This window comes from Citrobacter sp. Cpo032 (assembly GCF_030332975.1).
Taxonomy (GTDB): domain Bacteria; phylum Pseudomonadota; class Gammaproteobacteria; order Enterobacterales; family Enterobacteriaceae; genus Citrobacter; species Citrobacter portucalensis.
The window spans coordinates 1-92,857 of sequence record NZ_JAOWGU010000040.1; the positions used below are offsets into that span (position 1 = coordinate 1).

The 92,857-nt window shown below is 49.9% G+C and carries 81 protein-coding genes and 2 tRNA genes; 47 read left to right on the top strand and 36 right to left on the bottom strand.

What is annotated here, in order from left to right:
• The first annotated feature begins 237 nt into the window (after nucleotides 1–237).
• The gene (gene dkgB, locus OGY33_RS09955; RefSeq protein WP_003830794.1) at nucleotides 238–1,041 is read left to right on the top strand and encodes a 2,5-didehydrogluconate reductase DkgB; all 804 of its coding nucleotides are present in this window, start codon (nucleotides 238–240) and stop codon (nucleotides 1,039–1,041) included.
• A 21-nt stretch (nucleotides 1,042–1,062) separates the two neighbouring features.
• Here dkgB and yafC read toward each other — a convergent pair whose 3' ends face one another.
• A complete protein-coding gene (gene yafC / locus OGY33_RS09960) occupies nucleotides 1,063–1,977 on the bottom strand; it encodes a DNA-binding transcriptional regulator YafC (RefSeq protein ID WP_008783768.1) in 915 nt (304 codons plus the stop codon).
• Nucleotides 1,978–2,081: 104 nt separating this feature from the next.
• Between yafC and OGY33_RS09965 the strand changes: the two genes are divergently transcribed.
• From OGY33_RS09965 to OGY33_RS09975, 3 genes are all read left to right on the top strand, one after another.
• The gene (locus tag OGY33_RS09965; RefSeq protein ID WP_003830796.1) at nucleotides 2,082–3,257 is read left to right on the top strand and encodes an MFS transporter; all 1,176 of its coding nucleotides are present in this window, start codon (nucleotides 2,082–2,084) and stop codon (nucleotides 3,255–3,257) included.
• 131 nt (nucleotides 3,258–3,388) lie between these two features.
• Nucleotides 3,389–4,189 carry an endonuclease/exonuclease/phosphatase family protein gene (locus tag OGY33_RS09970; protein WP_008783770.1) on the top strand — a complete coding sequence of 267 codons (801 nt, stop codon included), beginning with the start codon at nucleotides 3,389–3,391 and terminating at the stop codon, nucleotides 4,187–4,189.
• A 76-nt stretch (nucleotides 4,190–4,265) separates the two neighbouring features.
• Nucleotides 4,266–5,036, top strand: a complete 771-nt coding sequence (locus tag OGY33_RS09975; protein ID WP_103015300.1) for a class I SAM-dependent methyltransferase — start codon at nucleotides 4,266–4,268, stop codon at nucleotides 5,034–5,036.
• 49 nt (nucleotides 5,037–5,085) lie between these two features.
• Here the strand turns inward: OGY33_RS09975 and mltD are convergent, their stop codons facing one another.
• Both mltD and gloB read right to left on the bottom strand, forming a co-directional pair.
• On the bottom strand, nucleotides 5,086–6,444 hold the full coding sequence (gene mltD, locus OGY33_RS09980; RefSeq protein ID WP_032942416.1) for a murein transglycosylase D: 1,359 nt from the start codon (nucleotides 6,442–6,444) through the stop codon (nucleotides 5,086–5,088).
• Between the two features lie 71 nt (nucleotides 6,445–6,515).
• Entirely contained in the window at nucleotides 6,516–7,271 is a 756-nt protein-coding gene (gene gloB / locus OGY33_RS09985) for a hydroxyacylglutathione hydrolase (protein WP_008783773.1), read from the bottom strand.
• A gap of 33 nt (nucleotides 7,272–7,304) precedes the next feature.
• On the opposite strand from gloB, the gene OGY33_RS09990 reads away from it, so the two are divergent.
• Entirely contained in the window at nucleotides 7,305–8,027 is a 723-nt protein-coding gene (locus tag OGY33_RS09990) for a class I SAM-dependent methyltransferase (protein WP_048214878.1), read from the top strand.
• Here the strand turns inward: OGY33_RS09990 and rnhA are convergent.
• Nucleotides 8,024–8,491 (bottom strand): ribonuclease HI, encoded by a 468-nt coding sequence (gene rnhA / locus OGY33_RS09995; protein WP_003838896.1) that lies wholly within the window; start codon nucleotides 8,489–8,491, stop codon nucleotides 8,024–8,026. The two genes, OGY33_RS09990 and rnhA, sit on opposite strands and share 4 nt — an antisense overlap.
• Nucleotides 8,492–8,555: 64 nt before the next feature.
• Between rnhA and dnaQ the strand changes: the two genes are divergently transcribed.
• Both dnaQ and OGY33_RS10005 read left to right on the top strand, forming a co-directional pair.
• Nucleotides 8,556–9,284, top strand: coding sequence for a DNA polymerase III subunit epsilon (dnaQ, locus tag OGY33_RS10000; RefSeq protein WP_191238843.1), 729 nt, complete (start codon nucleotides 8,556–8,558; stop codon nucleotides 9,282–9,284).
• 133 nt (nucleotides 9,285–9,417) lie between these two features.
• Nucleotides 9,418–9,494 (top strand) — tRNA-Asp (locus OGY33_RS10005).
• A gap of 155 nt (nucleotides 9,495–9,649) precedes the next feature.
• Here OGY33_RS10005 and OGY33_RS10010 read toward each other — a convergent pair.
• A complete protein-coding gene (locus tag OGY33_RS10010) occupies nucleotides 9,650–10,168 on the bottom strand; it encodes a FidL-like protein (protein ID WP_003830806.1) in 519 nt (172 codons plus the stop codon).
• A gap of 1 nt (nucleotide 10,169) precedes the next feature.
• Nucleotides 10,170–10,853: a winged helix-turn-helix domain-containing protein gene (locus tag OGY33_RS10015; RefSeq protein ID WP_008783775.1), complete on the bottom strand. Its 684-nt coding sequence runs from the start codon at nucleotides 10,851–10,853 to the stop codon at nucleotides 10,170–10,172.
• A 750-nt stretch (nucleotides 10,854–11,603) separates the two neighbouring features.
• On the opposite strand from OGY33_RS10015, the gene OGY33_RS10020 reads away from it, so the two are divergent.
• From OGY33_RS10020 to OGY33_RS10060, 9 genes are all read left to right on the top strand, one after another.
• Nucleotides 11,604–12,152, top strand: coding sequence for a fimbrial protein (locus tag OGY33_RS10020; RefSeq protein ID WP_003830808.1), 549 nt, complete (start codon nucleotides 11,604–11,606; stop codon nucleotides 12,150–12,152).
• A 69-nt stretch (nucleotides 12,153–12,221) separates the two neighbouring features.
• The gene (locus OGY33_RS10025) at nucleotides 12,222–12,770 is read left to right on the top strand and encodes a fimbrial protein (RefSeq protein WP_020996612.1); all 549 of its coding nucleotides are present in this window, start codon (nucleotides 12,222–12,224) and stop codon (nucleotides 12,768–12,770) included.
• Between the two features lie 41 nt (nucleotides 12,771–12,811).
• Nucleotides 12,812–15,283 carry a fimbria/pilus outer membrane usher protein gene (locus tag OGY33_RS10030; RefSeq protein WP_103015301.1) on the top strand — a complete coding sequence of 824 codons (2,472 nt, stop codon included), beginning with the start codon at nucleotides 12,812–12,814 and terminating at the stop codon, nucleotides 15,281–15,283.
• A gap of 26 nt (nucleotides 15,284–15,309) precedes the next feature.
• Complete coding sequence (locus tag OGY33_RS10035) at nucleotides 15,310–16,086, top strand: fimbrial biogenesis chaperone (protein ID WP_103015302.1); 777 nt, start codon at nucleotides 15,310–15,312, stop codon at nucleotides 16,084–16,086.
• Between the two features lie 12 nt (nucleotides 16,087–16,098).
• Nucleotides 16,099–16,704, top strand: a complete 606-nt coding sequence (locus OGY33_RS10040) for a fimbrial protein (protein WP_048214874.1) — start codon at nucleotides 16,099–16,101, stop codon at nucleotides 16,702–16,704.
• Entirely contained in the window at nucleotides 16,701–17,765 is a 1,065-nt protein-coding gene (locus OGY33_RS10045) for a fimbrial protein (RefSeq protein ID WP_020996610.1), read from the top strand. The genes OGY33_RS10040 and OGY33_RS10045 overlap by 4 nt, the downstream gene beginning before the upstream one ends.
• A 9-nt stretch (nucleotides 17,766–17,774) precedes the next feature.
• Nucleotides 17,775–18,317 carry a fimbrial protein gene (locus OGY33_RS10050; RefSeq protein WP_003830815.1) on the top strand — a complete coding sequence of 181 codons (543 nt, stop codon included), beginning with the start codon at nucleotides 17,775–17,777 and terminating at the stop codon, nucleotides 18,315–18,317.
• Nucleotide 18,318: 1 nt separating this feature from the next.
• Nucleotides 18,319–19,986 carry an O-antigen ligase family protein gene (locus OGY33_RS10055; RefSeq protein WP_191238842.1) on the top strand — a complete coding sequence of 556 codons (1,668 nt, stop codon included), beginning with the start codon at nucleotides 18,319–18,321 and terminating at the stop codon, nucleotides 19,984–19,986.
• 1 nt (nucleotide 19,987) lies between these two features.
• The gene (locus OGY33_RS10060; protein ID WP_032942423.1) at nucleotides 19,988–20,707 is read left to right on the top strand and encodes an EAL domain-containing protein; all 720 of its coding nucleotides are present in this window, start codon (nucleotides 19,988–19,990) and stop codon (nucleotides 20,705–20,707) included.
• A gap of 15 nt (nucleotides 20,708–20,722) precedes the next feature.
• Here OGY33_RS10060 and OGY33_RS10065 read toward each other — a convergent pair whose 3' ends face one another.
• From OGY33_RS10065 to fadE, 3 genes are all read right to left on the bottom strand, one after another.
• Entirely contained in the window at nucleotides 20,723–21,133 is a 411-nt protein-coding gene (locus tag OGY33_RS10065; protein ID WP_003830819.1) for a Spy/CpxP family protein refolding chaperone, read from the bottom strand.
• Between the two features lie 179 nt (nucleotides 21,134–21,312).
• Nucleotides 21,313–22,080, bottom strand: a complete 768-nt coding sequence (locus tag OGY33_RS10070; RefSeq protein ID WP_048214872.1) for an amidohydrolase — start codon at nucleotides 22,078–22,080, stop codon at nucleotides 21,313–21,315.
• 110 nt (nucleotides 22,081–22,190) lie between these two features.
• Nucleotides 22,191–24,635, bottom strand: a complete 2,445-nt coding sequence (fadE, locus tag OGY33_RS10075; RefSeq protein WP_003830821.1) for an acyl-CoA dehydrogenase FadE — start codon at nucleotides 24,633–24,635, stop codon at nucleotides 22,191–22,193.
• Between the two features lie 962 nt (nucleotides 24,636–25,597).
• Between fadE and lpcA the strand changes: the two genes are divergently transcribed.
• Together lpcA and OGY33_RS10085 are read left to right on the top strand one after the other, a co-directional pair.
• Nucleotides 25,598–26,179, top strand: coding sequence for a D-sedoheptulose 7-phosphate isomerase (lpcA, locus tag OGY33_RS10080; protein ID WP_003031390.1), 582 nt, complete (start codon nucleotides 25,598–25,600; stop codon nucleotides 26,177–26,179).
• Nucleotides 26,180–26,290: 111 nt separating this feature from the next.
• Nucleotides 26,291–27,058, top strand: a complete 768-nt coding sequence (locus tag OGY33_RS10085) for a class II glutamine amidotransferase (RefSeq protein WP_003031388.1) — start codon at nucleotides 26,291–26,293, stop codon at nucleotides 27,056–27,058.
• Here the strand turns inward: OGY33_RS10085 and dpaA are convergent.
• Nucleotides 27,029–27,769 (bottom strand): peptidoglycan meso-diaminopimelic acid protein amidase, encoded by a 741-nt coding sequence (gene dpaA / locus OGY33_RS10090; RefSeq protein WP_003830823.1) that lies wholly within the window; start codon nucleotides 27,767–27,769, stop codon nucleotides 27,029–27,031. The two genes, OGY33_RS10085 and dpaA, sit on opposite strands and share 30 nt — an antisense overlap.
• A gap of 331 nt (nucleotides 27,770–28,100) precedes the next feature.
• Between dpaA and dinB the strand changes: the two genes are divergently transcribed.
• Entirely contained in the window at nucleotides 28,101–29,156 is a 1,056-nt protein-coding gene (gene dinB, locus OGY33_RS10095; RefSeq protein WP_003830824.1) for a DNA polymerase IV, read from the top strand.
• Nucleotides 29,157–29,307: 151 nt separating this feature from the next.
• Here the strand turns inward: dinB and pepD are convergent, their stop codons facing one another.
• On the bottom strand, nucleotides 29,308–30,765 hold the full coding sequence (pepD, locus tag OGY33_RS10100; protein WP_191238841.1) for a cytosol nonspecific dipeptidase: 1,458 nt from the start codon (nucleotides 30,763–30,765) through the stop codon (nucleotides 29,308–29,310).
• A gap of 261 nt (nucleotides 30,766–31,026) precedes the next feature.
• On the opposite strand from pepD, the gene gpt reads away from it, so the two are divergent.
• The 3 genes from gpt to crl all read left to right on the top strand — a co-directional run bounded on the left by gpt (nucleotide 31,027) and on the right by crl (nucleotide 33,288).
• The gene (gene gpt / locus OGY33_RS10105) at nucleotides 31,027–31,485 is read left to right on the top strand and encodes a xanthine phosphoribosyltransferase (RefSeq protein WP_003031380.1); all 459 of its coding nucleotides are present in this window, start codon (nucleotides 31,027–31,029) and stop codon (nucleotides 31,483–31,485) included.
• Between the two features lie 99 nt (nucleotides 31,486–31,584).
• Entirely contained in the window at nucleotides 31,585–32,829 is a 1,245-nt protein-coding gene (gene frsA, locus OGY33_RS10110; RefSeq protein WP_286571558.1) for an esterase FrsA, read from the top strand.
• 57 nt (nucleotides 32,830–32,886) lie between these two features.
• On the top strand, nucleotides 32,887–33,288 hold the full coding sequence (crl, locus tag OGY33_RS10115; protein WP_003031376.1) for a sigma factor-binding protein Crl: 402 nt from the start codon (nucleotides 32,887–32,889) through the stop codon (nucleotides 33,286–33,288).
• A gap of 181 nt (nucleotides 33,289–33,469) precedes the next feature.
• Here the strand turns inward: crl and phoE are convergent, their stop codons facing one another.
• Complete coding sequence (phoE, locus tag OGY33_RS10120; RefSeq protein WP_003830831.1) at nucleotides 33,470–34,525, bottom strand: phosphoporin PhoE; 1,056 nt, start codon at nucleotides 34,523–34,525, stop codon at nucleotides 33,470–33,472.
• 289 nt (nucleotides 34,526–34,814) lie between these two features.
• Between phoE and proB the strand changes: the two genes are divergently transcribed.
• The 13 genes from proB (at nucleotide 34,815) to OGY33_RS10185 (ending at nucleotide 51,638) form a co-directional block, all read left to right on the top strand.
• On the top strand, nucleotides 34,815–35,918 hold the full coding sequence (gene proB / locus OGY33_RS10125) for a glutamate 5-kinase (protein WP_003031373.1): 1,104 nt from the start codon (nucleotides 34,815–34,817) through the stop codon (nucleotides 35,916–35,918).
• Nucleotides 35,919–35,929: 11 nt separating this feature from the next.
• Nucleotides 35,930–37,180, top strand: a complete 1,251-nt coding sequence (gene proA / locus OGY33_RS10130; protein WP_103015305.1) for a glutamate-5-semialdehyde dehydrogenase — start codon at nucleotides 35,930–35,932, stop codon at nucleotides 37,178–37,180.
• A 278-nt stretch (nucleotides 37,181–37,458) separates the two neighbouring features.
• Complete coding sequence (locus tag OGY33_RS10135) at nucleotides 37,459–38,178, top strand: Crp/Fnr family transcriptional regulator (protein ID WP_071444636.1); 720 nt, start codon at nucleotides 37,459–37,461, stop codon at nucleotides 38,176–38,178.
• Nucleotides 38,179–38,776: 598 nt separating this feature from the next.
• Nucleotides 38,777–39,364 (top strand): common pilus major fimbrillin subunit EcpA, encoded by a 588-nt coding sequence (ecpA, locus tag OGY33_RS10140; RefSeq protein ID WP_003830835.1) that lies wholly within the window; start codon nucleotides 38,777–38,779, stop codon nucleotides 39,362–39,364.
• A 52-nt stretch (nucleotides 39,365–39,416) separates the two neighbouring features.
• Nucleotides 39,417–40,094, top strand: coding sequence for an EcpB family pilus assembly chaperone (locus OGY33_RS10145; protein WP_149607819.1), 678 nt, complete (start codon nucleotides 39,417–39,419; stop codon nucleotides 40,092–40,094).
• Between the two features lie 58 nt (nucleotides 40,095–40,152).
• Nucleotides 40,153–42,645, top strand: a complete 2,493-nt coding sequence (locus OGY33_RS10150) for a CS1-pili formation C-terminal domain-containing protein (RefSeq protein ID WP_149607818.1) — start codon at nucleotides 40,153–40,155, stop codon at nucleotides 42,643–42,645.
• Nucleotides 42,646–42,655: 10 nt separating this feature from the next.
• Nucleotides 42,656–44,263, top strand: coding sequence for a fimbrial adhesin EcpD family protein (locus OGY33_RS10155; RefSeq protein WP_191238840.1), 1,608 nt, complete (start codon nucleotides 42,656–42,658; stop codon nucleotides 44,261–44,263).
• A complete protein-coding gene (locus tag OGY33_RS10160; RefSeq protein ID WP_149607816.1) occupies nucleotides 44,260–44,955 on the top strand; it encodes a fimbrial biogenesis chaperone in 696 nt (231 codons plus the stop codon). Before OGY33_RS10155 ends, OGY33_RS10160 begins: the two co-directional genes overlap by 4 nt.
• A 517-nt stretch (nucleotides 44,956–45,472) precedes the next feature.
• Complete coding sequence (locus OGY33_RS10165) at nucleotides 45,473–46,921, top strand: EAL domain-containing protein (RefSeq protein ID WP_191238839.1); 1,449 nt, start codon at nucleotides 45,473–45,475, stop codon at nucleotides 46,919–46,921.
• Between the two features lie 265 nt (nucleotides 46,922–47,186).
• Nucleotides 47,187–47,651, top strand: coding sequence for a methyltransferase family protein (locus tag OGY33_RS10170; protein WP_191238838.1), 465 nt, complete (start codon nucleotides 47,187–47,189; stop codon nucleotides 47,649–47,651).
• A 165-nt stretch (nucleotides 47,652–47,816) separates the two neighbouring features.
• Nucleotides 47,817–47,892: transfer RNA gene (locus tag OGY33_RS10175), tRNA-Thr, on the top strand.
• 163 nt (nucleotides 47,893–48,055) lie between these two features.
• Nucleotides 48,056–49,228: a tyrosine-type recombinase/integrase gene (locus OGY33_RS10180; protein ID WP_149607813.1), complete on the top strand. Its 1,173-nt coding sequence runs from the start codon at nucleotides 48,056–48,058 to the stop codon at nucleotides 49,226–49,228.
• Between the two features lies 1 nt (nucleotide 49,229).
• A complete protein-coding gene (locus OGY33_RS10185) occupies nucleotides 49,230–51,638 on the top strand; it encodes an SIR2 family protein (RefSeq protein WP_149607812.1) in 2,409 nt (802 codons plus the stop codon).
• 210 nt (nucleotides 51,639–51,848) lie between these two features.
• On the opposite strand, the gene OGY33_RS10190 is transcribed toward OGY33_RS10185, so the two are convergent.
• The 6 genes from OGY33_RS10190 to OGY33_RS10215 form a co-directional block, all read right to left on the bottom strand.
• A complete protein-coding gene (locus OGY33_RS10190; protein ID WP_149607811.1) occupies nucleotides 51,849–52,205 on the bottom strand; it encodes a phage polarity suppression protein in 357 nt (118 codons plus the stop codon).
• A gap of 16 nt (nucleotides 52,206–52,221) precedes the next feature.
• Complete coding sequence (locus OGY33_RS10195; protein ID WP_149607810.1) at nucleotides 52,222–52,467, bottom strand: ogr/Delta-like zinc finger family protein; 246 nt, start codon at nucleotides 52,465–52,467, stop codon at nucleotides 52,222–52,224.
• Nucleotides 52,468–52,627: 160 nt separating this feature from the next.
• On the bottom strand, nucleotides 52,628–53,809 hold the full coding sequence (locus OGY33_RS10200) for a MalY/PatB family protein (RefSeq protein WP_048236037.1): 1,182 nt from the start codon (nucleotides 53,807–53,809) through the stop codon (nucleotides 52,628–52,630).
• A 12-nt stretch (nucleotides 53,810–53,821) separates the two neighbouring features.
• Nucleotides 53,822–55,273: a Na+/H+ antiporter NhaC gene (gene nhaC, locus OGY33_RS10205; RefSeq protein ID WP_008783827.1), complete on the bottom strand. Its 1,452-nt coding sequence runs from the start codon at nucleotides 55,271–55,273 to the stop codon at nucleotides 53,822–53,824.
• 153 nt (nucleotides 55,274–55,426) lie between these two features.
• Complete coding sequence (locus OGY33_RS10210) at nucleotides 55,427–56,431, bottom strand: LacI family DNA-binding transcriptional regulator (RefSeq protein ID WP_191238835.1); 1,005 nt, start codon at nucleotides 56,429–56,431, stop codon at nucleotides 55,427–55,429.
• 167 nt (nucleotides 56,432–56,598) lie between these two features.
• On the bottom strand, nucleotides 56,599–57,048 hold the full coding sequence (locus OGY33_RS10215) for a GNAT family N-acetyltransferase (RefSeq protein ID WP_191238834.1): 450 nt from the start codon (nucleotides 57,046–57,048) through the stop codon (nucleotides 56,599–56,601).
• 124 nt (nucleotides 57,049–57,172) lie between these two features.
• On the opposite strand from OGY33_RS10215, the gene pdxR reads away from it, so the two are divergent.
• Both pdxR and OGY33_RS10225 read left to right on the top strand, forming a co-directional pair.
• On the top strand, nucleotides 57,173–58,642 hold the full coding sequence (gene pdxR / locus OGY33_RS10220; RefSeq protein WP_191238833.1) for a MocR-like pyridoxine biosynthesis transcription factor PdxR: 1,470 nt from the start codon (nucleotides 57,173–57,175) through the stop codon (nucleotides 58,640–58,642).
• Between the two features lie 192 nt (nucleotides 58,643–58,834).
• Nucleotides 58,835–59,548 (top strand): GNAT family N-acetyltransferase, encoded by a 714-nt coding sequence (locus OGY33_RS10225; protein WP_191238832.1) that lies wholly within the window; start codon nucleotides 58,835–58,837, stop codon nucleotides 59,546–59,548.
• Nucleotides 59,549–59,600: 52 nt separating this feature from the next.
• On the opposite strand, the gene cbdX is transcribed toward OGY33_RS10225, so the two are convergent.
• The 13 genes from cbdX to puuD form a co-directional block, all read right to left on the bottom strand.
• Nucleotides 59,601–59,690 carry a cytochrome bd-II oxidase subunit CbdX gene (cbdX, locus tag OGY33_RS10230; RefSeq protein WP_003830863.1) on the bottom strand — a complete coding sequence of 30 codons (90 nt, stop codon included), beginning with the start codon at nucleotides 59,688–59,690 and terminating at the stop codon, nucleotides 59,601–59,603.
• A 13-nt stretch (nucleotides 59,691–59,703) separates the two neighbouring features.
• Nucleotides 59,704–60,840, bottom strand: a complete 1,137-nt coding sequence (appB, locus tag OGY33_RS10235; protein ID WP_191238831.1) for a cytochrome d ubiquinol oxidase subunit II — start codon at nucleotides 60,838–60,840, stop codon at nucleotides 59,704–59,706.
• 11 nt (nucleotides 60,841–60,851) lie between these two features.
• Nucleotides 60,852–62,396: a cytochrome bd-II oxidase subunit 1 gene (gene appC, locus OGY33_RS10240; RefSeq protein WP_191238830.1), complete on the bottom strand. Its 1,545-nt coding sequence runs from the start codon at nucleotides 62,394–62,396 to the stop codon at nucleotides 60,852–60,854.
• 89 nt (nucleotides 62,397–62,485) lie between these two features.
• Nucleotides 62,486–63,343: a hydrogenase expression/formation protein gene (locus OGY33_RS10245; RefSeq protein WP_191239032.1), complete on the bottom strand. Its 858-nt coding sequence runs from the start codon at nucleotides 63,341–63,343 to the stop codon at nucleotides 62,486–62,488.
• Nucleotides 63,343–63,744 carry a hydrogenase-1 operon protein HyaE gene (gene hyaE / locus OGY33_RS10250; protein WP_048226408.1) on the bottom strand — a complete coding sequence of 134 codons (402 nt, stop codon included), beginning with the start codon at nucleotides 63,742–63,744 and terminating at the stop codon, nucleotides 63,343–63,345. Before hyaE ends, OGY33_RS10245 begins: the two co-directional genes overlap by 1 nt.
• Before the next feature lie 5 nt (nucleotides 63,745–63,749).
• On the bottom strand, nucleotides 63,750–64,331 hold the full coding sequence (gene hyaD, locus OGY33_RS10255) for a hydrogenase 1 maturation protease (RefSeq protein ID WP_048214857.1): 582 nt from the start codon (nucleotides 64,329–64,331) through the stop codon (nucleotides 63,750–63,752).
• Nucleotides 64,328–65,062, bottom strand: a complete 735-nt coding sequence (gene hyaC, locus OGY33_RS10260; protein WP_032942451.1) for a Ni/Fe-hydrogenase b-type cytochrome subunit — start codon at nucleotides 65,060–65,062, stop codon at nucleotides 64,328–64,330. The genes hyaD and hyaC overlap by 4 nt, the downstream gene beginning before the upstream one ends.
• Before the next feature lie 18 nt (nucleotides 65,063–65,080).
• Nucleotides 65,081–66,874 carry a Ni/Fe-hydrogenase large subunit gene (gene hyaB, locus OGY33_RS10265; protein ID WP_032942453.1) on the bottom strand — a complete coding sequence of 598 codons (1,794 nt, stop codon included), beginning with the start codon at nucleotides 66,872–66,874 and terminating at the stop codon, nucleotides 65,081–65,083.
• Nucleotides 66,871–67,998 (bottom strand): hydrogenase 1 small subunit, encoded by a 1,128-nt coding sequence (hyaA, locus tag OGY33_RS10270; protein ID WP_191238829.1) that lies wholly within the window; start codon nucleotides 67,996–67,998, stop codon nucleotides 66,871–66,873. The genes hyaB and hyaA overlap by 4 nt, the downstream gene beginning before the upstream one ends.
• Before the next feature lie 208 nt (nucleotides 67,999–68,206).
• Complete coding sequence (locus OGY33_RS10275; RefSeq protein WP_149607803.1) at nucleotides 68,207–69,487, bottom strand: NAD(P)/FAD-dependent oxidoreductase; 1,281 nt, start codon at nucleotides 69,485–69,487, stop codon at nucleotides 68,207–68,209.
• Between the two features lie 2 nt (nucleotides 69,488–69,489).
• Nucleotides 69,490–70,977: an aldehyde dehydrogenase PuuC gene (gene puuC, locus OGY33_RS10280; RefSeq protein ID WP_048226397.1), complete on the bottom strand. Its 1,488-nt coding sequence runs from the start codon at nucleotides 70,975–70,977 to the stop codon at nucleotides 69,490–69,492.
• 138 nt (nucleotides 70,978–71,115) lie between these two features.
• Nucleotides 71,116–71,673, bottom strand: a complete 558-nt coding sequence (gene puuR, locus OGY33_RS10285; protein WP_003830877.1) for an HTH-type transcriptional regulator PuuR — start codon at nucleotides 71,671–71,673, stop codon at nucleotides 71,116–71,118.
• Nucleotides 71,674–71,698: 25 nt separating this feature from the next.
• Entirely contained in the window at nucleotides 71,699–72,463 is a 765-nt protein-coding gene (gene puuD, locus OGY33_RS10290) for a gamma-glutamyl-gamma-aminobutyrate hydrolase (protein WP_043015313.1), read from the bottom strand.
• Between the two features lie 212 nt (nucleotides 72,464–72,675).
• Here puuD and OGY33_RS10295 point away from each other — a divergent pair, with 212 nt between their 5' ends.
• Both OGY33_RS10295 and OGY33_RS10300 read left to right on the top strand, forming a co-directional pair.
• A complete protein-coding gene (locus OGY33_RS10295; protein ID WP_003830879.1) occupies nucleotides 72,676–74,094 on the top strand; it encodes a glutamine synthetase family protein in 1,419 nt (472 codons plus the stop codon).
• 343 nt (nucleotides 74,095–74,437) lie between these two features.
• Nucleotides 74,438–75,826, top strand: coding sequence for an APC family permease (locus OGY33_RS10300; RefSeq protein WP_048236023.1), 1,389 nt, complete (start codon nucleotides 74,438–74,440; stop codon nucleotides 75,824–75,826).
• 186 nt (nucleotides 75,827–76,012) lie between these two features.
• On the opposite strand, the gene OGY33_RS10305 is transcribed toward OGY33_RS10300, so the two are convergent.
• Nucleotides 76,013–78,235 (bottom strand): EAL domain-containing protein, encoded by a 2,223-nt coding sequence (locus OGY33_RS10305; protein WP_048214850.1) that lies wholly within the window; start codon nucleotides 78,233–78,235, stop codon nucleotides 76,013–76,015.
• A 504-nt stretch (nucleotides 78,236–78,739) separates the two neighbouring features.
• A complete protein-coding gene (locus OGY33_RS10310; RefSeq protein WP_048214849.1) occupies nucleotides 78,740–79,852 on the bottom strand; it encodes an agmatine deiminase family protein in 1,113 nt (370 codons plus the stop codon).
• 402 nt (nucleotides 79,853–80,254) lie between these two features.
• On the opposite strand from OGY33_RS10310, the gene OGY33_RS10315 reads away from it, so the two are divergent.
• Nucleotides 80,255–80,818, top strand: a complete 564-nt coding sequence (locus tag OGY33_RS10315; RefSeq protein WP_048214848.1) for a DJ-1/PfpI family protein — start codon at nucleotides 80,255–80,257, stop codon at nucleotides 80,816–80,818.
• Nucleotides 80,819–80,874: 56 nt separating this feature from the next.
• Here the strand turns inward: OGY33_RS10315 and OGY33_RS10320 are convergent, their stop codons facing one another.
• Nucleotides 80,875–81,621, bottom strand: a complete 747-nt coding sequence (locus tag OGY33_RS10320) for an SAM-dependent methyltransferase (RefSeq protein ID WP_048214847.1) — start codon at nucleotides 81,619–81,621, stop codon at nucleotides 80,875–80,877.
• Between the two features lie 10 nt (nucleotides 81,622–81,631).
• Entirely contained in the window at nucleotides 81,632–81,889 is a 258-nt protein-coding gene (locus tag OGY33_RS10325; protein WP_003021255.1) for a YjhX family toxin, read from the bottom strand.
• A gap of 1,321 nt (nucleotides 81,890–83,210) precedes the next feature.
• On the opposite strand from OGY33_RS10325, the gene pepT reads away from it, so the two are divergent.
• From pepT to OGY33_RS10345, 4 genes are all read left to right on the top strand, one after another.
• Nucleotides 83,211–84,467 (top strand): peptidase T, encoded by a 1,257-nt coding sequence (gene pepT / locus OGY33_RS10330; protein ID WP_191238828.1) that lies wholly within the window; start codon nucleotides 83,211–83,213, stop codon nucleotides 84,465–84,467.
• Nucleotides 84,464–85,825: a C4-dicarboxylate transporter DcuC gene (dcuC, locus tag OGY33_RS10335; RefSeq protein ID WP_003830889.1), complete on the top strand. Its 1,362-nt coding sequence runs from the start codon at nucleotides 84,464–84,466 to the stop codon at nucleotides 85,823–85,825. Before pepT ends, dcuC begins: the two co-directional genes overlap by 4 nt.
• A gap of 322 nt (nucleotides 85,826–86,147) precedes the next feature.
• Nucleotides 86,148–86,777: a DUF2913 family protein gene (locus OGY33_RS10340; protein ID WP_191238827.1), complete on the top strand. Its 630-nt coding sequence runs from the start codon at nucleotides 86,148–86,150 to the stop codon at nucleotides 86,775–86,777.
• Between the two features lie 98 nt (nucleotides 86,778–86,875).
• Nucleotides 86,876–87,112, top strand: a complete 237-nt coding sequence (locus OGY33_RS10345; RefSeq protein WP_020996594.1) for a hypothetical protein — start codon at nucleotides 86,876–86,878, stop codon at nucleotides 87,110–87,112.
• Nucleotides 87,113–87,213: 101 nt separating this feature from the next.
• Here OGY33_RS10345 and OGY33_RS10350 read toward each other — a convergent pair whose 3' ends face one another.
• Nucleotides 87,214–87,843 (bottom strand): LysE family translocator, encoded by a 630-nt coding sequence (locus OGY33_RS10350; RefSeq protein WP_048226381.1) that lies wholly within the window; start codon nucleotides 87,841–87,843, stop codon nucleotides 87,214–87,216.
• Between the two features lie 109 nt (nucleotides 87,844–87,952).
• Between OGY33_RS10350 and OGY33_RS10355 the strand changes: the two genes are divergently transcribed.
• The 3 genes from OGY33_RS10355 to foxA all read left to right on the top strand — a co-directional run bounded on the left by OGY33_RS10355 (nucleotide 87,953) and on the right by foxA (nucleotide 92,195).
• Nucleotides 87,953–88,858: a LysR substrate-binding domain-containing protein gene (locus OGY33_RS10355; RefSeq protein WP_191238826.1), complete on the top strand. Its 906-nt coding sequence runs from the start codon at nucleotides 87,953–87,955 to the stop codon at nucleotides 88,856–88,858.
• A gap of 123 nt (nucleotides 88,859–88,981) precedes the next feature.
• On the top strand, nucleotides 88,982–89,965 hold the full coding sequence (locus OGY33_RS10360) for a helix-turn-helix transcriptional regulator (RefSeq protein WP_008783852.1): 984 nt from the start codon (nucleotides 88,982–88,984) through the stop codon (nucleotides 89,963–89,965).
• Nucleotides 89,966–90,086: 121 nt separating this feature from the next.
• Nucleotides 90,087–92,195 (top strand): ferrioxamine B receptor FoxA, encoded by a 2,109-nt coding sequence (foxA, locus tag OGY33_RS10365; RefSeq protein WP_100247269.1) that lies wholly within the window; start codon nucleotides 90,087–90,089, stop codon nucleotides 92,193–92,195.
• Nucleotides 92,196–92,857: the final 662 nt, after the last annotated feature.

Below are 92,857 nucleotides of genomic sequence, written 5' to 3' on the forward strand. Positions count from 1 at the left end.
CGGTAGTTCAGTTGGTTAGAATACCTGCCTGTCACGCAGGGGGTCGCGGGTTCGAGTCCCGTCCGTTCCGCCACTTATTAAGAGCCCTGAGCTAACGCTCAGGGCTTTTTCTTTGTTTGCAATTTAATTATTGCTGAATCCGCAAATATCCTCTGCATTTTTCACTCTTTTTCTATAAAGAGCTTAAGCTCATAATCCTCTCAGTTAACGAACATAGTGATTAAAAAGAGGAATTCTATGACTATCCCTGCATTCGGTTTAGGTACTTTCCGCCTGAAAGACGACGTGGTTATCGCTTCTGTTAAAACGGCGCTTGAGCTAGGCTACCGTGCTGTCGACACTGCACAAATCTATGATAATGAAGCGGCTGTTGGTCAGGCGATTGCCGAAAGTGGCGTACCGCGTAACGAGCTGTATATCACCACCAAGATCTGGATTGAAAATCTCAGCAAAGAAAAACTGATCCCAAGCCTGAAAGAAAGCCTGAAGAAGTTGCGTACAGATTATGTCGATCTGACGCTGATCCACTGGCCATCTCCAGGTGATGCGGTATCTGTTGAGGAATTCATGCAGGCGCTGCTCGAAGCAAAACAGCAGGGACTGACTCGTGAAATTGGTATCTCAAACTTCACCATTCCGCTGATGGAAAAAGCCATTGCCGCAGTAGGTGCAGAGAATATCGCGACTAACCAGATTGAGCTTTCTCCGTATCTGCAGAGCCGTAAGGTGGTTGACTGGGCGAAAGCACACGGTATCCACATCACCTCTTACATGACGCTGGCTTACGGTAAAGCGCTGAAAGATGAAGTGATTGCGCACATTGCCGCTAAACATAACGCGACCCCGGCGCAGGTTATTCTGGCATGGGCAATGGGGGAAGGTTACTCCGTAATTCCTTCTTCTACCAAACGTGAAAACCTGGCAAGCAACCTGCTGGCGCTGGAACTGCATCTGGATGCCGAAGATAAAAAAGCGATCGCGGCACTGGACTGCAACGATCGTCTGGTCAGCCCGGAAGGTCTGGCCCCTGATTGGGATTAATTGCCTGACCCTCTGTACCCATTAACCCTCTTTCACAGCTCCTTCGGGGGCTGTTCTTATATATTCACTTAAAAAGTCGATAAATGCCCGGATGCGCGTACTGACGGCACGATCGCTGTAATAAACTGCGCTAAAAGGCATCTCTACCGGCAGACGTTTATCTGCCAATAATTCCACCAGTTCACCCCGCGCGATCTCTTTATCTATCATATAATCTGAAAGACATGCGATGCCGTTGCCATTCAGGCAAAGCTGTTTTAGCGTTTCTCCACTGTTGGAAGAAATTCCGCACTCAACCTCATGCAGCTGTCCGTCGCTACAGGCAATCGGCCAGGTATTGAGTGAAACCGGTTCGGAAAACCCCAGACACAGATGCTGGTTTAACTCCTCGACGCTCTCTGGCTTGCCAAAACGGGCAATGTAGTCCGGTGAGGCAATAATCTTACGATAGCTGGTAAATAGCGGACGCGCACGTAGACTCGAGTCAGTCAGTGTACCCGCTCGTATAGCAACATCCACTTTTCGTTCAATAAGATTGATGAACGTTTCTGAGGAGACGAGAGACAACGTCATCTCGGGATACCGTTCCCGGAACGGCTTGATTAGCGGCATCAGGAAATGCAACATCACCGGTGTTGCTGCGTCGATGCGCAGCAGGCCGCGCGGAGTATTGCGCGACTCCATGATTTCAGTTTCTGCTGCAGCCATCTCTTGTAGTATCTGCTGCACCCGCCTGAAGTAGCGCTCTCCTTCTTCGGTCAGGCTTAGCTGTCGGGTCGTGCGATTAAGCAAACTGACGCCCAGTTTCATCTCCAGCTTTTTTACTGCCCGGCTGACCGCAGAATTGGCTTGTCCAAGCTGTTCTGCCGCCCGGCTAAAGCTGCCGCTTTCCACTACCGCCACAAAAATTGCAAGTTCTTCGGAGGTTGCTTTCATTTTTGCACCTGACGCAAAATTATATTGAGATTTTGAATGTTTTTGTCATTAAAACATCCAGGCATACTGCGTGTCATCTGATTACTGATGTTACGGAGTTATTTATGCCTCTCGCTTTATTTGCACTAACAATAAGTGCCTTCGCTATAGGCACTACTGAGTTTGTGATTGTTGGTCTGGTGCCGACCATCGCTCAACAGCTGGCGATCTCGTTACCTTCAGCCGGGATGCTGGTTTCAATCTATGCGCTGGGTGTGGCAATTGGCGCGCCGGTACTGACCGCTCTGACCGGACGCCTGCCACGTAAACAGTTACTGGTTGCGCTGATGGTTCTGTTTACGGCGGGGAATTTGCTGGCATGGCAGGCACCCGGGTATATGACACTCATTGTTGCTCGTCTGCTGACTGGACTGGCACATGGCGTATTCTTCTCGATTGGTTCTACCATCGCGACAAGTCTGGTGCCAAAAGAGAAAGCGGCTTCCGCCATTGCCATTATGTTTGGTGGCTTAACGGTGGCGCTGGTCACCGGCGTGCCGCTGGGAACATTTATCGGTCAACACTTTGGCTGGCGTGAGACTTTCCTCGCGGTATCAATGTTAGGCGTGATTGCACTGATCAGTAGCCAGTTACTTATCCCTGCCAACATTCCCGGTCGTGCAGCCGCCAGCATTCGCGACCAGGTGAAGGTACTGACTCATCCCCGTCTGTTGCTGATTTACGCCGTTACGGCACTGGGCTACGGCGGTGTATTCACGGCATTCACCTTCCTTGCGCCGATGATGCAAGATCTGGCGGGATTCTCCCCGGCAGCAGTAAGCTGGATATTACTGGGTTACGGTGTTTCAGTGGCTATCGGTAATATCTGGGGTGGTAAGCTGGCAGATAAGCATGGTGCGGTTCCGGCGCTGAAATTCATTTTCGCCGCGCTGTTTGTTCTGCTGATGGTCTTCCAACTGACGGCCTCCACGCAGTACGCCGCGCTGGCTACCATTCTGGTGATGGGGATCTTTGCCTTTGGTAACGTGCCGGGGTTGCAGGTCTACGTGGTACAGAAAGCGGAGCAATTTACGCCTAATGCTGTAGATGTGGCGTCAGGGTTAAACATTGCGGCGTTTAACATTGGGATTGCGCTGGGGTCAGTGATTGGCGGGCAAACGGTCGAGCATTATGGTTTAGCACAGACGCCGTGGATTGGCGCCCTCATTGTTCTGGTAGCTTTCCTGCTGATGGGTGTCAGCGGTCGTCTTGATAAACCCGTGCGTGTTGCTCTGGGGTAAATCATTGATGTAAGCGCCCACTTACAAAACAAACTGCAATTGTTCGTTGAAAGTGAGTGCTAAAATCCCTATAACAGAAGAACCAGTCCGGCTGCGGACTGGTTGACGTTACAGAGGTTTGAAAGTCTAAAGTGCGAAAAAACACCTATGCCATGCGTTATGTTGCCGGACAACCCGCCGAGCGGATTTTACCGCCGGGGTCGTTTGCGCATATTGGCCAGGCATTACCCGCAGGCGTTCCGTTAAGTAGTGAAGACCGCATTCGCGTGCTGGTATGGAATATTTTTAAACAGCAGCGCGCAGAATGGCAGTCGGTGCTGAAGAATTTTGGCAAAGATGCGCATCTGGTATTATTACAGGAAGCGCAAACCACGCCAGAACTGGTGCAGTTTGCGACCGCTAACTACCTTGCTGCCGATCAGGTTCCTGCCTTTGTGCTGCCTCAGCATCCCTCTGGCGTCATGACGCTCTCTGCTGCTCATCCTGTTTACTGTTGTCCATTGCGCGAGCGTGAGCCTATTTTACGGCTGGCGAAATCGGCTCTGGTAACGGTGTATCCGCTGCCTGACTCTCGATTATTAATGGTGGTGAATATCCACGCGGTTAACTTTAGCCTCGGCGTCGATGTTTATAGTAAGCAGTTACTTCCCATTGGCGATCAGATTGCTCATCACAGCGGTCCGGTTATTATGGCCGGTGATTTTAATGCCTGGAGCCGTCGACGGATGAATGCGCTGTACCGCTTTGCGCGTGAAATGTCGCTGCGCCAGGTACGTTTTACTGACGATCAGCGCCGACGCGCGTTTGGTCGCCCTCTCGATTTTGTGTTCTATCGTGGTCTGAACGTGAGTGAAGCCTCTGTGCTGGTCACCCGTGCATCCGATCACAACCCGCTACTCGTTGAATTCAGTCCCGGCAAACCTGAACAATAACGGTGTGTCAGGTCTGCCGTAGGGCAGGCCTGTGATGGTTGCCCTTCCTATTTCACAACAACCGAAGGACAACACAATGACAACACGCTCTCACCATGACAACGTTGAAAAACAGTTTGGCTCTCAGGCTAATGCCTATTTAACCAGTACGGTGCACGCCTCTGGCCGTGACTTGCAACGTCTGGGGGAAAGGTTATCGGCATTTCCGCAGGCCCGTGTGTTGGATATGGGATGTGGAGCGGGGCATGCCAGCTTTGTAGCCGCGCAACACGTAAAGCAGGTTGTGGCTTATGATTTATCGTCGCAGATGCTTGAGGTGGTCGCTGAGGCGGCAAATGACAGAGGCCTGGAGAATGTCGCCACACGCCAGGGTTATGCCGAAAGTCTGCCATTTGAAGATAGCGAATTTGACGTGGTGATTAGCCGCTATTCTGCGCATCACTGGCATGATGTCGGACGCGCGCTGCGGGAAGTGAACCGCGTTCTGAAGTCCGGTGGTGTATTGATTGTGATGGATGTGATGTCACCAGGCCACCCAGTACGTGATATCTGGTTGCAAACCGTGGAGGCGTTACGCGATACCTCGCATGTTCGTAACTATTCCAGTGGAGAGTGGCTGTCGTTAATCAACGATGCCAATTTGATTGCCGATACTTTGTTAACCGATCGCCTGCCACTGGAGTTCAGTTCGTGGGTCGCGAGGATGCGTACGCCCGCGGCGTTGAGCGACGCGATTCGTGCATACCAACAAAGTGCTTCTGCAGACGTGAAAGCCTACTTTGCGTTACAGGAAGATGGCTCGTTTACCAGCGACACGATAATGGTTGAGGCACATAAAGCGAGATAAATAAAAAAGGCACTGGGGGGAATCCAGTGCCTTCATTTCTACAATGCTATCAGGAGTCCGGCATACCGTTGTTTTTCACAAACAACGTGAGCTGATCGCCTGGCTGTAGATTGTCCGTATCGCTGTTCCAGCGCATGACATCTTTGATGTTAACCCCGTGACGTTTGGCAATGCTCGACAGCGAGTCGCCTTTACGCACACGATAGGTGATGCTATCGCTGTTGTTCGCCAGACGCTGTGCGCTGGTACCCGCACCCACCGTCAGGTTTTGACCCACTTTCAGGGATGACCCGCGCAGGTTATTCCACTGCTTAAGGTCATTGGTGCTCACGCCAAGGCGTGACGCGACGCCAGAAAGCGTATCGCCAGAGCGAACTTTGTAGCTACGACTGTTCAGCGGCGTGTTATCCGCGACCAGCGTTGACTGCACGGCTGCAATTTCGCCTGAAGCCAGAGACTCACGCAGCTTCTCTGCATGCTTCTTTGGCACCATCACATATTGCGGGCCGCTGGCACCCAACGTGGAGCCTTTCACGCCTGCATTGAAAGTCTTCAGCTTGCTGACGGAAATACCCGCCATATCAGCAACCTGAGCCATCTCAACCGGGCTACTCAGGCGAACACGTGCCAACGCGCGGCTTTCGTCTGTTGTTGGCAGACGCACGCCATAGCGTTTGCTGTTTTTGAGTATATCGCTCAATGCCAGCATTTTAGGCACGTATAGCTTCGTTTCCTGAGGCAATGGCAACGACCAGAAGTCAGTGGGTTTACCACGAGCTTTGTTCGTTTTGATTGCCTTCATGACACGACCTTCACCGCTATTATAAGCAGCAACGGTCAGCAGCCAGTCGCCATCAAACATCTTGTTCAGACGCTGCATCATGTCCAGCGCGGCGGTGGTGGAAGCCACAACGTCGCGACGTGCATCATAACTGCGGGTCTGTTTTAAACCATAATTGCGCCCCGTGCTCGGAATGATCTGCCAAATACCTGCGGCATTGGCGCCAGACGTTGCGTGAGGATCAAAAGCGCTCTCCACTATGGGTAGTAGTACCAGTTCCATAGGCATGTTACGTTTCTTAACCTGCCCGGCTATCCAGTACATATACGGCTCTGCCCGTAAAGTTACATCGTGGAGATAGCTCTTATTGCGTAAATACTTCTGTTTCTGTTCGCGAATCCGGCTGTTTTCCGGAATTCCCATCTTTAGCTCGTCACCAATGAAAGCCCACAAATCTTGATCAGCAGCGATAGATGTTCCGTCGTCCATCCATCGCGCCTGACTTGTAAACTTTCCTGCTTCCCCTTGACCAGCTGCAGAAAGGCTCTGTGCGTGTTGTTGGACGTTACCAGTATTCTGGCACCCAACAAGCAGGACAGAGGCGAGTAATATCGCTTTTGCCTTCATGTGTGTGTCAATAGTTGCTTAAAAGACGACCGATCATAACGGCGAAGTTTTCAAAAGGCAACCCGGAATTGTCAGAACGTATCTTTCTTTGACCTTAACCAGGCAAAACGCTCTTCAGGTTGTTGCAATATTGTTTCTTTGTTGATTTCATTAATTAAATCAATATCTTCCGTTCTCAAAAAAAGATTATTTCGCCGCTCATTTTTCAGAATTACGGGTAGTGTCATTTGTTTTTTTACGCGTAACTCATTAACTTTACGATAATATTCATTTATGAACGAATCGTGCGGGAGAATGCTCAAGGCAAACTTCATGTTTGCTAATGTGTACTCATGTGCGCAACAAATTAATGTATCGTCAGGAAGTTCGTTTATTTTTTTAAGTGATTGATACATTTGAGTTGCTGTACCTTCGAAAAGTCGACCGCAACCGCCAGAAAAGAGCGTGTCACCACAAAATAAGTAAGGGTGGCTAAAGTAACAGATATGTCCTAAAGTGTGACCCGGAGTAGCAATTACCCTAAATTCATGCCCCAAAACGAGTGCAATATCGCCATCTTCAACTACGTGTGTCGTTCCCTTATCTTGCGTTTCAGCCGGTCCGTATACCACTATTTGTGGGAAATGTTGCAGGAGTTCTTTCACTCCACCCACGTGATCCTGATGATGGTGGGTTAGCAGAATGGCTTCCGGCACCCAGTTATGCTCTGCAATGGCTTTCAAAACAGGAGCCGCTTCACCCGGGTCCACAATCAGACAATGCTGGTCATTATTTGACAGGACCCAGATGTAATTGTCCTGAAATGCAGGAATACTGTTAAGATTCATATATTACCTCTCAATGCGTAACGGAAGGTTGTGATGAAACCGGCAAGGATCCCTCAAACTGTCGTAGCGCCCGTTAGCTGGGATGATTTGCCCTGGGGCGAACACTATCGTGAGGCGCTGGAGCATCAGCTTAACCCGTGGTTTGCAAAAATGTACGGTTTTCATCTGCTTAAGGTTGGTAATTTAAGCGCAGAAATCGATTCTGAAGCGTGCGCGGTTTCTCATCAGGTAAATGTTTCTTTGCAGGGATCTCCCATGCAGGTGACGGCCGATCCTTTGCATCTTCCCTTTGCCGATAAGTCCGTGGATGTCTGTTTATTGGCCCATACGTTACCGTGGTGCTCCGATCCGCATCGCCTACTGCGTGAAGCCGATCGCGTGTTGATTGATGACGGCTGGTTGATTCTGAGCGGTTTTAACCCGGTAAGCTTGATGGGATTGCGTAAACTGGTGCCCGTATTGCGCAAGACATCGCCCTATAACAGTCGGATGTTTACCCTCATGCGTCAACTGGACTGGCTATCATTACTGAATTTTGAAGTGCTGCACTATAGTCGTTTTCATGTTCTGCCCTGGAACAAGAAGGGCGGGAAAATGTTGAGCGCCCATATCCCCGCGCTGGGCTGTTTACAGCTGGTGGTTGCGCGCAAGCGAACCATTCCGCTTACGCTCAACCCGATGAAACAAAATAAAAGCAAAACGCCTATCCGTCATGCCGTTGGCGCGACCCGGCAATACCGTAAACCGGACGCTTAAGCCTCAGTCTGATACCCAATATCATCCTGAGTCGGGCTCATGGCCGCGGTGCGCGCAAGCTCATCGCAGCGTTCGTTTTCCGGATGGCCCGCATGGCCTTTAACCCATTCCCATTTGATTTGATGCGGCCCCAGCGCGGCATCGAGACGTTTCCACAGATCGACGTTCTTCACCGGTTTTTTATCTGCTGTTTTCCAGCCGCGCTTCTTCCAGTTGTGGATCCACTGCGTAATGCCTTGACGCACATACTGGCTGTCCGTGCTGAGTATCACTTCACACTGTTCTTTCAGGGCTTCCAGCGCAACGATTGCCGCCATCAGCTCCATGCGATTATTAGTGGTGAGGTTGTAGCCCTCGCTAAAGGTTTTTTCGCGCCCGCGATAGCGTAAAATCGCCCCATAACCACCAGGCCCTGGATTTCCCAGGCAAGAACCATCGGTGAAAATTTCTACCTGTTTAAGCATCTCTGGTAGACTTCCTGTTTTAGCAAATCGAAATCAAACGATAAGTCTGACATAAATGACCGTTATGAGCACTGGAATTACACGACAGATCGTCCTCGATACCGAAACCACCGGTATGAACCAGATTGGCGCCCACTATGAAGGCCACAAGATCATTGAGATCGGTGCGGTTGAAGTGGTGAACCGCCGCCTGACCGGCAATAACTTCCACGTTTACCTGAAGCCGGACCGGCTGGTGGACCCGGAAGCGTTCGGCGTACACGGAATCGCAGACGAATTCCTGCTCGATAAACCTACGTTTGCCGATGTAGCCGACGAGTTTCTCGACTACATTCGCGGCGCGGAGCTGGTCATTCATAACGCATCGTTCGATATCGGCTTTATGGATTACGAATTCGCGAAGCTCAAGCGTGATATTCCGAAGACGAATGAATTTTGCAAAATAACCGATAGCCTGGCGCTGGCGAGGAAAATGTTTCCTGGCAAGCGAAACAGCCTTGATGCGTTATGCTCGCGCTATGAGATAGACAACAGTAAACGAACCCTGCACGGCGCATTGCTCGATGCCCAGATTCTGGCCGACGTTTATCTGATGATGACCGGCGGGCAGACCACGATGGCGTTCTCAATGGAAGGCGACAGCCAGCAGCAGAATGACACGGTGATCCAGCGTATTGTGCGACAGTCCAGTAAACTACGCGTTGTTTTCGCCACTGATGAAGAGTTAGCGGCCCATGAGTCACGCCTTGACCTGGTGCAGAAGAAAGGCGGAAGTTGCCTCTGGCGGGCATAGTTTGTACGTTTACCGTATGAAAATGGCCATTCGGGTGATTTTTGCAGCAAACGATTTAAAACGTGAGAAAAAGCGTTGACGAGGCGCGAGGCAATCCGTAATATTCGCTTCGTTCCCAAGCGGAACACAACGCGGAGTGGTAGTTCAGTTGGTTAGAATACCTGCCTGTCACGCAGGGGGTCGCGGGTTCGAGTCCCGTCCATTCCGCCACTATTCAGAAAGCCTGAATCAGAAATGATTCAGGCTTTCGTCGTTTTAGCCTGCAAAAATAATATTCTCATTACCACGCTTTATCGACCGCGCCCGAGCTTTCGGGTGGGCAACACATCAGGTCATCCTTAACCCGACGGATATCCAGAAGGCGATTAACTCGCGAAGTGATTCATCACGCAGGCGAAGCGGGGTGAAAAGTTATCGCCAATAAGAACCGTTTCCTCATTCAGGTGCTTTAGCATATACAGCTTGTCGGCACGTTCGTAAGCGTCGAAGAAGAGATAGTCGACAGCGTCCGTTGCATCATCATCGGGGGATTTTTCCCGACCATCGGGAGTGAGCATAAAAACGCCTGCGGTATGGCCGAGTGGACGGGCATAGCGAAAAAACAGTTTTCGGTTAACAGCGAACTCGCCGTCGTCACTTTTGAGTTTCCCCTGGACTGACAATGAAAGGTGTCCGGAGTTGTAGCTGGTTATCAGCATTATTCCGTGGAGTTCCTTTTTTGTATTCTGGATGTCGAGTATCGACGTGAATTCCGAGGAGCAGGAAAAACTGATTTCTTGTTTTTTCGCATTCCCGGCGATAATAAAAAAAGCGATAGCCGCTAGCCCAAAAATGGCAATCACGACTGACCATAGTAAAGGAGAGTGATCGCTTTCCTGCTTCATATCATTCCTCATGATGGCGATACTGGCTGATGCAATGGTAATAACCGAGGTTTAGCCCGCATTCAGCGGCAAACGACCACTCAACCAGATTATGGTTGCTCGCCCAGGTATTGAGATACAGATCTTTTGGGTACGAACAGTTGGGGTTAATACCCACGGACTTGAAAATATCCAGCGCTTTTTTTTCGGTTATGGTGTCGGTGAGGGCGTTTCCTAATATATGCACACGGCATTGCTCGTAGTCGATAGTCCGCAGGATCGCCGCGTCCGTCATCGCGATTTCATTGGGTATCCATGTTAACCACGCTGTCGCCAGCACGGCGATGCCGGTAATTAACGTTGTTATCGTGACAGGCCACAGGTTTCGTTTCTTTTTCCTGGGCGTCAATGCAACATTGACTATTCTGGTGGGCGCTTGCGATTCCTCCAGTTGCTGAATATTGATACTGGCGTCGCTCATCCGAAATCCTATTCGCGGAATGGTGACGATCAGTTCTGCAGGATGGCCCGTAGACGTTATTGCTTTGCGCAGAAATGAAATGTGCTGATTGAGATTAGCATCCGTCGCTCTGGCGCCATTATGCTGGAAAACATTCCGCAGAATTTCATCGCGCGAGGATATCTCTTTACCATTTTGCAACAGATAGAGCAGTAATTGTGTTGCCACATTATTCAATGTGGCCATTTCACCAGATGCCAGGTCTTTTAGGGTATTTTTATGTGGTCTGAAAACTAAGCCTTCACCAATAATTACGGATTTAATTTTGTTTATTGGTATATGAGAAATCACTGATGTCTCCTTTAAAGCAGGATATCTCGCATTCGAGTGGGGGAAGCAATAGCATAACATAATTCATTTATAAAAAATGATTGCACCATAGATCGCTTTATTAATATTTATATAACAATCTCTTAATATATCTAATAGAATCCTCCAATCTCCTTCCTCTCTTTCACTATCTTATTGTCATTACTCGCTTTTGATGCCCAATTTCATTTTTACAAAACATTCATAAATACATTTTGCCTGTTCTTCTGGCTAAATTAAAAAATAGTTGATAGATAAAAACTCTATAAAAATTATAAATAATAGACATTAACACTGGTGTTGGCGTGTTTTTTGGCTATTTTTTAGGTAAACGATCGCTCTACAGACAGTGTTACAACACGATTCCCTGAGTTTGATTAATACCGGATTTTTGCATTGTGTCATTTTTTCGTCGACTTAATATAAGCCCCGAAACAGCGTAAACAACTGTGGGCGGTATTTCGGATGGAATACCAATGAAGTTCAAAATACAGGGTGGCTTGAGATGGATTGTTTGCAAGGAAATGCGCTTCCGCCACCAGCAGATCAGGGTTTCCCTTGCATAAATTGTCTGTGGAAATAGATCGTCGGAATAACCAAAAAACAGATATAAGGTTAAGTAGTAATATGAAAATGAAAAACGTGGCTGTGGCTTGTGCGCTGATGGCGGGAATGACTTTTACTGCATCTTCTGCTTTCGCTGCAAAAAATGTTGAACCGACTAACGGTAAAATTCACTTCACTGGTTCTCTGGTTAATTCCGCATGCGGTCTGGCCCCTGAATCCAGCCCGGTGCAGGTTAATTTTGGTGAGATCCCAACTTCTCAGTTAAAAGACAACCAACGTGCTGGTGTTAAGCATGCCAAAATCGTTCTGCAGGGCTGCGATACAACTGTTGCGAAAACCGCCACAGTAACCTACACCCCGGCAACGATTGATACCGACAACAATGCGCTGGCTGCATTTACCTCGGGTACAGCAAAAGGCGCGGGCATCGGTATGATTGACAGTGGTAATCAGGACGTGAAATGGGGCGAAGCCGCATCTCAGGTCAACATTACCGATGGCGAAACCGACATTGATTTCGTTGCTTACCTGCAGGCCAACAACGCATCCGCAGCCGTAACCCCGGGTGACTTCGAATCTACCGTTAATTTCCAGATCGATTATCAGTAACGATCTGCTGCGGGCGCAATTATGCGCCTGCTTAACCCTTCCTGCGAATAACTGAAAGGAAATGCGGTGATGCCTGGATGGCGTATTTTACTGCTTTTTATCTTCATATCGCCTGCATGGGTTTTGGCTGACACCCATCGTCTTGTCAGTACGCCCGGCAAAATGCGCATGCGGGGAAATATTATTGAGGCTGCCTGTTATGTCGATCCACGCGACCGGTCGCTGCTGGTTGAATTTGATGACCTCTCAGCCAGAGATATTTCCGGAAAACCTGAAAAAGTATCTGCGCATGATTTCAGCATTCATTTGCTGGGATGTTCATTAGGGGATTCTCAACACCCTGGGAATCTGTTCCAACGCGCCAATATTACCTTTTCCGGCGCACCGGATAGTGACAATCCTGATTATCTGAGCGTGCAATCGGAAACTGAAAATTTAGCGATAGAAATATATGACGGCAAAGGCAAGCAAATTCATTTAGGTGAGCCATCACCAGATTATGCGCTTAACCCCGGGAAAAACACGCTCAATTTTACGGCTTATTTGATCTCCCGCGACGGAAGAATGACGTCTGGTGAATTTACTGCAGTCACGCATTTTGTTGTGAATTATCTCTGAGCTGCACAGCAATTCGGGTATCTGAAGGTTTGCGAACGAAAATGATCACGCTGAAAACAGATAAAAAACGTCTGGCGCTTTTAATTGCTCTGGTCTGTGCCTCTTTATGGGCTGAAGCGGATGAGTCTATTGAATTTAATACTGACGTCCTGGATGCCAGTGACAGACAAAATGTCGATTTACAGCGTTTTTCCGAAGGCAACTTTGTGACTCCCGGAGAATATCTGTTGGATGTTCGTATTAACAGCCAGGAGATCCCTCAGCAGTCGATCCGTTATATCGTTGATCCTGCCAACTCGCATAAATCCATGGCGTGCCTGACGCCGCAACAGCTCGAATTACTGGCGCTCAAAGAAGAGGCGCTGACCTATATTCATCCGATTAGCGCGACCTGCTATGACATTTCCCGCCTGCCGGGTGTGGTGCTGAATAATAGCGCAGGCGTACTGGACATTACCGTGCCTCAGGCATGGATGAAATATACCGATCCAGACTGGACGCCGCCGGAGCGCTGGGATAACGGCGTCGCGGGACTGATTTTCGACTACAGCGTTTCGGGCCAGGCCACACATTACGAACAAGGTGGCGATCATTACCGCTCACTGTCTGGTTATGGACAGACGGGCTTTAACCTCGGCGCGTGGCGCTTTCGTGGCCAGTATCAGGCCAATTATGCTTCGGATGAAAATCGTGGGCGTATCGACTGGGATCAGATCTATGCCTATCGCCCGTTACCGATGCAGGCTGCAAAACTGACGGTCGGTGAAATATATCTGAATTCCCAGGTGTTTGATTCAGTGCGATTTACCGGGGCTAACCTCGCCAGCGACGAGCGCATGCTACCACCGAATTTGCAGGGCTACGCGCCCGAAGTGCACGGCATCGCCCGCAGTAATGCGAAGGTCACCGTCAGTCAGCAGGGGCGTGTTATCTATCAAACCACCGTTCCTGCGGGGCCATTTAATATTCAGGATCTACACGGCTCGGTACGCGGCACGCTGGATGTTCGCGTCGAAGAGCAGGATGGCAGCGTACAAACCTTTCAGGTCAATACGGCCGATATCCCTTACCTGACGCGCCCGGGCTATGTTCGTTATAACGCCGCCGTCGGTAAGCCATCGCGTTATAACCACGACGTCCAGGGACCTGCATTTTATAGCGGTGATTTTTCATGGGGGGTCAGCAATGCGTGGTCACTGTACGGTGGCGCGTTACTCACTGGCGATCGCTATAACGCCTGGTCGATGGGGATTGGGCGGGATTTGAGCTGGCTGGGCGCGCTGTCGGCTGATGCGACGCAATCCGTGAGCCGGGTGAAGCATCAGGCTGAACAAAAAGGGATGTCCTTTAAGCTCAGCTATGCCAAAACCTTTGATGAATACAACAGCGCCATCACCTTTGCCGGTTACCGTTTTTCACAGCGTAACTTCCGTACCTTCTCGCAGTTCCTCGACGAGCAGTATGAAAATAACAACAGCGCCGGCAACGAAAAAGAGATGTACACCATCACCGGTAACAAGACCTTTTTTGCTGACGACCCGCAATTAGCGACCACGCTGTACCTGACCTATACCCACCAGAATTACTGGGATCGTGGCTCTCAGGATCGTTACGGGATGTCGATGGGGCACAGCTTTTCGTTCGCAGGCATTCAGGGGATCAGCGCCAACCTTGCCGCTTACCGCTCTGAGTATCAGGGCAAACGGGACGACAGCCTTTCGCTGTCCATTTCGGTGCCATGGAGCGATGGCCGCTCAATGGATTATGAAGTGCAAAACAGCGGCAGCCAGACCAGTCAGATGGTTTCGTATTCCGATAACCGCGACCGTAACAATCCATGGCGACTGCGCGCAGGGGTTTCCGGTGAAGGGCACACCGCGTTTGATGGCTACTACAAGCATCGCAGCATGATGGCGGAACTGGAATCTAACGTCAGCTGGCAGCAATCACGCTATTTCTCCGTTGGCGGCACGATGCGCGGCGGCTTTACCGCAACGCGTCATGGCGCGGCGCTACACAACAGCCAGGCGTCGATGAATACCGCCAGGGTGATGGTTGATACCGACGGTGTGGCGAATGTACCGCTGAACGGCGAACAGGCGCACTCAAACCGCTTCGGTATTGCCGTCGTACCGGACGTCGTCAGCTATCACAGCTTTGATACCCGTATCGATGTGGACGCAATGGACGAGGACATTTCCGCGACCAAAGCCATCGTCACCAACACCCTGACGGAAGGCGCGATTGGTTATCAGCGCTTCGCTGTGGCGCAGGGGCAAAAAATGATGGCGCTGCTGCGCCTGAAAGATGGTTCGGTACCGCCGTTTGGTGCCGAAGTGTTTAACGCCAACGGTGTCAGCGTCGCCATGGTGATGGAAAACGGCATGGCCTGGATTGCGGGTGTGAATCCAGCCGAGCGTCTTTCTGTTGCCTGGGGCGGTCGCGCGCAGTGTCACTTACAGGTGCCGCAACAAATCAACCCGGAAGGTAACGTGCTGTTGCCTTGTGAATAATATCAATAACCTGAATGAATTTTGTCATGAAAAATCAAGCATTTTACTCCGTGCAGCGTTGGCTCAAACCCGTGGTCTGCGGTCTGCTTTTTATTGCAGAGATCAACGCCTCATGGGCGGGTATTGCACTTGACCGTACCCGTCTGATCATCACCGGTGATGCGCGATCTGTCAGCGCGAACTTAACCAACACCAGTCCGAGCATTCCGTTTCTGGCTCAGTCGTGGGTGGAAGACGCTAATGGAACAAAAATTACCTCGCCGTTGATGGTTTTACCGCCGCTGCAACGGATTAACGGCGGGCAAAAGGGCATTGCGCGAGTGACAAAAACCAGCGGTATTAACGCTCTGCCGCAGGATCGCGAAAGTCTGTTCTACCTGAATGTGCGTGAAATTCCGCCCAAGCCGGATAAGCCGAACGTGCTGCAACTGGCGATGCAGTCGCGCATCAAACTTTTCTACCGTCCTACCGCCATCGTGCCGGAAACACCGGGCGCCGTGTGGCAAAACCAACTGGTCTTTCATAAGCAGGGGCAGCGCTGGAGTGTGGATAACCCAACGCCGTACTTCGTTACCTTAATCGGCTTAAGCCGCAAGCCTGAAGCGCAGGGCGGCGACAGGCTGACTGACTTCCCTGGGATTATGGTTTCACCAAAGTCCTCTCTCGATTTCAGCGTGACCGACGGCAGCGTTAGCCAGTTCAGCATGATGTACGTGAACGATTTTGGCGGTCATCCCGAATTGAAATTCAGCTGCACAGGCAATGTGTGTAAAGCATTGCCGATGGAGCAACAGCCCCGGTAACAGGATTCGTAAATGAAAAAGATGCTTTGCGCTCTGCTGATGGCGGGCATGGCCTGCTCGGTTCAGGCCACAAGCGGTCGCCAGGATATGAGCAACGTGTCCGGCGAGTATGGCAACGTCCGCTTTCATGGTCGGGTGTTCGTTTCGCCGTGCGTGCTGGATATGGCCTCCCGCGATCAGACTATCGATCTTGGTGATATTTCCGCCAGCCGATTTCGCCAGGGCGGCGATCGCAGCGATCCGGTATTGGTCACGCTGTATCTGAATGGCTGTTTAAAGGGCTCCGGTCATACCTTAAGGGATTTCCCTGGGCAGACCAGTGAGATGCCTGAGCTTGCGCACAGCACGGTGGAGCGTGGTGTTTCGATGACGCTAATGGCTGAAGGCGCACCGGAAAACAGCGATTTGGGGCGTATTCGTGGCGATGTTCGCGGCGCGGGCATCCGACTACTGACTGAACGTAATCAGTTAATCCACCTGAACCAACCGCAACGCATGTGGATCCTCAAACCGGGCGATAACGCCATTCATTTTCTTGCCGCGCTGGAATCTTTTGGGCGAGAGGTGACCGCCGGAGAATTTAACGGTCTGGTCAGACTTAAGCTGGAGTATCTATGAGCGTATTACGTAAAACGCTGTTGTGGGTGGTGCTGGCAGGCTGTCCGTTGGCCGGGCAGGCATTTACACAGGGAGAAGGTGAGCCGGAGGGTGGGTCGCCGCATCAGTACGATATTGAACTGAGCTCGCTGGATGTCAGCAAAAACCACGTGGGTGGCAGAACGGAGCCGTTCCCATGGAATCTGGGCGGCTGGTATGTGGTGAATTTCTATTGCGAACAGGCTGACATCTCCCGAGCACCAATTTACTACACCACCACAACCACGATGCCGCCTTCAAATCAGGGGGCGAACCGTTTTCGGCTAAACGAGTATCTGGATGTGGAAGTTCAGGTGTGGGTTGCCGGGGGCTATAAAAAATATGTGCAGGCGCCTTTTACCAACGTTTCAAACCGCAACAGCAACAACAGCTGTAAAAAACGTAAGGGCTACACGCGAGCGACTAACGTTGAAAGTGGTTCAAAAGGGAAAGTGACGTTTATTGTCACTAAACCCATTATCAATGGCATCAATATCACTTCCCAGTCGCTGGTGGAGGTGGCCGGGCGTATGGGAAGCGCGGGACCTACGCCAACCACGGCGATTTCTCGCGTGGTGATTAAATCCGGGCTAATTACTGTCCCGGACAAATGCACCTTCAACCGGGGAGACAAAATCAGCATTGAGTTTGGCGATCTGCCTGGATCCGCTGCCCGGCTCAACGGCACTAACTACAGCAAGTCAGTCCCTATACATGTGGTCTGTGAAGGCGGGAGTTTCGATCAGGGCGCGCTGAACATTAATCTTGGTATACAAACGACCACGGCGTCAGGCACGGCGGGGTTTAACGGTAATCTCCTTGGCACGCTGAGCGGCGGACAAAAGCGCGACGATCTCGGCATTATGCTTAAAGACGAGAGTGGTGGCACCGTCGTGCCCAATCAATTCTACAACGTGAAGGGGTTTTACCAGAATCAGGGCGACTGGAATCTCACCGCCGCACCGGTGGCAAAGCCGGGCGTGGGAAGTGTGAAAGAAGGTGAATTTGAAGCCTCTGCCACCGTTGTCGCGCAGTTTCAGTAGGGGGATGTCATGAGATTCTCGGCGTTATTCGCGACCAGTATGTTACTGCTAGGTGGCATGGCGCAGGCCGACACCAAACTGGTCGGCGGCGATATGTATTTTCACGGCACCATCAGAGCCCTGGCCTGCAGCCTTGCACCGGGAGGCGACAAAATCGAGGTCGATTTCAAGCAAATCGCGACACAGGATCTCTATCTCTCGGGGCGCAGTAAGCCGGAAAAATTCAGCATCCAGTTACGCGACTGCAACCCGGAGGTTTTCCGTGGGATCTCGGTTACCTTCAGCGGTCGTGAGGATGCGGAGCTGACCGATCATCTGGCGCTGGATAGCAGTGAACAAGGCGGTGCGTCAGGGATCGGGATTGGGATGAGCGAAGAGGACGGCACGGCAATCCGCCTTGATGAGAGCACGTCAGTCAAAGAGATAACAGAAGGTTCGATGACGCTGAATTTCTTGGCGTGGGTCGCAGCGGAGCCATCGGCGATAAAAAATCAGTCTCTCGAATACGGTCCGTTCAGCGCCAGCGGGACCTGGACGTTGAACTACCAGTAGCATGATGAACGTACTGAATCGCATTGCGCCGCTGCCTGCGCAGAAATTATTGCTCGGTATTAGTCTGTTTTTCTGGTGTGGGGCCATGCATCTCTACTGGCCGAACAACGGCGGCAGCGGCCTGTCGTTGCCGCTTAATATTACGAGCTGGATCTACGCTGTTGTACTGGCTGCAAGCGTATTGATGCTGGTGCCTCGTCAACGCTGGCGCATCACTGTGCCCGCTGCGTGTTTTACAGTCGGGGCGTTCATCCTGACGTTGCTTTGCCTGCTAACGCCTGATGTCTGGCAGGCCGAGGCACTGCTGGTGGCGGGGGCGTTACTGGGAGGTGTGAGCGTCTATCTGGCCACATTACAAATTCCGCTCACGGCAAACACCCTGACGGCGCTGCTGGCTCTGTTATGGGGGGCGTGCGTGATTGAATGTCTGGCGTTTGTCTATCAGTACTGGCATTTGCCGGGCGTTGAGTACTGGGAGTTTGCCTGGCGACGCGGCACGCGGCCCTACGGGATTTTTCAGCAGGTCAATCTGCTGGCCAGCTTCACGGCCTGCGGCGTGCTGCTGTCAGTACTGCTCTTTTTACGGCTACGCGACGGGTATCGAATTGTCATTGGGATGGGCCTGGTGTTGATGGGATTTGTGCTGCATGAATCTCAGTCGCAAACCGGCTACCTGTCTCTGGTCGTCGGTGAAGTGCTGCTGCTGGCGGTTTTCCCGGCGCAACGGCGCACGCTACTGCTGCTTCTACTGCCGCTGGCGTTAGGCGTGGCGACAGGCGCAGCCGCTCGCCATTTTTTGTCAGTGGTCACGGTCGATCATCTGACGACTTCTCAAGTGCGCTGGACGGTGCTGAAAATGTCGCTGGAATTATTTGCCGAACGCCCGTGGATGGGGTGGGGCGTGGGCAGTTTTGCTGCCGTATTTCTCGAATGCGCGGGGCCATTGGGGCTGGGCAGCATTTCGCATCCGCACAACGAACTGGTGCTGTGGCTGGTGGAGGGCGGTCTGGTTGGGCTGGCGGGGGCACTCTGTTTTATAGCGGGAGGTTTATGGCTCTGGCTGCACGGTAATTGCTGGCGTCGTGCCTGCCTGGTGGCGGCACTGCCGGTGGTTATTCATATGTTGACGGAATACCCCGTCAGGCAGTCAACGCCACACTGGCTGCTGTTGATCCTGCTGCTTCGATGTGCAGACAACGCGCGAACGGGAATACGCCTGGCGCTTACGTCGACGTCGCTGATTCGCGCGGCAGGGTTTATCTCGTTACTGACCGTCGCGCCATTGCTGCTTCTCACGCTGCACACGCAACAGCAATTGACGCTGGCGGAGAGGCAGTCAACGCAGTGGCAACTTGCCGAACCGCTCCCTGTCGGAGGCTGGCTTCTTACCAGTCGCTATCGGTTTGATGTCCAGATGGGGTATCTGCAACGGTATCAGCGTTCCCGGGACGCACGTTGGCTGGAGGAGGTTCGCCGCTGGGCGCCTGACTATGTGCGCGTTCACCCAGACCCTAATGTCTCCTTCACGCAAATCTTACTGGCGTTGCAACAGCGCGACCTGGTCGAGGCGCATCGTCTGGCGACGCGCTTTTGTCTGATATACCCAAACGATCGCCGTATCCCGTGGCTGCAGGATGCACGACGTCCTTTTAATAAAATAATGGAATGATATGAACAGATTCAGTGAACAGGCCCGTTATGTGCCAGAACTTCCCCGCAACGCCGAACTGCTGCGGATCACCGGGATCCGTTTGCAGCGCATTCATTTTTTTGATGACGCATCGCTGGATGTCTGTGAGGTGTTAAGCCAGGTACGCACACCGCTCCCACTGGATTTGTTTTTCAAGCACCTTTCCATTGCGGCAAAACAGCAGCTTTTTCTATGGCAAATGCAGCGGGTGCTGGCTCTCTCTGGAAGCTATTCGCTGAATTTATCCGTCAGGATGCTGACCAGTCTGTCATGGATCACACGTCTCACAAAGCAGGTGCATCAGGGGAGGATTGTTATTGAAATTCAGGATCCGGGCTCCATGATGCGTCTGGATAAGGCAGAACAGCAGGCCGTATGCATTGCCGTAAAAACTTTGGTACGTCACGGGTTTCGCGTGTGGCTGGATGATGTTTCGCCTGAGCTATTTTTTGTCTGGCGGCTGTCGGGCATCCGTTTCGATGCCATCAAAATTGAAAGTGGAATGTTTCATCAGTTCAGAACATCGGAGTGGCAGTTGAGGGTTCTGGTCAATCAATTTCGTGGGCTGGGTGAGCGGGTTGTCATTGAGGGAGTAGAAACGCCACAGGATTATGCCATTTGCCGTATGAGCGGCGCAGATGCTGTACAGGGCTTTCTGTTTGAGCAGGAAATTTTACCGAAAAGCCTGAATCATTGCTGACTCAGGCTCTGACAATTACTCGCTCAGCGTCTGTGCGATATCTTTTTGCACCTGCTGGCGCTGTTCTGGGGTCAGCACTTTGTTCAGGTCAAAATAGTATTTTACGCGATAATAACGCGCCTGCTGTTCGATGTTGCTGAACGCAGAAAGCTGTTTCTGAACGGCAGCTTCATCCCATTTCCCGGACTTGATGACGTCAATCAACGCGCCGTCTTTAACATCTTTCACCGAAATCTGGCTTACGTTGGTTTCAAGCTGCTGGTGCAGTTTTTTAATCTGCGCCACCTGGTCGTTGGTCAGCTTAAGATGCTGAACGACCGGGTCCTGAGCTGGAGCAGGAACATTGGATACGTTTGCTGCAAGCGTACTAAAAGAAGCGCCCGCTAAGGTAGCCGCCAGCAAAGTCATGCGTAAGAAGTTCTTCATTATTGAAATCCTGATAAGGAAATTATCGACATTGTCTGCCACCCGCTGGTTACGAGTGATTATCCTTTGCAGAATACGATGCTCACCGCATGTCGCCACGCGAATTTGTTTTGCGGTTGGTTACGGAGTGAAACAATCCCGCCACAAGAAACGTAGCGCAGCGGGAGTGAAGGCGATAGTTATAGCGTAAACGGGTCGGCGTCCTGCCAGGCGGGAAACTTCTCGCGATACTCGCGCAGCGCTGAGAGTGACAGCTCGGCGTCAATGCGTGTGGCCTGATGCGGCTCGGCGGTGGCAATAATCTCACCCTGCGGATTAATCACCCGGCTGTCACCGCGATAATGGTGGCCGTTACCGTCTGTGCCCACGCGGTTACATCCTGCTACATAAGCTTGGTTCTCAATCGCCCGTGCGGCAAGCAGAAGCTGCCAGTGCAGCGAACGCGGCGCAGGCCAATTGGCAACATACAACGCCAGGTCGTAATCGTTGCGATTACGCGACCATACCGGAAAACGCAGGTCATAACAGACCAACGGCAGAATGCGCCAGCCGCGCCATTCAACAATAACGCGCGCGTCACCCGCCTGATAATGCTGATGCTCATCCGCCATGCGGAACAGATGGCGCTTGTCGTAGAAATGCACATTACCTTCGGGCTCAACCAGAAAAAAGCGGTTTACCGGGCCGCGTTCAGACTGGATAGCAGCGCTGCCAGCGATCAGGGAGTTAGTCTGTTGCGCCTTGGCGCGCATCCAACTGACGACCTCTTCCTGCGGCAACGATTTATTTGCCGCTTCCATGGCAAATCCGCTGGTAAACATCTCGGGCAACACGATGACATCACGTCCGGCGACGGTTTCCAGTTGTCGGTCAAAATGGCGCAGGTTGGCCGGGCCATCCATCCAGATCAAGGGTTGTTGCAGCAGAGTAATTTTCAAACCAGGCACGATCGAGGCTCCTCGTTGAACAACATTTTGACACTGTAGCATGAGGATTAATGAAAATGTGGCAATAAAAAGCCCCGCATTAAGCGGGGCTAAACGTTGTGCGTATATCGTTATGCGGCTTCGACTTTACGCACTTTCTCTGGCAGCTTTACCGGCTGAGTCGCCAGCTCCTCGGGTTCAAAGTCATCCACGTTGATACTGCGCAGGCGACTCGCTTCGGCTTTCACCAGAATCGCGGCTTCATCTTTATCAATCAGCCCTTTCGCCAGCGCATTGTGCGCCAGTTCGTCGAGACGGGTAAATGGCAGGTTTTTACCCAACTCTTTACAGATCCGCTGGTGGATAGGGTCGGCTGCAATGACATCCAGCAGCGCCTCTTCCAGCAAACCAACCGGGTTATGCTCGCTTGGCGTCAGATATTGACCGCGACCAATACGAGAACGAGTAGCACTCGGAACCTGCAAAATCTTCGCGACTTTATGGTCCAGCTTGTCAGACGGCGCGTCGTAGTGGCGACCGGTCGGGAAGATAACCACGTTCAGCAAGCCCGCGACCAGACGGTTCGGGAAGTTTTTCAGCAGATCGTCCATCGCCTGTTCCGCTTTGTACAACGCATCCTGAACGCCCCAGTGAACCAACGGCAGGTCCGCTTCATTACGGCCTTCATCGTCATAACGTTTCAGTACCGCAGAGGCCAGATACAGCTGGCTTAACACATCGCCCAGACGCGCGGAGATACGTTCACGGCGCTTCAGACTACCGCCCAGTACGGCCATGGACACATCTGAAAGCAGGGCCAGGTTGGCGCTCAAACGGTTCAGGTGCTGGTAGTAACGTTTGGTCGCATCGCCGGTTGGCGTGCTGCTGGTTAAGCCACGTGTCAGGCCAAGCCAGAAACTGCGCACTTTGTTACTGCCAACGTGACCGATGTGTTTGAACAGCAGCTTGTCGAACGCATTCACATCGTTACTCTGTGCCGCAGCCATCTCTTCCAGAACATACGGATGGCAGCGAATCGCACCCTGACCGAAGATCATCATGCTACGGGTCAGAATATTGGCACCTTCAACGGTAATGGCGATTGGCGCACCTTGATAAGCGCGGGCGAGGAAGTTGCTTTCGCCAAGCATAATGCCTTTACCGCCAGTGATATCCATCGCATCGATGATTGACTGCTGCCCACGGTGGGTACAGTGATATTTCACGATAGCCGACAGCACCGCCGGTTTTTCACCCAGCATAATGCCGTAGGTAATCAGTGATGCCGCAGCGTCCATCACGTAGGCGTTACCGGCAATACGTGCCAACGGTTCTTCAATACCTTCCATCTTGCCGATGGAGATTTTGAACTGGCGACGAATGTGCGCATATGCGCCGGTGGCCATTGCGACTGATTTCACGCCGCCCGTCGAGTTAGACGGCAGGGTAATACCACGTCCCACAGACAGACATTCCACCAGCATGCGCCAGCCCTGACCGGCCATTTTCGGACCACCGATGATGTAATCAATCGGTACAAACACATCTTTACCGAGGGTCGGACCGTTCTGGAACGGCACGTTCAGCGGGAAGTGACGACGCCCAATTTGTACGCCCGGCGTTGAGGTTGGGATCAGCGCACAGGTAATGCCGAGATCTTCTTCACCACCCAGCAGTTTTTCCGGGTCAGAGAGTTTAAATGCCAGACCCAGTACCGTGGCGATAGGCGCCAGCGTAATATAACGTTTGTTCCAGGTCAGGCGCATACCCAGCACCTGTTGGCCCTGCCAGTCGCCCATACAAACCACGCCGGTATCAGGGATCGCCCCTGCGTCGGAGCCTGCTTCCGGGCTGGTCAGAGCAAAGCATGGGATCTCCTGACCGCGAGCCAGACGCGGCAGGTAATGATTTTTCTGCTCTTCGGTGCCGTAATGTTGCAGCAGTTCGCCTGGGCCTAATGAGTTAGGTACGCCAACGGTGATCGCCAGGATCCCGGAAACGCCGGAGAGTTTCTGCAGAACGCGAGCCTGAGCATATGCTGAGAATTCCAGACCGCCGTACTCTTTCTTAATGATCATCGCGAAGAAGCGGTGTTCTTTCAGATATGCCCACAGTTCCGGCGGCAGATCCGCGAGTTCGTGAGTGATCTGGAAGTCGTTCGCCATGCGGCACGCTTCTTCCACTGGACCATCAATAAACGCTTGTTCTTCAGCGGTCAGATGCGGTTGAGGATAGTTATGCAGTTTTTTCCAGTCAGGCTTGCCCTGGAACAGGTCACCTTCCCACCAGGTTGTACCCGCATCAATCGCTTCTTTCTCAGTACGCGACATCGGTGGCATGACTTTACGGAAGCCGCGGAACACCGGCGCAGAGATCATGGATTTGCGCATCGGCGTAAAGTTAAACGGCACGAGGATAATGGCCAGAGGAACCAGCAGCCAGACTGACCACAGGCCAGCCACGCCAAGCGCAGCCGTCCAGGCGAGCAAAATTAAGCTGCTGAGGAATAAGCTCACGCGGTGATAAAACAGAACGCTGAGCAGAACAACCGTAGCGATAATACTCAAAATCATCATAACGAAAAGCTCCCTTGCTTGTAGGAGGTCTGACCACTTGTGATGATATGGTTGTAGTGGATGTAAATTCTTTTAGCAATGTGTTTACAAAATAATTACAACAAAGCTCACATTGTTGCTGTTTTAACCGGCACAAAAAATCAAAAGCCGTAGCCATTCCTGTCTGGATAATTTTCTGTAGTAGGAAATATCAACATGCGTTGGCAAGGTAATGAACGTGTTAACTCTGAGAAATTGTTCCGTTCACTTTGCGTTTATCGCCACTCTGCAGCACCAATATTTGTGAACGTGTTAAGGGTGCTATTGCTGCACCCTTAACAATCCCGGCTCCCGGCGGGAAAATTGTTGCTGTGCAATACCCTCCGCTTATTCCTTCAGGCTACCGGGCCGGGCGCGAGGTAGCGTCCTTGCAAAACGCGCCCTGAGCCAGCATCCATGCTGGCTCTCCCGGCCTTACGGAAACACGTCGGCAATTTTCAGCCGGACCAGCCCACACCTGATCATCGCCGCCGTTTTTTCAAACAGCGAAACAGAAACACCTGAAATTAAGAGAGTTGAAGCGATACCCTCGGTCCGGCTGAAAATTGATGAGGCGTTGACGGCTGACCGGGGTCGTCCGCAGGGATGCGGACGGAGGGGATGGCCTGCAGGGATGCAGGCTCGGCCCCGACCCGAAAGGCAGACGGAATAAGACGAATGAATCGCATAGCGACGATTTTCCCGCCGGGAGCCCGGGTTGCAAGGGGGGGGGGCGGTGAGCCACCCTTGCACGTTCACGTAAATAGCGATATCAGAGTAGCGATGAACATAAGGTGAACGTAACCCTGTTCAAAGATAAAATATTCTTCTTGCATGATTCACTTGCAGTCATTATGACCATTCCTGTGGCTTGTACTTCTCGCTGGTAGCGCTATCCGGTACACTGCATCTTGTCATTTACATTCATGCTGAAGGATATCCTCATGTACCAGGATCTTATTCGTAACGAACTGAGCGAAGCGGCGGAAACGCTGGCTAATTTTCTTAAAGATGACGCCAATATTCACGCCATTCAGCGCGCGGCGGTCCTGTTGGCAGACAGCTTTAAAGCGGGCGGTAAGGTACTTTCTTGCGGTAACGGCGGTTCCCATTGCGACGCGATGCACTTTGCCGAAGAGCTGACCGGACGCTATCGTGAAAACCGTCCTGGTTACCCTGCTATCGCTATCTCTGACGTCAGCCATATCTCCTGCGTCAGCAACGATTTTGGTTACGATTATGTGTTCTCTCGCTACGTAGAAGCCGTGGGTCGTGAAGGTGATGTCCTGCTAGGCATCTCTACTTCGGGTAATTCCGGTAACGTAATTAAAGCGATTGCCGCAGCGCGTGAGAAAGGGATGAAAGTGATCACCCTGACCGGTAAAGATGGCGGAAAAATGGCGGGTAGCGCGGATATCGAAATTCGCGTGCCGCACTTTGGCTACGCTGACCGTATTCAGGAAATTCATATCAAAGTGATCCATATCCTGATCCAGCTGATCGAAAAAGAGATGGTTAAACCATAAGAAGACGATTGCCGGATGGTGGCTGAAGCCTTATCCGGCCTACATGAGCGCCACGTAGGCCTGATAAGCGCAGCGCCATCAGGCAGTTCACGGTTTTAAGGTAGGTGATGTATGTGCGAACTGCTCGGGATGAGCGCCAATGTGCCAACCGATATCTGCTTTAGCTTCACCGGACTGGTTCAGCGCGGCGGAGGGACCGGGCCGCACAAAGACGGCTGGGGTATTACGTTTTATGAAGGTAAGGGCTGCCGTACGTTTAAAGATCCGCAACCCAGCTTTAATTCGCCTATTGCCAAACTGGTACAAGACTACCCCATCAAATCCTGTTCCGTGATTGCCCATATTCGTCAGGCGAACCGTGGCGAAGTGGCGTTGGAAAATACCCATCCCTTTACCCGCGAATTGTGGGGACGCAACTGGACCTATGCTCATAATGGACAGCTCAGTGGCTATAAATCGCTGGAAACCGGTAATTTCCGTCCGGTCGGGGAAACCGACAGCGAAAAAGCTTTCTGCTGGCTGCTCCATAAGCTGACGGAGCGTTATCCGCGCACGCCTGGCAATATGACGGCAGTGTTTAAATACATCGCAATGCTGGCAGGAGAGCTGCGGGAGAAAGGCGTCTTCAACATGCTGTTGTCTGACGGACGCTATGTGATGGCCTTCTGTTCGACCAACCTGTTTTGGATCACGCGTCGTGCGCCGTTTGGCGTGGCGACATTGCTGGATCAGGACGTGGAAATCGATTTTAGCTCAGAGACCACACCCAATGATGTGGTCACCGTGATTGCCACTCAACCGTTAACCGGCAATGAAACCTGGCAAAAGATTATGCCAGGCGAGTGGGCATTATTTTGTCTCGGGGAGCGTGTAGTTTGATGCCAGTTGCGGCTGAACCACTTCGTGACTCAACGGCTTGCTGACGACGTAACGACCATCGACGACGGAAACGGTCGGTGGTTTACGTGTTTGTTCAAAGTAATCGTATCCCGGCTTTAACTGGGCCCAGAAATCTTTGTAATACGAGAACTTATGGCGTTGCATGTTGGCATCGGTCATGCGGAACGGGTAAATGCTAACCTGTACGCTGGACTGCCCGAACACCAGAGCACCTGTCACAAACTGGAAAATCTCATCAATGCCGTTGTCGGTCATTGCGTAGCAGCCGACGGAAACACAGGCACCGTGGATCATCAGGTACTTACCTTCATAACCGTGTGCGCGGTCGTAGGCGTTAGGGAAACCAATGTTAATCGCTTTATAGAAGCGGCTATCCGGTTTCAGCTGTCCACGTTGTACGCTGTAAAATCCTTCCGGACTTTTGAAATCACCCTGACGCTGTTTCGGCCCTAAGCCGCCGGAATAATTGCAGATCTTATAGCTGTCGAGCAATTGATACTGTTCGCCCATCTTGACGTACAGATCCAAGGTTCGCTCTTCTTTGAAGATCTGGATATAAACGGGGGAGCCCATTAATTGCTGCTTATATTCTTTGCTGACAGGCGTAGTCGGGCTGCTGCTGCTCAGCAAACCGGCAAATGAAACGCACGGCAATAAAAGCATCGCAAGAAAAAATGCGATTTTACGCATACTGCTTATTCCTTGATAAAACGATCACACACGCCAGGACGGCAAAAAGATTCCCCAAATCGGATAAATCTGGATCTGGAGCGCTCACATTAGCACCAAGAGAGTTTTTCGCAAGTCTCTCGTGCGGCGTTTACACTTTAGTTTTTCTTTATACGGAAAATTGCGCTTAAAGGCAGTCAGACACTGGCGTATTTTGCTGGTTACTGCGCTTCATTGGGTCTTATTCGTGCTGGATGGATAATGGGTCAGGAACGGCCCAGCATTAGGTACAACCATACTTCTCACAACATAAAAATACTGTATACTTAAACAGTGATGTGGGAGACGAACGATGCGTAAAATCATACATGTCGATATGGACTGCTTTTTCGCGGCGGTGGAAATGCGCGACAACCCCGCCCTGCGTGATATTCCCATTGCTATTGGTGGCAGTCGAGAACGTCGGGGGGTCATCAGCACGGCCAATTACCCGGCGCGCAAATTTGGCGTGCGTAGCGCAATGCCAACGGGAATGGCATTAAAGCTGTGTCCGCATCTCACTTTATTACCTGGTCGTTACGAGGCCTATAAAGAAGCCTCCCGCCAGATTCAGGCTATTTTCTCTCGCTATACCTCGCTGATAGAACCACTTTCGCTGGATGAAGCCTATCTGGATGTGACCGACAGCACCCACTGCCACGGCTCAGCTACGCTGATCGCTCAGGAAATCCGCCAGACAATTTTTAACGAGTTACAGTTAACCGCCTCTGCCGGAATTGCGCCGGTAAAATTTCTGGCAAAAATAGCTTCCGATCTCAACAAACCCAATGGGCAATATGTGATTACCCCTGCCGATGTTCCTGAATTTCTCAGAACATTGCCGTTAGGCAAAATTCCCGGCGTTGGCAAAGTCTCCGCCGCTAAGCTGGAATCAATGGGATTACGTACCTGCGAAGATGTTCAAAAATACGACCTGGCAATGCTGCTCAAACGCTTCGGCAAGTTTGGTCGCGTGCTGTGGGAGCGCAGTCAGGGGATTGACGAACGGGACGTCAACAACGACAGGCTGCGTAAATCCGTCGGCGTGGAGCGTACGCTGGCGGAAGATATTCACGAGTGGTCGGAGTGTGAGGCGATAATTGAACGGCTCTATCCCGAACTGGAACGGCGTCTGGCAAAGGTAAAGCCGGATCTGCTGATCGCTCGCCAGGGGATAAAACTCAAGTTTAATGATTTTCAGCAGACTACGCAGGAGCACGTCTGGCCGCGCTTAAATAAAGACGACTTAATTACGACAGCGCGCAAGACCTGGGACGAGCGTAGGGGAGGGCGAGGTGTCAGGCTGGTGGGGTTACACGTCACGCTGCTGGATCCACAAATGGAAAGACAGCTACTGTTGGGGCTGTGACTCAGAACAATTGCCGGATGTCGGCGTAAACGCCTTATCCAGCCTACAAACCAGCGTGCAGGCCAGATGGCTACGTAACAACTTTATCCGGCCTACAAACCAGCATGTAGGCCAGATAAACGTAGCGTCATCCGGCATTTAGCGCAGAATCTTACTTCGCCGGAATAGACTTCAGCAGTTCAGTCAGCAGCGTCCAGTAATGGCCGACGCTTTCTATATGAACCTGCTCATCCGGGGAGTGCGGACCGGTGATAGTTGGCCCGATGGAAACCATGTCCATATCTGGATACGGTTTCTTGAACAGACCACATTCCAGACCAGCGTGGATGATCTGGATATTCGGCGTTTTGTTGAACAGACGCTGATAGGTTTCACGAACCAGGTGCATAACCGGAGAGTTAGCATCCGGCTGCCAGCCTGGGTATCCGCCTTTTGCCTGGGTTTTCGCGCCAGCCAGTTTACCCAGTGAATCCAGCATGCTCACCACGTAGTCTTTACCGCTGTCGATCAGGGAACGGATCAGGCAGTGAATTTCAACGTTGTCGTCAGTCATGGTGACAACGCCGACGTTCAGAGAGGTCTCAACCACGCCTTTGGCGACGTCAGAGTTGCGGATTACGCCGTTCGGGGTGGCGTTCAGCAGACGCACAAAGCTGTCGCGAGACTGAGCTGTCAGCGCGGCTTTGTCTTGAGTTACGGCATCCAGCAGCAGAGCCAGGTTCTTCTCTTTGGCTTCCAGTTCGTTTTTCAGGATTTCCTGATAGGTGTTGACCAGCGCTTTTAACGCATCAACTTTATCTGCAGCCACGGCGAGGGTGGCAAAGGCTTCACGCGGAATCGCGTTACGCAGCGTACCGCCGTTGAAATCAACCAGACGCAGATCCAGCTCTTCAGCGTGGCCCGCCAGGAAGCGTACCAGCAGTTTGTTCGCGTTACCGAGACCCACGTGGATTTCGCCGCCGGAGTGACCGCCTTTCAGGCCTTTTAACGTCAGCTTAAAGCTCTGGAATCCAGCCGGGATTGCTTCACGGGACAGCGGCAGGTTAGTGGTAAAGTCGATACCGCCTGCGCAACCCATGTAGATCTCACCTTCTTCTTCAGAGTCGGTGTTGATCAGGATATCTGCCTGCAGCCAGTTAGCCTGCAGACCAAACGCGCCATCCATACCCGCTTCTTCGGTCATGGTCAGCAGCACTTCCAGCGGACCGTGTACCACGCTGTCATCAGCCAGAACGGCCAGCGCAGACGCCATACCGATGCCGTTATCCGCACCCAGCGTGGTGCCACGGGCTTTCACCCATTCGCCGTCAATATAAGGCTGGATAGGATCTTTAGTGAAGTCGTGCACGGTGTCGTTGTTTTTCTGCGGGACCATATCCAGGTGCGCCTGCAGAACGACCGGCTTGCGGTTTTCCATACCTGCGGTTGCGGGTTTGCGAATCAGGATATTACCGACTTGATCGCGCTCGACGTGGAAACCTTTCTCTTGGGCCCAGCTCAGAATGTGTTCAGCGAGCTGCTCTTCATGATAGGACGGATGAGGAATAGAACAGATTTTGGCAAAAATATCCCATAGCGGTTGCGGGGATAATTGAGACAGTTCAGACACGTTGAGTCTCCTTGGCGATGTCCTACAAAACTTGCTTGCAGGCCACGGGGTTAGCAGAATTAAAAACACCACAAGCCAGGCTTGCGCGATGCGATTGAGAATACCACTTTCTCCGCTGACGGCTAGCATAAAGCATGCAAAAAGAGGCGCGGATTCCGCGAAACACTGGTTTTTAGTGCGTCAGATCTCTATAATCTCGCGCAACCTATTTCCCCCTCGAACACTTTTTAAGCCGTAGATAAACAGGCTGGGACACTTCACATGAGCGAAAAATACGTCGTCACCTGGGACATGTTGCAGATCCATGCACGTAAACTGGCAAGCCGCCTGATGCCTTCTGAACAATGGAAAGGCATTATTGCCGTTAGTCGTGGTGGTCTGGTGCCGGGCGCATTGCTGGCGCGTGAATTGGGTATTCGTCATGTCGATACCGTATGCATCTCCAGCTACGATCACGACAACCAGCGCGAACTGAAAGTGCTGAAGCGTGCCGAAGGCGACGGTGAAGGTTTCATCGTAATCGATGACCTGGTTGACACCGGTGGTACCGCCGTTGCGATTCGCGAAATGTATCCTAAAGCGCATTTCGTCACTATCTTCGCTAAGCCGGCTGGTCGCCCGCTGGTGAATGATTATGTTGTTGATATCCCTCAGGATACATGGATTGAGCAGCCGTGGGATATGGGCGTGGTGTTCGTCCCGCCGATCTCTGGTCGCTAATCTAAAAATTTTCAACGCCTGGCAACTGCCGGGCGTTGTTCTTTTTGTGCTGTGTCAGGTTACACTATGCCTTAGTGAGTACTCATGGAGGCTGCAATCATGTCACAGGCTAACCTCAGCGAAGTCCTGTTTAAACCCCGCTTCAAACACCCTGAAACGTCAACACTGGTTCGTCGTTTTAATCACGGCGCGCAGCCGTCCGTACAATCTGCCCTGGATGGCAAAACCATTCCGCACTGGTATCGCATGGTGAATCGCCTGATGTGGATCTGGCGCGGCGTCGACCCGCGTGAAATCCTTGAGGTGCAGGCACGTATCGTGATGAGCGAAGCCGAGCGTACAGATAAAGAACTCTACGATACGGTTATCGGCTATCGCGGTGGGAACTGGATCTATGAGTGGGCGAAGCAGGCGATGGACTGGCAACAGAAAGCGTCTATGGAAGAGGATCCGCAGGTGAGCGGACGCCACTGGCTGCATGCGTCTACGTTGTACAACATTGCCGCTTACCCACACCTGAAAGGCGATGAGCTGGCAGAGCAGGCACAGGCTTTGGCGAATCGTGCCTATGAAGAGGCCGCACAGCGATTACCGGGCACGCTGCGTGAGATGGAGTTTCCCGTCGCTGGCGGCGCGCCGATCACCGGCTTCTTACATATGCCAAAAGGTGACGGTCCGTTCCCGACGGTGCTGATGTGTGGTGGCCTCGATTCCATGCAAACGGATTACTACACCCTGTATGAGCGCTATTTTGCCCCACGGGGTATAGCCATGCTGACGCTGGATATGCCGTCGGTTGGTTTCTCGTCAAAATGGAAACTGACTCAGGATTCCAGCCTGCTGCATCAGCATGTATTAAAAGCGCTGCCTAATGTTCCCTGGGTGGATCACACTCGCGTGGCGGCCTTCGGTTTCCGCTTTGGCGCTAACGTGGCGGTACGCCTGGCGTATCTGGAATCATCACGGCTGAAGGCGGTGGCCTGTCTGGGGCCGGTCGTGCATGCGCTGCTGAGCGATCCGCAGCGTCAGGCAAGCGTCCCGGAAATGTATCTTGACGTTCTGGCCAGCCGCCTGGGGATGCATGACGCTTCCGATGAAGCGCTGCGCGTTGAGCTTAATCGCTATTCATTAAAAGTGCAGGGCCTGCTGGGTCGACGCTGCCCGACGCCAATGCTCTCAGGATTCTGGAAGAACGATCCGTTTAGCCCGGAAGAAGAGTCACGTTTAATCACATCTTCATCTTCAGACGGTAAGCTACTGGAGATCCCCTTCAACCAGGTGTATCGCAATTTTGACAAAGGGCTGCAGGAAATAACCGGTTGGATCAATCAGAGATTGTGTTAAAAGTTTGCTAAATTTTAGCGATTTGGTAAAACAGGTGCTTCACCTAAGGAGATCGTAATGACGTTACCGAGTGGGCATCCGAAAAGTAGATTGATCAAGAAATTCACCGCGCTTGGCCCGTATATCCGGGAAGGGCAGTGCGAAGATAATCGATTTTTTTTCGATTGTCTGGCTGTTTGCGTCAACGTGAAACCCGCCCCTGAGAAACGCGAGTTCTGGGGCTGGTGGATGGAACTGGAGGCGCAGGAAAAACGCTTCACGTACAGTTATCAGTTTGGTTTGTTTGATAAAGACGGTAACTGGACTGCGGTGCCGGTGAAAGAGACTGAAGTGGTAGAGCGACTGGAATACACCTTACGTGAATTTCATGAAAAATTACTTGGCTTGTTAACGACGCTGAATCTGGCGCTGGAACCTGCTGACGACTTTAAGGATGAACCGGTTAAGTTAACGGCATAATGAACAGTAAAATGCCGGATGGCGGCGCAACCCCATCCGGCATTTTTTTATGCTATACCCTAAATAATTCGAGTTGCAGGAAGGCGGCGACGCAGCGAATCCCCAGGAGCGTACATAAGTACGTGACTGGGGTGAGCGAGGAAAGCCAACGCACATGCAGCTTGAAATATGACGGGTATAATTAGAACTGGTAGACCATACCGACAGCAACGATGTCATCATCGTTGATGCCCAGTTTATTATCGCTATCCAACTGGTTGATTTTATAATCAACAAACGCGGACATATTTTTGTTGAAATAATACGTTGCGCCCACGTCGATATAATTCACCAGGTCTTCATTGCCGACGCCTTCAATATCTTTCCCTTTAGAAAGCACATAACCCAGTGACGGACGCAGACCAAAGTCAAACTGGTACTGAACAACCGCTTCGAAGTTCTGTGTTTTATTGGCGAAGCCGCCGGAAATTGGCGTCATATTGCGTGTTTCAGAATAGAACGTCGCAATATAAATATCGTTAGCATCATATTTTAAGCCGGTTGCCCAGGCTTCAGCTTTATCACCCGTACCGCGAGTTTGCAGATTCTGCTGGTTGGTACGATCGGAGTTGGTATAAGCGCCGCTCACCGCGAAATCGCTGCCGCCAAAGTCATAAGTAACAGAAGTACCAAAACCATCGCCGTTCTGTTTTTTCACATCGCGATCCTGGTTTTTACCCTGGTATTGCAGGGTCAGATCCAGGCCATCCACGACGCCGAAGAAGTCGGTGTTGCGGTAAGTTGCCAGACCGCTGGCGCGTTTGGTCATAAAGTTATCGGTCTGTGCGGAGGAGTCGCCACCAAATTCCGGGAACATATCGGTCCAGGCTTCCACGTCATACAGCGCGCCCAGGTTACGACCATAATCAAACGAGCCAAAATCTTTTAATTTCACACCGGCGAAGGCCAGACGTGTTTTTTGTTGGTTAGAGTCGCTTTCAGCTTTATTGCCGGCAAACTCTGCTTCCCAACGACCATAACCGGTTAGTTGATCGTTAATTTGCGTTTCGCCTTTAAAACCTAAACGGATATAGCTTTGGTCACCATCTTTGCTGTCATAATCCGTCATGTAATGCATGGCTTTTACTTTGCCGTACAAGTCCAGCTTATTACCATTCTTGTTATACACTTCCGCTGCCTGTACGGATGCTGATGCAACAATTCCCATCACCACTAATGCCAGAGTGCTCTTTTTCATTTTCATTCCTGATTAAAAGTACGCGCTAATATTCACTGGGTGTGATCCCCGTTAAAAGACAGGAGGGTTTTTAACGTCTGGCAATGAACGTTTTATGACAAAGTAAGAATATTTTTAAAAAAGGATGTTTTTTTGTTTCTGTAATAAATGCGTCAAAATCTGCCGCTACGCTTGCTGATCCTGCGCAATAAAATTTCATGCTTTGTGCGCTGGTTGTTGGCAACCGGGGCCAGTCCTGCTAAAACGTTCGTTTGATATCATTTTCCCCAATTTTGAATGGCAGAGAATCATGAGTGACAGCCAGACGCTGGTGGTAAAACTTGGCACCAGTGTGTTAACGGGCGGATCCCGCCGCCTGAACCGCGCCCACATCGTAGAACTGGTTCGCCAGTGCGCGCAGCTCCATGCCGCAGGGCATCGTATTGTTATCGTTACCTCTGGTGCGATTGCCGCCGGACGTGAGCATCTTGGTTACCCGGAGCTCCCGGCAACGATAGCTTCGAAACAGCTGTTGGCGGCGGTCGGGCAGAGCCGACTGATTCAACTGTGGGAACAGCTGTTCTCGATTTACGGTATTCATATCGGGCAGATGCTGCTGACGCGTGCAGATATGGAAGACAGAGAGCGTTTCCTCAATGCCCGCGATACACTCCGCGCGCTGCTGGATAACAACATTGTTCCTGTCATTAATGAGAATGACGCCGTAGCGACCGCTGAGATTAAAGTCGGCGATAACGACAACCTCTCCGCGCTGGCGGCGATTCTGGCCGGAGCCGATAAGCTGCTGCTGTTGACCGATCAGCAGGGGCTGTTCACCGCCGATCCGCGTACCAATCCGCAGGCGGAGCTGATTAAAGACGTTCACGGTATTGACGATGCGCTGCGCGCCATTGCCGGGGATAGCGTCTCAGGTCTGGGAACCGGCGGCATGGGCACAAAACTGCAGGCCGCCGATGTCGCATGCCGCGCCGGGATTGACACCATTATTGCCGCAGGCAGCAAGCCGGGCGTGATTGGCGACGTGATGGAAGGCGTTTCCGTTGGGACGCGTTTTCATGCTCAAGCCTCTCCGCTGGAGAACCGTAAACGCTGGATCTTCGGCGCGCCGCCTGCCGGTGAGATTACCGTCGATGAGGGCGCGACCGCAGCAATTCTGGAACGCGGCAGCTCATTACTGCCAAAAGGCATTAAAAGCGTGACAGGTAACTTTTCTCGTGGTGAAGTGATCCGCATCTGCAATCTCGAAGGGCGCGATATTGCCCACGGCGTCACCCGCTATAACAGCGATGCGCTGCGCCGTATTGCCGGACACCACTCACAACAGATCGACACCATTCTGGGCTACGAATACGGTCCGGTTGCTGTCCATCGCGACGACATGATCACCCGTTAAGGAACAAGCATATGCTGGAACAAATGGGCATTGCTGCCAAAGCCGCGTCATACAAGCTGGCGCTGCTCTCCAGTCGCGAAAAAAATCGCGTACTGGAAACCATTGCTGATGAGCTGGAAGCGCAAACGGAAAGCATCCTCAGCGCGAACATACAAGATGTTGAGCAGGCGCGAGCCAACGGCCTGAGCGAAGCGATGCTCGACCGCCTGGCGCTGACGCCGGCGCGTCTGAAAGCGATTGCTGACGATGTGCGCCAGGTCTGTAATCTTGCCGACCCGGTAGGGCAGGTGATTGACGGCGGCCTGCTGGATAGCGGTCTGCGTCTGGAGCGTCGTCGCGTCCCGCTGGGCGTGATTGGCGTGATTTATGAAGCGCGTCCAAACGTCACCGTTGACGTTGCCTCCCTGTGCCTGAAAACCGGCAATGCGGTGATTCTGCGCGGTGGGAAAGAGACCTACCGGACCAACGCCGCGACCGTGGCTGTTATCCAAAAGGCGCTGGAAGCCTGCGGTTTACCCGCGGCTGCCGTACAGTCAATTGATAACCCGGACCGCGCGTTGGTCGCTGAAATGCTGCGGATGGATAAGTACATCGATATGCTGATCCCTCGCGGTGGCGCGGGTCTGCATAAGCTGTGCCGTGAGCAGTCGACGATCCCGGTCATCACCGGCGGTATTGGCGTATGCCATATTTATGTTGATGATACCGCGGAGATCGCCCCGGCCCTGAAGATTATCGTTAACGCCAAAACCCAGCGTCCAAGCACCTGTAACACTGTAGAAACTCTGCTGGTGCATCAGGATATTGCTGAGCGTTTCCTGCCTGCGTTAAGCCAAAAGATGGCGGATAGCGGTGTTACGCTGCACGGTGATGAAATCGTGATGCAAGTTCTGCATGGCCCTGCCAAACTGGTGCCACTAAAACCGGAAGAGCTGGATAACGAGTTTCTGTCTCTGGATCTGAACGTTGTGGTGGTCGAAAATATGGATGGTGCTATCGCCCATATTCGCGAACACGGTACCCAGCACTCGGACGCCATACTGACGCGCACGCTCAGCAACGCCAACCGTTTCGTGAATGAAGTGGACTCTTCTGCCGTGTATGTAAACGCCTCTACTCGTTTTACCGATGGCGGCCAGTTCGGATTGGGTGCGGAAGTGGCGGTGAGCACGCAAAAACTGCACGCGCGTGGCCCAATGGGACTGGAAGCACTGACCACATATAAGTGGGTTGGCTTCGGTGACGACACGATTCGTGCGTAATTAAAACTGGGTGATGCAATAATAGCCATCTGATTTAAAAGGCTATTAAGGCATCACCCAGTTAATTCTAACCTTCACCCCGCTGCCGCATTTTTTATCCTGCGTTTTTAACATCATCCGCACCAGTCTGGTTCTGACCTATGCATTCTCTGGCGCCAGAAAGGCGGCGTATCACAGAATTTTCCCTGCCTGCATGAATTTTCCTGGTCTTCGTTTCACGTATTGTTCCCATGGCCCGATCTATTAGAATCAATCTCATTTTTATGAGGAGTTGTTGCGTGAAATCGGATATTCACAAACTTAGTATTCCTGTTGTGCCGCTTGGCAACCCGTTTCCTCCCCGTCATTGTTCGCTGTGCCCAAAGGGAGCGGCGATTGACCGTGATAATCAATACAAATTAATAGACAAAAGAAGGCGGTTTAAAGCTGGGGAGATACTCGCTCGGCAGGATGAAACCGCGGAGATGCTTTTTGTTATCCATGAGGGGTACTGCAAGTCCAGTGTGGAATGTGGCGATAACGTTTTTATCAGCCGCTTTTATGTTCCGGGAGATATCATGGCGCTGGATGCTGTCGAAGGGGGGAAGTACCTGACAACGATTAAGGCGGCAACGGCTGCGGAAGTTTGCCACATTGATATTGCGCGGTTGTTCAAGGTAGCAGAGAAGGAGCCTTCGGTTGCTGCCGCAGTCATCAAGTTTCTCTGCAGGGATAATGGATTCATTGTTGAAAAACTGCGGCGCTATGCGAATAAACATGCTGAGGCCAGGATCGCGGCTTTCCTGGTGGAATTTTACGAGATGCATTTGCGCATCGGCAGGCCAGAAACGACGCTTCGCTTGCCATTTTCTCGGGAGGAAATTGCCAGTTATCTCGATCTTAAAATTGAAACCGTTAGCCGCTCATTAAAATCACTTGAACAGCAGAATTTGATTACCTTACATAGGGTACGTACCGTAACTATTAATAGTTATCTTGGTTTAAAACGTTTTATCTAATTTTCTATTTAACGATAATCATTATCTCTCCTGATAAGCCAGGAATATTCATTTTATATGGAAAATTCCTGGTTTTAATTTTGTCAAATAATTATCAATTAGAATGTAGTTTCTGTAGGTGAATGATTTTTTTATAAGAATATTCCCTCGCAAATGGATATATCATGAGAATTTTCTTGCGGCGTTAAAAATTTAGCATAATTGCAACAAATAATAAGCATTATAGAGAAACTATGGAGGTGTTAATTATCTTTATGTTTTGTAAGGGTTTTGCTCTCGTGGTATTTGTATGATCTTTTTGATATTTATCAAAAACATAAAAAAGATGAATTGTTTGATTTGTCTTATTTATTTGGGGGATAGTTCTGGCTCATGGTGCTATTTAAGTAAATTAAACTTAGGAAACTTCTTAGATTATCGTTTTAGTGGGAAAATTCTTAGTCTTTTTGTAATTTTTGCGTTTCAGGGTTTGTTGAGATGTTACTTAATTCAAATGATAATTTTTGGGCGCGGCAATTCTGGCTCGCAATTAATGGAACCGCTGGAGTGACTTAATAATAAGACTCGGTGGTGAGTTTGTTCTTAGGAGAAGATAAAAATGAAAAAATTATTATTAGTGACCTCTCTGGCGTCTGTATTTGTTGCGGCAAATGCAATGGCAGATGTCACTGCTTCTGCAACGGCCTCGTGGGACGCGACGGCAACAAAAGATACCACCAGCATGTTGGTCGTCACTCCGCTGAACTCTTTGACTTTCCAGTATGCGGAAGGTCTGAATGGCTTCAACTCCCAGGATGGCGCGTTTGATGTGACTATTCAGGGCCAGGAAACGGCAACTGATTTTGAACTGACCGCTCAGATTATTAGCAATACTCTGACCAACGCCAGTGGTGATGCGTCTACCCTGAACGTAGGGGTGGCATGGAATGGCACCGCGTTGACTAATTCATCAGATACTGTCCTGGTAAATTCCAGCTCGACTTCTGGTCTTGAAAGCCTGATGGCTGATGGCGCTTACAACGGTGCTGACCGCGTCAGCGATCAATCCAACTTCAAATTCACCATTGCGTCTGCGACTTCTGATGGTAGCACACCGGTAACGGATTACTCTGCACTGCCAGACGGCTATTGGACTGGGGATGTAAAAGTACAGTTCAATGCAACCTGGACGACTCCGTCCGCCTAAGAAATAAAAGTTCGGGAGGAGAATTTCTCCCGAATTTATCAGGAATGGTGTCATGAATAAATATTTACCGGCGGCAATGTTGGTAGGGTTGGTAATATCTTTTTCCAGCTGGGCAATTAACGTCGGTGATATCACGTCGATAATGACTTCTACTGAGAGTTCATTATCGAAAGAAATCACTAATACGACAGATTCGGCTCGTTATGTCAGCGTATCGGTAAAACAACTGTCATCACCCTTAGCGGGCGGAGTCGAAATAAAACCCGTTAATTCCGGGGAATTACTCTCTACGCCTGCCAATCTAATTCTGCCTGGTCAGGCAAAGGATGTTTTTCGCTTCTTTTATAAAGGGCCAATTGATGATATCGAGCGTTATTATCGTCTGCAATGGATAGATGAGCCGGTCACCGAGAGCGCGGAAACCAGGGCCAATAAATTGGCTGTTGCGACAGCGTCAGCAGAAATTGGCACGATTTTGGTCGTTGCGCCGCGAAAAGAGCGTTTTGAATATAACCGTAATGGTGATGTTATTAGCAATACTGGCAATGTTTCATTTCGAGTAATCGCCTATGGAGCTTGCAAAGATAATGCTCGCGATCAGGGGCGGGGCTGTCGTGAACGTTATTACATTATGCCAGGTACAAAAATAAAACTGCAGTTCACCGACATTAGTAATAGCCGCTCACGCATCGGTATCTGGCACGGTAAGCAGTTTATTACAGTGAAGTGATGGTCAATAGCAGCCATCTGTACGGGAAAAATAAAAATACCGGATTGTAAGGATGCATATGACAACAACATATATTGTTGGCGGTAGCATTTGTCTTTTTCTTGCGCTGACACCAGGAACTTCACATGCAGCCCCAGTAAAAGTGGGTAATTACGTTATTCCCAGCGCTTTCGCCCGTTCACTGGAGCAGGGAATGACGGTGCCGGTTTATATCCGTTACAACGAGACTGATGAGAAAAGTCAGCAAAAAATTGCCGATGCGGTGATTTCGCTTGTTGATGGCAATATTACAGTTAAAGCACTGACTCTTGCTGAATTGCCCAATAATGCTGTGTTATCCGAGAAAACCCGCGCGTTAGTGGAAAAAATCCGTGATGTAAAGTTTCACGATAATACGAATATTGAACTGTCAGATGATGCTCGACTGCAACTTAATGTCTCATCATTTCACCTGGAGATGATTGTCAGCAAAGATGCGTTAACTGAAGCGATTGTCGCGCGCAGTAGCTTGCTTGGGCCTTCCAGCGTTGAAACTCTGTCTAACGTCCTGAACTACAACTTTGGTACCTACTACAACGATTACCGAAATGGCAGCAGTACCCGCAGCTATCTGACGATGGACAATACAACATCGCTGCGGGAGCACCACATTAATGTTAACGGTTCGTTTTACGGTATCGGTGACAGCAATGGTACCAGTAAACTTTATCGTGCGATGTATGAGCGCGATTATGAAGGGTATCGACTGGCGCTGGGGATGCTTGATACATGGAATGTCCAGTCTATTGCCAGCCTGAATGCGCTGAATGGTGGGAAAATTTACGGTGTGAGCTACGGGAACAATGGAAGTACGGTTGTTGAGAATACCGCGCTTTCACTCACGCCGATTACCGTATTTTTGCCAGCCGCTGGTGAGGTTCATGTCTTCCGCGATGGACGTTTGCTCAGCGTGCAGAACTTTAATATGGGCAGCTATGAAATTGATACCAGTCGCTTTCCGTATGGTGTTTACGACGTCACGGTAGATATCGTGGTCAATGGGCGGACAATTAATAGTCGTGTCAGCCGGGTTAATAAGATCTTTGCTCGCCAACAAGCTGCCGGAGTTCATCAGCTCTCATGGCAGTTTTTTGGTGGTTCGCTGGATTATGATCGGGTGAGCTATAAGCGTAACCACTATCAGGATTTGGGTAGTGAGCAGACCTGGATTGCCGGGGGGGCCGCATCGGTGACGCTGGCGATATTGTCGGGGCTGGGCCTGAAATCAACGATCTACGGTTTTGACAACAATGCGGTTAATGAAACGGATGTCACGCTGAATGTGAATGAATACGTCAGTATTGGCAATCAGATGTTGGTAGCGAACGATTCATCATGGCGAAACATCAGTAACATTAATCTCAATGTCCCTGAGGGATATGGTTCCCTTTGGGCATCTCGTGAAGACAGTAAAATTGGCGATCGCTTGCCTATGCAGGAGCGTGATAACTATTCCATTGGCGGAACTCTTAACCTCGGAAAGTTTATTCCTCATGGTGGTTCACTCACTGTTAGTCAGACGGAGAATCGTTACTCAGGCAATAAATACCGTAATCTGGATTACAACACGACTCTTTATTCTGGAAGGTATGCCACGATTGGGTTACGTGCAGGAATTCAGCGTTATTACTACAACAACCGAAATGACGATGGGCGACAGGAACGTTATGTCAGCCTGGACTTATCGTTGCCGTTGGCGACCTGGTTGAGCATGGGCGTCTCCCGAGATCGCTATGGCAGCACCCAGGGTAATCTCAGTGCACGAAAACAGTATGCTGAAGGGCCGATTAAATCGGTCGGATTATCGGCATCAACGCGTCTGAGTGGTGAACAGTATTACGACAATAATTATTCGGTAAACGGCAATCTAAGTTATGACACGAAATATAACGCTGGCACCGTATCGGTAACACGTTCTGCTGACAACTCCACCAATATGAACTTCTCTTCCCAAGGTTCTCTGGCATGGGCAGGTAAAGACTTCGGTCTGAGTAAAGAGAGGCAGCGTTCTGGCGTTATCGTAAAAACAGATTTGACCGGCGAGGGGAAACTGGCTGCGAAGATTAATAACCGCAATTATCGTCTCAGCGGTAAATCAAACTTCATTGCACTGCCGCCCTATGCTCAGTACAAGCTGGAAATCCTCAATGATAAAAACTCTGAGGACAGCTTCGATATTGTTTCAGGACGCAAACAGGAGCTGACGCTATATCCGGGTAACGTGGGAGTTATCAACCCTGAAGTGAAAAGCATGGTCACCGTATTCGGTCGCATTCGTTATCCCGATGGACAGTTGGCTGCAAATACCGATATTCATAACCACATCGGTAAAACACGTACGGATGCAAAAGGTGAGTTTGCCATCGATATTGATAAAAAGTATCCGGTTATTACGTTAATTTCTGCCAATGGCAGGATATGTGAAGCCGATCTGGATCTGGAAAAAGCACGCGGCGCGGCGTGGGTTGGCGATGTGAAATGTGCAACGCAAACCACGATGGCACAACGATAAGGTATTAATAATGAATAAATCTCTTTCCCTTATTCTCGGCTGTGTCTTTGCCGCGTTATCTCCATCCGCCTGGGCGCTCTCGGCTTCCACTCAGGCGGCGGTCAACAACAACTATTTGTTTATAGAAAACAATGTTGATAACGAATACTTTATTACCCCGTCCTCTCTCGATCCTCGCATTAGTGGGTCGAACACCTGGGTAAAATATGGAAACGACCAGGATAGCCTGGGATATATGGGTATCGTTGGTTGGGTAGCCAATACCTCATATTATAAAGATATGTGGATTGATAATTCGCCAATCAGTGAACCATTTCGGGGTATTCGTTGCACCACTGGTGCTAATTGCCCTGCATCTGGCTATATTGCTGCCGAGCTAACCGATCAATTTGGTTTTTATCACACCAAAGCAACCGGATCCGGAATCGCCGGTGGATACTATGGTTTTGCATCGCTGACAGACTCGGCGTATGAATACTTCCGCAATATGTCGGTCGGAAGCGCAGAGACATATAACCTTAATTTTTGTCGAACCACGATTGATTATGATTATGCGGCTGGGCAACGTTGTAAAGACCAGAGCAGCGGTAATTGGTATATCAGACCTTATACATTAAATAAAATAGGTCATTTATCTTTGGTTTCTACCAATGCATTTCAGGAGTTATGGGTTGCCAGTGATGGCACCCCGAGCATCACTAAAGACAGTGGTTATTGTGAGCTGGGTGTGGTCAGTCGTGAAGATGGTGTTATCTGTAAGATGATTTCATATAATTTAAATCAAACCAGCAATCTGACGGCTTCACTACGTATTCGTATGTACGCGGATAGCGGTTTGCTCGGTTTTACGCCTGCGGCTGCCACAATAAAATATTCTGGTGATGGTCAAACCTGGACTAACTTTAGCTCGACGTCGGTTTATTATAATATTTTTAGTAATAGTGGTGAGTATGTCTATGTTTTTCTGTCGAAAACATTCCTGAAAAATATGGTGGATCGTGGCGTCAGTATCACCAACAGCCAACCATTTACATTTGCTTTTACAAATAGCGTGACGCCAGAGTCGGGGTATTACCAGTTTACGCCTTCGCTACAGCTCAATATTGTGCCAAAGGAATATGGGATCAGTATTATCTCATCGGATAACAGCACCTCGGCAAGCGGCAGCGGCACAATTGGCGAGACCGCTCCGATTGAGATGGATTACACCGTGACGGTCTCGGGGCCTCGTCAGGCTGATAGCATTACCGCACAAGTTATTGGGGAAAGTACGACGATAAACAATGTGCCTTATTGCCTGTTCACTTCTACGCAAGGTGGGTTATCTGTCCCAATTCCCGCCTTTCTTCAGTACAACAGTCAGTCGGGTGGTGTGGTACAGAAACGAAATAGCTGTAGTGAAGCGGCGATCAGCATGAGAGATGCGCAATGGCAACAGACGCCCTGGGACGCAAATAATACAGATGATGGAACCTACTTTGCGACTGATTTAAAATTGCTTTTCCCAATGAATGATTCGCGTTCGATGTTGACCGTTTCCGGTGCGGATTGGGAAGGTGTTGTCAGTGCCAGCGGAGAGATAAAAGTGACGGCTAATTGGGTGGGAGTGACGCCATGAGCCACTGTCGTTTGGCGCTAAGATGGATATTGGTCTTGCTTTCCGGGCTAACGGTGTTCTCCGCTCACGCCGTCTACCTGGAGTCGACTATTTATGAGATGCCATCGGATAAATCATTTATCAGTAAACGAATCTATAACGATAGCCAGAAACAGAACGTGTACAGTATTAGTGCAGTTAAAATAGATAAACCGGGACCGGGAGGTGAAAACAGAAGTGCTATTGCCGAAGGCGAACTTTTGTTTACTCCGCTCCGTTTTTCACTGGCACCGCAGGCAAGTGAGTTTTTTAAGATTTTCTATCGTGGCCCGCAGGATGATAAAGAACGCTATTACCGAATACTGTTTCGTGAAATGCCGATAACGCTGTTTACCGAGCGTAATCAAGGGAAAGGCGGACAGGCTCTCCCGGTGATCGCTATGGATACCATATTGGTCGTTCGTCCGAGGAAAATGAACCTGGCCTACACCATTGATGAGATAAACGGGACGTTGAAAAACACAGGGAATACTTTTTTCAAAATTATCGTACACCAGGGGTGTCACTCAACTGATGATGAAGCCACCATGCGTTATGTGTTACCGGGGGAAACCTGGCATAGTAGTGAGTTGAAAACAAAAAACCGGAAATTTATCGTAGCGTTGCAGAAATACTTACCCGTGGGTCAGGGTTGCTCAAAAATTAATCATTAGAGGTGTTGGGTCTGAACCAATATGCCCTGATTATATATTGAACCTATACTGTCACTCGCTATAGAAAATGTAGAAATAAATTTAGAGTCGATGAAACAATATGTCGTGCATATTGCCGGAAATGTTTATGAATACAAGATCTACGACATCCTCTCTTAGTTTGTCGGTCAGCATAAACTACGGTAATATGTTATTCTGTTGGTCATTGTAGTTATATGTTTTGTAAATTTTGTATTTATAACTTTTTGTTTTGTAATGAAGTGAAAGTGAGTAAAGGGATTTGTACTGATTAAGAAATGGAGTTTTTTCTTTTTCAATTTTTAAATGGAATTTACGGTGTGATGAGAATACTCATATGGATAACTGTGATTATAAATTCTGAATTTACGTGATATGGCTTATGGATAAAGTTATATCACGAATCGCCTTATGATTATTGGAGGTCGAAGGTGTTGTATATTCTCTCGTGAATAGAGCGAGGGACCTGCTATGCCATAAATTTAAGTTGGTGATAACTATGAATACGAAAAAAATTTTTCTGCTCAGTTATGATACTTTCCTTTTTTCAGGAATAAAAGCATGGTTACCAAATCTGGTATTGATCGATGCACGGACATTTATTTCTGGCACGCAGTCAGTTATGTCGCAATATCCGTCCTGCTTGCTGGTGATCGATAACCGGTTGCCATTATTATTGGTCAAAAAATGGCTTCAGAGAAACAGTACACAGTTCATCAACATACACTGTATTGTTCTGCGGATGTGCGAAACCCTGCCTGTTAATCGGGGATATGAAGACTATTCCTTTATCAATGGGGGTGAATTGTCGGAGCAGTTGATCGCTCAATTAAAAGAGAGTCTATTGGCACCTAACAAAGATGTGGAAGTCAATAAAGATTCACCGATGTTTACTTTTAACTTGACTGAATTTGAAGAAGAAATGCTGTATTCATCATTCACAAAAGAAAAACTGCATGATTTCTGTATTGCTAATTCGCTAACAATTAAGTCAGTGTATCGATATCGGGATAAAATTACTGCTCGCCTCGGCTTTTCCAATTTTAATGAAACTGTTATCTTTTTAACCCGAAATAATTTATTAAATGAAAGCTCTATAATCAATAATAATGTGAATGGGGATGCAGTTTACACTGACGCATATGATGTTTCGGATACTAGTAGACTGAGTATGGCAATAAGGAATGAGGAGATCATTCCTTATTTTCAGCCCATCGTGAATATCAGGGGCGACGTTTGTGGTGTTGAGGTATTGGCTCGTTGGCCACAGGGACATAACTATGCTATTTCTCAGCGAGAGTTTATTCCATTGGCTGAAAAAAGTGGCTTAATCAATGAGTTAACTAGCTATTTAATGACCGCTGTTGCGCGCAATCTGGTCTCTGGAGGCGCAAGCATTAATAAAACTCTGTTCGTTTCTTTTAATGTCAGTCCGTCAGGTTTAAATAATCCCGTATTCTATTGGGAATGCCTTAATTTTATGGAGATAACGCAAGGTCTGCCGATAAAATTGATGATAGAGATAACAGAGAACCAAACGTTCACGATCACTCCTGCAATCAAAGAACTTATTCGTTCGTTACGAAATAAAGGTGTGTTGTTTGCTTTGGATGATTTTGGTACTGGATACGCTAATCTCTGCTATCTCAATGAGTTGGACCTGGATGTAATCAAAATTGATAAAAGCTTCATTAAGGAAATTAAAGAGGTTGATCAATATATCCCTATGCTCGAGTCAATTACTCACCTTTCAGGACTTCTGGGGTTACGTACGGTGGCCGAGGGCGTTGAAAATGACTATCAGCAACAATGGCTGGGAAAAAATAATGTTGACTATCTGCAGGGGTATCAGTTTCTACCGCCAGTGACATTTAATGATTTTATCCGGTATTACCAGCAGTCTGTAGATTTGTTTGAATCAGCGTCGGATTCACCTTTATCTACGTAATTCATTTTTGACACGGTTTTTACATATGAAGGGTAAAACCTTTAAACGAGTATGTGCTCTGAGCTGACATGGCCTGCAGCATGATTTTTTCCTGAACACCAGGGGCAGACGCCTCTGGTATTGGCGTCTTTGCATCGCTGCCTGTCTGTCTGGTTAAGTAAAAAGTCCTACAGTGAAGTATGCACCGTTTGTTTATGTATCTTAAACGGGGTATTTATAGTGATATCAGCGTTAATCAAACAGGTACTGAGGGTAGCCCGTAGCCATGCGTCCTTTCCTGACAAAATTAAGAGTCTGGCTTCCACCACCACTCATCCTGGTATTATTCCTCATCGCGGATGCGTTGACGGCGATCCCGCGTTTCACATTTGGCGCGGTGACTATCGTAATAAGTGCATTGTTGGCTAGCGTCAGTCTGGCGATGATACTGCATACCGCGTGGCAGATGCGGAAGAAACGTACGACGCTAAACCCACTGCATGCAGAGAAATCGACCACACTTATTACTGGCGGATGTTATGCCTGGAGCCGCAATCCAATCTATCTTGGAATGAGTGGACTCCAGTTAGCTTTTTCTCTCTACGTCGGTAGCCTGATTGGAATATTGGCTGCACCGCTGTTTATACTGGTGGTTGCCAGATTACATATTGATTTTGAAGAGGAACAACTGCGAAAACATTTCGGGCCGGAATGGATACGCTATGAGCAGCGTGTTCGCCGCTGGTTATAGAATACCCTTGCCGCGTACAAGGAAGCCTGTGACGACACGATTCGTGCGTTATTGAAACCGGATGATGCAAAATTAGGCGTTTGATTCGCAAGGCCATTGACGCATCGCCCGGTTAGTTTTAACCTTCTACCCCGTGTTCACATTCGTGGGCATGTCCTTATCAGGGCCGATATAGCTCAGTTGGTAGAGCAGCGCATTCGTAATGCGAAGGTCGTAGGTTCGACTCCTATTATCGGCACCATTTCAACTTCCCCAAACGTCCGTATCCATCCATAAGTACCCTGATTTATAACGATTTTACTGCTTTTTAGTCCATCATTTTCCGTAACCATCCGCTAGAATCCGATACAGAATGTGTATAGGATTGTGTATATGTTCCTGTTCGGTCTTGGATTCCTATACACATGCCTTTAAACGATATGCAGATTCGCCGCGCTAAGCCTGAAGATAAACCTTATACGCTTGGGGACGGGCAAGGCTTGTCATTGCTTATAGAACCTAATGGAAGCAAGAGCTGGCGGTTCCGTTATCGCTATGCCGGTAAACCTAAGATGATCTCGCTTGGCGTTTACCCAACGATCACCCTTGCCGATGCTCGTTCTCGTCGTGATGAAGCTCGAAAACTTGTGGCAGAAGGAAAGAATCCGAGCGAAGTTCGAAAAGAGCAAAAGTTGGCTCTGCAAATAGAGTCAGAGAACGCCTTCGAAAACATAGCCAGAGAGTGGCACCAACTTAAATCTGCTAAATGGTCGACAGGTTATGCATTAGACATCATGGAAGCGTTTAAGAACGACATTTTCCCTTATGTCGGAACAAGGCCAGTGGGAGAGATTAAACCGCTAGAGCTGCTGAACGTACTGCGTAAAATTGAGAAACGTGGTGCGTTGGAGAAAATGCGCAAAGTGCGGCAGCGTTGTTCCGAAGTGTTTCGTTACGCAATTGCAACGGGTAGGGCGGAGTACAATCCTGCGGCTGATCTCTCCAGCGCTCTCGAAGTACACCAATCCAATCATTTCCCATTCCTAAAAGCTGATGAGATACCTGATTTTCTGCGCGCCTTAGAGGGGTACTCCGGGAGTAAACTTGTCCAGATTGCAACGAAATTACTGATGATAACGGGCGTGAGAACCATCGAATTACGCGCGGCATTATGGCAAGAATTTGATCTTGATAACGCTATTTGGGAAATTCCAGCAGAAAGGATGAAAATGCGTAGGGCACACCTTGTACCACTATCGACTCAAGCGTTAGATTTACTCAATGAACTCAAGATCATGACAGGGAACTATCGTTATGTTTTTCCTGGGCGGAACGATCCGAACAAGCCTATGAGTGAGGCTAGTATAAATCGTGTTATCAAATGTATAGGTTATGCTGGGCGATTAACCGGGCATGGGTTTAGGCATACCTTATCAACAATTTTACACGAGAAGGGCTTTGAGTCGGCTTGGATAGAAACCCAGCTTGCTCACATTGATAAAAACATGATTAGAGGTACGTATAATCATGCTCAATATCTTTCTCAAAGACGTAATATGATGGAATGGTACTCTAATACTATTGTAAACAGGACTTAATATGGAACTTGATCAAATTTATTATGATGCTTTAAAGGGAAACTGTTTTCTCTTCTTAGGGGCGGGGTTTAGTTATGAAGCAAAGAATGCTGCTGGCGAAAGATTTCCAAGTGCAGATAAATTAGCTACACAACTCCAAGATAAATTAGATTATGATGAGGAACGTCCTCAACTTAAACAGGCCTCTGAAGATTATATCGATGAGTTTGGTAAAGAGGCTCTTTTTAAAATAATATCTGATACATTTAGAGTTAAATCGACAAATGTTGATTATTCAGTACTAACTAAAATGAGGTGGCGGAGATTTTATACCACAAACTATGATGATCTAATTGAGCAAACTTTTAGGGAAAAAAAAGTAAATATTCATTCATTGTTAATAAACGATGAGCCATCTCTAATGATTCCTGGAGAAATATCCTGCATTCATTTGAATGGTTTCGTAGAAAAGATGGAGTTAAGTAAGTTTGATAGTGAATTTAAGTTAACTGAAACTAGTTATTTGACACAAATGTTTACTAACAGTAAATGGAAGACTGTTTTCAACGCAGATTTAAGAGAGTGTGATCGTGTATTTTTTATAGGTTATTCTTTGTACGATCTTGACATTGAGAAGATTCTAGTTGAAAACCCAGATATTAACCGTAAATGTGTTTTCATAACAGAAGAAAAACCGTCTTTGAGCCTTCATAAAAAATTAAGTAAATATGGAAGTGTATTGAAGATAGGAGTAGCTGGTTTTTTAAATGGGTTAAAAAATTCAATAGATGTATTAGGAGTTGTAACGTCAGAATTTAGATATGAAAATGTCCATCGTTATGATTCCGTTATACCAGACTCTAGTGTTACAACAAAAGATATTATTTCTCTTTTCTTGTATGGTAGTGAGAAACAATCAGCTATAAAAGATTCTATATTATCTGGCAACTCAAATTATTATATCTTCAGAAGAAAAATAAAAGATTTAGATCATGATCTAAAACGACACTCATGTGTAGTTGTCCACTCAAAATTAGCAAACGGCAAATCTATGTTTTGCTTAGGAGCTATAGAGTACCTGACGTCTCTCGGATACACAGTATTCTCATTGAATAATAGTAAGGATATAACATCTGCCGAGATAGAGAATTTAAAGAAAGAAAAAAAACCTGTTTTGATTATTGAAAACTATCATCGATACATTCCATCTCTTCAGTTACTCGGTGCAATGAATACCGATAATATCAAAATCATTCTTACTTGCAGGACTGAGCTGCAAGAGATATATGTTGAAAATTTAGATGATCTCGGATGGTCTAGTTTCGAATTGGATGTTAATTATTTGACCAAAGAAGAGCTTACTGCAATAATTAATATCATGGGGTCAAATGGCCTTTTTGGTGAACGTTCAAATTTGAATGAAAAACAGAAGCTTGATTATCTAACTAAAAATTGCCGCAGAGAAATGTCTCTTATTTTAGCAGATATTTTAAAAGCGCCGCAAATTACTGAAAGGATTAATGAGTTATTAAGTAAAGTGCGAAAGGATAGTGAACTTGAAGAATGTTTGCTTGCTTGCTCTATAGCCTCATATTTAGGTTACGAGTTCGATAGTATAGATATCCAAACTCTAACTTCTGCCAGGGGAATAGATAAAGTTAAGTATTTAAAGGATGAAACAACATCTCAAATACTAGAAAAAAACTCACAAGGATTAGTTGTTTTAAAAAACCCAGTTTTAGCTAAGCATATTCTAGCAGCTAAGGTGGAGACCAATTCAAATGAATTCTTGAAGTTTTTAGTTGAATTCTACGGGAAATTAAATCAATACTCTTCTTATGAAAGAAAGTATTATGACTTAATGAAAGATATTAATGTTTTTTCAAATCAGCTAAAGTTATTTGGAGAAAAGAATTGCTTCATTATCAATGATTTTTATGATAGGGTGCGATTATATTCTGATAATAGCAGAAATCATCATTTCTGGTTGCAATTTGCAATAGCAAAACTTTCAATCAAAGAATACGATGATGCTAAGACATACATTAAAACAACTATTTCCTTAGCAAAGGATCGTCGTTACAATTTTGATTGGGTAAACTGTCAGTACGCACGCTTAGTTATTGAAACCGCTCATCTTGTTGATAATACAAAAGAAATTATTGAAAGATTAAAGTTTGCATCTAGTTTGATTATAAATCAAAACAATAGGCATTATCCATTCCGGGTTGCTTGCAGTTTTGTATATTATGCAAGAGATAATCAGGCCACAATTGATCTTGAAACGAAGAAAGCTATTGCAGAGATATTAAGGCAGTTTGATGCAAAATACTTTAAAACGATTTCTCAACTTAGGAATAAAGAACACCCAGTTATGGCCAATTTTAAATCTACAATAGGACAGTTTTTTAAAAATAATCCTAATCTTTAAATATATAGGAGGTGGCGCAATGCTCTCCCCGCCACGCCTGCCCGCTTAAGGAACCGCTTTTAATGCAGGTGCAAAGGTGGCCTCAGGCCGCGCCGCGACTGGCGCAGGCAGAGGGGCAGGGGAGGGAAAACGCATGCAAAACCATGCACCTTATGGATGCATGGCTTATTTCGTTAAAAATAGCGGGATTTGCGGGGATTTTTTGACAGGCTACTGCGCGGCCAGTCCGGCGCGTCGGCGGGTGTAAATCATGCTCTGTGCCGGGGTGAATTTTTCACGATTATCATCCCGTGAAGGCGCGTCAGGCCTGTATCCAATGGTCGTTAAAATATCGCTGTCCTGTGCAGAATAATTAATGTCATTTCCTGCGGTCAGCCAGATGGAAAGGGCTTCACGGAGATATGCCATCGAACGGTCAAGCGCACGGTTTTTTATCATCGCGGGCTGGTTCTTAATCCCAATCAGTTCTGGTGCCAGTGCGGCGGCCAATTCAGCTTTACGGTTCAGCCACGCAGTTTTGTTTGTCTGACAGGCCTCAAACGCCTGCTCTAAGGTCAGAGTGGTCACGGGTTGTCTCTCCTGATTAGTGGCGGAATGGTGAGCTGTAACAGCCTTTCACCTGACGTGGAGCGGCGGGTGCTGTCGGCGCCGGCGCGGGTTTCTCATCGACGACCAACGAGCGTACCACTTCAAAGATGGACTCATGCGTTTTGAATGTCGCCGAGCAGTGCACATTCTGGCACTGCAGATAACTCTCTTTGACGCTGTCAGACATATAGCGGCTGGTGCGAACGTGGGCCGCCGTGCGGCAGAAAGGGCAGCGCATCATGACAATAACCCCCGTGCTTTTGAGCCCCTTTAAAACAGCACCACGTTCTCCGTATCGCCATTCTTGGTTGGTAGTTCAGAGGCCGTTAATCAGGCCTCGTCGAAATGGCTGATAATATCGAGCGGCCCTGCGCCAGGGCCGATTCGTTTACTGAGCAGATTCAACAGGATGTAAATGCAATACGCTTCAATCCCTCTACCGCTTTTTCGAGGTAGGCGCGTGGACATCCCATGTTCAGGCGGATAAAACCTTTTCCAGCAGGACCAAAGCCATTTCCCATTGAAGGCGCAATACCGGCAACATCAAGCATTACCCATTTGAGCTGCTCATCATCCAGTCCAAGCGCTTTGCAATCTATCCACAGTAGATACGTTGCCTGGGAAGGAACAACCCGAGCCCATGGGAGATATTCATCAATTTGTTGAATAAACCAGCGTCGATTTTCAGCCAGATAGCCAAGTAACTCGTCTAACCATGGCGCACCATGTTGCCATGCAGCCGTACTCGCCTCGACGGATAGCGCATTGAATACATCAAGTCCATGCGCATCCAGACGGCGTAAAAAGTGTTCACGCAATGCCGGTGCCGGTATCAGAAAATTAGCAATACGCAATGTCGACAAACCAAACGTTTTACTGGCTGAAGTGGCTGAAATTACACGCGAATGCCAGCGTTCTCCCAGATGCAGAACTGAAGTAAATTGTTCTCCAGGAAGCAATAAATCTGCCCATATCTCATCAGACAGCAACGTCACATCATAGGTCTCGCATAGCGTAAGTAGCTGTTCCAGCTCCTGTGCAGACCAACAACGACCGGTTGGGTTATGCGGATTACATAAAATCATTAATGGTGGACGTTCAGTCCGGAATAACATTTCCAGGTGGGCAAAATCCATTTGATAACCGGTAGCCGGGTCCTCATACAACGGATTTTCCAGCAGCTGTCTGCCGTTCAGAGAGATAATTTTAGCGAATGAGCCATAATAAGGTCCCTGAACGACCACGCCTTCACCGGGTTGACTCAGCATTTGTACGAGTAGCGATAATCCCGGGACAACACCTTCAATACTGCAGATCCACTCTTGCTTGATTTCCAGCTGATGCCGGGTTGAGAACCATGAAATTAATGAATCAAAGTAGCTTTGTGGTCGTTCGCTGTAACCAAAAATACCGTGCCCGACGCGATGAGTTAAAGCTTCCTGAACAGCGGGCGGGCAAGTAAAGTCAAAATCAGACACCCACATTGGCAACAGTTGATGTGTATCCTCGCCGAAATATCGCGCCATAAAGTCCCATTTCAGCGAGGCGGTATCGTGACGATCGATAATCTTATTAAAATCCATTACATGCTCTCCCTATTCTGTTGCCGTGATATTTTTTTCTGTTTCTGCCACTGATGGTGCCTTCGCAATACCGATTCCCGTGAAACCGTAAATCAAGGCGAAGAAGATTGCGGCATAGCACTGAATCGCCCATGGCAATAAATCCAGCGTGCTCACTCCTAATGTCGTGGCCATATAAACTCCGGCAGCGGTCCACGGCAACAACGGCTCAATGACGGTGCCAGCGTCTTCAATGGTGCGGGACAGATTTTTGGTATCCAGTCCCATACGACGATATGCGTCTTTAAACAGTTCAGCTGGAACCAGAAGAGCCAGCTTGCCGTCGCTTGTCGCTCCGGTCACCAGAAGGGTGGTACCAATGGTTGCCGCAATTAACTGACCGACACTGTGAATGACCGTCAGTAAGCGGTTAATGATAATGTTGAGTGCGCCGGTTAACGTTAAGGCACCGGCAAAAGAGAATGCGCAAAATACCAGAAGGATAGTGCTCATCATTGAGAACATTCCGCCGCGGTTCAGCAGGCGCGGAACATCAGCAATAATGCCCTCACTCCCTTGCGGGAACATAGTAATGTTGAATCCATCTATAAAGGCATCCAGTCCCTGCTTGATGCTGAGTCCTTGCATGACAACGCCCAGAATCAGGGCTAATACGCATGCACTCAGCATTAAAGGAATGACCGGCTTTTTACGAATTGCGCCCCACAACACAATAACCGGCGGCAAAATCAGAATGATATTGAAGTGGTATAGCGACTCCAGAGCGTTGACAATGTCGGTAACCCGTTGTGGCGTGGCGACCTCGCCGAGCATATTGCTGTGGCCGGCAATAAGATAAACCACGGCGGCAAGCAGAAAGCTGGGAATAGTGGTCCACAATAAGTGCTGGATATGCTCGAAAAGGGTGGTATCTGCAACAATGGCCGCAAAGTTGGTGGAGTCTGACAGCGGCGATATCTTGTCACCGAAGTAAGCGCCAGAAACAACGGCACCTGCCGCTGCTGCCATCGAAACATCCAGTCCGGCGGCAACGCCCATCAATGCTACGCCAACCGTTCCGGCGGAACCCCAGGAGGTTCCGGTACACACCGATACGACGCTGGTCAAAAAGAAGGCGGCGATGAGAATGTATTCGGGGCTGATGAGTTTAAGTCCCCAGTACACCATGTAAGGGATGGTGCCGCTGAACATCCATGTACCAATCAGTCCGCCAACACAGATAAGAATCATGATAACTGGCATTGCTTTGGCGAGTTTATCAACCACCGAATTAATGATGTCTTCCCAGCAATACCCTTGCCACCAGGCCATGCCCGCGGCGACTGCAGCAGAACATAGCAACAAGGGCTCAATACGTAGCCCCATGATGCCGTAGCCAATAATTAGCAGCAGTAGCATGGCTAAAATAGGGATCACTGCCAGTCCAAATGAGAGTGTTTTTTTCTGATTTTGAGAGGCATTCATTCATGAATCTCCAGTCTGTAAGGTCGCTCAAGAGTAGAGAACACCCTTTTGCCTGACTGTGATCGCTCATTGGCCCTCATGTAAGCGATTACATGAAGGCGTTAAACTTGAAGTCGGTCACAATTCAGGGGCTTGACGATTTACACATTGATTTCAGAGAGAGGGGGGAAGAACAGAATCGCGGATCACTAAATCCGCAGCGAAACTATTCACGCTGGGACGCTGAGTTGCGCCCTTAAAAAGCTGTATCGCCAGCTGCGAAGCGCAGCGAGCCATGCGCTCAACGGGATAATGCATTGTTGTGAGTGCGGGGTAGAGATAGCGGGCCATCACCACATCATCAAATCCAACGATCGAAAGCTGCTGCGGAAGTGTAATTCCCTGCTGATGGAGGATGCGCATAATCCCGGCGGCCATTACATCATTAAACGTCACTGCTGCGGTGAAAGGAATGCCGCAATTAAGCAGCTGGTGTGCAGCGCGTTCGCCACCTTCTTCATTAAAGGGCACGCTAATCACCCAGTTTTTATCTGGCGTAATGCCATATTCGGCCAGCGCCTGGCGATAGCCTTCCAGCCGCTCACGGCGATCGATAATCGGTAAATCACTTGTCACGCAGGCAATACAACGGTGCCCCTGTTCCAGGAGATGTAGCGTGGCTGTTTTAGCTGCCTGACTATTTTCCAGCCACACGCAGCGATTGGCCATCCCGGCAATATAGCGGTTCACGACCACCATGGCAGGAAAATGAGCGGCATATCGCAACAGTTCCTTTTCAGACAGTCTACTGGCATGGACCACAATAGCTTCACAGCCCTGGTTTATCAGAAAATCGAGTCCTGATTTTTCCATTCCTTCATCGTGGCCACCGCTGCATACCATCAGCCGAAATTGCTGCTGGCGTGATACTTCTTCCACGCCTCGGGCAAGCCTGGCAAAAAAGGGATCGGCAAGGTTGCCGGTCAATAACCCGAGCATGTCACCGCTGCGTTTCGCTAATGCAATAGCGGCGGCATTGCGATGATAGTTCAGTTCGCGCATGGCTTTTTCAACACGCTCACGCGTCACGGGTTCAACCCATGCGGTTTGATTAATAACACGTGAAACTGTTGCGGTGGACACTCCCGCTAACTCTGCAACATCCTTTATCGTTGCCATGCTGGCTCTTTACCTTTTTGATTCTCAAGAATTTGCTTATCGCTGGTTTTTTTCCTTATCTTATTCAGGTTGGGGGGATTTGTCACCGAGACATCCTCTGAGTATATCTACTCAGAGGCTTATTTTTAGTACTGAATAATTAAATACTATCCTGAGTATTATTATCCTTACATACGATATTCGATCATCCCGCTCTTTTGGGCCACCCAGTCATACAGACGTTGTCCACGGAGATTGGTTTCATGCGTATGCCAGTATAATCTTGACGCGTGGTGTTTTTTGGCTTGTTGTTGGACATACTCGATAAGCTGTTTACCGATATGTTGACCACGTACCTCTTCGCTAACAAATAAATCTTCGAGATAGCAATAGTTGGATTCTGCCCATGTTGAACGGTGAAAGAGATAATGCACCAGTCCCACTATTTTTCCATCATATTTGGCAACAGCACAATAAACAGGTTCGCTCGGGGTAAGGAAACGCTCCCACGTTAATTTTGTTACTTCATCTGAAATTTTAGTGCGATAAAATGTTTGATAGTTTATCCATAAAGGAAGCCAGCAGGCGTAGTCTTTTTGTTCTGCACTTTCAATAGTAACGGTATTCATGTTAGTCATATATATCCTGATATTTTATACGAGTAATGTGTTAGTATGATGATACTAAGAACTTTATAAATTCTCGTAAAGAGACACTTTCGATATATTGATAGGATCCACTTTTAGTATAAAGGTTAATACAATGAAGAAAAACAATGCGCCTTTATTTCAAGGATTTGTTTTAGGAAAAGGCGCGGTTAAGGAGCAGGTTTACCACATCCTCCGCGATCACATCCTCGAAGGGCGATTGCCGCCAGGAACAAAAATGCCGTCAACCAGGGCATTGTCCGAGATGATGTCAATTTCACGAAACTCAGCGATCGCCGGTTATGACAGGCTATTAGATGAAGGGTATATCCTGACCCGTAAAGGGTCTGGAACATATGTCTCACATAATATTCCGGATCGGAGTATCAGCAATAGCTATCCAAAGATGGCGTCGGGGGGCGTCGTCTCGCCTGATGAACAGGTTCACAGCCGAAATAATCCTGTTCGCGATTTGTGGTCAAATGAGTATGAAGGGCGCGGCATGAACCGCCTATTTGCGGTTGGTGTCGGGTGTACGGATCTCTTCCCGCATGCGTTATGGGGAAAGCTACTGCAACGTGTCTGGAGACAATCCCGGCATCAACTGGGCGCTCACACTCATCCTTGCGGGTACCTTCCTTTGAGAAAAGCGGTTTGCCGCTACATTAAAACAACGCGTGGAGTGAACTGTAACGAAGATCAGATAATCATCGTAAATGGTATTCAACAGGCATTGAACATTACTGCACGAGCATTGCTGTCGGCAGGAAGTGACGTTTGGCTGGACGACCCGGGTTACAAAGGCGCTCGCGGAGCCTTCATGTCAGTTGGCGCGATGGTGAGGCCGGTACCGGTAGATAGCGAGGGAATGAACGTCCGCTATGGTATTGATCATTTTCCTGACGCTAAGCTGGCCTATGTCGTCCCGTCGGATCAATATCCATTAAGTGGAACGTTAAGTTTATCCCGGCGTTTTGAGTTGCTGGAATGGGCGAAGTCGAATCAGGCATGGATATTTGAAGATGACTATAATAGCGAGTTCCGTTATGCCGACCGTTCTTTACAAGCTCTGCAAGGATTAGATCAGAATCAACGCGTAATCTACGCCGGAACATTTTCTAAAATGATGTACCCGGAATTCCGTTTAGGTTTTTTAGTTGTCCCGCCGGGTTTACAAGAACAGATTATGGTGACGAAATATTTTTCCGATCTTGGCACCAGTTATCTTGAACAGGCTGTGATGGCGAATTTTATTGAGGATGGTCACTATGCCAGTCATGTGCGCCGAATTCGTAAGGCATGCTATGAAAGAAGAACTGCGCTGGTCAATGCTATTCAAGAATACCTGGCTGATAAAATGATTGTGCAGCCTTCTGACTCTGGCGTCCATATTGTGTGCTGGCTACAAAACGGATTAACCGGAAATGAAGTTGAGGAGCAAGCCAGATTACTAGGGATGGGAATACTATCACTAAGTCGTTATTACCAGAGCGATGTATCACGACAGGGGATTTTGATTGGTTTTGCAAATCATCCGGTAGAGGCAATTGTTGATGGGATTCGTCGTTTGGCTCAGGTTATTTAAATTATAATTTATTCAGCTCTTAGCATTAATGCAGTAAATACGTTTCTTTCGCTACGGGCAAAAATATAGAGTTTGTTTTTTGTACAATTAAATAGTGTGGATCCGTTAAAAACACGCATTGTGGTTCTTTTGGACTGCTCAGTTTGATCATACCCTGCGCTGGTTTAGTTCTGTTTTGTAAGAGGTACAGATATGCCGGGCGTCTTTAATCAATACCAACAACTCGTAGGTATGACTTTGTCTGACTGGAAAGGCGCACCCTTTCCACAGGCTCAGCAAATTACAGGTCGCTATTGTAAGCTTGAACGCATTAACACCGAACGTCATGCAAAAGAGTTGTATGAAGCGTACTGCGAAGCAAGCGATTGTCGTGACTGGACATATCTGGCGGTCGGACCTTTTGAAACTTTTGATGCCTTCCTGGTTTATTTAAAAAACATGGAAGAACAGACAGATCCAATGCATTTTGCCGTGATCGATTTAACCAGTATGAAACCTGTTGGTACGTTTGCACTGATGCGGATTGATCCCGCAAATGGTGTGATTGAGGTAGGGCATGTTTCTTACTCCGTACGCATGAAACGCACGCGAATCTCAACGGAAGTCATCTCATTGCTTTTAAAGTACGTTTTTGAGGATCTGGGCTATCGCCGCTTTGAATGGAAATGTGATGCCTTCAATGCGCCTTCCCGTAGGGCGGCAGAGCGCTTTGGTTTCAGTTTTGAAGGTATATTTCGGCAGGCTATCGTTACCCGTGGACGAAATCGTGATACCGCATGGTACTCAATCATTGACAGTGAGTACCCGACACTTCGACCTGCCTACGATCTGTGGCTCGATGAGCGTAATTTCGATAACCAGGGACGGCAGATTCAGCGTCTTGGCGAGCTGATGGAAAGGGGATAAAAAAGCTCCCCGAATAAACCGGGGAGCCAGAAAGCGTAGCGTACGCGCAGAATTATTTCTGCCGCGACTCCAGCCAGACCAGCGCCAGCGTGGAGAGTGCGCACATCAGCAGAATGCCGACAAACCAAAACAGATACCACATCGTACGGTCCTCCCTAGTAAAGTTCGTGATTGTGGCGGCGGATCGTTTCTACATTGATTCGTCCCAGCATTTTGTAATAACTCCACACGGTATAAAGCAGAACGATCGGTAGAAAAATCAGCACAATAACCAGCATGATACTGAGCGTCATCTGGCTGGAGGTACTGTCCCACACCGTCAGGCTGGAGAGCGGATACGCGCTTGAAGGCATCACAAACGGAAACAGGGTGATTCCGGCGGTGAAGATCACGCAGGTCTGGGTCAGTGAAGCGCACAAAAATCCCCATACGGCCCGACGTTGCCCGCAGGCATAGATCGCGAGCATCGGGAAAATCATGCCAAGCAGCGGAATAATTAACAGCAGTGGTGACTGATAAAAGTGCGCCATCCATGCGCCCGGTGAGGTCGTTACCATTTTTAATAGCGGGTTGGAAGGACCATTCGGCTCCTGGCTAAGTAGCACATAGCCGTCGATCCCCGTCCATAGCCAGTAACCGGCTAACAGAAAGCAGAGCACGACCAGCATTGCGCTACGACGGGTAGCAGAGAGCGCGCGTTGGTGAAGAATGCCGTCGGTCTTCAACTGGATCCACATGCCCCCTTGCAGAATAACCAGCATCAGGCTTAATGCGCCGCACAGCAGCGCAAAGGGGGTGAGTAACTGCCAGAAAGTGCCCAGGTATTGCACATGAAGCTGTGGTGTGAAGATAAAAGGCACGCCCAGGAAAAGGTTGCCGAACGCGACGCCGAAGATAACAGGAGGGACCAGGCTCCCGATAACCAACCCGGTGTCCCACATAGCACGCCAGCGTGCATTGGCTATTTTGCCGCGATAATCAAAGGCCAACGGGCGGAAGAAAAGGGCACACAGCACCAGGATCATTGCCACATAAAACCCCGAAAATGCGGCGGCATAGACCCGCGGCCAGGCCGCGAATAATGCACCACCCGCCAGAATAAGCCACACCTGGTTACCTTCCCAGTGCGCCCCGACGCTATTGATTAACACCCGTCGCTCGTCATCGTTTCGCGCGATCAGCGGTAACAGGCAGCCGACCCCCATATCAAACCCGTCAGTGACCATAAAGGCCACCAGAATGATGCCAATCAGCAGCCACCAAATGAGCCGCAACGTTTCATAATCCAACATGATTGTCTCCTTTATCCCTGTTGTTGCGCTGGTTGCTGGTTATGCATTGCATCTGGACCAAGGCGCGCGTATTTCTGCATCAGGTAGACCTCAGCAATTAAAAACAGGGTGTAAAGCGTGAGAATTAGCCCCATCGAGAAGGCCAACTGGCCTGCGCTCAGCGCGGAGTGGGCGTACCATGTCGGCAAAATATCCTGAATCGCCCATGGCTGGCGGCCAAACTCCGTCATAAACCAGCCAGCTTCGATGGCAATCCACGGGAACGGCAGGCTCCATAGTGTCATGCGCAGTACCCAGCGATGCTGGTCGATACGCCAGCGTAAGGTCTGTATCAACGCAATCGCCATCACCAGTAGCAGCAGCGAACCGCAAGCAATCATGATGCGAAAGCTCCAGAACACGGGGGCCACCTGCGGAATTGCGCCGCGTTGCGCGGCCTGATATTGCGCGGGGGTCACATGATTCATATCAGGCGCGTAGTTCGCCAACAGGATGCCGTAACCCAGATCATTTTCTACGGCGTGGAAAGCCTTCAGCACCTGCGGCGTGCGGTTACCTTTGGCAATTTCCTGCATCAGTAACCACGCCTCCAGGCCCCGCTGCAGGCGTGGCAACGCGTCCGCCATCAGATTTTTGAGTCCTGGAACTGGGGTATCTAAAGAGTGGGTCGCCAGAATACCCAGCAGGGCCGGTATCTTCACGGCAAAGGCGTTACGCTCTTTCTCCTGCTGCGGCCATGCGATGACATGAAAGGGCGCGGGGGCCGGTTCGGTTTGCCATTCGCCCTCCATTGCCGCCAGTTTTACCGGCTGGAGTTGGGCGACCTCATAGGCTGAGCTATCACCCAGTTGTAGCGTGCCGAGGATAGCCAGCGTGCCAAAGACGGAACCCACCGCGAAGGAGCGCCGGGCGAACTCGCGATTGCGACCACGCAGCAAATACCAGGCGCTAATAGACATCACGAACATGGCGCCGGTGACATAACCGGACATCACGGTATGCACAAATTTCACCTGGCTGACGGGGTTAAAGACCAGCTCGCTAAAGCTGCTCATCTCCATGCGCAGGGTATCAATATTAAAGCGAGCGCCTGTCGGATACTGCATCCAGCCGTTGGCGTTGAGGATCCACAGGGCCGAGATGTTAGAGCCAAACGCAACCAGCCAGGTCACCAGTAAATGCTGATACTTGTTTAAGCGCTGCCAGCCAAAGAAGAACAGCCCCACGAAGGTGGATTCAAGAAAGAAAGCCATCAGGGCTTCCATCGCCAGCGGGGCACCGAAAATATCACCCACATAGTTGGAATAGAGCGACCAGTTAGTGCCGAACTGAAACTCCATGGTCAGGCCGGTTGCCACGCCGAGCGCAAAGTTAATACCGAATAGCTTTCCCCAGAAACGCGTCATGTCGCGGTAGACTGTTTTGCCGGTCACCACGAACAGGGTTTCCATGATGGCCAGCAAAAAAATCAGCCCCAGCGTCAGGGGAACAAACAGAAAATGGTACAGCGCGGTCAGCGCAAACTGCCAGCGCGATAAGTCAATGACGTCCCACATGCGAACTCCATCAGGCATTAGAGAGTGAATAGGTAAGGAAGAAAACGCCAGACCCGCAGTAGAAAAGTACGCGGGTCTAAAGAGGGGGATCAGGCAGGCGGGCCGGATGCCAGCCAGCCGCAGACTTCATCCAGGCGCTCGAGCGAGTCGAGCAGATCTTCCGGTGCGGCCAACACCAGTTCCGGCAACGGACAGATCTCATAACTCTCAAGCAGAAGCCCTTTCAGGGTATCCAGACAGCGAACATGCCAGACATGGCGCAGCGCCATGGCATCGATTTGGCTCTCGCCGTAGCCGATGGTGCGGATTTGAATGTGTCCTTCGCCGCACAGGCGGGCGAGGAACAGGCGATCCGCGTCGCTAATCGGCAGTTGGGTGAGATTAATGCTATGGGGTTGCGCTGCCGGATCGCGCACGTGCGCCAGCAGTTCCTGGGCCAGCGTCAGGCCATTCATCAACCCATCTATAGGCGGAGGCAGCAGGCTATCGTCCGGCAGCGTATTGATTGTTGCCGCCTGCCACAGCGCCCGTGGCGCGCTACCTGCTTCCAGATGTTCCTGCCATTGCCCCTTGTCATTCTGACAACGCACCCGCCAGATACCGCAGAAAATCGACTCCTGAATCTCGCTCGCCCTGCCGTCAGCATGCTGAATGCGCACGGAAACTTCGCCTTCGCCGAGTAGCGTATTCAGAAAGGTGAGATCGTCTGCATTGAGCGCGGATAAATCCCATCCCAGCACATCCTGTTTGGCGGGAATTCTCTGGGTGAGCTGGTGGCGCACATCGGCTAACAATGCCATCACCGCCGGGCTGTGCGGACAGTTTTCCAGTGTTGCCATGCTGGGGTCGCTGTTGACCTGGCAGGTGAGGGGCAAGGGATTCATGCTGAAGCTGTCATCACCCGGCTGCGTTCCCGGCCCCAGCAGATGAAAAAAGGAATCGCTCATCATGCAGACTCCGGCGGTATGCGTTGTTCAACGAGGGGACGCATCAGGTTGAGCAGGTCGGCCCACGGGTGGATACCGCTGAGAATGCCGCGCAGCTCACCCTGGGTAAACACCAGGGTAGCCGGAAAACGGAACACGCCAAAGCGATCGCCGATCGCCTCGCTGTGTTCAAGATCCGCCATGGCGATGTGCCAGTCAAACTGGGGAAACTCGCGGAGCAACTCGGCAATCATGACCGGGTTATCGCTGACTTCCGGTGTACGGCGAGGATCGCTACTGAGCAGGACCACGCCATCACGCACGCGGGTTATCCAGTCATCCAGTTCAGATGCGCTCAGCGGTTGCCAGCCCTTAGCCAGCATTCGCTGCCATAGCGCAGAAAACGGTTGGTCATTCAACATGTTAATTATCTCTCCAGCGTTACGCGATACTGGCGAATACGCACGCCTTCATAGTTTTCCATCGACAGGCAGTCATAGTTCAGGCAACGCGTTTCATCGCTTATCTGTGGCGCAATACCCCACGCGGCCAGTTGCGTAAGCGCGGCCTGTTCTGCCGCCGGGAGCTGAGCGCGCGCGATGTCGGTCAGGCTGCCGCCATAGTCGTCCAGCTGTACAGGCTGTAGTCCCACCAGAGCGATGTGCGCGGGGAGATGGCCGCGAATATCCGCCAGAGCCAGCACTTCAGAGAAGCTGTTCTGATGCAGACTCATTTTTTTGGCGCTGAGGTAACTCGGGACTTTGTCTCCGGCGTAAGTTTGCAGGGTGCCTGGTGCGAGCCCGTAGTCGATGGCGTCAAGCAGCAGCAAATGGCTGGCCTGCTCAACGTAGCCCAGCAGATTCAGTCCCTGCGTGCCGCCGTCAACAATCTCTACCGATTCAGGCCAGTGATAATGAGCGTACAGGCGCTCAGCGAGGCGAATACCAAACCCTTCATCTGCCCACAGCAGGTTGCCTAAGCCCATCACGATGACGTTAGGTTCGCTCATGACGCCTCCTTATCGTGCTGACCCTTAGGAAACTTATGACTACGAAAGCCGTTAATCATGGTTGAGATGACGGTCTCGTCAGACATGATGTCCTCACGAATCGCCATATACACATGGCCTACGATGAAGGCGGCGATGAACCACATCCCTAACCGATGCCAGCTGTGGATATCGAGAGAGTTCCCGCCGGTCCAGTAGAAAAACTCCGTCACATAGCGGAAAGGGGTAAAAATGGCGTACTGGCTATGTTCGCTGTATAAGGCAAAACCGGTGAGGATCATAAAAACGGAAAGCAGGAAATAACCGCACATCGCCGCCTGCGCGATGGGGTTATGACCGATATCATCTCCCGGTTTTTTTTCCAGAAACAGATACCAACGCACCACAGAATACGCACCCTGCCACCAACTGCGCCGCCAGACCGGCACGATAAACAGTTCGCGTGAATAACGGTTACCGACGAAGGCCCAGTAAATGCGCATCAGCAGTATCACCGTGAACACCATGGCGGCGGCGAAATGCACCAGCCGAATGTCGCCCATATAGAACAGATAAGTGGCCTCACCGCTGACCGACGGCAGCGGTCGGCCAATGAAGTATCCGGTCACCATCAACACCAACATGCAGCCCACCGTCAGCCAGTGCCACAAGCGTACTGGCGCTTCAAACACATAGTGGCTGGTGGCGGTATCACGCGCCTCCCCGACGCGTGGGGATGTTTTTCCAGTCATCGTTCCGTTCCTTAACGCTTAGCGAACCTGGACGGCGATAAGTTCGCTGCCGTCGTCGCCGAGTACGTGGGTTGAACATGCCAGGCAGGGGTCGAAGCTGTGCAAGGTGCGCAGGATCTCCAACGGTTGATCCGGTATCGCCATTTGGGTGCCCATCAGCGCCGCCTCGTAAGCGCCAATTTGTCCCTTTGGATCGCGCGGGCTGGCATTCCAGGTGGTCGGCACCACGCATTGATACAGGTCGATCTTCTGGTCGCGAATCGATGCCCAGTGGCCTAATGCTCCGCGCGGCGCTTCGGTAAAACCGATCCCGCGACAGTGCTGCGGCCAGCTTTCAGGCTCCCACTTTTCGGTATTTGCGGTAGCCAGATTGCCGTTTTTCAGGTTGGTCATCAGCTTGTCGAAGAAATATTGCAGCTTGCTCACGGCCCACTGCGCTTCGTGCGCGCGGCACAGAATACGTCCCAGCGTTGATTGCATACCCGACAGCGGCAGCTTGAGGGCGGACATCATGCGATCCACGGATTCAATCGTGGCGGCATCCCCTTTGTGATAGGCAATCAGCGTACGCGCCAACGGCCCAACTTCCATAGCGTGTCCCCGCCAGCGCGGGGCTTTAATCCACGAATAGCGTTCCTGTTCGTTGAGCTGCTTGATATCGGTATCGCTGCCTTTGACATCGCCCGGGTTGTACCAGGGTTCAGTAATCCCTTCGAACGGGTGGCGACCTAATTGATCGTCCGGATAACGATACCAGGCATGATCGACAAACTCCTGAATTTGCTGCTGATCGTCCAGGTCCACCGGCATGACGTTGTTAAAATCACCATTAATCACCGCGCCGCCAGGCATCAACAGGCTCTTCGCGCTGAAGTCATTGGCGATATCCGGGAACGCGCCGTAGCTTAAGACGCACTTATCAGAAAGCCCGGTGCCAATCTGGCTCCAGGGTTTATTGAACTGGCCGATAGCCAGCGCGTCAGGCACCATGACGTTGTTGATGAAATCAGCGGTGCGGGTGATGATCGACTGCACCAGGTTCAGGCGTTCCATATCGACTGCGCCTACCGCGCCGCTCTGATCGATATTGATAGCGCACGGCATCCCACCGACAATCCAGTTCGGATGCGGATTCTTACCGCCAAACACCGTATGGATTTTGATGATCTCGCGCTGAAAATCGAGCGCTTCCAGATAGTGGGCAAAGCCCATCAGGTTGGCCTCTGGCGACAGCTTGTACTGCGGATGTCCCCAGTAACCGTTGCGAAAAATCCCCAACTGACCGCCTTCGACAAATTTCTTAAGGCGATTTTGGACGTCAAAGAAGTAGCCTGGAGAAGACATCGGCCAGGCTGAAAGGCTTTGTGCCAGCTGCGATGTGGCGCGCGGATCTGCTTTCAGGGCATTCAGCACGTCAATCCAGTCCATTCCGGCTAACTGGTAAAAGTGCACCAGATGGTCGTGGCACCACAGCGTCGCCAGCATAATATTGCGAATGATGTTGGCGTTGTCGGGCACCTTTATGCCAATAGCGTCCTCAATGGCATAGACCGAGGCGAGCGCATGTACGCCGGTGCACACTCCGCAAATTCGTTCGACGAATGCCCAGGCATCGCGCGGGTCGCGCCCCTGTAGAATGATCTCCAGCCCGCGGAACATGGTGCCGCAGGAAACCGCGTTGGTGATGATGTTTTGCTCATTAATGTTCACTTCACAACGCATATGGCCTTCAATGCGCGTAATGGGATCCACAACCAGACGGCGACCGGCATTATTGACTGTATATCCCTGGGTTTGATACGAATTGCTCATGCCTGTTTATCCTTATTGTCTGGAGACTGTTGTCCGGCGTCGGCTAGTTGCTGTTTGTGGCGGTTGTGTTGATTGACGGCGCTGGCGACTGCGTGAACACCGACACCGGCCGCCACGACGCCTAGCGCGGTGAGGCCCACGGTATCGGCGGTTGAATGCGTCCCCATTTGTGGAATATCAACCACGCGGCTGTAGAACGAACCGCGATCCCAGAAGCCGTTTTCCGAACATCCCAGACAACCGTGGCCGGACTGGATGGGGAAAGAAACGCCACCATTCCAGCGGGTGGTGGAACAGGCGTTATAGGTGGTTGGCCCTTTGCAGCCCATTTTGTACAGGCAATAGCTTTTGCGGGCGGCGTCATCGTCCCAACTCTCAACGAACTCCCCGGCGTCAAAGTGGGCGCGGCGGTAGCATTTATCGTGAATACGCTGACCATAGAACATCAACGGACGCCCCAAACGATCGAGTTCAGGCAAACGATCAAATGTCACCATGTAGGTAATGATGGCGCTCATGACATCCGGAATCGGCGGGCAGCCGGGCACTTTCACGATCGGCTTATCGGTGATCACCTTATCGATCGGCGTAGCCTGGGTAGGGTTAGGCCGGGCAGCCTGCACGCAGCCCCAGGAGGCGCAGGTTCCCCAGGCGATAATCGCGCTGGCTCCTGCTGCGGCTCGTTTTAACTTTTCAATAAAAGGGCGCCCGCTGCTGATGCAAAACATCCCTTGCTCGCCCAGCGGAGGGTTGCCCTCGACTGCCAGAATGTATCGGCCGTGGTAGCGGCTCAGAATGTCTTCAAATACCTCTTCGGCCTGCGTTCCGGCGGCGGCCATCAGCGTGTCGTCGTAATCGAGGGAAATCAGAGAGAGGATGACGTCTTTGGCGAGTGGGTGCGAGGAGCGAATAAACGATTCGGTACAGCAGGTGCATTCCAGTCCGTGGATCCAGACGACCGGGATCCGGGGTTTGTTCTCCAGCGCCCAGGCTATTCGGGGCGTCATTCCAGCCCCTAATCCCAGCGATGTTGCGGCGAGGCTACAGTATTTAAGAAAACTGCGTCGGCTCACTCCCTTCCGGCGCATCGCCTGATAAAAGGTCTCCTCATTATTCGTATTCATAACACGCGTTTCTTCCCCCGTTGAGTTCTGGCGCATGCCGCCAGCGATATCTAAAAAAGCGTATCCGATCGGAAGGGAGAAACAATGCAAAGAGTGTGGTTATGTCCTATTGCGATATTTTCGTACCTGTTACCTGTTTTTCGCTTTCCAGGAATAAAAAAACGCACAGGGGGAATCGCCCTGTGCGTCGGGTTTATCGCGGAAGAACTTAAACCCCAAGGCGATCGCGTAAGCTGTAATATGCCGCCCCCATGGCGGTAAACGGAATGCGCAGGCTGCGGCCTCCTGGGAACGGGTAGTGCGGCAGTTTGGCGAACGCGTCAAAGCGCTCGGCATCCCCGCGCAGCAGTTCGGAAATCAGGCGCCCTGCCAGGTGAGTACAGGTCACGCCGTGGCCGCTGTAGCCCTGCATATAGTAAATGTTGGTATCAAGACGGCCGAACTGCGGCATACGAGACAGCGTTAACAGGAAATTACCGGTCCAGCGGTAATCAATTTTTACCCCCTGCAATTGCGGGAAGGTCTTCAGCAGTTTCGGCATCACCAGACGCTCAATATCGTCTGGGTCGCGAGCGCCGTAGACTACGCCACCGCCGTACAGCAGGCGGTTATCGCCGGTCAGACGGTAGTAATCGAGCAGGTAGTTACAATCTTCCACGCAGTAGTTTTTCGGTATCAGCGAGCGCGCAATCTCCGCCGACAGCGGTTCGGTGGTTAATACCTGCGTGCCACACGGCATGCTGCTTTTTGCCAGCGCAGGTTCGAGTTTGTCTCCGAGATAGGCGTTGCCCGCGACGATCACAAAGCGGGCCGTCACCTGGCCTTTTTCAGTGCTGACCACCGCCGGGCTGGTGTGCTGAATACGGGTGACTGGCGACTGCTCAAAGACGCGTCCGCCGTTCAGACGAATGGCGTTAGCTTCGCCAATCGCCAGGTTCAGCGGGTGAATATGACCACCGCTGTGGTCGAGCAGCGCGCCGACATAACGATCGCTGCTGACTTCGCGACGAATTTCACTGCTGTCTAACAGTTCAAGCTGCGTGTTGCCGTAGCGTTCCCAGTTCGACTTCTGCTCTTCCAGCGTTTCCATCTGTTTGTGGTTCAGCGCTACAAACAGCCCGCCTGGACGATAATCGCATTCGATCTGATAACGCTTGATGCGTTCGCGGATGATATTGCCGCCTTCAAACATCATTCCACCGAGCATTTTAGCGGCGTCCGGGCCATAGGTACGTTCGATGACGTCGATATCGCGACTGTAGGAGTTCACCAACTGACCGCCGTTACGTCCGCTGGCCCCGAAACCAATACGCGCGGATTCCAGTAGCACCACGTCGTAACCCATTTCCGCTAAATGCAGGGCGGAGGAAAGTCCGGTATAACCACCGCCCACGACGCAAACATCACAGCTAACCGATTCGCTAAGGGTCGGAAACGGTTCGTACTGATTGGCGCTTGCGGCGTAATAACTGCTGGTATGTTCAGTCATGATTAAGACTCCAGGGAGATCCAGATGGTTTTCAGTTCGCTAAATTTTTCCAGCGCATGCAGGGATTTATCGCGTCCGTTACCGCTTTGCTTATAACCGCCGAACGGCACGGTCATATCACCGTCGTTGTAGTTATTCACGAAGACTGAGCCGGCTTTCAGGCGACGGCTCATACGATGGGCACGCGACAAATCGCGGGTCCAGACCGCGGCGCCGAGGCCGTAGTCACTGTCGTTGGCCAGCGCCAGGGCTTCGGCTTCACTGCTAAAACGGGTGACGACCAGTACCGGGCCGAAGATTTCATCGCGGCTGACGTGGGCCTGCGGCGCGGTATCGACAAAAATAGTCGGGCCGATAGCGGCCGGATGTACGTGGCTGCGGCCATCCAGCGCCAGCGTGCCTTGCGCTTCACCGTCGCGAATAAAACCGTGCACGGTGTCGGCATGCGCATTGTCGATAAGCGTGCCCATCGTGGTTTCCGGATCCAGCGGGTTGCCAGGCTGCCAGTTTTTCGCCTGCTCTTTCAGCAGCGCGATAAATTCGTCGGCAATACTCTCTTCCAGCAGCAGGCGCGTACCGGCGATACAAACCTGGCCCTGGTTATAGAAGATACCTGCCGCTGCATTAGCGGCGGCTTTCGGCAGATCCGGACAGTCGGCAAACACGATATTGGCGCTTTTACCTCCGGCCTCCAGCCAGACGCGTTTCATGTTGCTGTCGCCAGCGTCTTTGAGCAGTTGCTTGCCGGTACGGGTCGAGCCGGTAAAGGTGATCACATCAACATCCGGATGTTGTGACAACGCCTGACCCGCTTCGTGACCATACCCGCTAACAACGCTGAGAACGCCATCTGGCAAACCTGCTTTTTTAGCCAGCGCAGCCAGGCGAATGGCGGTCAGCGGTGATTTCTCCGAGGGTTTGAGGATCACGCTGTTACCCGCAGCCAGTGCCGGGCCGAGTTTCCAGCAGGCCAGCAGCAGAGGAAAATTCCACGGTACGATGGCGGCAATCACGCCCACCGGTTCGCGCACAATCAGTGCCAGATCGTTCACCGAGGTAGTGGCAACTTCGCCATAGACTTTATCTATAGCTTCGGCATACCAGCGGATGGCGCGCGCCGCGCCGGGAATATCATCACGCAGGCTATGGCGAATCGGTTTACCGGTATCGAGCGTTTCCAGTAGCGCCAGCTCCTCGTGATGCTGCTCCATTAAATCGGCGAGTTTGTGCAGTACCGCTTTGCGCTCTGCGGGTGATGCTTGCGACCAGTCTCCGCGTTCAAAGACGGTACGGGCTGCGGTGACCGCGCGGTCCACATCCGCTTTTTTACCGCGGGCGACTTTAGCCAGAGGACGTTGTCCTGCCGGATCCAGCGTAATAAAGGTTTCGTTATCAGCGGCGGCACAATATTCGCCGTTAATAAATAAACGGGTCTCTGGTGAATAATGGCTGGCTTTCTCACGCCAATATTTAAGATTCTGAAAGTTCATAGCTACTCCTTTTATATCAATAAGATAAAGTTCGTTGCTGATCTTTTTCAGGCAAAATCAGGCTGCACGATGCCCCAGGGATGTACCCTGTTAATGCGCGTTATTTAAGAAGGCCTGAGAAACTCAGGCCGCTACTTATTAGAAAGTGGTGGGAGTGTGGGCACTGATGATGCGGCAGATCCCTGCCGAGGTGTTGCTGAAGCTGTGTGGTATGCCGGTGTTAATGGCATAGCTTTGCCCTGCAACAAGAGGATACGTTTGACCGTTGATGGTCAGTATCACTTCACCTTCCAGTATTGTGCCAATCTCTTCACCCTGATGTTTAATTCTCTCCCCGGTTGTCGTGCCTGGCTGATAGGTTTCAAACATCATTGCCAGCGTACGATTCGGATTTCCGTTGTGTACCAGCTTCATGGATACTCCCTGACTCCCGATCTCAATCAAATCATCCTGATTGATAACCACCTGCGGTTCGTCAGGCTTTTCCGGTTCCGCGAAGAACTCGGAGAGCGACAGCCCATATACTTTCAATAGCTTTTGCAGCGTACTGATGGCAGGACTGACTTTATCCTGCTCTATGGTGCTGATGGCGCTATGCGTTAACCCAGACAGTTCGGCGGCACGACGCTGCGAAAGACCCAATTGCTGGCGGATCTCTGACAAACGTTTACCCGGCGCCAGGCCGTCATCGCTCATAATTGCATTTCCTTAACTGTAGTGGTCAGAGTCGCTGTTTTTCAGCGAGGTGGTTCTGACAAGCGGTGATAAAACCTTCAAGTAACAAACGCGACAGGGCGTATTCGCTACTGTTCCATTCCGGGTGCCACTGCACGCCGAGCGCGAAAGGATGGTCATGGACGCTGGCAGCTTCCACTAATCCATCCTGCGAGCGTGCTTCCACGCGCAGCTGCGGGCCAAGGGTTTTTGCGCCCTGACCATGCAAGGAGTTAACCCAAAACGTGCTGCAACCTGGTATTAACTGAGATAGCAATCCTCCCTGTTGAACCTGGACTTCATGAGATGGTGCATATTGCTGCTCCACCGGGAGTTCCGCATCTTCACGATGTTCCAGGAACTGTGAGTGATCGCACAGGCGACGATACAGAGTCCCGCCAGTGGCGACAACTAATTCCTGCAAGCCCCGGCAGATGGCGAAAATGGGAATGCGCCTTTCGAGCCCGGCGGTAATTAGCGCCATGCTCAGAAGATCACGCCCGGGATCGGCGTCAGACTCATCGCCATTTTCACCATAGAGGTGCGGCTGCACATTGCTTGGGCTTCCTGGCAGGAAGATACCGTCCAGTTTCGGTAACAGCGCGTTCAACAATTCGGGTTCCGCAAGCGCATGGGGAAGCGCTATCGGTAATCCACCGGCATTTAATACCGCATTCAGGTACTTTTCTTGCAGAGTCTGGGTCTGGTGACCCTTAAGCCTGTTCCTACACATCACTACACCAATAACTGGCTTGTCAAATATATTGCCCATGATCGACCTCACGTTTTGGAATAAATTATTGCCAAACGGTTCCTTGTTGTGCCATTCCGTTCATTATTTTCTCAATCTAGCAGCGGAATAACCTTCTAGCAAACTTAATTTAACATTTGACAAACAATTTGTTTGCATCCAGAGTCGAAGGGTGGACATTATATTTAACAGTCAAATCACAGAACAGCTTACCAGGCCAACGGCGGTGAATCATGGAAACCAATATCGTAGAAGTTGAGAATTTTGTTCAGCATTCTGAAGAGAGACGAAGTAGCGCGTTTGCGCGCGAAGTTAAGCAGTATCTGGAACGCTATCCTAATACGCAGTATGTGGATGTGTTGTTAACCGACCTTAATGGCTGTTTTCGCGGTAAGCGCCTTCCCGTTGCGGGATTGCATAAGTTAGAGAAAGGCTGCTATTTCCCGGCATCCGTTTTCGCGATGGATATTCTGGGCAATGTGGTCGAAGAGGCGGGATTAGGCCAGGAGCTTGGCGAACCCGATCGGACCTGTGTACCCGTGGCAGGTACGTTAACCCCTTCGGCTGCCGATCCGGAATTTATTGCGCAGATGATGCTGACGATGCTGGATGAAGATGGCGCTCCCTTTGACGTTGAGCCGCGGAACGTACTAAACCGACTCTGGCAGAAACTTCGCCAGCGCGGTCTGTTCCCCGTCGTAGCGGTAGAGCTGGAGTTCTATTTACTCGATCGTAAGCGTGACCCCGAAGGTTATCTGCAGCCGCCATGCGCGCCGGGAACGGATGATCGAAATACCCAAAGTCAGGTTTATTCGGTTGATAACCTGAACCACTTTGCTGATGTGCTGAACGATATCGATGAACTGGCCCGTTTGCAGCTGATCCCGGCCGACGGCGCGGTGGCTGAAGCCTCCCCAGGGCAGTTTGAAATCAACCTCTACCATACCGACAACGTGCTCGACGCCTGCGATGACGCGCTGGCGCTGAAACGTCTGGTACGGCTGGTGGCGGAGAAACATAAGATGCATGCCACGTTTATGGCAAAACCTTATGAGGAGCATGCCGGTAGCGGGATGCATATCCACATCAGCGTCATGAATAACAAAGGTGAGAACGTGCTGGCTGATGCGAATGGCGATGATTCCGCGTTATTAAAGCGTGCGCTCGCTGGGATGATTGATCTGATGCCCGCATCAATGGCGCTTCTGGCGCCGAATGTGAACTCCTATCGCCGCTTCCAGCCGGGGATGTATGTTCCGACCCAGGCGTCCTGGGGGCACAACAATCGTACGGTAGCGCTGCGGATTCCCTGCGGCGACCGTGATAACCATCGGGTTGAATATCGCGTAGCGGGGGCTGATGCCAACCCGTATCTGGTGATGTCGACCATTCTGGCGGGGATCCTTCACGGTCTGGATAACGAACTGCCGTTACAAGAAGAAGTTGAGGGTAACGGTCTGGAGCAGGAAGGGCTGCCGTTCCCGATTCGCCAGAGCGATGCGCTGTGGGAGTTTATGCAAAATGACAGTCTGCGTGAACTATTGGGTGAGCGGTTTAGCCATGTGTATCACGCCTGTAAAAACGATGAGCTTATCCAGTTTGAACGTCTGATTACCGACACTGAAATTGAGTGGATGCTGAAAAACGCCTGACCGTTGTACAGGTCATTGAAAAAGAAGTCGCATCATGCGGGCTGAGCGGAGCCAGCCCGTAAAAATTGCAGGAATACCTGCCATTTCCCGGATGTCGCGTAATGGAGCGCGGGCGACAACGGGTCTTCAGATAACCGACAGAGTTTGTGACGAGGAAATGTGATGATGCCAATGTTTAAAAACCCGCCCCGCGTGAGTATTCATGGCTCCCGCAGTAAATACGGACCGCATCTGCGCCGTACCACATTGACGCCTTTTTTATGCCATTCCTCCCCGACACGACCCAGGTCTGCTGTACCCACGTTTCGAACGCAGATCTGGACTCGTAGCGGGGAGGAAAATTATGTCGACTAACTCTTCTGCTGATCATTCTGCCCAGCCGGGCAAAGCACAGCTGCGTAAATCCCTGAAGCTGTGGCAGGTGGTGGTGATGGGGTTGGCCTATCTCACCCCGATGACGGTGTTTGACACCTTTGGCATTGTTTCGGGTATCAGCAATGGCCATGTTCCGGCCTCCTACCTGCTGGCCCTGGCGGGAGTACTGTTTACCGCCATCAGTTATGGAAAGCTGGTGCGCCAGTTTCCACAGGCCGGTTCGGCCTATACCTATGCGCAGAAAGCCATCAATCCGCACGTGGGGTTTATGGTCGGCTGGTCGTCACTGCTTGACTACCTTTTCCTGCCGATGATTAACGTCCTGCTAGCGAAAATTTACCTTTCCGCGCTGTTCCCGGGGGTTGCGCCATGGATTTGGGTGGTGATGTTCGTCGCGATCCTCACCGCGGCCAATCTGAAAAGCGTTAATCTGGTAGCCAACTTCAATGCGCTGTTTGTACTGGTGCAGGTGGCGATCATCGTGGTGTTCATTTTCCTCGTGGTGCAGGGGCTGCACAAAGGGGAAGGGGTTGGGACCGTCTGGTCGCTGCAACCGTTTATCAGCCAGAATGCGCATTTGATCCCGATTATCACCGGGGCGACCATCGTCTGCTTCTCGTTTCTCGGCTTTGATGCGGTAACGACACTATCTGAAGAGACGCCGGATGCGGCGCGCACAATCCCGAAAGCTATTTTCCTCACCGCGCTGTACGGTGGGCTGATCTTCATTGCCGCCTCGTTCTTCATGCAACTGTTCTTCCCGGACATTAGCCGCTTTAAAGACCCGGATGCGGCGCTGCCGGAGATTGCGCTGTATGTCGGCGGCAAGCTGTTCCAGTCTATTTTCCTGTGTACCACCTTTGTGAATACGCTGGCTTCAGGTCTGGCGTCGCATGCCAGCGTTTCGCGTCTGCTGTACGTGATGGGCCGCGATAACGTCTTCCCGGAGAAGTACTTTGGTTATGTCCATCCCAAATGGCGTACTCCCGCGTTGAACGTCATCATGGTCGGGATTGTGGCGCTGTCGGCCCTGTTTTTTGACCTGGTGACTGCCACGGCGTTGATTAACTTTGGTGCGCTGGTGGCCTTTACGTTCGTTAATCTCTCCGTGTTTAACCACTTCTGGCGTCGTGAAGGACGCAAGCATACCTGGCAGGAGAAATTACACTATCTGGTATTGCCAATGGTTGGCGCCGCCACGGTTGCCGTACTGTGGGTGAATCTTGAGGTGACATCGCTGACGCTGGGACTGGTATGGGCCGGCGTTGGGCTGGTGTATCTTGCCTGGCTGACCGGACGTTTTCGTAAGCCGCCGCCGCAGTTTGACGCCGCGAAATCTGAGCGCGCCTGGGAGTGATGGAAGCTGAATTGGCCGTAGCATTCGGCTGAGTTGAGTTAAAAATGAAACACGGTATGTCGCGGCAAACGGCCGCGGTATACCTGCTTTAATTAATATACCGCTTGTTTTAGGGAATAAAAAAACCGGCACGGGAGCCGGTAAGTAAATCAATGTAGGAATATAATTATTATTATAATTACTGAATTATAATTCAGCCAACTCAATAGGAACGGGTTTCCCTATATGGTATCCCTGTAACCAACCAATACCCATCGTAATTAGCATCTTTTCAATTTCCTCATTTTCAACAAACTCAGCGACTACTTCCATGTTTTTGAGTTTTGCTACTTCGCAGAAGGATCTGACGGCGCATCGACTAAATTCATCGGTCAATATATTACGGATGAATGAACCATCAATTTTCAGAATGTCTGCGTCTAACGTTCGTAGTCGTGAATAGCTTGATGCTCCTGTGCCAAAATCATCAATAGCAATTTTAGAACCGGCTTTACGTAGCGCTCTCAGAACATCAGTGACATTAGCGTTGTCAATAATATCTGATTCAATGACTTCAAATATTATACGTTCAGGTGCTATTGAGTATTTTCTAAACAATGTAAAAACATTATCAAGAAAATCAATTTTATTAAGCGAGTCAGGCGTCAGATTAATGGAGAAGTGACTGTTTGGGTCAGATTTCTGCCGTGACTGTATAAAACGAAATGTTTGCTCTATAACAGTGATATCCAGCGCAGGAAGTAATCCTGCCTCGCGAGCAACTGGTAGGATGGTGTCTGGAAAGATTAACTTACCATCAACCATTTTTATCCGAATAAGTATCTCGTGATAACGTGTCAGTCCCGTGGTTGAAACGATCGGCTGAACAACCAGCATCGTTGATACGATGGGTTGAGCCATAAGCTCAAACGACTTTCTGTCAATTGCCTTTTGCAACATATGACGAATGACAGCCTGGCTGACAATTTTATCACCTGGCACTTGCGGGCTGAGTAACAACGGTTGCCCCTGCATTAACGAGATGTAGCTTTGGGTATTAAGATGCTTAATTGCTTGTGATAAATTTTTAATCAGGTTTTTCTCGGTGGTATATGCCACACCACAAGATAGCCCTAATTGGTAGTCCTTCCAGATAAAACGAAAAGAGTTTAGGTCCTTGTAGAGATCAGGAATGTCAGGGACAACATTAAGGCGAAGAATTATTCCATGACCTGGTGCGTAATAAATGTCACCTGTACCCTTAATCAATTTACGTACATATGCGCTTAGCGCTTTTACAAATTCAAAACGGAATTCTATTCCGTGAGTTTGCTCCAGCGTATTCAACTCTGTACAACGGATGTAACACAAGCACTCTGTTGCGTGTTTACGGATGTCCATTTGCAGGGCCTGAAAGTTAGGCAGTCCGGTGTTAGGCTCTGATCTAAAAAGTTGTTTGAGGCGGCGGAGATATTTTCGGTTATGAACCACAAGTACACCGGTAACAACAATCGTAATAGAAAAGACAAACACTATCGTGGAGGAAATCACGAGGCTATGTAAATAATTATTATAGTTAGCAGGTGGAATATAACTGTTTATATAATATCCCAACAGGATAAGCATTGTTACCCATACAGGGGATATCAAAGCATGGCCAATACAGATCACTCCCCATAGCATTACTGGAAGTAACCACAGTAATGAATAGTCTGTAAATATAAGAATATCCTCTCTGATGACGATCAAAGCGGACATAATGCACAGTAACAGCACCAGCCATAATACTTGATACAGAATAGGAGGGCCGGATTTTATCAGCGCCTTTACTTGTCTAATGTATAGAATGCACCATGCAGGATTTTGAACGCTTCTAAGCAACAGATAACAAAAAGGGATGCCAGTCAGGCAAGAGTTCATCAGCCACTGTAAGTTAATTAATGTTTGTAGTGTAAAAAGGTTTGCGATCGGTGCAGAGGCTGTGTTCGACTGGAACCAGTGATCAATCGAGATGAATAGTAAGGCGTTGCAACACACGAGCCAGACAATACGCAGGGTTGTAAGCTGGCTACGACCAAAGCTAACCGCGCCTCGTTTGCCTGTCGAGAAAAAGTAGAGTGTCTGGCTAATGAGAGCAGCCAGTAGCTGAGCCGTTAGTGTGAATACCGAAGATAAAGAGTAAGAGTAAAGCGCATACAAGAAAAAGGCAGCCAAAATTGGCAGCGCCTTTTGCCGGTATAAAACCAGCAATGCAGAAATGAGAGGTAAAGTGAGATCGTAAAAATGCAGTGTTATACCCGCAACATCCTCTTGCTTACTGAGATGACCAGCGACCAGCTGTAATGCAAAAAACGCGATACCGACACAAAAATAGTCTCTAAATGTATTAATGAAATTTATATTTTCCGCTTTTCTTAGCAATATCATCATTCGCAATTCTCAGTGAGTTATCACCGTTCTCGATTTAAGTCATCTACTTAAAACAGGTTAGACTAGAGGTTCGAAATGTGTATTTTTGGATGTTTTCGCTAATTGAAAACCATTCTAAAATATGTTATGTGAATTTTTTAAAAGTAACCCTCGATAATTTCACTGTGTTTCACAACGCAGGGGAGAACAATCTTTGTGGCTGTACTGATAATAAAAGTTCTGTCATTAGTCATTATTTAAGACAGAATATACGATCGATAATAACGATCAATATAAATCTTTTGATAGATTTTATCGATAGGTTTAGCAGATCATAAATACCATGAAAGATCGATGAAAGCTATTAAAGTGTTATCTTTTAATGGTATTTATTTCATAAATGTTAATTAAGTGCTTTGTTTATTAAAATTTAACCTACGGAGGCATCTTTCTAAGGGAATCATTCTGTTATTGTCAGGAAAGTGAGTTTCCCCACCTTCCCACAACACACTCAATTGTTAATCATTAACGAGGCTGCTGCTGTGTCGCGCAGTGAATACCGCCGCCACCGGCAGCGATACCGTCGATATTCAACTGAATAATTTCACGATCGGCAAACAGCTCCTGCAAAATAGCATGGGTATTACGATCGGTGCGCTTATCGCCAAATTGCGGTGCAATGACGGCATCATTACACAGATAAAAATTGATATACCCCGCGGCGAAATCATCGCTCGCATAAGTCTGGCGGATGGTAGAAGGTCCTTCCAGCGTGACTACCTCCAACCGTCGGCCTTTGGCATCCGTGGCGGCCCGTAATATGTCCAGATGACGTCGGGTGATCGCGTAATCAAAGGATGACGGATCCTGCTCAAGACCCGCCACCACCGTACCCGGATGCGTGAATCGGGCGTAAAAATCTGTATGGCCGTCGGTAATATCCTTGCCGGCAATACCTGGCAACCAGATGATTTTCTCCAGACCTAGCAGTCGCTTAAGTTCTTCTTCGCATTCGGCTTTGCTGACGCCAGGATTACGGTTGGAGTTAAGCACGCAGCTCTCGGTGATGATTGCTGTGCCTTCACCATCTACCTCAATACCGCCACCTTCCAGAGTCAGTACCGAGGGGATAAACTCGGCATGAACGTAATCAGTAATAAATTCAGCCACATCGGCATCTCGTTCGTGCTCTTGCTTATTGCCCCAGCCGTTGAAATTAAATCCCACTCCGCCGAGCGCGCCGCTGGCACTTTTCACAAACACCGGCCCGGTGTCGCGGATCCACAGATCGTCTATTGGGTGAACCAGAAGATTGACTGACGACCCGCACAGACGCGCGGCGAGCTCGCTGTCTTCTTCGCGTACTAACATATTCACGGGTTCAAATGCGGCGATGGTTTTGGCAACTAACGCCAGGTTTTCCTGCACCACCGGTAGCAGATGAGGTTCCCAGATCTCCGCACTGGCACCAAACGCCATCCAGGTTGCCGTATGTGGTGCGCCTTCATCAGGCATTTGCCAGCGGCGGTTCTCTGTTGCGCGGGCAAATTGGCTAAAGCTGAAGCCCGTCATACCGGCGAGTAGCATACTCGTTGAAGTCACCAGGCCTTGTCTGACGAATGAACGTCTTGTCATCATAGGATTAACCTTTGCGTATTTTTACCTGATATCAGGTGAATAAAATAATAATAGATAATAAATATTCTGCGTATTTTAAATATTGAATAATAAATAAAATGATCGCGGGTAAATTTCACGCGAAATATAGCACAAGAGATATGCGTTGCAATCTCTTAGTTTTATATAATGAGTGAAACTGGCGACTATTAAAATTTATCAACTATATATTTATATATAATTTATATTTATCAGCATGAACATATGGCACGCCGTTAGCTCTGAGCCCCGTCTGACGGGCCTTGCCGTGGATTGTGATCTGGCCGATTGTTCTGTTGTATTTATTAATGACATGAACCGTGTGGACTATAGTAAAGATGGCCGTTATTTCTCATCATTAATAACCGTGAGTGGGGGATGTGAATGAAGAAGATACTGATGCTGGTCGGAGATTATGTCGAAGATTATGAAACGATGGTGCCTTTTCAGGCTTTGCAAATACTTGGGCATCGTGTGGATGCCGTCTGTCCGGATAAAAGTCAGGGTGACTACGTTCAAACCGCCATTCACGATTTTGATGGGGCGCAGACATACAGTGAAAAGCCGGGGCATCGTTTTACGTTAAATGCGAATTTTGCCGAGGTGCGGGCCGCCGATTACGACGCACTGTTGATCCCCGGCGGGCGTGCTCCGGAATATCTTCGACTGAATCCGGATGTCATTAAGCTGGTGCAAGATTTCAACACTGCCGGTAAGCCTATCGCCGCAGTTTGTCATGGGCCCCAACTGTTAGCGGCGGCGGGGGTGTTAGAAAACCGGACCTGTAGCGCTTATCCGGCCTGTGCGCCCGAGGTTCGTCTGAGCGGTGGACATTATGCCGATATTGGCATTGATCAGGCCCACGTTGATGGCAATCTGGTGACGGCACCAGCATGGCCCGCGCATCCGCAATGGTTAGCTAAATTTGTTGAAGTATTAATGAAGTAAGCGATGATGCGATGAAAAAGTCGGTATAACCTGCCAGGCTATACCGACTGCATTTATTATCTCTTCATGAGTGCGAATACGCCCCACCCAATATATTCCCGGGTGAATGCAACGTGTCGCACTGGTGAACTTCTCAGTTGCTCTCTGACTTCGGCGGCAAACTCATCGTCCGGATTTGCCTCCAGCCACCGGCGCATCGTCAACCATTTTGCCGCCTCGTATCTGTCCCAACCTTCCTGGTCAGCCAGTACCATTTCCACCACGTCATAACCGAGCAGGTCGAAAGACGAAACGAGTTCTGGCAGAGAAAGAAAATCGGCTACTGAAGCCGCGCCGCAAGCCATAGCGATCTCCTCCGTTGCGGGCATCTGACGCCAGTACGGTTCGCCGATGAGCAGGATCCCGCCTGGTTTGAGACTTTGTTCCAGCTGTTTGATCGTTCCGGCAACGCCGCCGGCAATCCAGGTTGCACCAACGCAGGCGGCAATATCGAATTTTTCTTCGGCGATATAACCTGTTGCATCGGCATGAATAAAACGCACGTGCTCAGTGACGCCTAATTCACTTGCCCGCATGGTGGCTTGCTCACTGAATAACTGGCTCATATCGATACCAACGCCGGAAATTCCATGATCGCGAGCCCAGGTGCACAACATCTCGCCCGAGCCGCTGCCGAGATCCAGGATGCGGGTTCCTGGGGGCATACGTAAAACCTGACCTAACGTCGCATATTTTTGCGCGGTGAACGGATTATGAATGCGATGTGCGCTTTCGCTGATCGTAAAAATCTTCGGGATATCCATCTCTCTCTCCTTAGCGATTATCCAGTTGGGCGCGAACGTTGTTCAGCCCGGTGGTATTGATGCGGTAGGGCTGACCATTAACGGATTTGATCAGTTTTTTCGTTCTGAGCTTTTTGAATACGTCGAGCGTGCAGTCGCAGAGCAGTAACCCTTCGCGGCTATAGCATTCGACGGAAGTGACACGACCAGATGCATCGCGGACGTGAGCAATACGGCCACCTTTGGCGAGAACGTGTAAGGTACGTTGTTCCTGACGGGATAAATTCATACTGGAAAACCTGTTTAATCATCATGTGCAAAACGTGCAAACACACAGCGGTGTCCGCATTCGATTTCGGCGCATTGATAACCAGTCCGGCCTGAAAAGGTCGGTAAGCTGATTATCTGATGATTACATTCTCCAGCATCAAAGCCTCGGGTTGAGTTGATAGGTATTTACCTGCTGAATCATACCAGCCTGGGCGAGTAGGGGAATCGTTCTGTCGGGAAAATGTGATCTATGACGAAAAATTGCGTTTAGCTTATTTTATAATTTTTTAACTCTCGTTAGCTGAGCGGTGTATGGATATATTAAATTTATTGAATATTCAGACATTGTCAGTAGCGGTATTGGCCGTAATGATGTGTTGTTAGCCCCACTTGCGTCATACTATAGATTAGTGATATTTAATTTTTCCCTATCCTAATTTTGTTTTATTTGATAAACATGTCTTTATTATAAAAAGGATTTTTAATGGTGTTTACTTTTAATTCTTTTTAGGAATTTTCTTAACGTCGTGAGGTGTGTATACTCAATCCAGCAAGAAGCTCTTCTGTTATCATCAAAACTATAAAAATGTCCTTAACACCCGTATTACCTCTGCCCTGAATCTCTTCTCAGGGGAGAGGTTTTTTTTGCCTGTGTATAATTTTGATAATCGTCATAAATAGATAATTTAATATTATTGTTCTTGTTGTTTTGCATTGGTGATGACGACAGGTTTTGTTCTGTGAACCATACGGTAATGTTGAAATAGTATCGCTATGAATCTATTTCATGGTGAATAGTGTGATTTCATCTTTATTTATATGGGTATTATATAGTTTTTCTTATAACTATCTGTTTTTAAGCGTTATGTTAATTTTCGCTTTTGAAGTAATTGTGATTTTGTTCACGGATTTTAGTGCGTTAAGTGGCTATTTGTAGAGAGGTGCAAACGGTTGCATGTTGCTGTTACAGCATTTGTTCATTAAAAAAATATAGCGATGGTATGTCTTGTGTCGGTATCGGGGGCAAGAATCTAAATGATTTTTATTATCCCTTAGACATACGAATGCCGTTTATGACTTCTGTTAGCTTAACACCATGGAAAATGTAGTAAAAACAGACAGGGAATATGATTTTATCAATCAAAAGGAGTTTTTAATCACTGGTGTAATTACTGGCCTTTTTTATCTTCCTTTATATAAATCGTTGTCGTAACACCCATAAAATCAGCGTTCTGGGATGAGCGCTGATTTTATTTTGTTCTCAGATTATTCAACCCCACGCTGTATGCAGGTCTTCTCTTGCAGTACCTCGTAAATGATACATTAAAGGATCTCCTGGAATGGATATTGTTGAACGCTTTATTAACTACACGAAAATCAATACCACGACCTCAAGGGAAAATGGTGCTAATGGGATAATGCCTTCTTCACCTGGTCAAATGGAACTGGCAAAACTACTTGCAGTAGAACTTGAATCATTAGGAATGGAAAACATTGAGGTTAGGGATACCGCTATTGTGACCGCGACCTTACCTGGAAATACCGATGACACGATCCCTGTCGTTTCCTTTTTTGGCCATCTGGATACCAGCGCGGAACAGACCGCGGACACAAATGCGCAACGTCTTCACTACAGCGGTGGGGATTTGTGTCTGAATCAAGAGCTGAATATTTATCTGCGTGAAAGTGAATTTCCGGAACTGAAAAATTATGTCGGCGATGACCTGCTGGTGACGGATGGTACCAGTCTGCTAGGGGCTGATGATAAAGCCGCCATCGCCGCGATTATGAATGCTCTGGAGTACCTGATCGCGAACCCGGAGATTAAGCATGGGCCGGTGAAGGTCGGTTTTGTTCCTGATGAAGAGCAGGGATTACGGGGAGCAAAAGCGTTTGATGTTGCGGCGTTTGGCGCTGGTTTTGGCTATACCCTGGACTGCTGCGGCATTGGAGAGTTTGTCTACGAGAACTGGAACGCGGGTGATGCGGAAATCATCTTTACCGGCCAGTCCGCGCACCCTATGTCGGCCAAAGGTAAGCTGAAGAACTCGCTGCTGATGGCGCATAAGTTTATTGCGATGCTGCCCGGAGGAGAGGCGCCTGAGTATACGGAAGGACGCGAAGGGTATTACTGGGTAAAACAGCTTCAGGGTAACAGCGCCCGTACGGTACTTAAGCTAGATATCCGGGATTTTACCGAAGAAGGGTATAAGGCGCGTATGGCATATATCCGCCAGCTTGCCGTCAGCACCTGCGCGCTGTGGGGAGAAAACAGCGTGGTCTGTCATTTAACCGATCGCTATGCCAATGTGTTCAATAGCTTGCAGGGCGATGCACACTACCCGATTGATATTGCGTTTCGCGCGTATCAGAAGTGTGGCATTACCCCGCAACCTGTCGCCATGCGTGGTGGGTATGATGGCGCAGTGCTATCGCAGAAAGGACTGCCTTGCCCGAATATTTTTACCGGTGCTCATAACTTTCATTCAATTTATGAATATCTACCGGTGCGTTCACTGCGAGCCGCCAGCGATGTGGTGGTAGCGGTCATTGAGGAAACCTTTGCTGAGTTCGCGCAGAGGAGAGCTCAGTCATGATTCAGGTGTTAATTGCCCTACTGGTTATCGTGGTGGTCGCGCGTCTGATACTGAAAGGTTATCGCGCTGAACCGGTGCTGTTCATTGCGGGCCTGGTGTTGATGATTTGTACGGCGTTAACCGGATGGGGTTCTGTATTACCGAAGGGCGTTGCCAGTACGGGGATTTCATTTCTCGATCCTTTCGAGGTGATGCGCGATCTCTTTAGTACGCGTGCTGCCGATCTCGGCCTGATGATTATGGCGCTCATGGGATTTGCGCATTACATGGATCATATCGGGGCAAATGAAGCGGTTGTGCGGGTCGTGACGAAACCTTTGCGCGCGCTGCGTTCGCCCTATGTGCTTCTATTTTTCTCCTATCTGCTCGCCAGCCTCCTGCAGTTGGCCATCCCATCCGCTACCGGGCTTGCCGTGTTGCTGATGGGGACGATGTTCCCCATTATGCTGGGGTTAGGGCTTTCTGCGGCCTCGGCTGCTGGGGTTATTGCCACCTCGCTTGGTGTGGCGTATACCCCGACGGCCATCGATGCTATCAGGGGATCTAAAGCGGTCAATATGGATGTGGTGGAATACGTTGTTTACCACCAGGGACCCGCAGCGCTGGCAACCGTGCTGGTCGTCGGCGTCTGCCATTTCTTCTGGCAGCGGCATTGCGACCGTAAAGCGGGGACGCTTCCACGGGAAATCGGTAGCGCTGAGGTGACTGATTCAGGAAAAGCCCCGGCTTTTTATGCGCTGCTCCCGATGCTTCCGATATTGATGGCGGTGGGATCATCGGAAATGTTCGTCAGTGGTATTAACCTGAATATTATCACCATTGTGCTCATTTCAATGGCTGTCTGCATGTTGATTGAGTGGCTGCGGGTGCGTGATTTAAAGTCAGTATGCGAAGGATTCAGCCATTTCCTTAAAGGCATGGGCACCGCCTTTACCGGGGTGGTTGGGCTACTGGTTGCGGCAGGTGTTTTTGCTCACGGGATTAAAGTTATTGGTGCCATTGATCAATTAATCCTGATGGCGGAGCACGTGGGATTACCTCCATTTGCTATGGCGGTGGTGTTTGCGCTGGTGACGCTGGCGGCAGCAATTATTATGGGATCGGGTAATGCGCCATTCCTTGCTTTCGTTGAGCTGATCCCGCAAATCGCGGCAAGTATGGGCGCTAACGCTGTTGCCATGATCCTGCCGATGCAGCAGGCATCACATATGGGGCGGGCAATTTCACCGGTTTCCGGCGTGGTGATTGCCGTTTCCAGTGGGGCGAAAATAACGCCATTTGATGTGGTTAAACGTACCGCCGTACCGTTGATTGTGGGCTTTGTAACGCATACCCTGATCATCGGTATTTTCTATTAACTTCGTCTGTAATAAGCAAACTTCCTGGTTGCTGAATGCCCGGTAGTTTGCTTTTTCTGTTTACAGGTCTCATCACAAAAGGTGATATTGATTACTGGTGATTATTATTAATCTTTATCTTTATCGCATTATTCTTATTAGTCATTGTTGAGCCACCCCAGATTAATGATTAATAAGTATGATGTATTATATTTGCACGTTTATTACATAGGGATAAGTTAATCTGGATCATATTTTGGCGATTTTAGTTGTAGTAATTTTTTAATAGAGTAATACAAGAATGACGTGGAATAACAATGATGATTTATTTGGGCAGGTTTAAGTGGTAAGGGATTCTGGAAGAGTTAGTACGTTACGACATCATTATCAGGATGATCTGGAAGCCTTTACCTGGAGTGCGTTAGTCGCAATTGGTATCGCAATAAAGGATCATAAAATCTACTCTAAAATGTCAGAGCATCTATTCATTATGCATTGGCTGGCTATTGCCAAAAAAAGAAAAATCTTTTCGAAGAGCATTGGCAGTGAGCTTCAGTGGTTAATTGATGAGGGGAAGAAAAAAAGCCTCAATGCACAACTTAAATTTAAAATAGAATATTTGTACGCCACATCGAGTGGTGATGTGACAATGCAAAACGACTATTTTAAATTTACTCACACGATTGAAGTGTTGAGAAATAATGGATGGGAGAGCTTTCTGCTCACTCCGGAGAAGTGGCAAGGCCTTAATGAGAGTATTAAGGTCAGAAAAGGTGACTTTATTTTTATGGATGACACCCGGCTTCAGGAGTGCTTTGGCGTGCAGGGGGAGATAGTCAAACCTTTCTGTATTCGAGTGTACGGCGATATTGAGTTTGCAAAGTTAACGTTCATCAAACATAACCTGCCGGTTGAATTTGTGAAACATATTTCGAATGAGTTTTATTACTTCAATTTTCTTTCTGTTAAGTAATGCTTAACTGATATGGGGGACAAATTTCTGTTTGTTCAAAGAGTGTATTGATCTACCTGTGAAGTTATCGGATATATACCACGCGCAAAGGACAGCGAATGTTTACTCGAAAGTTAGTGATTACAACCGAATGGATAAGGTTGTCGGATACGCCAGACAATGTATCCATTTCTTTTCGGGGCGTTCTTGAGATCGGTGAAAGCACGGTTGTGCCAGATGGCAACACGCCTCTACTTCGCTTAGAAAATGAAATGGCACCTGTCGCCGTTGATGCATTGTCATGGGTGAGGGTGCCAGTTGAACGCCAGGAAAATGTTATCGTCTATATTTTCTGAATCCTGGTTTATAAATCCATTAATAATGTTAATGTCGATTTGTTCTTATTTTATTCCTCCCAGTGCAAGATGAGATGTCTGGCTGAACAATTCGTTGGGGATCACATCGCGGGTGAGAGCATTTGTAGCGCGTGTACATTATAAATAATGCCAAACACCGCCACCGCGAGCAGAAACAGGGAGGAGATAAAAACGCTGCGTCTGGCAAACCGCTCTGGCATCCAGCGTTTGAAAACCATGATGTAAAAAGACAACACCGTAACATCAAAAATAACCCACACCAGCGTTAGCGTCAGAATGCTGGTGGTGAAATCTTGCGTAATGGCAATGAACTGGGGAAAAAATGCTACGAAAAACAAAATGTCCTTTGGGTTAGCGACCCCTGTCAGAAATCCATGGATAAGCCCGCTGTTATCGCGTTTTGGCGCACACAGTCCGGGTTTTGAGTCCCTGGCCCGCAGGCCGTTAATCGCCATCACACCGATATACAACGATCCCACAAGACCCAGTACGCCAAGCCATATCGCAGAGATTGAAACCACGCCAGCTAGCATCAGTGCAGCCAGAGCAATCAATACTAAAGAAGCGCCGTTAGTGCCAATCAGCGTGATAAAGGCCCGGCGATAGCCGTGCTGCGACGCGGTGGTGGTAATCAGCGCCACGACAGGACCCGGAGTTAACAGCAGGGTTACTACGCTGAGGCTATAGGTAGCCAGTAAAGTGAAATTCATACCTGATTATCCTGATGATATTTTCCATCAGTATTCCGCCTGCGTGGCGCATTGAAAAACGAATAAAACTGCGCTCTACTGTGAGTAAAACTCAACATAGAAGCTGAGAATGACGCTACCTCCGTTGTATGCCCTGAGGGCTTTTGAAGCCGCAGCCCGTCTGGGATCGTTCAGTAAAGCCGCTATTCAACTTAACGTGACGCCGGGCGCGGTAAGCCGTCATATTCGCACGCTGGAGGCATGGTTTGGTTGTGAGCTATTTGTCCGCAGCGGCCCGCGTATCGAGATAACGCCTTCTGGCCAAGGGCTGGCGCAGCAGTTGACGGCTGGGTTTCAGAGTCTGGAACACGCGTGTCATGCCTTTCGCAGCAGCAGTCATGAGCTACGGCTGAAAGCGCCGTCTACGTTGACGATGCGCTGGCTTCTGGACGTGCTGCGTCATTTCCGTGAAGCGCATCCGACCCCGGTTGTCGAAATTTCCAGCGTCTGGATGGATACCGATTCGGTATCCTTCGGTCGTGAACCGTATGACTGTGCGATCCTGTTAGGGAATGGCCATTTTGGTGACGATACCGACAGCCGGTTGCTGTTTCAGGAGTGGCTTATCCCGGTGTGCTCATCCGCACTGCTGGTGCAGGCGCAGCGCGATCTTTCTGCCTGTGAACTGATTCATCCCTCAGCGGATCGCCGTGACTGGCGTCGGTGGCTGCAACGCACCGGAAAGTTTCCGGCGTTGAATCTTGCGCGAGGCAAAGTGTTCGACACCCTGGAGCAGGGCAGTCTTGCCGCGATGAGCGGTCATGGCGTGTCCGTTGCCGACCTGCTGTTAAGCCTGGCGGCCATTCAGGCAGGGATGTTGGCGTTACCGTTTAAAGATGCGGTGGCGACTGGCGAGGGGTATTACCTTGTCTGGCCAAAGGCTTCAACACGGCTCAGAAATATTGAGCTGCTGTATCGCTGGTTAAAAGAGGCTGCGCCGTGTGTCTCCTCGGCAGATCTAAACTGGCTGGATTAAGCTGTTTATTCTGCTAACTATCATATTGATAATGGTTCTCATTATTATTGTCGTATTGCGCAGGTAATGGTAATGTTGCTTCAGTTATAAACCGTTAATCCCATTTCCTGTGCAGAAGACAGCATGAACAATACCACCGCCCTGAATGCCTCCGGACGCGTCGCTCGCACTTTCTCCGTCAGCGAGTTTATGGATTTTGGTGAGCGCTACGGGATCGATTACCGCTTTCCCCAGTTGGCACAAAGGCCGGATTTACCGTCTGGCAGCCCTGTTCTGCAAGGTGAAATTGAGGAGATGACTCTCCCATGTGGGATGTGCGTGACGCACTCCGACGTACAGGTATTGCAACCCTACGAAACCACCTCTCGTCACGACAGCCCTCTGTATATGCTGGTGGTACTGGAAGGCTGCGTGATCCTGACGCTTAACGGACAGGAGCATGTGGTGCGCTCCGGCATGGCGTTTAGCTCACGCCTGAGTGAGCACCAGACGATGCGTGCCCGTCATCATGCTGATTGTAAACTGCGGACATTATCGCTCGGTTTGTATCCCGACGGCGCGTGTCGCACGGGGTTGCTCGAATCGTTGATGCGTGAGTGGGAAAGATGCCAGACGCCGACGCTTATCTGGCAGGTGCCGGGGTTTTTACTCAGCGGACTGCAGTACGCGCAGCAGAGTACGATTAGCCATATTTCTCGTCAGCTGATGCTGGAAGGGCTGATATTACAACTGTTTGGTCATGGCCTCAGCGTGTGTCAGGTCGAGAGCGGTAAACGTCTTGCGGCGAGCGGTGAGCAGCAGCGGCTGGAGGTCGTTCGCCGACTGCTGGAGCAGAGTCCCGAAAAAGACTACACCCTTAATGAACTGGCGCAACGCGCGGCAATGAGCCCCAGTAGTCTGCGTAGCAAGTTTCGCGCAGCCTATGGCTGTTCGGTATTCGACTACCTGCGCGATTGCCGTCTGGAACGTGCGCGCGGCTATCTACTGGAGGGATATAGCGTACAGCAGGCGGCCTGGATGTCGGGTTATCAGCACGCCACCAACTTTTCTACCGCTTTTCGCCGCCGTTACGGCTTTTCACCCGGTGATTTGCTCAAACTTTGCTAATCCATATTTGCGTTTTACGCACGTGATTTCCTGACAATTTGGCACTGCGCATAGGCAACCTGGCATCCGGCATAGCTATCTCCGCCAGCAAAAAGGTAATAATTCTCACTTACAATTAGACATGCCTTTGGAGATATTCATGTTCGCGAAGACTCGCTTGGCGCTGCTGGTGGGATGGGTTACCGGCAGCGTGGCTTTTCCTCTGTTGGCGCAGGAAACAACAAAAAACGATACGGTGGTTGTCACCTCGCAGATGCAGAGCGGGGCCACGAAGCTTGCCACGCCGGATATTGAAACGCCGCAGTCGGTATCGATCGTTACCCGTGAACAGTTTGAAGAGCAGGGCGCAACCAGCGTGCGCCAGGCCGTCAGCTATACGCCGGGGGTGTACAGCAATCAGATTGGCGCTTCCAACCGCTTTGACTACATCGTGCTGCGTGGCTTTTCTGACGGTAGCCTGGATAACGTCTATCTCGATGGTCTGAAGATGATGGGCGACACCAACTCACACAGCTCGCTGGTGGTCGATCCGTGGTTCCTCGAAGATATCGAAGTCGTACGCGGTCCGGCTTCCGTACTGTATGGTCGTTCCTCTCCGGGTGGCATTGTGGCGCTGACCTCACGTAAGCCATCGTTTGATGCGGGCGGCGAAGTGAAGCTGTTTGCCGGCAACAATAACCAGCGCGGCGCGGCGTTTGACGTCACCGGGGCACTGGATGATAACGATCGCGTGGCGGCGCGACTGAGTGGGATGACGCGTTACGCGGACTCGCAGTTTGGTCCATTGAAGGAAGAGCGTTACGCGCTGATGCCCAGCCTGACCTGGCGTATCACCGACCAGACGCGTCTGGATCTGATGGCCTATCTGCACCGTGACCCGGAAGGCGGTAGCCACTCCGGTCTGCCGTATGACGGCACCGTGGTTCCGCATTACGGGCAAAAGATCTCCAACACCTTTTACGAAGGCGAGGATGATTACGACAAATACGATCGCCGTGAAAACATGGTGGGCTACAACATTGAGCATATGTTTGATAGCGGTTGGTCGGTGCGGCAAAAGCTGCGCTATCTGCATACCGACGTTGAGCTGAATCAGGTGTATGCGGCGGGCTGGCTGAATGAAACCGAGCTTAATCGCGGTTACTCCGGCTCCGATGAAAAAATGTCGGCGATTACGCTGGATAACCAGCTCGACGGCAGCTTTGATACCTGGCAGGTAAACCACCGTCTGCTGGTGGGGATCGACTATCAGGATCGCAGCAACAATACTACCGGTTACTACGGCGCTTTCCCGCCGATTGACGCTTTTAATCCAGTGTACGGCGCGAAGCCTGATTACATCGACATGTATGCGCGTGAGAAACACAAGCTGCGCCAGACGGGTTACTATTTGCAGGATCAGATGTCATGGGATCGCTGGCGTATTACGCTCGGTGGTCGCTACGATCAGGTCAGCGTTTCTAACATTGATAAGATCAAGGATACTCGCAGCGATCTGGATAAAAACAACTTCAGCACCCGCGCCGCGCTGCTCTATTTATTCGATAATGGCTTTGCGCCGTACGTGAGTTATTCCACTGCCTTTACGCCAACCAGCTTTGCCGATGAGAACGGCAATCTGCTGGATCCGATGAAAGGCAAGCAGTGGGAAGCGGGGCTGAAATATGAGCCGGAAGGACTTAACAGTCAGTTCAGCGCGTCGGTGTTCCGTATCAATCAGACGAATATTGCCACCAAAGAAGAGCCGACCGATCCGTACCGCTCGATTGGGGAAATTGAATCTGAAGGGGTGGAGCTGGAGGCAATTAGCCAACTGACGGATAGCTTCCGTTTGCAGGCGGCGTATACCTATACCGACATTCGCTATAAGAAAAGCAGCCCGGAAGAACAGGGCAAGCGCGCAGTGTACGCCCCGCGTAACCAGGCCAGTACCTGGCTGAGCTACGATGTGAAAAGCGGTCCGCTGGACGGCCTGACGTTGGGTTCAGGCGTGCGCTACGTTAACGGTATTACCAGCGATCGCCTGAATACTCACACCCTGCCGTCCTACACGCTGGTGGATATGGTGATTGGTTACGACTTAACGAATATCGGCATTAAAGGGTTGAGCGCGCAGTTGAACGTTAACAACCTGACCGACAAGCGCTACGTTGCAGCCTGTAACTCGCTCTCATACTGCTACTTCGGCGCCGAGCGCAGCATTGTCGGCAGTGTGTCCTGGAAATTCTGATGTTTTAGCCGGATGCGGCGCTGGCGCCTTATCCGGCCTACAGCAGCGTGCAAATCGTAGGCCTGATAAGCACAGCGCATCAGGCTTTGTGATTGCGGCTATTGTGTAAAACCGTTTTGCAGACAAATCTGCGCGCTGGCGCCTTATCCGGCCTACAGCAGCGTGCAAATCGTAGGCCTGATAAGCGCAGCGCATCAGGCTTTGTGATTGCGGCTATTGTGTAAAACCGTTTTGCAGACAAATCTGCGCGCTGGCGCCTTATCCGGCCTACGGCAGCGTGCAAATCGTAGGCCTGATAAGCGCAGCGCATCAGGCATTGTGATTGCGGTTATTGTGTAAAACCGTTCTGCAGACAAATCTGCGCGCTGGCGCCTTATCCGGCCTACGGTAGCGTGTAAATCGTAGGCCTGATAAGCACAGCGCATCAGGCATTGTGATTGCGGCTATTGTGTAAAACCGTTCTGCAGACAAATCTGCGCGCTGGCGCCTTATCCGGCCTACGGCAGCGTGCAAACCGTAGGCCTGATAAGCGCAGCGCATCAGGCATTGTGATTGCGGTTATTTTGTAAAACCGATCTGCATACAAATCTGCGCGCTGGCGCCTTATCCGGCCTACGGCAGCGTGCAAATCGTAGGCCTGATAAGCGCAGCGCATCAGGCAT

What these genes read in the sequence shown, in the direction of transcription:
- dkgB (WP_003830794.1), top strand. Translation starts at nt 238, where the DNA reads ATGACTATCCCTGCATTCGGTTTAGGTACTTTCCGCCTGAAAGACGAC.
- yafC (WP_008783768.1), bottom strand. Translation starts at nt 1,977, where the DNA reads ATGAAAGCAACCTCCGAAGAACTTGCAATTTTTGTGGCGGTAGTGGAA.
- OGY33_RS09965 (WP_003830796.1), top strand. Translation starts at nt 2,082, where the DNA reads ATGCCTCTCGCTTTATTTGCACTAACAATAAGTGCCTTCGCTATAGGC.
- OGY33_RS09975 (WP_103015300.1), top strand. Translation starts at nt 4,266, where the DNA reads ATGACAACACGCTCTCACCATGACAACGTTGAAAAACAGTTTGGCTCT.
- mltD (WP_032942416.1), bottom strand. Translation starts at nt 6,444, where the DNA reads ATGAAGGCAAAAGCGATATTACTCGCCTCTGTCCTGCTTGTTGGGTGC.
- gloB (WP_008783773.1), bottom strand. Translation starts at nt 7,271, where the DNA reads ATGAATCTTAACAGTATTCCTGCATTTCAGGACAATTACATCTGGGTC.
- OGY33_RS09990 (WP_048214878.1), top strand. Translation starts at nt 7,305, where the DNA reads ATGAAACCGGCAAGGATCCCTCAAACTGTCGTAGCGCCCGTTAGCTGG.
- rnhA (WP_003838896.1), bottom strand. Translation starts at nt 8,491, where the DNA reads ATGCTTAAACAGGTAGAAATTTTCACCGATGGTTCTTGCCTGGGAAAT.
- dnaQ (WP_191238843.1), top strand. Translation starts at nt 8,556, where the DNA reads ATGAGCACTGGAATTACACGACAGATCGTCCTCGATACCGAAACCACC.
- OGY33_RS10010 (WP_003830806.1), bottom strand. Translation starts at nt 10,168, where the DNA reads ATGAAGCAGGAAAGCGATCACTCTCCTTTACTATGGTCAGTCGTGATT.
- OGY33_RS10015 (WP_008783775.1), bottom strand. Translation starts at nt 10,853, where the DNA reads ATGGCCACATTGAATAATGTGGCAACACAATTACTGCTCTATCTGTTG.
- OGY33_RS10020 (WP_003830808.1), top strand. Translation starts at nt 11,604, where the DNA reads ATGAAAATGAAAAACGTGGCTGTGGCTTGTGCGCTGATGGCGGGAATG.
- OGY33_RS10025 (WP_020996612.1), top strand. Translation starts at nt 12,222, where the DNA reads ATGCCTGGATGGCGTATTTTACTGCTTTTTATCTTCATATCGCCTGCA.
- OGY33_RS10030 (WP_103015301.1), top strand. Translation starts at nt 12,812, where the DNA reads ATGATCACGCTGAAAACAGATAAAAAACGTCTGGCGCTTTTAATTGCT.
- OGY33_RS10035 (WP_103015302.1), top strand. Translation starts at nt 15,310, where the DNA reads ATGAAAAATCAAGCATTTTACTCCGTGCAGCGTTGGCTCAAACCCGTG.
- OGY33_RS10040 (WP_048214874.1), top strand. Translation starts at nt 16,099, where the DNA reads ATGAAAAAGATGCTTTGCGCTCTGCTGATGGCGGGCATGGCCTGCTCG.
- OGY33_RS10045 (WP_020996610.1), top strand. Translation starts at nt 16,701, where the DNA reads ATGAGCGTATTACGTAAAACGCTGTTGTGGGTGGTGCTGGCAGGCTGT.
- OGY33_RS10050 (WP_003830815.1), top strand. Translation starts at nt 17,775, where the DNA reads ATGAGATTCTCGGCGTTATTCGCGACCAGTATGTTACTGCTAGGTGGC.
- OGY33_RS10055 (WP_191238842.1), top strand. Translation starts at nt 18,319, where the DNA reads ATGATGAACGTACTGAATCGCATTGCGCCGCTGCCTGCGCAGAAATTA.
- OGY33_RS10060 (WP_032942423.1), top strand. Translation starts at nt 19,988, where the DNA reads ATGAACAGATTCAGTGAACAGGCCCGTTATGTGCCAGAACTTCCCCGC.
- OGY33_RS10065 (WP_003830819.1), bottom strand. Translation starts at nt 21,133, where the DNA reads ATGAAGAACTTCTTACGCATGACTTTGCTGGCGGCTACCTTAGCGGGC.
- fadE (WP_003830821.1), bottom strand. Translation starts at nt 24,635, where the DNA reads ATGATGATTTTGAGTATTATCGCTACGGTTGTTCTGCTCAGCGTTCTG.
- lpcA (WP_003031390.1), top strand. Translation starts at nt 25,598, where the DNA reads ATGTACCAGGATCTTATTCGTAACGAACTGAGCGAAGCGGCGGAAACG.
- OGY33_RS10085 (WP_003031388.1), top strand. Translation starts at nt 26,291, where the DNA reads ATGTGCGAACTGCTCGGGATGAGCGCCAATGTGCCAACCGATATCTGC.
- dpaA (WP_003830823.1), bottom strand. Translation starts at nt 27,769, where the DNA reads ATGCGTAAAATCGCATTTTTTCTTGCGATGCTTTTATTGCCGTGCGTT.
- dinB (WP_003830824.1), top strand. Translation starts at nt 28,101, where the DNA reads ATGCGTAAAATCATACATGTCGATATGGACTGCTTTTTCGCGGCGGTG.
- gpt (WP_003031380.1), top strand. Translation starts at nt 31,027, where the DNA reads ATGAGCGAAAAATACGTCGTCACCTGGGACATGTTGCAGATCCATGCA.
- frsA (WP_286571558.1), top strand. Translation starts at nt 31,585, where the DNA reads ATGTCACAGGCTAACCTCAGCGAAGTCCTGTTTAAACCCCGCTTCAAA.
- crl (WP_003031376.1), top strand. Translation starts at nt 32,887, where the DNA reads ATGACGTTACCGAGTGGGCATCCGAAAAGTAGATTGATCAAGAAATTC.
- phoE (WP_003830831.1), bottom strand. Translation starts at nt 34,525, where the DNA reads ATGAAAAAGAGCACTCTGGCATTAGTGGTGATGGGAATTGTTGCATCA.
- proB (WP_003031373.1), top strand. Translation starts at nt 34,815, where the DNA reads ATGAGTGACAGCCAGACGCTGGTGGTAAAACTTGGCACCAGTGTGTTA.
- proA (WP_103015305.1), top strand. Translation starts at nt 35,930, where the DNA reads ATGCTGGAACAAATGGGCATTGCTGCCAAAGCCGCGTCATACAAGCTG.
- ecpA (WP_003830835.1), top strand. Translation starts at nt 38,777, where the DNA reads ATGAAAAAATTATTATTAGTGACCTCTCTGGCGTCTGTATTTGTTGCG.
- OGY33_RS10145 (WP_149607819.1), top strand. Translation starts at nt 39,417, where the DNA reads ATGAATAAATATTTACCGGCGGCAATGTTGGTAGGGTTGGTAATATCT.
- OGY33_RS10150 (WP_149607818.1), top strand. Translation starts at nt 40,153, where the DNA reads ATGACAACAACATATATTGTTGGCGGTAGCATTTGTCTTTTTCTTGCG.
- OGY33_RS10155 (WP_191238840.1), top strand. Translation starts at nt 42,656, where the DNA reads ATGAATAAATCTCTTTCCCTTATTCTCGGCTGTGTCTTTGCCGCGTTA.
- OGY33_RS10160 (WP_149607816.1), top strand. Translation starts at nt 44,260, where the DNA reads ATGAGCCACTGTCGTTTGGCGCTAAGATGGATATTGGTCTTGCTTTCC.
- OGY33_RS10165 (WP_191238839.1), top strand. Translation starts at nt 45,473, where the DNA reads ATGAATACGAAAAAAATTTTTCTGCTCAGTTATGATACTTTCCTTTTT.
- OGY33_RS10170 (WP_191238838.1), top strand. Translation starts at nt 47,187, where the DNA reads ATGCGTCCTTTCCTGACAAAATTAAGAGTCTGGCTTCCACCACCACTC.
- OGY33_RS10180 (WP_149607813.1), top strand. Translation starts at nt 48,056, where the DNA reads ATGCCTTTAAACGATATGCAGATTCGCCGCGCTAAGCCTGAAGATAAA.
- OGY33_RS10185 (WP_149607812.1), top strand. Translation starts at nt 49,230, where the DNA reads ATGGAACTTGATCAAATTTATTATGATGCTTTAAAGGGAAACTGTTTT.
- OGY33_RS10195 (WP_149607810.1), bottom strand. Translation starts at nt 52,467, where the DNA reads ATGATGCGCTGCCCTTTCTGCCGCACGGCGGCCCACGTTCGCACCAGC.
- OGY33_RS10200 (WP_048236037.1), bottom strand. Translation starts at nt 53,809, where the DNA reads ATGGATTTTAATAAGATTATCGATCGTCACGATACCGCCTCGCTGAAA.
- nhaC (WP_008783827.1), bottom strand. Translation starts at nt 55,273, where the DNA reads ATGAATGCCTCTCAAAATCAGAAAAAAACACTCTCATTTGGACTGGCA.
- OGY33_RS10210 (WP_191238835.1), bottom strand. Translation starts at nt 56,431, where the DNA reads ATGGCAACGATAAAGGATGTTGCAGAGTTAGCGGGAGTGTCCACCGCA.
- OGY33_RS10215 (WP_191238834.1), bottom strand. Translation starts at nt 57,048, where the DNA reads ATGACTAACATGAATACCGTTACTATTGAAAGTGCAGAACAAAAAGAC.
- pdxR (WP_191238833.1), top strand. Translation starts at nt 57,173, where the DNA reads ATGAAGAAAAACAATGCGCCTTTATTTCAAGGATTTGTTTTAGGAAAA.
- OGY33_RS10225 (WP_191238832.1), top strand. Translation starts at nt 58,835, where the DNA reads ATGCCGGGCGTCTTTAATCAATACCAACAACTCGTAGGTATGACTTTG.
- cbdX (WP_003830863.1), bottom strand. Translation starts at nt 59,690, where the DNA reads ATGTGGTATCTGTTTTGGTTTGTCGGCATTCTGCTGATGTGCGCACTC.
- appB (WP_191238831.1), bottom strand. Translation starts at nt 60,840, where the DNA reads ATGTTGGATTATGAAACGTTGCGGCTCATTTGGTGGCTGCTGATTGGC.
- appC (WP_191238830.1), bottom strand. Translation starts at nt 62,396, where the DNA reads ATGTGGGACGTCATTGACTTATCGCGCTGGCAGTTTGCGCTGACCGCG.
- OGY33_RS10245 (WP_191239032.1), bottom strand. Translation starts at nt 63,343, where the DNA reads ATGAGCGATTCCTTTTTTCATCTGCTGGGGCCGGGAACGCAGCCGGGT.
- hyaE (WP_048226408.1), bottom strand. Translation starts at nt 63,744, where the DNA reads ATGTTGAATGACCAACCGTTTTCTGCGCTATGGCAGCGAATGCTGGCT.
- hyaD (WP_048214857.1), bottom strand. Translation starts at nt 64,331, where the DNA reads ATGAGCGAACCTAACGTCATCGTGATGGGCTTAGGCAACCTGCTGTGG.
- hyaC (WP_032942451.1), bottom strand. Translation starts at nt 65,062, where the DNA reads ATGACTGGAAAAACATCCCCACGCGTCGGGGAGGCGCGTGATACCGCC.
- hyaB (WP_032942453.1), bottom strand. Translation starts at nt 66,874, where the DNA reads ATGAGCAATTCGTATCAAACCCAGGGATATACAGTCAATAATGCCGGT.
- hyaA (WP_191238829.1), bottom strand. Translation starts at nt 67,998, where the DNA reads ATGAATACGAATAATGAGGAGACCTTTTATCAGGCGATGCGCCGGAAG.
- OGY33_RS10275 (WP_149607803.1), bottom strand. Translation starts at nt 69,487, where the DNA reads ATGACTGAACATACCAGCAGTTATTACGCCGCAAGCGCCAATCAGTAC.
- puuC (WP_048226397.1), bottom strand. Translation starts at nt 70,977, where the DNA reads ATGAACTTTCAGAATCTTAAATATTGGCGTGAGAAAGCCAGCCATTAT.
- puuR (WP_003830877.1), bottom strand. Translation starts at nt 71,673, where the DNA reads ATGAGCGATGACGGCCTGGCGCCGGGTAAACGTTTGTCAGAGATCCGC.
- puuD (WP_043015313.1), bottom strand. Translation starts at nt 72,463, where the DNA reads ATGGGCAATATATTTGACAAGCCAGTTATTGGTGTAGTGATGTGTAGG.
- OGY33_RS10295 (WP_003830879.1), top strand. Translation starts at nt 72,676, where the DNA reads ATGGAAACCAATATCGTAGAAGTTGAGAATTTTGTTCAGCATTCTGAA.
- OGY33_RS10300 (WP_048236023.1), top strand. Translation starts at nt 74,438, where the DNA reads ATGTCGACTAACTCTTCTGCTGATCATTCTGCCCAGCCGGGCAAAGCA.
- OGY33_RS10305 (WP_048214850.1), bottom strand. Translation starts at nt 78,235, where the DNA reads ATGATGATATTGCTAAGAAAAGCGGAAAATATAAATTTCATTAATACA.
- OGY33_RS10310 (WP_048214849.1), bottom strand. Translation starts at nt 79,852, where the DNA reads ATGATGACAAGACGTTCATTCGTCAGACAAGGCCTGGTGACTTCAACG.
- OGY33_RS10315 (WP_048214848.1), top strand. Translation starts at nt 80,255, where the DNA reads ATGAAGAAGATACTGATGCTGGTCGGAGATTATGTCGAAGATTATGAA.
- OGY33_RS10320 (WP_048214847.1), bottom strand. Translation starts at nt 81,621, where the DNA reads ATGGATATCCCGAAGATTTTTACGATCAGCGAAAGCGCACATCGCATT.
- OGY33_RS10325 (WP_003021255.1), bottom strand. Translation starts at nt 81,889, where the DNA reads ATGAATTTATCCCGTCAGGAACAACGTACCTTACACGTTCTCGCCAAA.
- pepT (WP_191238828.1), top strand. Translation starts at nt 83,211, where the DNA reads ATGGATATTGTTGAACGCTTTATTAACTACACGAAAATCAATACCACG.
- dcuC (WP_003830889.1), top strand. Translation starts at nt 84,464, where the DNA reads ATGATTCAGGTGTTAATTGCCCTACTGGTTATCGTGGTGGTCGCGCGT.
- OGY33_RS10345 (WP_020996594.1), top strand. Translation starts at nt 86,876, where the DNA reads ATGTTTACTCGAAAGTTAGTGATTACAACCGAATGGATAAGGTTGTCG.
- OGY33_RS10350 (WP_048226381.1), bottom strand. Translation starts at nt 87,843, where the DNA reads ATGAATTTCACTTTACTGGCTACCTATAGCCTCAGCGTAGTAACCCTG.
- OGY33_RS10355 (WP_191238826.1), top strand. Translation starts at nt 87,953, where the DNA reads ATGACGCTACCTCCGTTGTATGCCCTGAGGGCTTTTGAAGCCGCAGCC.
- OGY33_RS10360 (WP_008783852.1), top strand. Translation starts at nt 88,982, where the DNA reads ATGAACAATACCACCGCCCTGAATGCCTCCGGACGCGTCGCTCGCACT.
- foxA (WP_100247269.1), top strand. Translation starts at nt 90,087, where the DNA reads ATGCCTTTGGAGATATTCATGTTCGCGAAGACTCGCTTGGCGCTGCTG.